The organism is Mediterraneibacter sp. 210702-DFI.5.30 (assembly GCF_020560115.1).
GTDB classification, from domain to species: domain Bacteria; phylum Bacillota; class Clostridia; order Lachnospirales; family Lachnospiraceae; genus Mediterraneibacter; species Mediterraneibacter faecis.
This window is the reverse complement of sequence record NZ_JAJCME010000004.1, coordinates 115344-230686: the sequence shown is the minus strand read 5'-3', so window position 1 is coordinate 230686 and position 115343 is coordinate 115344. Positions and strand designations below refer to the sequence as shown.

Annotated in this window: 105 protein-coding genes and 1 tRNA gene (2 of these 106 cut by a window edge); 89 read left to right on the top strand and 17 right to left on the bottom strand. The window is 42.3% G+C overall.

What is annotated here, in order from left to right; genetic code table 11:
* On the bottom strand, positions 1-381 hold the start of the coding sequence (locus LI126_RS06295) for an MATE family efflux transporter (protein WP_227165040.1). The gene continues 942 nt to the left of window position 1, outside the view; only the first 381 of its 1323 coding nucleotides appear in the window; its start codon is at positions 379-381; its stop codon lies beyond the left edge, outside the window.
* Between the two features lie 182 nt (positions 382-563).
* Here LI126_RS06295 and LI126_RS06290 point away from each other — a divergent pair, with 182 nt between their 5' ends.
* Positions 564-1778, top strand: a complete 1215-nt coding sequence (locus LI126_RS06290) for a DUF4317 domain-containing protein (RefSeq protein ID WP_118174419.1) — start codon at positions 564-566, stop codon at positions 1776-1778.
* 137 nt (positions 1779-1915) lie between these two features.
* Here LI126_RS06290 and LI126_RS06285 read toward each other — a convergent pair whose 3' ends face one another.
* The 4 genes from LI126_RS06285 to LI126_RS06270 form a co-directional block, all read right to left on the bottom strand.
* Positions 1916-2086 (bottom strand): chorismate--pyruvate lyase, encoded by a 171-nt coding sequence (locus LI126_RS06285; RefSeq protein WP_227165039.1) that lies wholly within the window; start codon positions 2084-2086, stop codon positions 1916-1918.
* A 60-nt stretch (positions 2087-2146) separates the two neighbouring features.
* A complete protein-coding gene (gene citX / locus LI126_RS06280; RefSeq protein ID WP_227165038.1) occupies positions 2147-2647 on the bottom strand; it encodes a citrate lyase holo-[acyl-carrier protein] synthase in 501 nt (166 codons plus the stop codon).
* A 97-nt stretch (positions 2648-2744) separates the two neighbouring features.
* Complete coding sequence (gene citC, locus LI126_RS06275) at positions 2745-3863, bottom strand: [citrate (pro-3S)-lyase] ligase (RefSeq protein ID WP_227165037.1); 1119 nt, start codon at positions 3861-3863, stop codon at positions 2745-2747.
* 148 nt (positions 3864-4011) lie between these two features.
* Positions 4012-4929 (bottom strand): LysR family transcriptional regulator, encoded by a 918-nt coding sequence (locus LI126_RS06270; RefSeq protein WP_227165036.1) that lies wholly within the window; start codon positions 4927-4929, stop codon positions 4012-4014.
* Positions 4930-5180: 251 nt separating this feature from the next.
* Here LI126_RS06270 and LI126_RS06265 point away from each other — a divergent pair, with 251 nt between their 5' ends.
* The 10 genes from LI126_RS06265 (at position 5181) to citG (ending at position 14568) form a co-directional block, all read left to right on the top strand.
* On the top strand, positions 5181-5768 hold the full coding sequence (locus tag LI126_RS06265; protein WP_227165035.1) for a chromate transporter: 588 nt from the start codon (positions 5181-5183) through the stop codon (positions 5766-5768).
* A complete protein-coding gene (locus LI126_RS06260; RefSeq protein ID WP_118113807.1) occupies positions 5765-6304 on the top strand; it encodes a chromate transporter in 540 nt (179 codons plus the stop codon). Before LI126_RS06265 ends, LI126_RS06260 begins: the two co-directional genes overlap by 4 nt.
* A 171-nt stretch (positions 6305-6475) precedes the next feature.
* A complete protein-coding gene (locus LI126_RS06255; RefSeq protein ID WP_118113806.1) occupies positions 6476-7024 on the top strand; it encodes a beta-class carbonic anhydrase in 549 nt (182 codons plus the stop codon).
* Between the two features lie 160 nt (positions 7025-7184).
* Positions 7185-8126 (top strand): LysR family transcriptional regulator, encoded by a 942-nt coding sequence (locus LI126_RS06250; RefSeq protein WP_227165034.1) that lies wholly within the window; start codon positions 7185-7187, stop codon positions 8124-8126.
* 113 nt (positions 8127-8239) lie between these two features.
* The gene (locus tag LI126_RS06245) at positions 8240-9190 is read left to right on the top strand and encodes an alpha/beta hydrolase (protein ID WP_181983020.1); all 951 of its coding nucleotides are present in this window, start codon (positions 8240-8242) and stop codon (positions 9188-9190) included.
* Positions 9183-10622 carry a PTS transporter subunit EIIC gene (locus tag LI126_RS06240; protein WP_118113803.1) on the top strand — a complete coding sequence of 480 codons (1440 nt, stop codon included), beginning with the start codon at positions 9183-9185 and terminating at the stop codon, positions 10620-10622. Before LI126_RS06245 ends, LI126_RS06240 begins: the two co-directional genes overlap by 8 nt.
* A gap of 205 nt (positions 10623-10827) precedes the next feature.
* Positions 10828-11127, top strand: coding sequence for a citrate lyase acyl carrier protein (gene citD / locus LI126_RS06235; protein ID WP_118113761.1), 300 nt, complete (start codon positions 10828-10830; stop codon positions 11125-11127).
* Complete coding sequence (locus LI126_RS06230) at positions 11127-12026, top strand: aldolase/citrate lyase family protein (protein WP_118113762.1); 900 nt, start codon at positions 11127-11129, stop codon at positions 12024-12026. Before citD ends, LI126_RS06230 begins: the two co-directional genes overlap by 1 nt.
* Before the next feature lies 1 nt (position 12027).
* The gene (gene citF / locus LI126_RS06225) at positions 12028-13647 is read left to right on the top strand and encodes a citrate lyase subunit alpha (RefSeq protein ID WP_118113763.1); all 1620 of its coding nucleotides are present in this window, start codon (positions 12028-12030) and stop codon (positions 13645-13647) included.
* 6 nt (positions 13648-13653) lie between these two features.
* Positions 13654-14568, top strand: coding sequence for a triphosphoribosyl-dephospho-CoA synthase CitG (gene citG, locus LI126_RS06220; protein ID WP_118113764.1), 915 nt, complete (start codon positions 13654-13656; stop codon positions 14566-14568).
* A 147-nt stretch (positions 14569-14715) separates the two neighbouring features.
* Here the strand turns inward: citG and LI126_RS06215 are convergent, their stop codons facing one another.
* Positions 14716-15402 carry a response regulator transcription factor gene (locus LI126_RS06215; RefSeq protein WP_227165033.1) on the bottom strand — a complete coding sequence of 229 codons (687 nt, stop codon included), beginning with the start codon at positions 15400-15402 and terminating at the stop codon, positions 14716-14718.
* 115 nt (positions 15403-15517) lie between these two features.
* Here LI126_RS06215 and LI126_RS06210 point away from each other — a divergent pair, with 115 nt between their 5' ends.
* Positions 15518-17740 (top strand): ATP-binding protein, encoded by a 2223-nt coding sequence (locus LI126_RS06210; protein ID WP_118113765.1) that lies wholly within the window; start codon positions 15518-15520, stop codon positions 17738-17740.
* 173 nt (positions 17741-17913) lie between these two features.
* Positions 17914-19263, top strand: coding sequence for a CitMHS family transporter (locus LI126_RS06205; RefSeq protein WP_118113766.1), 1350 nt, complete (start codon positions 17914-17916; stop codon positions 19261-19263).
* Positions 19264-19410: 147 nt separating this feature from the next.
* On the opposite strand, the gene LI126_RS06200 is transcribed toward LI126_RS06205, so the two are convergent.
* Positions 19411-20199, bottom strand: coding sequence for a DUF3169 family protein (locus tag LI126_RS06200; RefSeq protein WP_181983016.1), 789 nt, complete (start codon positions 20197-20199; stop codon positions 19411-19413).
* Positions 20189-20407 carry a helix-turn-helix transcriptional regulator gene (locus tag LI126_RS06195; RefSeq protein ID WP_055144924.1) on the bottom strand — a complete coding sequence of 73 codons (219 nt, stop codon included), beginning with the start codon at positions 20405-20407 and terminating at the stop codon, positions 20189-20191. The genes LI126_RS06200 and LI126_RS06195 overlap by 11 nt, the downstream gene beginning before the upstream one ends.
* Before the next feature lie 429 nt (positions 20408-20836).
* On the opposite strand from LI126_RS06195, the gene LI126_RS06190 reads away from it, so the two are divergent.
* The 11 genes from LI126_RS06190 to thiI all read left to right on the top strand — a co-directional run bounded on the left by LI126_RS06190 (position 20837) and on the right by thiI (position 31236).
* The gene (locus LI126_RS06190) at positions 20837-22066 is read left to right on the top strand and encodes a dicarboxylate/amino acid:cation symporter (protein WP_055144921.1); all 1230 of its coding nucleotides are present in this window, start codon (positions 20837-20839) and stop codon (positions 22064-22066) included.
* 361 nt (positions 22067-22427) lie between these two features.
* On the top strand, positions 22428-23309 hold the full coding sequence (locus LI126_RS06185) for an Rpn family recombination-promoting nuclease/putative transposase (protein ID WP_081021264.1): 882 nt from the start codon (positions 22428-22430) through the stop codon (positions 23307-23309).
* Positions 23310-23475: 166 nt separating this feature from the next.
* The gene (moaC, locus tag LI126_RS06180; RefSeq protein ID WP_020436189.1) at positions 23476-23979 is read left to right on the top strand and encodes a cyclic pyranopterin monophosphate synthase MoaC; all 504 of its coding nucleotides are present in this window, start codon (positions 23476-23478) and stop codon (positions 23977-23979) included.
* Position 23980: 1 nt separating this feature from the next.
* On the top strand, positions 23981-24505 hold the full coding sequence (locus tag LI126_RS06175; protein ID WP_055164075.1) for a MogA/MoaB family molybdenum cofactor biosynthesis protein: 525 nt from the start codon (positions 23981-23983) through the stop codon (positions 24503-24505).
* A gap of 41 nt (positions 24506-24546) precedes the next feature.
* A complete protein-coding gene (moaA, locus tag LI126_RS06170; protein ID WP_118113768.1) occupies positions 24547-25536 on the top strand; it encodes a GTP 3',8-cyclase MoaA in 990 nt (329 codons plus the stop codon).
* A 96-nt stretch (positions 25537-25632) separates the two neighbouring features.
* Positions 25633-26073, top strand: a complete 441-nt coding sequence (locus tag LI126_RS06165; protein WP_055170465.1) for an MOSC domain-containing protein — start codon at positions 25633-25635, stop codon at positions 26071-26073.
* 64 nt (positions 26074-26137) lie between these two features.
* Positions 26138-27058: a glycoside hydrolase family 25 protein gene (locus LI126_RS06160; RefSeq protein ID WP_227165032.1), complete on the top strand. Its 921-nt coding sequence runs from the start codon at positions 26138-26140 to the stop codon at positions 27056-27058.
* Positions 27059-28015, top strand: a complete 957-nt coding sequence (gene prmA, locus LI126_RS06155) for a 50S ribosomal protein L11 methyltransferase (RefSeq protein WP_020436184.1) — start codon at positions 27059-27061, stop codon at positions 28013-28015.
* 11 nt (positions 28016-28026) lie between these two features.
* Entirely contained in the window at positions 28027-28794 is a 768-nt protein-coding gene (locus LI126_RS06150) for a 16S rRNA (uracil(1498)-N(3))-methyltransferase (RefSeq protein WP_117826027.1), read from the top strand.
* 64 nt (positions 28795-28858) lie between these two features.
* Positions 28859-30016, top strand: coding sequence for a cysteine desulfurase family protein (locus LI126_RS06145; protein WP_227165031.1), 1158 nt, complete (start codon positions 28859-28861; stop codon positions 30014-30016).
* A gap of 29 nt (positions 30017-30045) precedes the next feature.
* A complete protein-coding gene (gene thiI, locus LI126_RS06140) occupies positions 30046-31236 on the top strand; it encodes a tRNA uracil 4-sulfurtransferase ThiI (RefSeq protein WP_196021702.1) in 1191 nt (396 codons plus the stop codon).
* Positions 31237-31340: 104 nt separating this feature from the next.
* On the opposite strand, the gene LI126_RS06135 is transcribed toward thiI, so the two are convergent.
* Complete coding sequence (locus LI126_RS06135) at positions 31341-31574, bottom strand: HPr family phosphocarrier protein (protein ID WP_054752513.1); 234 nt, start codon at positions 31572-31574, stop codon at positions 31341-31343.
* A gap of 120 nt (positions 31575-31694) precedes the next feature.
* On the opposite strand from LI126_RS06135, the gene mtaB reads away from it, so the two are divergent.
* The 8 genes from mtaB (at position 31695) to LI126_RS06095 (ending at position 38328) form a co-directional block, all read left to right on the top strand.
* Positions 31695-33047 carry a tRNA (N(6)-L-threonylcarbamoyladenosine(37)-C(2))-methylthiotransferase MtaB gene (mtaB, locus tag LI126_RS06130; RefSeq protein ID WP_020436181.1) on the top strand — a complete coding sequence of 451 codons (1353 nt, stop codon included), beginning with the start codon at positions 31695-31697 and terminating at the stop codon, positions 33045-33047.
* Between the two features lie 134 nt (positions 33048-33181).
* On the top strand, positions 33182-33445 hold the full coding sequence (locus LI126_RS06125) for an IreB family regulatory phosphoprotein (RefSeq protein WP_015528745.1): 264 nt from the start codon (positions 33182-33184) through the stop codon (positions 33443-33445).
* A 7-nt stretch (positions 33446-33452) separates the two neighbouring features.
* Entirely contained in the window at positions 33453-33890 is a 438-nt protein-coding gene (ruvX, locus tag LI126_RS06120) for a Holliday junction resolvase RuvX (protein ID WP_015528746.1), read from the top strand.
* Positions 33891-33901: 11 nt separating this feature from the next.
* The gene (locus tag LI126_RS06115; RefSeq protein ID WP_015528747.1) at positions 33902-34162 is read left to right on the top strand and encodes a DUF1292 domain-containing protein; all 261 of its coding nucleotides are present in this window, start codon (positions 33902-33904) and stop codon (positions 34160-34162) included.
* 119 nt (positions 34163-34281) lie between these two features.
* A complete protein-coding gene (locus LI126_RS06110; RefSeq protein WP_015528748.1) occupies positions 34282-34743 on the top strand; it encodes a Fur family transcriptional regulator in 462 nt (153 codons plus the stop codon).
* A 16-nt stretch (positions 34744-34759) separates the two neighbouring features.
* Positions 34760-36430: a ribonuclease J gene (locus tag LI126_RS06105; RefSeq protein WP_020436179.1), complete on the top strand. Its 1671-nt coding sequence runs from the start codon at positions 34760-34762 to the stop codon at positions 36428-36430.
* Positions 36431-36433: 3 nt separating this feature from the next.
* The gene (locus LI126_RS06100; RefSeq protein ID WP_015528749.1) at positions 36434-37087 is read left to right on the top strand and encodes an O-methyltransferase; all 654 of its coding nucleotides are present in this window, start codon (positions 36434-36436) and stop codon (positions 37085-37087) included.
* On the top strand, positions 37084-38328 hold the full coding sequence (locus LI126_RS06095) for a peptidase U32 family protein (protein ID WP_015528750.1): 1245 nt from the start codon (positions 37084-37086) through the stop codon (positions 38326-38328). Before LI126_RS06100 ends, LI126_RS06095 begins: the two co-directional genes overlap by 4 nt.
* A 16-nt stretch (positions 38329-38344) precedes the next feature.
* Here the strand turns inward: LI126_RS06095 and sigK are convergent, their stop codons facing one another.
* Positions 38345-38962 (bottom strand): RNA polymerase sporulation sigma factor SigK, encoded by a 618-nt coding sequence (sigK, locus tag LI126_RS06090; RefSeq protein ID WP_020436178.1) that lies wholly within the window; start codon positions 38960-38962, stop codon positions 38345-38347.
* Between the two features lie 242 nt (positions 38963-39204).
* Here sigK and LI126_RS06085 point away from each other — a divergent pair, with 242 nt between their 5' ends.
* The 17 genes from LI126_RS06085 to LI126_RS06005 all read left to right on the top strand — a co-directional run bounded on the left by LI126_RS06085 (position 39205) and on the right by LI126_RS06005 (position 58702).
* On the top strand, positions 39205-40773 hold the full coding sequence (locus tag LI126_RS06085; RefSeq protein ID WP_117826022.1) for a YifB family Mg chelatase-like AAA ATPase: 1569 nt from the start codon (positions 39205-39207) through the stop codon (positions 40771-40773).
* Positions 40773-41885, top strand: coding sequence for a DNA-processing protein DprA (dprA, locus tag LI126_RS06080; protein ID WP_226862403.1), 1113 nt, complete (start codon positions 40773-40775; stop codon positions 41883-41885). The genes LI126_RS06085 and dprA overlap by 1 nt, the downstream gene beginning before the upstream one ends.
* 13 nt (positions 41886-41898) lie before the next feature.
* A complete protein-coding gene (gene topA, locus LI126_RS06075; protein ID WP_015528753.1) occupies positions 41899-43974 on the top strand; it encodes a type I DNA topoisomerase in 2076 nt (691 codons plus the stop codon).
* Between the two features lie 161 nt (positions 43975-44135).
* A complete protein-coding gene (codY, locus tag LI126_RS06070) occupies positions 44136-44915 on the top strand; it encodes a GTP-sensing pleiotropic transcriptional regulator CodY (protein ID WP_015528754.1) in 780 nt (259 codons plus the stop codon).
* Positions 44916-44933: 18 nt separating this feature from the next.
* Positions 44934-45245: a hypothetical protein gene (locus LI126_RS06065; RefSeq protein ID WP_015528755.1), complete on the top strand. Its 312-nt coding sequence runs from the start codon at positions 44934-44936 to the stop codon at positions 45243-45245.
* Between the two features lie 168 nt (positions 45246-45413).
* Positions 45414-45698, top strand: coding sequence for a co-chaperone GroES (locus tag LI126_RS06060; RefSeq protein ID WP_015528756.1), 285 nt, complete (start codon positions 45414-45416; stop codon positions 45696-45698).
* A gap of 33 nt (positions 45699-45731) precedes the next feature.
* Entirely contained in the window at positions 45732-47357 is a 1626-nt protein-coding gene (groL, locus tag LI126_RS06055) for a chaperonin GroEL (RefSeq protein WP_015528757.1), read from the top strand.
* Between the two features lie 369 nt (positions 47358-47726).
* Positions 47727-49181, top strand: a complete 1455-nt coding sequence (guaB, locus tag LI126_RS06050) for an IMP dehydrogenase (RefSeq protein WP_227165030.1) — start codon at positions 47727-47729, stop codon at positions 49179-49181.
* Positions 49182-49482: 301 nt separating this feature from the next.
* On the top strand, positions 49483-50166 hold the full coding sequence (locus LI126_RS06045; protein WP_015528759.1) for a peptidoglycan recognition protein family protein: 684 nt from the start codon (positions 49483-49485) through the stop codon (positions 50164-50166).
* A gap of 88 nt (positions 50167-50254) precedes the next feature.
* Positions 50255-50773, top strand: a complete 519-nt coding sequence (locus LI126_RS06040) for a YqeG family HAD IIIA-type phosphatase (RefSeq protein WP_055144888.1) — start codon at positions 50255-50257, stop codon at positions 50771-50773.
* A 77-nt stretch (positions 50774-50850) separates the two neighbouring features.
* Positions 50851-51408 (top strand): elongation factor P, encoded by a 558-nt coding sequence (efp, locus tag LI126_RS06035; protein ID WP_015528761.1) that lies wholly within the window; start codon positions 50851-50853, stop codon positions 51406-51408.
* Positions 51409-51722: 314 nt separating this feature from the next.
* Positions 51723-52697 carry a DUF5688 family protein gene (locus LI126_RS06030; RefSeq protein ID WP_020436172.1) on the top strand — a complete coding sequence of 325 codons (975 nt, stop codon included), beginning with the start codon at positions 51723-51725 and terminating at the stop codon, positions 52695-52697.
* The gene (locus LI126_RS06025) at positions 52694-55105 is read left to right on the top strand and encodes a SpaA isopeptide-forming pilin-related protein (RefSeq protein WP_055144886.1); all 2412 of its coding nucleotides are present in this window, start codon (positions 52694-52696) and stop codon (positions 55103-55105) included. Before LI126_RS06030 ends, LI126_RS06025 begins: the two co-directional genes overlap by 4 nt.
* A gap of 32 nt (positions 55106-55137) precedes the next feature.
* The gene (locus LI126_RS06020) at positions 55138-57003 is read left to right on the top strand and encodes an isopeptide-forming domain-containing fimbrial protein (RefSeq protein WP_226900899.1); all 1866 of its coding nucleotides are present in this window, start codon (positions 55138-55140) and stop codon (positions 57001-57003) included.
* Positions 56984-58039, top strand: a complete 1056-nt coding sequence (locus LI126_RS06015) for a class C sortase (protein WP_081016814.1) — start codon at positions 56984-56986, stop codon at positions 58037-58039. The genes LI126_RS06020 and LI126_RS06015 overlap by 20 nt, the downstream gene beginning before the upstream one ends.
* Complete coding sequence (locus tag LI126_RS06010) at positions 57975-58520, top strand: hypothetical protein (RefSeq protein ID WP_227165029.1); 546 nt, start codon at positions 57975-57977, stop codon at positions 58518-58520. The genes LI126_RS06015 and LI126_RS06010 overlap by 65 nt, the downstream gene beginning before the upstream one ends.
* A 110-nt stretch (positions 58521-58630) precedes the next feature.
* Positions 58631-58702 (top strand) — tRNA-Arg (locus LI126_RS06005).
* Between the two features lie 74 nt (positions 58703-58776).
* On the opposite strand, the gene LI126_RS06000 is transcribed toward LI126_RS06005, so the two are convergent.
* Positions 58777-59682, bottom strand: a complete 906-nt coding sequence (locus tag LI126_RS06000; protein ID WP_055144877.1) for a deoxyribonuclease IV — start codon at positions 59680-59682, stop codon at positions 58777-58779.
* Positions 59683-59968: 286 nt separating this feature from the next.
* Between LI126_RS06000 and argS the strand changes: the two genes are divergently transcribed.
* The 6 genes from argS (at position 59969) to LI126_RS05970 (ending at position 71794) form a co-directional block, all read left to right on the top strand.
* Positions 59969-61732 (top strand): arginine--tRNA ligase, encoded by a 1764-nt coding sequence (gene argS, locus LI126_RS05995; protein WP_227165028.1) that lies wholly within the window; start codon positions 59969-59971, stop codon positions 61730-61732.
* Positions 61733-61740: 8 nt separating this feature from the next.
* Entirely contained in the window at positions 61741-62955 is a 1215-nt protein-coding gene (locus tag LI126_RS05990) for an alanyl-tRNA editing protein (protein WP_117497954.1), read from the top strand.
* Entirely contained in the window at positions 62945-63850 is a 906-nt protein-coding gene (locus LI126_RS05985) for a CPBP family intramembrane glutamic endopeptidase (RefSeq protein WP_055144871.1), read from the top strand. The genes LI126_RS05990 and LI126_RS05985 overlap by 11 nt, the downstream gene beginning before the upstream one ends.
* A gap of 371 nt (positions 63851-64221) precedes the next feature.
* Entirely contained in the window at positions 64222-68757 is a 4536-nt protein-coding gene (gene gltB / locus LI126_RS05980; RefSeq protein ID WP_227155891.1) for a glutamate synthase large subunit, read from the top strand.
* 11 nt (positions 68758-68768) lie between these two features.
* Positions 68769-70268, top strand: a complete 1500-nt coding sequence (locus LI126_RS05975; RefSeq protein WP_117497958.1) for a glutamate synthase subunit beta — start codon at positions 68769-68771, stop codon at positions 70266-70268.
* Positions 70269-70603: 335 nt separating this feature from the next.
* A complete protein-coding gene (locus LI126_RS05970) occupies positions 70604-71794 on the top strand; it encodes a C40 family peptidase (protein WP_226871209.1) in 1191 nt (396 codons plus the stop codon).
* Positions 71795-71842: 48 nt separating this feature from the next.
* On the opposite strand, the gene LI126_RS05965 is transcribed toward LI126_RS05970, so the two are convergent.
* Positions 71843-72211, bottom strand: coding sequence for a VOC family protein (locus tag LI126_RS05965; protein WP_227165027.1), 369 nt, complete (start codon positions 72209-72211; stop codon positions 71843-71845).
* Positions 72212-72522: 311 nt separating this feature from the next.
* Between LI126_RS05965 and LI126_RS05960 the strand changes: the two genes are divergently transcribed.
* Both LI126_RS05960 and LI126_RS05955 read left to right on the top strand, forming a co-directional pair.
* The gene (locus LI126_RS05960; protein WP_055144859.1) at positions 72523-73809 is read left to right on the top strand and encodes an aminotransferase class I/II-fold pyridoxal phosphate-dependent enzyme; all 1287 of its coding nucleotides are present in this window, start codon (positions 72523-72525) and stop codon (positions 73807-73809) included.
* A gap of 274 nt (positions 73810-74083) precedes the next feature.
* Positions 74084-74773, top strand: coding sequence for an HAD family hydrolase (locus LI126_RS05955; RefSeq protein WP_020436158.1), 690 nt, complete (start codon positions 74084-74086; stop codon positions 74771-74773).
* A 98-nt stretch (positions 74774-74871) separates the two neighbouring features.
* Here the strand turns inward: LI126_RS05955 and asnA are convergent, their stop codons facing one another.
* On the bottom strand, positions 74872-75882 hold the full coding sequence (gene asnA, locus LI126_RS05950; RefSeq protein ID WP_227165026.1) for an aspartate--ammonia ligase: 1011 nt from the start codon (positions 75880-75882) through the stop codon (positions 74872-74874).
* A gap of 194 nt (positions 75883-76076) precedes the next feature.
* Here asnA and LI126_RS05945 point away from each other — a divergent pair, with 194 nt between their 5' ends.
* A complete protein-coding gene (locus LI126_RS05945) occupies positions 76077-77132 on the top strand; it encodes a TMEM198/TM7SF3 family protein (protein WP_226900903.1) in 1056 nt (351 codons plus the stop codon).
* Between the two features lie 69 nt (positions 77133-77201).
* Here the strand turns inward: LI126_RS05945 and LI126_RS05940 are convergent, their stop codons facing one another.
* The 3 genes from LI126_RS05940 to LI126_RS05930 all read right to left on the bottom strand — a co-directional run bounded on the left by LI126_RS05940 (position 77202) and on the right by LI126_RS05930 (position 81753).
* Positions 77202-77696: a 4Fe-4S binding protein gene (locus LI126_RS05940; protein WP_015528779.1), complete on the bottom strand. Its 495-nt coding sequence runs from the start codon at positions 77694-77696 to the stop codon at positions 77202-77204.
* Between the two features lie 2 nt (positions 77697-77698).
* Complete coding sequence (gene xdh / locus LI126_RS05935; protein ID WP_227165025.1) at positions 77699-80281, bottom strand: selenium-dependent xanthine dehydrogenase; 2583 nt, start codon at positions 80279-80281, stop codon at positions 77699-77701.
* 290 nt (positions 80282-80571) lie between these two features.
* Positions 80572-81753 carry a hypothetical protein gene (locus LI126_RS05930; protein ID WP_181968153.1) on the bottom strand — a complete coding sequence of 394 codons (1182 nt, stop codon included), beginning with the start codon at positions 81751-81753 and terminating at the stop codon, positions 80572-80574.
* Between the two features lie 276 nt (positions 81754-82029).
* Here LI126_RS05930 and LI126_RS05925 point away from each other — a divergent pair, with 276 nt between their 5' ends.
* Entirely contained in the window at positions 82030-82344 is a 315-nt protein-coding gene (locus LI126_RS05925; protein ID WP_015528782.1) for a YerC/YecD family TrpR-related protein, read from the top strand.
* 112 nt (positions 82345-82456) lie between these two features.
* Here the strand turns inward: LI126_RS05925 and LI126_RS05920 are convergent, their stop codons facing one another.
* Entirely contained in the window at positions 82457-83083 is a 627-nt protein-coding gene (locus LI126_RS05920; RefSeq protein ID WP_055144844.1) for a DUF1836 domain-containing protein, read from the bottom strand.
* Between the two features lie 153 nt (positions 83084-83236).
* On the opposite strand from LI126_RS05920, the gene pcrA reads away from it, so the two are divergent.
* The 30 genes from pcrA to LI126_RS05765 all read left to right on the top strand — a co-directional run.
* Positions 83237-85543: a DNA helicase PcrA gene (gene pcrA / locus LI126_RS05915; protein WP_227165024.1), complete on the top strand. Its 2307-nt coding sequence runs from the start codon at positions 83237-83239 to the stop codon at positions 85541-85543.
* A gap of 105 nt (positions 85544-85648) precedes the next feature.
* Positions 85649-85891, top strand: a complete 243-nt coding sequence (locus LI126_RS05910; protein WP_015528785.1) for a hypothetical protein — start codon at positions 85649-85651, stop codon at positions 85889-85891.
* Positions 85892-85987: 96 nt separating this feature from the next.
* On the top strand, positions 85988-87358 hold the full coding sequence (gene rlmD / locus LI126_RS05905) for a 23S rRNA (uracil(1939)-C(5))-methyltransferase RlmD (protein WP_227165023.1): 1371 nt from the start codon (positions 85988-85990) through the stop codon (positions 87356-87358).
* A gap of 327 nt (positions 87359-87685) precedes the next feature.
* Positions 87686-87865: a hypothetical protein gene (locus tag LI126_RS05900; RefSeq protein ID WP_227061855.1), complete on the top strand. Its 180-nt coding sequence runs from the start codon at positions 87686-87688 to the stop codon at positions 87863-87865.
* Between the two features lie 9 nt (positions 87866-87874).
* On the top strand, positions 87875-88210 hold the full coding sequence (locus LI126_RS05895) for a hypothetical protein (protein WP_227061759.1): 336 nt from the start codon (positions 87875-87877) through the stop codon (positions 88208-88210).
* A 131-nt stretch (positions 88211-88341) separates the two neighbouring features.
* Complete coding sequence (locus LI126_RS05890) at positions 88342-89169, top strand: ParA family protein (RefSeq protein WP_227061760.1); 828 nt, start codon at positions 88342-88344, stop codon at positions 89167-89169.
* Positions 89123-90058 carry a ParB/RepB/Spo0J family partition protein gene (locus tag LI126_RS05885; protein WP_227061762.1) on the top strand — a complete coding sequence of 312 codons (936 nt, stop codon included), beginning with the start codon at positions 89123-89125 and terminating at the stop codon, positions 90056-90058. Before LI126_RS05890 ends, LI126_RS05885 begins: the two co-directional genes overlap by 47 nt.
* A gap of 187 nt (positions 90059-90245) precedes the next feature.
* A complete protein-coding gene (locus LI126_RS05880; RefSeq protein WP_227061852.1) occupies positions 90246-94388 on the top strand; it encodes a SpaA isopeptide-forming pilin-related protein in 4143 nt (1380 codons plus the stop codon).
* Positions 94389-94538: 150 nt separating this feature from the next.
* A complete protein-coding gene (locus LI126_RS05875; RefSeq protein ID WP_227061765.1) occupies positions 94539-94841 on the top strand; it encodes a hypothetical protein in 303 nt (100 codons plus the stop codon).
* Positions 94842-94851: 10 nt separating this feature from the next.
* A complete protein-coding gene (locus LI126_RS05870) occupies positions 94852-95124 on the top strand; it encodes a hypothetical protein (protein WP_173752079.1) in 273 nt (90 codons plus the stop codon).
* Between the two features lie 128 nt (positions 95125-95252).
* Entirely contained in the window at positions 95253-95948 is a 696-nt protein-coding gene (locus LI126_RS05865) for a hypothetical protein (protein WP_227061770.1), read from the top strand.
* Between the two features lie 13 nt (positions 95949-95961).
* A complete protein-coding gene (locus LI126_RS05860) occupies positions 95962-96171 on the top strand; it encodes a hypothetical protein (RefSeq protein WP_227061772.1) in 210 nt (69 codons plus the stop codon).
* Positions 96164-96388 (top strand): hypothetical protein, encoded by a 225-nt coding sequence (locus LI126_RS05855; protein WP_117504473.1) that lies wholly within the window; start codon positions 96164-96166, stop codon positions 96386-96388. The genes LI126_RS05860 and LI126_RS05855 overlap by 8 nt, the downstream gene beginning before the upstream one ends.
* A gap of 33 nt (positions 96389-96421) precedes the next feature.
* Positions 96422-104536 carry an LPD25 domain-containing protein gene (locus tag LI126_RS05845; protein WP_442919967.1) on the top strand — a complete coding sequence of 2705 codons (8115 nt, stop codon included), beginning with the start codon at positions 96422-96424 and terminating at the stop codon, positions 104534-104536.
* Between the two features lie 75 nt (positions 104537-104611).
* Positions 104612-104941: a DUF6664 family protein gene (locus LI126_RS05840; RefSeq protein WP_117504906.1), complete on the top strand. Its 330-nt coding sequence runs from the start codon at positions 104612-104614 to the stop codon at positions 104939-104941.
* Between the two features lie 130 nt (positions 104942-105071).
* A complete protein-coding gene (locus LI126_RS05835; protein ID WP_117504904.1) occupies positions 105072-105707 on the top strand; it encodes a hypothetical protein in 636 nt (211 codons plus the stop codon).
* A gap of 51 nt (positions 105708-105758) precedes the next feature.
* A complete protein-coding gene (locus LI126_RS05830; protein WP_117504902.1) occupies positions 105759-106622 on the top strand; it encodes a hypothetical protein in 864 nt (287 codons plus the stop codon).
* A gap of 82 nt (positions 106623-106704) precedes the next feature.
* The gene (locus LI126_RS05825; protein ID WP_117504900.1) at positions 106705-107052 is read left to right on the top strand and encodes a DUF3848 domain-containing protein; all 348 of its coding nucleotides are present in this window, start codon (positions 106705-106707) and stop codon (positions 107050-107052) included.
* A 7-nt stretch (positions 107053-107059) separates the two neighbouring features.
* On the top strand, positions 107060-108049 hold the full coding sequence (locus LI126_RS05820; RefSeq protein ID WP_117504898.1) for a DUF3991 and TOPRIM domain-containing protein: 990 nt from the start codon (positions 107060-107062) through the stop codon (positions 108047-108049).
* 73 nt (positions 108050-108122) lie between these two features.
* Entirely contained in the window at positions 108123-108425 is a 303-nt protein-coding gene (locus tag LI126_RS05815) for a hypothetical protein (protein WP_117504896.1), read from the top strand.
* Positions 108426-108587: 162 nt separating this feature from the next.
* Positions 108588-108707, top strand: coding sequence for a DUF3789 domain-containing protein (locus LI126_RS05810; RefSeq protein ID WP_101874550.1), 120 nt, complete (start codon positions 108588-108590; stop codon positions 108705-108707).
* Positions 108700-109032: a plasmid mobilization protein gene (locus LI126_RS05805; protein ID WP_117504894.1), complete on the top strand. Its 333-nt coding sequence runs from the start codon at positions 108700-108702 to the stop codon at positions 109030-109032. Before LI126_RS05810 ends, LI126_RS05805 begins: the two co-directional genes overlap by 8 nt.
* Positions 108969-110444 (top strand): relaxase/mobilization nuclease domain-containing protein, encoded by a 1476-nt coding sequence (locus LI126_RS05800; protein WP_330635056.1) that lies wholly within the window; start codon positions 108969-108971, stop codon positions 110442-110444. The genes LI126_RS05805 and LI126_RS05800 overlap by 64 nt, the downstream gene beginning before the upstream one ends.
* Complete coding sequence (locus tag LI126_RS05795; RefSeq protein WP_117504889.1) at positions 110386-111204, top strand: PcfB family protein; 819 nt, start codon at positions 110386-110388, stop codon at positions 111202-111204. The genes LI126_RS05800 and LI126_RS05795 overlap by 59 nt, the downstream gene beginning before the upstream one ends.
* Positions 111204-112064 (top strand): hypothetical protein, encoded by an 861-nt coding sequence (locus LI126_RS05790; protein WP_117504887.1) that lies wholly within the window; start codon positions 111204-111206, stop codon positions 112062-112064. The genes LI126_RS05795 and LI126_RS05790 overlap by 1 nt, the downstream gene beginning before the upstream one ends.
* Positions 112065-112079: 15 nt before the next feature.
* Positions 112080-112277, top strand: coding sequence for a hypothetical protein (locus LI126_RS05785; RefSeq protein WP_004848373.1), 198 nt, complete (start codon positions 112080-112082; stop codon positions 112275-112277).
* A complete protein-coding gene (locus tag LI126_RS05780; protein ID WP_227061775.1) occupies positions 112264-114057 on the top strand; it encodes a VirD4-like conjugal transfer protein, CD1115 family in 1794 nt (597 codons plus the stop codon). Before LI126_RS05785 ends, LI126_RS05780 begins: the two co-directional genes overlap by 14 nt.
* A gap of 14 nt (positions 114058-114071) precedes the next feature.
* The gene (locus tag LI126_RS05775; protein ID WP_117504883.1) at positions 114072-114446 is read left to right on the top strand and encodes a glutamyl-tRNA amidotransferase; all 375 of its coding nucleotides are present in this window, start codon (positions 114072-114074) and stop codon (positions 114444-114446) included.
* A 49-nt stretch (positions 114447-114495) separates the two neighbouring features.
* A complete protein-coding gene (locus LI126_RS05770) occupies positions 114496-115101 on the top strand; it encodes an MT-A70 family methyltransferase (RefSeq protein ID WP_227165022.1) in 606 nt (201 codons plus the stop codon).
* Positions 115102-115106: 5 nt separating this feature from the next.
* Positions 115107-115343, top strand: the start of a protein-coding gene (locus LI126_RS05765; protein ID WP_101874542.1) for a hypothetical protein. It continues 600 nt past the right edge of the window; the window shows 237 of its 837 coding nt (coding positions 1-237); it begins with the start codon at positions 115107-115109; its stop codon lies off the right edge, out of view.

Sequence of the window (115343 nt, the reverse complement as noted above, 5' to 3'; positions counted from 1 at the left end):
GGCTCCGAGTAAGACACAAAGAGGTCTTGCAAAAAACAGTCCGATGCTGAAAAAGAACAGCATAGCTACAAATGCAAGCTGAAGTGCCTGGGTGAAGATCGTGCGGTGAATCTCACTGTCAGCTCTGCCGGAGGAAAGCGAGTATCGCGCAGCAGCACCCATGCCAATCATCAGCCCCGTTCCGTTTAACAAGCTGAAAGTAGGAAGAACCAGATTAAGTGCAGCAATCGCATCCGAGCCGATTCCCCGGGCAACAAAAAATGTATCGGCAAGGATATAACAAGAATATCCGATCATGCCGAGTACATTTGCTGAGACATATTTAACAAAGAGTGGAAATACATGTTCCCGGGCAGTTAAAGTAACTGAGTTGGATGACATAATAAAAAATTCCTTTCTGTATTTTCAGAATGCGTATAATACCATAGAATTTTGAGAAAATCAAATCTTTCTTTCTTATGAAAATAGAGGTAAAATAAAAATGTTATGTCTACGGTATTTACAATCCCCGAAAAGATGGTTTATTCATTATAACATAGAAAGAATGGAGAAAGGAAACATATATGAATAAAAAAGAAGTACTTGAGATCCGTAAGCAGTTCTCACCGAAAAACTGTGCGATTACGAAAATCTGTGGCTGCTATGTGGATTATGAGAAGAATAAAAAGATGGAGTCAAAAGACGCATTTCTCGCACTTCCGGAGGAAGAAGCATTTAAGTATTTTGATATTTTTAAGAAGACACTTTCCGGAAGTATCGGAAAGAATATGCTGAATATGGAGTTTCCACTGGATGCAGAGATGCCGGGCGGAACGCAGGAATTTCTGTTGAAGCTTCGTGACAGCCGTCTCGAAGACGATATGCTTCTGGAAGAATTCTATGACAAAGTTATTGCAACGTATGAGTATGCGGAGAATTATTACATTATTTTGATCCATGCAGCATACGATGTTCCTGGAAGAACATCCGATGATCTTGAGATGGATGATGCTTCAGATGAAGTATATCAGCATATACTGATGAGCATCTGCCCGGTCAGTCTGTCAAAGGCAGGGCTTAGCTATAACGCGGAAGAGAACTGTATTCAGGACAGAATCCGTGACTGGATCGTTGATAAGCCGGACAAAGGATTCCTCTTCCCGGCATTCAACGACAGAAGTACTGATCTTCACAGTGTGCTTTATTACACGAAGAAATCAGAAGATCTTCAGCCGGAGATGATCGACCAGCTTCTTGGTGCGAAGATGCCGATGTCTGCGGACACACAGAAAGAGACATTCCAGATGATTATTGAAGATACATTGGGAGAAGATGGTGATTACGAGACTGTCCGTAACATTCACGAGACATTGAATGATATGATCGAAGAACACAAAGAAGAACCGGATCCGCTGACATTGGATAAAACGGATGTGAAGAAGATTTTCGAGCAGAGCGGTGTGCCGAATGAGAAGATGGAGAACTTTGAGAAGAACTTCGAAGAAAATGCAGGCGAGAAAGCAACGCTTCTGGCAAGTAATATCGCAGAGACAAGAAAGTTCAATATCGAGACACCGGATGTTGTGATCAAGGTGAATCCAGACCGGATGGATCTTGTAGAGACAAGAATGATCGACGGAAGACAGTGCCTTGTGATTCCTGTGGATGACCACATTGAGGTCAATGGGATCAATGTCAGAACGATGAAGGTAAAAGGAACGACCGGAGTGAAGGCAGAAGATACTGCAGATATAGCTGGAAATGCAGAGGATGATGTTGTTCCGTTTGATGAAGATTAATTGGCGGATAATATAAAAGATTATAGCGGATAAAGAGAAAATGAAAACTCCCATTTAGAGATATTTCGTTACTGATCGCACATCGTGTGAGCAGTAAAAAGAAGTCTCTAAACGGGAGTTCTTGATTTGATAGTTTTTTAGATGATTGTATACTGCATCAGTTCATAGTGCAGTTTACAACCTTCTACAATCCCAGCCGGGAGCAGTGCTCTGGCAACAAGCTTCAATTCTTCATCTGGAAGATCAACTCTTCTTAAGTGTGCATAATCTCCGTCAATCTGTTCTACGATATAATCACATACTAACATTTTGAATTCTCCTTTTTGTTGATAAAATCTTCTTTTAATATGATGGTGGTGGAAATGCAATTATTCTGCGCTTAACATCTCTTCAATCTTTGCCTGCATCTCTTCTACAGTGTGTTTTCTTGTGCGTGCACATTCCTGCGCCTGACAGCCGCAGATGATACATTTGCGGTAGGAAGGGCGGGAAAGTTTCTGTCCGTCTGTGTCAATCACATCCATATCAAAGAGACGCCCAATCGGATGTGTTTCTTCAATCTTAGTTGTGAGACTTTTGATTTTTTCTGCCGGACAGTCAATTGCAAGCAATAATTCATCTCCGGTTTTTTCGTGAATTTCAATTGAGTTTTTAATATCTGCCTCCGCTTGTTCTAGCTTTAGAAGCAGCGTATTCTTTCCACTGTCAAAGGCGGCACGGATCTGTTCATTTGTCTTCACGGGTCCTGGGATGTTCATACAGAATGAAATGACCGGACAGTGATATTGTTCAATGAATGTATCCTGGATTTGTGCACGCCGCTCACGACATTGCAGCATATCTGTTAATACAACCTGTTCTCCTTGCATAAGGAAACCTCCTTGTCATTTTCTCGTGTTTCGTTTAAGGGTGAATTACACGGTTTCAGCAATTCTACGCAGTTTATATTTTACATAGTAGTTGATCTTAATGATGTACAACATGTTCAGCAGCTTTGATCTTTGCAATCACAGGAGCTGCGTCTTTGCTCTGAAAATAGTGAAGTGTTGTTTCAGGAACAAGTGTCTTCAACAACTCTATATTATCATTTTTTAGCGCAGTTCGTACAGTCGATGCGCTGATTACAGCTCCGTTAGCTTCTTTTCGCGGAACAATCGTACATGAAATTTTATTTTCGGGAAGTTTTTTAGCCATAATCTTGTTGTAGATTCCAGTCACCTGGCTGTTTGGCTCTTCACCTACATAGCGGCAGTTGATTCCAAGCGCCTGCGCGATTCTAACAAAGATCGTCAGGTCAAGGTTCGCATGACTTTCCATAACAGCATCGGCATCTTTCTGGAAATAGCTTGGGAAAGTTGCATTGCTGATAATGTAAGGACCGCTCTCATGATAAATGATGTTGTTAAGGTAAGCGGTTCCTTCCAGAACTAATTGTTTTCGCACAGAGAACGGAACAAGACTCTGATCTTCACTGACGATAAATAAATGAAGAATATCACTTTCAGCAGCAGCTTTTTCCACCAGATATTGATGCCCCAAAGTAAATGGATTCGCATTCATGACAAGTGCTGCAATGCGAAGGTTCTTTTGTGCCTCAGAGGATACTTCAGAAAGAATCGGTGTATTGTCAGTGGCGAACCGTTTCGTAACTTCTGACTGTTCGCTTTCTTTCTTTAAACGTTCCAGATAAGCGGAGAATCCTGTTTTTCTGTTCTCCATAAATACAATCTGACCGTCAATTCGGGCAATCTCATAAAAACCGAGATCACCAAAAAACTTGGCGGAATTGCATTTTGTATAGAGAAAAAGATGTGTATTACCACGCTCAAACTGTACGCTGATCAAGTGAGTTACAATCTGATTCATCAGTCCTTCTCCCTGATGCGCGCTGCTGACTGCCATACAGCGGAGTGTGTTGCCAAAACAGCTTCCGGTAGCGATGATGTTCATCTCATCATCATACATACCGCAGGTGTAGTCAAGATTTGCATCCCGGCGGATACCTTCTGCAAGGAGCAGTTCGTTTATCTGCTTGTTTGCCAGAATGTCAGATGGGTAGATCTGAGAGATTATATAATCAGACATAAAATCCTCCTGATAAATATCATAGGTCTGCCATTTGAATTTGACAGAAAAAGTGTTTCAATTACAAAGACATTCTATCATGAATTACAAAAAAGTAAAGAATAAGAATGATTCCGAATGATTAATGACAGAATCATTCTTATGATAGTTAGTGCTGATATAAAAAGGGAACTTTTTCCCTGAAAATATCAAGCAGCAGCCGGAGATGTTGATTTAAATAGTGATTTTTCCGGTAAACCAGACAAATCTGTCTTGTGTCCCGGTAGTTATTAATTGGATAGTAACTGATATGATCAGCAAAACGTTCCTGCCATACAAAAACTTCCGGTGCAAAGCAGATACCCAACCCACGGGCAACTAAAGTCAAGGCTGTGTCTATATTGGAACAGGTAATAGACGTTAGTGGACGAAAATTGCTTGTTTCAAAGATTCTCTGACTGATCTGCCCAATGATCTGTTTTTCTGTCAGCAGAATGAAAGGCGCTTTTAAATCCGCAGTTAATCTAAGGCTGCCGTCCAAAGTCAGATTTTTTTGAAGCTGCTTGTCCATTGCTTTCGGTGCTGCGAGCAGAATCTGTTCCCGGGCAACCAGTTCACTTTGATAATTGATCGTGTCCGGATGAGGAACATCAATGATCAGATCAAGTTGGTCATCTTCCAGCATTTCTCTAAGAAGATAAGTCGGCTCTTCTACAATCTGCAGATCACAGTTATCAGCTGTTTTGTAAAAATCTGTCAGAACATCAGGCAGAAGGATTAGGCTTCTATGAGGACTGATGCCAAGACGGATCTTATGTCTTGCATTGGATGAAATGTCTGAAAGCTGGTCGGATAGAATCTGCTTAGAACGTAGAGAATCTTCTGCCCAGTGACAGAAAAGCTCACCGGCATAAGTAAGTTCAAGGACTCCTTTTTTTCGTTCAAAAATTTCTACACCAAGTTCTTCCTCCAGATTTTTCAGACTCATTGAGAGAGAAGGCTGGGAGAGATAAAGCTTCTGAGCTGCCTTTGTTATATTTTTTTCCTGTACAATCGTAAGTACGTATTGAAGCTGATTCCAGTTCATAGAATTCCCCTTTATAAATTGCATTGCCGATATAAAAAACAACTATGGTTTACTAGCCGTTTGTGCTTATCATATCTGATACAATTCTTTAAATCAATACTATATAAGAAAAATCTATGAAAACTATAATAAAACATATATTTTACTTATGTTCGAAACGGAGATAAAATGTGCAATATAGATGAAAACAATAATTTGGAGGTTGGCTCTGAACAGTTACAATTTAGATTTGATATTGTGGAGGATGGAACATGAAAGACAGAGTGAAAAAAGGATTAGAGCTCTTTGTTTTTTTCTTTAAAATCGGCTGCTTTACATTTGGTGGCGGTTGGAGCATTCTTGCCCAGATGGAGCAGGAATTTGTGGATAAGAGAAAATGGCTTACAAAATCAGAACTTCTTGATATGGTTGCAGTTGGAAGATCAGTGCCTGGAATTATGATCACGAATATCAGTATGATCTTTGGATATTCCGTAGGAGGAGTTTTTGGTGGTTTTTGTGCAGTGCTTGGAATTACAACACCGGCAATACTGATCCTTTCGATAGTGACGATGTTTTATAGTAAATTAAAAGATAATGTCTGGTGTGCAAGTGCACTGCGTGGTATTCGAAGTGCAGTTGTTCCAATTATTGCCAGTGCTGCTTTTTCTCTTGGAAAAGAGGCATTCAAGACGAAAATTTCAGTGGCAGCCGGAGTCATTGCATTATTATTATGTGCTTTTACGAATATTGGGAATATCGAGCTGGTCGGACTTGGCGTAGGCTCTGTGGTAATCTGGCAGCTGTTTTCCATAGTGAATAAAAAAATGAAGAAAACAGGGAAAGAGGTGGAAGAATGAGTACATTAATGGAATTATATATTGCATTCATGAAAATAGGTTTCACAAGTTTCGGCGGTATGTCTATGGTTCCGTTGATATTGGAAGAAATGCGTGCACATCATTGGATGACGACAGAGGATCTGACAAATGTGATCGCAATCGCAGAGATGACACCGGGACCGCTTGGAATCAACTGTGCAACATTTGCCGGAGAAAGGACTGCGGGTGTTCTGGGCGGAATTGTAGCAGTGACAGGTGTATTAATGCCTGCATTCACTCTGACTTTGTTGACAGCGATCTGTTTTGAACGATTTAAGAATAACGAGATATTTTCAAAAATCCTGCTTGTTTTAAAACCAATCTGTATCGTGTTGATTATAGTAACAATCGCAGAACTTCTGGGAGAAAATTATTTTTCTGATAGCAGACCGGATCTTCTGGCATGTGGAATCGGACTCTTAATGCTTTATCTGATCGGAAAGAAGAACTGGCAGGTTCCGAAGGTGATTGGTCTGTCAGCACTGTTAGGAATTGTCTGCTATGGGATTTTATAGAAATGAAGCTGAAAAATTGTACGGAAAAAAGAAATTAATATCTGTTAAGTTTTGTTGAATAAAAAAGGGATGCAAGTATAATAAAAAGAAAACAAGACGGATTGGTTAAATGTCACTGTAGAAAAACAGAATGGCAGACTGGTCAGAAAACAGAGAAAGGAAGACGGATACATGATAGAACAGATCGTAGCGTACAATAAGAAGTTTGTAGAAGAGAAAGGATATGAACCATATCTTACAAGCAAATATCCGGATAAAAAGCTTGCAATCCTGACTTGCATGGATACCAGATTAATTGAACTTCTTCCGGCGGCACTTGGAATCAGAAACGGAGATGCGAAAGTGATTAAGAATGCCGGTGGCGTGATCACGCATCCTTACGGAAGTGTGATGCGAAGTCTTCTGGTTGCAATTGTGGAACTTGGTGTAGAGGAAGTCATGGTAATCGGTCATACAGATTGCGGCGTACAGGGAATGAACGGCACAGAATTACTGGAAGATCTGACAAAGCGTGGAGTGAAACAAGAACATATCGATATCATACGACACAGCGGAGTAGATCTTGAGACGTGGCTCGGAGGATTTGAGAGCGTAGAACAGTCTGTTGAAGATACTGTGTATGCACTCCAGAATCACCCACTGATGCCGAAAGATGTTACAATCCGTGGGTTTATCATGAATTCAGAGACCGGGGAACTGAAAGCAGTAGAAGAAGTTTAAAACAATGCAGAAATTCATGATGGCTGAACATCGGAAACAAGGAAAATAGCATAAAAAATCGAAGCTGTGATTGTGGAACTTTGCTAAAATTAATTACAGCTAGAAAGAAAAAATAACAATCAGGCATGAAAACAATAAGCTATAGTTTGGGGAATAATAGATGAATTTTAAAGAAATGGAATACATTCTGGCAGTAGAACAGGAAAAAAATTTGACCAAAGCTGCTAGAAAAATCGGAATTTCACAACCGGCAATGAGTAAGTGTCTCAGAAATATAGAAACAGAACTTGGCGTATCACTTTTTGAAAAAATTTCGGGAGAGTACATTCCAACGGCGGCAGGAAAGCTGTTTTTAAGTTTTGCACAGGAGACCAAAGAAAGAGAAACCCAGTTTTTGAGGGAACTGCAAGAACTTGTACAATTTAGACATGGAACGATTCGGGTTGGTATTACTCCGGCAAGAAGCAGTGGACTTACCCCAGAAGTATTGCCGGAGTTCAGAAAGAACTTTCCTGATCTTCGGCTGGAACTATATGAAGAAGATGTGGACAGGCTGGAGGAAATGTTGCAGAAAGGGTTGTTGGATGTTGTCTATTTTGTAGTAGATGAAGATTACAGGGAACAGCATCCGGAATTCTATACGGAGCTCCTTGGAAGAGAAGAAATTGTCCTGACAGTAAAAAAGGAAACTCCTTTAAGAAAGGAGCCGGTCATTAAATATGGATTTGAATATCCATGGGTAGATATTACACAGTTTGAATTTGAGACGTTTATTACGCTTAATAAAGATATGAGGATTGGAAAAATCTGTGATAAAGAGCTGGAAGAACATCATATGTCACCGGAAGTAATCCGGTTTGCAGATATGAGAACTGCACATAAACTGGTTAAAAAGGGATATGGAATCTGTATCTGTGGAAGTCTTGGAATGCAGAACCACAGAGATCAGTTTGATATCTATTCTTTTGGAAATAAGAAAATTATCTGGGAATTTGTGGCGGCGTACCGGGTTGGAAGCTATCGGACAGAACCATTACAATATCTGACACAGTTGTATCAGAAAGCGGCAGACCAGAAGAAAAGTGGTCAATCATATGAATAACTATAAGGAATAAGAAAGATAACTTTCCGTTATTTGAAAAGCGAAAGGGTAATTTCTATAATAAGCTCATGAAGTTTGCAGACTGAATGAGCTTTTTTGATGGGAGGAAAGCAATGAAAATTGAAACATTATCAATCGATCAGAAAGATGAGAAGGCTGTTTTAAAGACTTATATTCTGGATGATTATCCGAAATATTATCAACAGCAGAAACGTCCGGCTGTTGTAATCTGTCCTGGAGGCGGATATACGACACTGGCAAGAAAAGAAGGAGAGCCAGTAGCTCTGAAAATCAATGGTATGGGTTACCATGCATTTGTACTTCAATATTCTGTCATATTCAAAGAAAAGCCGAAAAGTTTTGAAAAGGAAGAAGAGCTTCCGGAAATGAATCCGGATGGATATTTTCCTGTACAAATCTACCAGGTGAGAAATGCACTGGCATTGATTCGGGAGCATGCAGAAGAATGGAATGTAGACAAAGACCAATTGATCCTGCTTGGATTTTCGGCAGGAGGACACCTAACAGCAAGTTATCTTACCTTTGGAAAAGAATTATTAGGTGATAACTATATAAAACCAAAGGCAGCAGTACTTGGATATGCAAGAACCAATATGGCAGTTCCGGACTGGAAAGAAAAATTTGCGACAGCATCGGGTAGAAATATCACAAAATATAAATACCTTTGCCAGTTCAGGACAGCAGAGCCGACAATGGAACAGAAGATGACAATTGATCCATATACAAATGTTCATAAGGATATGCCTCCAGTTTTTCTGTGGCATTCGGCTACGGATACATCTGTAAATGCATTGTGTGCGCTTACATTTGCACAGAAGCTGTTTGAGACAGGAGTTCCGGTGGAACTGCATTTGTTTGCAGGAGGAGTTCACGGCTGTGCATTGGCGGATAAAGTGAGTGCAAGCGTAGCAAAGCATTATGATGAAGGCTGTGAACAGTGGACGAATTTACTGCAAATCTGGTTGAAAAGGATTCTGACAGAGGATTCAAAGGAAAAAAGGGAAAAGGAAGAACAACAGGGGAAGGAGAAACAGGATGAGTAAAAATTACAGGAAACTTACAGATCAGATCATCTCTCTTGTAGGTGGAAAAGAAAATATCAAGTCTGTTACAAACTGTGCAACAAGATTAAGATTTTATTTGGCAGATGAGGAAAAGGCGAAGACGGAGGAATTGAAGAAAACAGACGGAATCGCCGGAGTTGTGAAAAATGGTGGACAATATCAGGTGATCATCGGGCCAGATGTGGATCTTGTGATGGAAGAAATCAGGAAGATTGGTGGCATCAAGGTGGAAGACGGAGCAGGAGCAATCCGTGAAGAAAAAGAAAAATTGACATGGAAAAATGCATTTGGTAAGTTCCTTGGTACCGTGTCAACCATTTTCATTCCAATTATTCCATGTCTTGCCGGAGCAGGTATTCTCCAGGCAATTCTGATTCTTTTAAAGACAGCTGGAATCGTACCTGAGGACAATCAGACATATGTCCTGCTGAATATGGTATCTGGTGCAGTGTTCTATTACCTGCCGGTAATGCTGGCCTTTTCATCTGCCAAGGTATTCAAGTGTAATCAGTACATGGCAGCTGTCATGTCCTTTATGCTTCTTCATCCGACATTTATGGGATTTGTGGAAGCAGGGGACAGTATCCGGATGTTCGGAATCCCGGTTACACTGGTGAAATATTCTTCCAGTGTGCTGCCAGTGATTTTTATTACGTTATTTATGTCTGTGGTAGAGAGAATTTCCAAGAAATTTGTACCGAAGGCGATCAAGTTTATTACAGTTCCAGTCATTACATTTGTGATTACATCCGTTGTTGGATTTACAGTACTTGGACCGATCGGTACCTGGTGCGGTAATCTTCTGGTTGTACTGTTCAACTGGCTGGATGCCAATATTCCATGGTTCTGTCCGGTGATCATGGGAACATTTTCACCACTGATCGTTATGACAGGTATGCATAATGGTTTGAAAGCAATTACCTATTCCCAGTATGCACTTCGTGGATATGCAACAGCAACAGGTCCTGGAAACCTTTGCTCTAATGTTGCCCAGGGAGCGGCAGCATTCGTTGTATGCCTTAAGTCTAAGAAGTCAGGAAAGAAACAAATGGCATTTTCAGCAGCCATCAGTGCTCTGATCGGAGGAATTACAGAGCCAGCACTTTATGGTATTACGTTGAAATATAAGAGTGTTCTATGGTCTGTTATGCTTGGCGGTGGTGTTGCAGGTCTGTGGGCAGGATTCAGCAGAATGAGAACATATTCACCGGGACCGGCAAGTGTACTTGGTCTTCCATGCTATGTCGGTGGGGATAGTCTTCAGAATATGATCAATGCGGCAATTGCAATTGTGATTTCTGCTGCAGTGACGATGGTTGCGATGCTTGTTTTCGGCATGAAAGATGTCAGAAAAGCAGAGGAAAATGAAGAAGAGACAGACACAGAATTAGACGATCTTATGGAGATTTAAGACAGAAACGGTTACCTTAACGAATATTAAGGTAACCGTTCTTCTTTCTGTAAGATTTCAAGACTATGATAAGTTCAAGAAACCAAAAGAAATGCCAGACCGGCCAGGGATAATCCGAAACCGGTCAACACTGCGGATACCGGCCGGATGTGCCAACTGGTCGGTCTGCAAAATCACAAGGTGGACAAATGAAGGAGGAATTGTGATGGAAATCTTAAGACCTGCAGTAGCAGGAACACTGGAATCCAGTGACTGCCAGGTAACTGTAGAAGAGGGAGAAGGAAAGATTGAATTAACACTGAACAGTGCGGTGATCAATCAGTATGGAAATCAGATCAAGAAAGTAGTATATGAGACATTGGAACATCTGGGCGTTGACAATGTAAGAATTTCTATTGTAGATAAAGGAGCACTTGATTGTACGATCAAGGCAAGAATTGAAGGAGCTGTTTATCGTTCCGTTGGACAGATTGAACATTTACCATGGGGAGGTGCCATCAGATAATGAATCCGAATAAAAAACGTTTAAGAAGAACCATGATGTTTTTAAATGCACAGAAGCCGGGACTGATCAAAGATCCATATATTTACAAACCGGATTCTATTATGTTGGATCTTGAGGATGCTGTTGCAGAGAATCAGAAAGATGTGGCAAGATTCTCACTGTATCATGCATTGAAGACAATTGATTACAGAGGATGTGAGAGGGTTGTAAGAATTAATGCACTTGACACACCATACTGGAAAGAAGATATTCGTTGTTCGGTAGCCGGAGGGTGTGATGCAATCCGTATTCCGAAGACAGAATCAGCACAGGATGTCAAGATGGTTGAGCGTGAAGTACAGTATGCAGAACGTGAATTTGGAAGACCGGAAGGCAGTGTTCTTATCATGGCAGCTGTTGAGTCTGCAAGAGGTGTTATGAAAGCACTTGATATTTGTGAGTCTTCCGAAAGACTTTTTGGTATCGCACTTTCCGGAGGAGATTATACAAAGGATCTTCAGACGCATATTACTGGAACCGGAATTGAGCTGATGGGTGCAAGACAGAATCTGGTAATTGCAGCCAGAGCAGCAGGAATCCAGTGTTTTGATACAGTTTATACAGATCTTGACAACATGGAAGGATTTAAACAGGACGTTGAGACAATCCATCTGATGGGATTTGATGGAAAATCAATTATTAACCCAAGACAGATCAATGTAGTACATGAGATTTATACACCAACACAGAAAGATATCATCTTTGCAGAGAAGGTTGTAAGAGAGATTGATTCTAAGAAAGCACAGGGAATCGGTGTATTTACAGTAGACGGTAAGATGATCGATATTGCATTCTATGACGGTGCGAAGAGAACCATTGAACTGGCAAAGGCTTCAGGCGTATATAAGGGGGAATTGTAAGATGTTAAATGCAGTTGGAAGAGATATACCAGAAGAGATTTTGAAAGCAACTGGAAAAGAAGTGTTCCAGGGAGTGCATCATTTTGATGGACATGTTTATAAGAAACATGGACCGGAGACAAAATGTGTGATTAACTCTGAAGGAAGCAAGCTTGTAGAAAACATTCATGAAGTACTTGTGAAATGTGGGATTAAAGACGGAATGACACTTGGTTTCCATCATCATTTCCGTGAGGGTGACTATGTTGTTAATATGGTCATGAGAGAAATCCATGCGATGGGAATCAAAGATATCACAATCTGTGCAAGTTCTCTTGGAAAAGCACATGATGAACTGGTACCGATGATTGAAGATGGAACAATCACAAACATCCAGTCTTCCGGTGTGCGTGGAAAAATCGGAGAAGCAATTTCTCACGGTAAGCTGAAAGGTCTTGCAATCATGCGTTCCCATGGTGGACGTGTAAGAGCCCTTGCAACAGGTGAGACACAGATCGATATCGCATTTATCGGAACACCAACTTGTGATGACTATGGTAACTGCCGTGGTATTGGTGGAAAGTCAGACTGTGGAGTCCTTTCTTATGCGATGGCTGATGCGATCCATGCAAACAAAGTTGTAGCAATCACAGACTGCCTGGTACCGTTCCCGAACTTCCCGGCACATATTTCCATGACAAAAGTGGATTATGTAGTTGAAGTTGATGAAATCGGAGATCCAAAGAAAATTGCAACAGGAGCAGCAAAACCGACAACAGATATGAGAAAGCTGATGATGGCTGATTACTGTACGCAGTTTGTTGTAAATACACCGTATTTTAAAGATGGTTTTTCTTACCAGACAGGTGTTGGTGGAGCCTCCATTGCTTCTACAATTTCTCTGGCTAAGATCATGAAAGAAAGAAATATCCGCATGCGTTTTGGTGTTGGTGGACTGACAAAACCAATGTGTGATCTTCTGATCAATGGACAGGTAGACGCACTTCTTGATACACAGGATTTCGACCTTGCAGCAGTAGAATCTGTAAAGGATCTTCACCATTACCGTATCAGTGCAGGAGAATATGCGAACCCATTCAATAAAGGTGCTGTTGTAAATAAGTTGGATTTTGTAATCCTTGCAGCACTGGAAGTAGATGTTAACTTCAACTGTAATGTAGTAGTAGGATCAGATGGAATGATCACAGGTGCACAGGGCGGACATCCTGATACAGCAGCAGGTGCAAAATGTGCGATCGTTATCGCTCCGTTACTTCAGGGAAGAATTCCGGCTATTTGTACAGAGGTTACAACAGTAACTACACCGGGAGAGAGTGTGGATGTTGTAATTACTGATTATGGTATCGCAATCAATCCAAAGAGAACAGACCTGATCGAGGCGATGAAAGATGTCGATCTTCCATTCAAGACAATCGAAGAACTCAGAGATATTGCTTATTCTATCGCAGGCGAGCCTCAGAAAGTAGAGTTTGGTGATCGTGTAGTAGGTATCATTGAGAGCCGCGACGGTACGATCATGGATGTTGTAAGAGAGATCAAGCCATTCGAGTTTGCAGATGAAAAGAAGGCTGAAGAAAAAGCTGAGAAGAAAGAAAAGGCTGAAAATAAGAAGAAAGGATAAAATGGTATGAGAGCAGAGAAAGCAGTTCAGGAAAACAGGATATTCTCTATGGCATCCGAGATTGGAGAATTTATCGGAAACCGTGCTTATAGAGCGCTTTTGGCAGAAGTGTATACAACACCAAAGCCGGGACTGGTGGATCTGTTTTCTACAGGCGCTCACAAAGATATGGATGTACATACTTTTGAAAAGAGTGCCTATGCTCTCTATCCGTGGTTTGTCCGGATGGCCGCTCAGGGAGCGATTTCAAACGGAAGTCTGCAGGATCTGTTTCGTGATGTGAGAAGCTTTGGTGTTCAGGCAGAGCGTGCGATGTACCGTGCGACGGGCGGTGTAAATACACACAAGGGACTGATCTTTACGCTGGGAATCTATTGTGCAGCAGCGGGAAGATGTGCCAGAGAAAACGAAGGTGTGATTGAATGGAAACAGCTTCGTGAGATTCAGTGTCAGATGGTAGGAAAGATACTGGCTGATGAGTTGAGGATCCTTATGAAGAAGAAAGCACATAGCCATGGTGAGCAGAATCTTCAGAAATATGGAACCTCAGGGGTTCGGGGTGAGGCAATTGCAGGATACCCGTCTCTATTTCAACTCGCACTTCCGACACTCAGACAGGGAGTTGAAGAGGGAAGAGACTGGAATCGTGTAAAACTTCAGACGCTGCTTGTATTGATGAGCAGTACCCAGGACTCAAATATCATCTCAAGGAGGGGACCGAAGGAACTTGAGAAAGTGCAGGAAGAAATTCATGCATTTCTTAAGTCCGGTGGAGCCTACCGGGAGGATGCAGTTGAATACCTGAAACGACTGGATCAAAAATATTGTGTAAGGAATGTGAGTGCAGGCGGCTGCGCAGATCTCCTTGCAGTTGCAATTTTTCTTCATTCTATCGTCAAATCTCCACTGACAGAAGAATAAACATTTTCTACATATCTTAAATGTTTGTGCCATAACCTCTTTTGAAATTTTCTGTCAGAGGAAAGAATATAAGTTGTAAAACCAAAAAAGTCGGAGCAGGCTGCCATCTGCTTCGACTTTTCTGGTTTTAGAAAACAGGAAAATTCATTAAGGTACAAAGCGGTATCCAAGTCCGCGAAGTGTAAGGATATGCTGCGGATTCTGACGGTCATCTTCAATCTTGCCGCGCAGGCGATTGATATAGACCATAATTGCATTGTCATCCACTGCAATTGTGTTCCCCCATACATGTTCGTAGATCATATCTTTAGTGAAAACCTGCTGAGGATGTTTCATAAAAAGAAGGAGCAAAGCACTTTCTTTACTGGAAAGAATCAATTCTTCTCCATTCTTATAGAAACGCATTGTCGCAGTATCATAAGAGAAAGGTCCGCTCTCTAACATCTGATTGCCTTCCAGTACAAGATTCTTGTTGCGGCGGATTAGCGCTTTTGCTTTTGCACCCAGTACAAGCGGTCGGAACGGTTTCGTGATATAATCATCTGCACCGAGAGAAAGACCATAAAGTGAATCATAGTCTTCATTTCTTCCGCTTACGATCATGACCGGTGTGTTTATGCCTTGATTCCGAAGCTTTTTGATCACATCAAAGCCTTCCATATCTCCGAGCATGACATCCATAAGGATCAGATCAAAGGTGTGTGTGCGAAGCAGGGAAAGGGCATCCTTCCCGCAAGTTGCGATGGTTGGCTCCAGGTCATTACTTTTCATGACCTTTTCCAGAAGTTTGCAGATGGATGGATCATCATCTACAATCAGTACTTTATCTGACATAAAGGTTTATCCCCCTTGTAAAACGAACTGAAAATACAGTTTAAATACTGTACAATCTATAAAAAACATTATAATATTAAATAAAATTCAAGTCAATCAGAAGAGGAGGTGAAGTATGAAAACCGACGGGAAAAATGTGAAATGGAAATCAAAAGAACAACGCGAAAAAGAAAATCGACGGATTCGATGGATATTTCTGATTTTATTTCTTCTGGTGCTTCTTGGATTTGGAGGAATGGGATATCGTGTATGGAAACAGTACAGTAAAGATCTGATGCAGAATCAATACGATCAGCTTAGTAATTCTTCAAAAATTTTAAGTGAAAGCCTTGAAACTTCCATGAAAGAGTATGAGTGGGATTATGAGATGCTACACAATATAGAAGTGATGATGCAGGATGAAGCCGGAAATTATAAGATTCAGAATACAGACGCATTTATGCAAAAAATGAAGAGATATCTGGAAGAAGAGACAACGTATGTCTGTGATCTGTTCTGGCAGGATGAAAATGGAAATTTTATTAACAGTTTGAGTGGGAAAGTGTATGCGGATCCGGTTTGCTTTACAGAGACAGATCAGGGAGTCGGAATTTATCAGATGGAAGATGATAAGGATCAGAAATACCTTGTGCTCCATTATTTAGAACCATCGGAAAATCAGATCTGTATGGTGGTAAATGAGGAAGCATTTTATGCGAATCTGATTTCAAGCATTAAAGTCGGAACGAATGGTTATGTTATGATCAAGAACTCAGAAGGAAAGATCATCATGCATCCGAAAGGAGAGCAGTGGGGAATCGATGTGATCGAAGGCCGAAAAGAAATGTATCCACATCTTGATCTGAGCAGTCTGGAGCATATGATCGAAAAACAGAAAGAAGGTGGAGAAGGAATCCTAGAATACGATTCCTATTGGTGGACCATGCCAAATCTTCCGAAAGTACATAAAGTAAGCGCGTACAGTTCGGCAGATCTTGGAGGGGATTTCTGGGTAGTGAGTGCAGTGATTGATTATGATGATATGTATCTTCCTATCAGGCAGGGATTTACAAGAATTCTTTTTGTTATGTTGGGAATCTTGCTGCTTATTATTCTTCTTCTTATCTTTGTGGGAAGGTTGGTCTTTGATCGTCAGAAATCGGCAGCAGAGATTATTTATCTGCGCGAACTAAATTCCCTGTTGGAAGAAGTTCATCAGTCAGAAGAGAATATTGCGCATCAGGAACGACTTCAGATCATGGGCACAATGACGGGAGGAATTGCTCACGAATTTAATAATTTCCTGACACCGATCATGGGTTATGCGGAGCTTTTGATGATGGAATTACCGGAAGATTCAGAAGAATATGACAGTGCACACGAGATTTATGAAGCTTCGGAGAAAGCGAAGGATGTTGTGCGCCAGATTTCAACGCTCAGCCGTAAGAATGTAGAGACTGTATATAAAAGTATACCGGCGCAGAAGTTGATGCAAAGAGCAGTGAAAATGATTTCGTCCGTATGTCCTCCGCAAGTGACAGTGGAAGAACAGATGAATCTGGATCATACATGGATCCTGGGAAATACAACACAGATCAACCAGGTGCTCTTAAATATCAGTGTGAATGCAATCCATGCAATCGGAAAACAGAAAGGGACAATTCGTATTCTTGCACGTAGAGTAAAAAGAAATTCATTGTCACAGGAACTGGCAGACAAGTTGCGGGAAAGCTGGGAAGATTATGTGGAAATCCAGATTCAGGATACCGGCTGTGGAATGAATCAGGAAACGATGAAACACATTTTTGATCCATTTTTTACAACAAAGAAAGGTGGAGAAGGAACCGGACTGGGACTTGCATTGGCAGAGCAGATCATGATGTCACACAAGGGATATATTTCAGTAGAAAGTAAGCCGGGTGTGGGCAGCACATTTTATCTGTATCTTCCTGCAATGGATACGGAACAGAAGATAATCGTGCCGACTGCGAGTGGAAAATATAGAATTGTTATAGCAGATGATAATGCAAAGGTTCTTAAGTTGCTGGAGAAGAATTTCCGAAAGATTGGGATTGAGATTATTACATGCAGAGACGTGGAGAAATTGAAAGAATATCTGAAAGAAGCAGAGACGGATGTACTTTATATTGATGAAACGCTTGAAGATGGAAGCGGAGTAGAATTCTGTATGTCAATTTCTGGAAAATATCCACAGATGAAAAAAATTGTAATGGCAGCACACATAACAAGAGAACTTGCTGAGGCAAAGCAGCATGGAATTATTGAAGGCTATGTTGAAAAACCGGTATCGGAGGTAACGCTTCTCGATGCAGTGAGACAGTGTGAGGAAAACGTGTGAATTAGGAAGGAGCAGAAGAGATTCTGTTCCTTTTTTGCAATATAAAAAAGCGAAAAAACATAAAAAATATAAAGGATTTCCTTAACAAAATGTAAGGTGAATCAAGGCAGTCTGTAAGCTTCTTTTTCTATAATAAATTTATCCAAAAAAGAGAGAAAGGAAGGGGACAGACAATGAATGAGACAATGCTTGCAGTATTAGGATTTGCAACGATCATCATGATTATTGTTTTGTTGCTGAGAAATGTAACAGTGCCGGCACTTGCATTTGCCGGGGTATCTACAGTTACATCAGTGATTCTGGTTGCGACCGGAACATTTACCGTAGAAGAAATGGGAGAATTTATTGCGTCAGGTGTAGCAGGAGTACACTCAACCGCAGCGTTATTTATCTTCTCCGTACTCTTCTTCGGAATTATGACAGATGTGGGAATGTTTGACCGCATCATCAACGCATTAATGAAAAAAGTGGGAAGTAATGTAGTCGGTGTAGCACTGATGACATGTATTATTGCCATGATCGGACATTTGGATGGAGGTGGAGCTTCCACATTCCTGATCACAATTCCGGCAATGCTTCCAGTGTACAAGCGCTTAAACATGCGTCCGACAACATTGCTTCTGATCTGTGTTACAGCAATGGGTGTTATGAACCTGCTGCCATGGGGAGGCCCGACAATGCGTTCCGCAACTGTACTCGGAATCGATCCGAACGAGCTGTGGAGACAGCTGCTCCCGATGCAGGTGGTTGGAGTTGTAATTGCACTTGCAACAGCAGTTTTCTGGGGATTCGTAGAGAAAAAACGTGGAGCAGGAGCAGAGACAGCACCACAGGGAATTGTGAAGGCGGAAGAATATGACGCTTTAGAAGAAAAGACAGAAGACGCAGCAGAAAACGATCTTGCGAGACCGAAGCTCTTTGCATTCAATGCAATTCTTACACTGGCAGTGATTGTATGTCTTGTTTTTGTTAAAGTACCATCTTACTATATCTTCATGGTTGGCTGTGTAATTGCATTGCTTGTGAACTATCCGGGAGCAAAACTGCAGAATAAGATTATCAAATCTCATTCTGGTCCGGCACTTATGATGGCATCTACCATCCTTGCTGCAGGAGTATTCCTCGGTGTTCTTGAAGAGACAGAAATCATGAACCATATGGCAAACGTACTGGCGGCATTTATCCCACAGTCTATGGGAAGATTCCTGCCACTGATCATCGGAGTATTATCTGTACCGCTGACACTTTTATTCTGTACAGATTCTTACTTCTTCGGACTTCTTCCGGTTCTGATCAGTATCGGAAACCAGTTCGGTGTAAATCCTGCACACATAGCAATCGCAATGGTTGTCTGCAGAAACTGTGCAACGTTTATCAGCCCGGTAGTACCGGCTACATTCCTTGGAGTCGGACTTGCAGGTGTTGAGATCAAAGATCATATCAAAGCAAGTTTCTTCTGGATCTGGGGTGTAAGTATTGTATGTCTTATTTCTGGAATACTGCTTGGAGTGATTCATTTCTAAGAGAATAAAGAATAAATGAAAGGAAAGACGGATAATCTTTGGAAAGAGGTTATCCGTCTTTTTCGTTATTGTTCATTCCCATGTTAACGCAAAAAAGGCAGAGCACGAATTACTTGCATTATTTACTGAAATTTCTATAGTTAACCGCTATGATTTATTCTTTAATTTAACACAGGAAACACAGTATTTTACAGTTATACATAAATAGATTACACCGACCACAACAATCGCGAACACTCCTGTATTGAAAAATAAATGCGCGATCATCGTCACAACTAACAATATTCCGATTAATTTTCCTGAGAATATGTAAGTACTGTAGGAACTTTGATAAACAGCTTCCTTTTCTGCCTCGTCACAGCTTTCCAGCCATTGTTTATGAAAATCTTTGGAAGCAATATCGCCCTTTTTCTCTGGATGTACTTTCTGAAGCAGTTTTACATAACGGGCCTGAGCCATGCCACAGTAAAAGAAACAGATTAAAAACAGGACACATGCTGTAAGAAATTTTACCAGCGAATTTCTTCCATCATGAATATATCTCATAGAATATCCACTTCCCAACAAAGCAATGCAAAGCACCTGTGCCACTACATTGATACACTGCAGAATTGCTCCGTACCTTTCTTCTTCATAATCCAGTCGATGAAATTCCTCATCTTCTGCATCTTCAATCCGATCACAGACGTTTCTTAGCTTTTTGAAGCAGATCTCATATGCTGCAATTGAAACGACAAGCACTGACAGGAGCCCCGGAACCATAAGCCTCCGTGTCACTTCCGTCAGAAGGCTCAGCGATCTTCCACTAAAATCTTCCCCAAAAACAATTTCATAAACTACAGTACTTACGCCTCCTATCACTCCGCCTATCAGCATTGCCGCTAACATCCTTACAATGGTTTTCTTTGTGTTTCTCGTCTTTGTATCACTCTTCATCGTTTTCATCCTCCTTATACTCAAAGATATCTTCTACTGTAACCTGACAGATCTTTGCAATTTTTAATGCCAGTGTCACAGATGGGGAATAGTCCCCACGCTCGATCAGACTGATCGTCTGGCGGGAAACTCCTGCCCGCTTTCCAAGCTCTGTCTGATTGATTCCCAGTTTTGATCTATATTCTTTTAATCGATTTAATAAAGGCAATTTCCAGTCCCCTTTCGTTTTGCTTTGACAACTTTTCTTGTCATTTTTGATGATAACATTGACAACTTTATTTGTCAATTAATTTCATACATCTTATAGACAACTTTGAATTTTTCAAAGCAAAACTTACATCCGTATAGCTGAGCAGCAAAATAATCAGCTATGGTCTGCACACTAATCTCAGGATTTCTTTTTCGAGAAATTAAAAACAAGACAAAAAGCGCATGGACTTATAATATTCTTCTGCCTTGCAGGACAATAAAATATAAGAGTCCTATAGGTGTAAATCGGTAAGCTGCAAACAGACAGTTGTAGATTTATCCTTCGTGTATTATAATATTGCATACCGACTAAACAGGTCTGAGAAAGGTTGGGGATTACAGACATCTGTGAATTAGGACCGAAAAATAGTATTGGAGGATTCTTCCTATGAAAAAATCTAGTTTTTTCAAAAGCCTGCCATTTAAACTTCTGGTAGGTGTTGTGATTGGAATTCTTGCCGGACTTGCTCTTAATGCAAATGACGGGACAGGTTTGACAAATGCAATTCTGAACATTATTGTAACTTTGAAATATGTTCTGGGACAGATTATTTCATTCTGCGTTCCGCTGATCATCATTGGATTTATCGCACCGTCCATTACAAAGATGGGAAATAATGCATCGAGATTACTTCTGCTTGCAGTATGTATTGCATATGTATCTTCTGTTGGGGCTGCGTTATTCTCTACAGCAGCAGGATACGCGCTGATCCCGCATCTTTCTATTGTGACAGATGTAGATGGACTGAAAGAACTGCCGGAGATGGTGTTTGAACTTTCTATCCCACAGATCATGCCGGTTATGAGTGCACTTGTATTTTCTATTATGATCGGACTTGCAGCGGCATGGAATAAGGCAAAATTAATCACAGGAATGTTGGAAGAATTCCAGAAGATCGTGCTTTCCATCGTGTCAAGGATTTTGATCCCAATCCTTCCGTTATTTATTGGATTCACATTTTGTTCTCTGGCATATGAAGGATCCATCACAAAACAGCTTCCGGTATTCCTTAAGGTTATCATTATTGTTATGATCGGACATTATATCTGGATGGCACTTCTTTATACAATCGCCGGTGCTTATTCAGGAAAGAATCCACTGGAGGTTGTGAAGCATTACGGACCGGCATATCTGACAGCCGTTGGAACAATGTCTTCCGCAGCAACACTTGGAGTTGCTCTGCAGTGTGCAGGAAAGGCGAAACCATTAAGAAAAGATATGGTACAGTTTGGAATTCCGTTATTTGCTAATATCCATCTGTGTGGATCTGTACTCACAGAAGTGTTCTTCTGTATGACAATCTCACAGATTCTGTATGGAAAACTTCCGTCAATTCCAACAATGCTTCTGTTTTGTATACTTCTTGGAGTATTTGCAATCGGTGCACCGGGAGTTCCGGGAGGAACAGTTATGGCATCCCTTGGACTTATCACAGGAGTCCTTCTGTTTGATGATGCGGGAACAGCACTGATGCTTACAATTTTCGCACTTCAGGATAGTTTTGGAACAGCTTGTAATGTGACCGGGGACGGAGCACTTACGTTGATTCTTACAGGATATGCGGAAAGACATAAGATTCCGGAGAAGTCAGATGAGATGCTGAATATTGAATTTTAATAATTGATTTTAAGGGCAACTATTATAGTTGTCCTTATTTCTATTAAACGGAAAATCAAAAAGAGGTTGTAATTTTCGGAAATATATGTTAGCCTAAATTCACGCAGTTCTTATTCTTATGAACAGCAAAGATATCTATTAACCAATCGGTAATTATTTCCATAGTTCAGTATTCGAACAAATAATCCGATAACAAAACATAAGACGAATATTGTATGAATGATAACTGAAAGTTTATTAAAGGATCAGGTTTAAAAGTTCTGCTTTTCTGAAAAAAAAACCTATGTTACAATAAATTTGGATAAAGAATTCTTTTCTTCATATAAGTGTTTGTCTTACAAAAACGAAAAGGAGAATTCTTATGAAAGAAAACCAAAGAAAAGTATCTAAAAGTGCAATTAAAAGCGAAAATGCATTAAATGAAAAAGAAGATTTCATTATGTTGCCAACAGTTGATTTTTGCTTTAAAGAGTTGATGCAAAATGAAAATGTGAGAAAAGGAATTATTGCAGCTATATTAAACAGGCGTCCAGATGAAATTGTAAATACTGAGCTTCTCCCCACAATCCTAAGAAAGGATTCGGAAGATGATAAGTATGGAATTCTAGATGTTCGGGTGCAGTTAGATAATGAAGTACAGATTGATTTTGAGATGCAGGTGGTTTATTATGATTTTTGGGCGAATCGTACAATTTATTATTTGAGTAAGATGTATACGGAACAGATACGAGAAGGTGATAGCTATGATAGATTACAGAAATGTATTCAAGTAAGTATTCTTGCTCATGTATTATTTCAAGAAGATGATGAGTGTTATCGACGTATTTCGTTTTGTGATGTAAAGACGGGGAAGGAATATACAGATCTGATGGAAATGCATATTTTGGAACTGCCCAAATTACCGCCGGAACAAAAGAGTGAAACAGATTTAATGCAGTGGATGCGCTTTTTGAATGGTAAACGCAGGGAGGATTTTGAGAAAATGGCTAAGAAGAATTCTTGTTTTGAAGAAGCGTATAAAGAATTGGACAAATTAAGTGCGGACGAGAAAAAACGCCTTGAATATGAAGCAAGACAGAAAGCAATCAGAGATCGTGACATATTGATCAAGACGGGAGAAAACCGTGGACGTAAAGAAATTATTTTATCAATGATTGAAGCGGGACTACCACTGGAACAAATTGCGGAAATCACGAAAGAAACTCTGGAAACGATACAAGAATTAAAGAAAAAGATGGGATGATGGTAAAAGGGCAGCTATTATAGTTGTCCTTTCTTTTTGCCAAAACATTGAATTTTGGTACTATTCTGTGGTACAATCGTTTGGTATAAAAAAAGCAATCGTCTGGTTGATATTTGCAAGGGGAATGTGGATATCAACAGCATTTTCAGATTGAGAGGTGAAAAAAATGGGATTTACACATTTTGATGAAAAAGGAAAGGCCATTATGGTGGATGTGACGGAGAAGCAGGATACAGTCCGGGAAGCAACCGCCACGGGAAAGATCACGGTGAATGAAGAAGTGTTCCGTGCTGTCAAAGAAGGAACTGCAGGCAAAGGGGATGTGCTTGGAGTTGCGACAACAGCAGGGATTATGGGAGCAAAGAGGACATCGGATCTGATTCCGATGTGTCACATTCTTCCGATCACAAAGTGCAAGGTAGAGTTCGAGATGGTTGAGAGTGAACTTGCAATTTATTGTAATTGTACGGTACGTGTGACAGGGAAGACAGGCGTTGAGATGGAAGCTCTGACAGGAGCAAGTGTAGCACTTTTGACAGTTTACGATATGTGCAAAGCGATGGATAAAAAGATGGAGATTGGGGAAATCTATCTGGTCAGAAAGAGCGGCGGTAAGAGTGGGCTGATCAACAATGGATATAAGAAGGAAAGAAAAGAAGGCGAAAAGTAAAGTGGAAAAGAAAGAACAAAGATGGAAAGCAGCGGTAGTGACACTGAGTGATAAAGGATATGCAGGAGAGCGGGAGGACAAGAGTGGACCGCTTCTTTGCGGTATGTTAGAAGAGGCAGGATATGAAGTAACAGAAGTAAGGCTTCTTCCGGACGAGCAGAAGATGATCGAACAGTGTCTCTGTGAACTTGCAGATGAGAAAAAAGTGGATCTGATCGCAACAACCGGAGGAACAGGTTTTGCACCGCGTGACTGCACACCGGAAGCAACATTTGCCGTGGCGACAAAGAATGCACCGGGAATCGCAGAGGCGATGAGACTGGCTTCACTTCAAGTGACACCAAGAGCTATGCTTAGCCGTGGCGCTTCTGTGATCCGTAATCAGACATTGATCATTAATTTTCCGGGAAGTCCGAAGGCTGTAAAAGAGAATCTAGAAGCAGTACTCCCATCTTTGGAACATGGTCTTGCAATTCTTACAGGAAATGCAAGTGAGTGTGGAAAACCAGTTTCTGAAGGAAAGTAAAACAGTAATGTAAGAGATAAATAATATGAGGTATGTAAGAGATGATCGATCAATATGGAAGAACAATAGAATATCTGCGTATCTCTGTGACGGATCGTTGTAATCTGCGCTGTGTCTACTGCATGCCGGAAGAGGGCATTGAGCAGCTGCCGCATGAGCAGATTCTGACTTTTGATGAGATTGAGAGAGTATGCCGGATCAGTACAGAACTTGGGATTTCAAAGATCAAACTGACCGGTGGGGAACCGTTGGTGAGAAAAGGATTGCCGGACTTATTGGGGAAAATTAAGAGAATTTCGGGGATCGAACAGGTGACATTGACAACAAACGGAATTCTTCTTAAAAATCAGTTGGACGGATTGATGCGTCAGGGGCTGGATGCAGTGAATATCAGTATTGATACATTGGATGAAACGTGTTACCATACAGTGACAAGATGTGGGGAATTAAATCAGGCACTGGAAGGACTGCAGGCAGCACTCGAATATCCGAATCTGCGTGTGAAGTTAAATTGTGTGCCGATGAATCAGTCAGAAGAAGAGTATATTCAGATGGCAGAGTATGCAAAGGAGCATCCGGTAGAGGTTCGTTTTATAGAAATGATGCCGATCGGGATGGGAAAAGCCTGTCAGGGAAAATCAAGAGATGAGCTTCTGGAACTTTTAGAGAAAGCATTTGGAAACGCTGAACCGTATGAAAAACATTTGGGGAATGGTCCGGCAGAGTATGTGAGCTTTTCGGGATTCCAGGGCAGAATTGGATTTATCAGTGCAGTGAGTCACAAGTTTTGCGATTCCTGCAACCGGATCCGGCTCACAGCGGAAGGATATCTGAAACTTTGTCTACAGTATGAAAGTGGAATTGATTTAAGAAAACTTTTAAGAAGTGGTGCAACGGATGAAGAAGTGAAAGAAGCAATGCGTCAGGCAATCTGGAAAAAACCGGCCTGTCACAATTTCTCGGATGAGCGAAGAGATGAAGAAGTTGGTCAGAAAAAAGAACATCGGGCCATGTACGGAATTGGTGGTTAGATCAGTAATGAAATAAAATCAGTGACAGAAAAGTAACAGTGCAGATCATGCACAAAAATTATAAAAGTGAAAAAGTAATTTGAGAGGTATAGAAAAATGGGAAAAGTAATAGCAATTTGTACAAGTCCGGAAAAGGGAACACAGAAGACAAGAATCGAGGAAGGCACATTTATTGAAGATTTTGGTCTGGAAGGAGATGCGCATGCAGGAAAATGGCATCGTCAGATCAGTCTTCTTTCTTATGACAAGATCGAGGCATTCCGTGCAAGAGGTGCAGAAGTAGAAGATGGCGCATTTGGAGAAAATGTGATCGTTCAGGGGATTGATTTCCGTAATCTTCCGGTTGGAACAAGATTAAAATGTAACGATGTTTTATTAGAGATGACACAGATTGGAAAAGAATGTCATCATGGCTGTCAGATCTTCCAGAAAATGGGAGAATGTATCATGCCGCGAGAAGGGGTATTTGCAAAAGTGCTTCATGGTGGTAAAATAAAAGCCGGAGATGAAATGATCGTGCTTGCAGCAGACGAATAAGGAAAAAATTACCTGGGAAATATTTCTGCAACGGTACGGAACAGATGCGATTGGAAGGAAATGAATGAGAAAGAAGCAATGGGTGGCGGCGGCTCTTGTGGGGCTTGCAGTTATTCTTGTCGGCGTGGGTTCCGGCAACGTGAAGACAAGACAGACGAAGAAAGACAAGCAGGAAAACACGCAGATTGTCAGTGGAGTTCAGATTGTTACAGAAGACGGAAAGAAGTACTATGACTTCCAGGATGTGAAAGAGAATAATTACAGAGCAAGGCTTCAGGATCAAGTACCAAGGAATTCTTATGATTTTAGCAATCTGGCATTAGATGAAGAGACAGGATATCTTTCGTATAAAGATACGAAGGGAAAAGTGTCAGCGAAAAAAGGAATTGATGTTTCGGAGTTCCAGGGAGAGACGATCGACTGGCAGCAGGTGAAGGAAAGCGGAATCGAATTCGTGATCGTAAGACTTGGATACCGTGCATATGGAGAGAGTGGCGCGTTAGTTGAAGATGCCATGTTTGAACAGAATGTACAAGGCGCATTGGATGCCGGTCTGGAAGTCGGTGTCTATTTCTTTTCCCAGGCAATCTCAGCAACGGAGGCAGTCGAAGAGACTGACTTTGTTTTGGAACATATCCAGCCGTATCAGATTACAGGACCTGTTGTCTATGACACAGAAGAAATCAAAGATGATACAGCAAGAACAGACCAGAATACAAGGGAAGACTTTACGAATTTTTGTAAAGTCTTTTGTGACGGAGTGAAACAGGCTGGATATCAACCGATGATTTATGCTAATATGAAATGGATAGCATTTACCTTGAAGATGGAAGAGCTGACAGAATATGATTTCTGGTATGCGGATTATCATGAACTTCCGCAGTGTCCATATGATTATAAGATGTGGCAGTACAGTGAGGCCGGTACGGTTCCGGGAATTCGTGCAAGCGTAGATTTAGATTTGTGGTTTCAGGAGGAAAACTAGATGAAATGGAATAAATTCAGATTGAAGACAACAACAGAGGCAGAGGATATTGTAAGCAGTATGCTGGCAGATCTTGGGATTGAAGGTGTTGAGATCGAGGATAAGATCCCGCTGACAGAGTCTGATAAAGAGCAGATGTTTGTTGATATTTTACCGGAGATCGAGGCAGATGATGGTGTGGCTTACTTAAGTTTTTATCTGGAAGAGGATGAGGACAAAGAAAAAGTTCTGGCAAATGTGAAGAAAGAACTGGAGGAGATGTCTGCTTATGTAAATGTCGGAGCCTGCGAGATTGAAGAATCCCAGACAGAGGATGTAGACTGGGTGAATAACTGGAAGAAGTATTTTCATCAGTTCTATGTGGATGATATTCTGATTATTCCATCCTGGGAAGATGTGAAGCCTTCGGATGAAGATAAGATGGTGATCCATATTGATCCAGGTACAGCATTTGGTACAGGAATGCATGAGACAACACAACTTTGTATCCGTCAGATCAGAAAGTATACAACAGAGACGACAAAGATTCTTGACGTGGGATGCGGAAGCGGAATTCTTGGAATGCTTGCATTGAAGTTCGGAGCAGAGCATTCTGTTGGAACAGACCTCGATCCGTGTGCAATCGATGCAACTTATGAGAACATGGAGAACAACGGGGTTTCCAGAGATAAATATGAAGTAATGATCGGAAATATTATCAATGACAAAGAAGTTCAGGATAAGGTTGGATATGAGTGCTACGATATTGTGGCAGCGAATATCCTTGCACCGGTTCTTGTAGAACTCACACCAGTGATCGTGAACCAGCTGAAACCAGGCGGAATCTATATCACAAGTGGAATTATTGATGATAAAGAAGAGATGGTAAAAGAAGCTGTTGCAAAAGCCGGGCTGGAACTTCTGGAGGTTACACATCAGGGTGAATGGGTATGTGTGACAGCGCGCAAGAACGCATAAGGAGAAATAAGATGCAACATTTTTTTGCAGATCCATCCTGCGTGGACGGAGAACAGATCCGTCTGGCAGGAAGTGATGTGAATCATATGAAGAATGTACTCCGCATGAAACCCGGTGAGGAAGTGTGGGTCAGTGATGGAGAAGGAATGGATTACTTCTGCAGTGTGGAAGGTTATGAGGAGAAGGAAGCAGTCCTTCGTGTTGTGAAAAAAGAAGTGTCTCAGACAGAACTGGCTTCCCGTCTGATCTTATTCCAGGGACTTCCGAAAGGGGACAAGATGGAATGGATCGTACAGAAGGCAGTAGAGCTTGGAGCTTACAGTATTGTTCCGTTTGCGGCAAAGCGCTCCGTTGTGAAACTGGATCAGAAGAAAGCCGGAAAGAAGAGAGAACGCTGGCAGGCAATTGCCAAGGGGGCTGCGGAACAATCGAAGAGAGGAATTGTGCCACAAGTGCAGGATGTGATGAGCTTTCAGGAAGCGATGAACTACGCGAAAGAGCTGGATGTAGTGCTTGTTCCTTATGAACTGCAGGAAGGGATGAAAGCAACAGAAGCTGTCATAAGTAAGATTGAACCGGGACAGTCTGTCGGTATCTTTATCGGACCGGAAGGTGGGTTTGACGAGAGCGAGATCGAGCAGGCGGAAGAGGCCGGAGCGGTTCCAATCACACTTGGAAAGCGTATTTTAAGAACAGAGACAGCGGGACTTACAACATTGTCAATTCTGATGTATCATTTAGAATGCAGGGAACAGTTGGACGATAAAAACATAAGATAATAGAAAGACGTTGCCGGTTGCAGACGCCTGTGAATGGTAACAGAGTTAGAAAAGGGAAGATAAAATGGAAGCATATTTGGATAATTCAGCCACAACCAGAGCATATCCGGAAGTGGGAGATCTTGTATATAAAGTAATGTGTCAGGATTATGGCAATCCATCCTCCATGCACCGAAAAGGTGTAGATGCGGAGCATTATGTAAAGGAAGCCAAGGAAACGATCGCAAAGGTTCTTAAGGTAAATGCGAAAGATATTTACTTTACATCAGGAGGAACAGAGAGTGATAATCTTGCACTGATCGGATGTGCAAGAGCAAACAGAAGAGCGGGAAATCACCTGATCACAACTTCAATCGAGCATCCTGCAATCTTAAATACAATGCGTTATCTGGAAGAAGAGGAAGGCTTCCGTGTGACATATCTTCCGGTAGATGCGAGTGGAAGAGTGAATCTGGAATCATTGAAAGAAGCACTTTGTCCGGAGACGATTCTCGTATCAGTTATGTATGTGAACAATGAGGTTGGAACACTTCAACCGATTGATGAAGCGGTAAAGATTGTAAAAGAGTATAATTCTTCTATTCTTTTCCATTCGGATGCAGTGCAGGGATTTGGAAAATATCACATTTATCCAAAACGTCAGAAGATCGACCTGTTAAGTGCGAGTGGACATAAGATTCATGGACCGAAGGGAACCGGATTCCTTTATGTGGGTGAAAAGGTGAAGATTAAACCGATTCTTTTCGGAGGAGGACAACAGAAGGATCTCCGTTCGGGTACAGAAAATGTTCCGGGAATTGCAGGGCTTGGACTTGCAACAAAGATGATCTATAATGATTTGGATATGAAAGTAGCTCTGATGCGTGAACTGAAGGATTATTTTATTGAGCAGGCAGGAAAGATTGAGAATACAACAGTCCATGGTCTGAAAGATGAAGGAAGTGCACCACATATCATCAGTCTTGGAATTGCAGGAATCCGAAGTGAGGTTCTTCTTCATACACTGGAAGATAAGGGGATTTATGTCTCATCAGGATCTGCATGTGCATCGAATCATCCGGCAGTAAGCGGTGTTCTCAGAAGCATTGGGGCGGCACAGGAATATCTGGATGCGACGATTCGTTTCAGTATGTCAGAATTTACTACAAAAGAAGAAATTGACTACACGCTGGAAACACTATATAATTGTATACCGATGCTGAGAAAATATACGCGTCATTAATTGACGTCGATTCATAAAGGAGAAAAAGCATGAAATTTCATTCATTTCTGATAAAATACGGCGAGATCGGAATTAAGGGAAAGAACCGTTATATCTTTGAAGATGCACTGGTACGTCAGATTCGTTATGCTCTGCAGGGCGTAGACGGAGAATTCCTTGTACACAAATGTCACGGAAGAGTCTACGTGGATTGTGATGGAGATTATGATTTTGATGAGACAGTAGAAAGCCTTCAGAAGGTATTCGGTATTGTTGGAATCTGTCCGGTAGTCCGTGTACCGGTGGCTGAACTGGCACAGCTGAGAAAAGATGTTGTGGCATATGTGGATGAGGCTTACGAAGAGAAGAATATGACTTTCAAGGTTGATGCAAGAAGAGCAAAGAAGAGCTATCCTGCGAACTCTATGGAGATCAACTGTGAAGTTGGAGAAGCAATCCTGGATGCATTTCCGGAAATGAAAGTAGATGTTCATAAGCCGGAACTTCGTATCAATGTGGAGATCCGTGAAGAAGTTTATATCTATTCCAGAATTATTCCGGGACCGGGAGGTATGCCAATCGGGACAAACGGAAGCGCAATGCTGCTTCTGTCAGGAGGAATTGACAGTCCGGTTGCCGGATATATGGTATCCAAGCGTGGTGTTGAACTCGAGGCAACTTATTTCCATGCACCACCGTACACAAGTGAAAGAGCAAAAGAGAAGGTGGTTGATCTTGCAAGACTCGTTTCTGCTTATTCAGGACCGATCAAGCTTCATGTTGTCAACTTTACAGATATTCAGCTTTATATCTATGAGAAGTGTCCACATGATGAATTGACGATCATTATGCGTCGCTACATGATGAAGATCGCAGAACATTTTGCAAAGAAAGACGGATGTCTTGGTCTGATCACAGGAGAGAGTATCGGTCAGGTAGCAAGCCAGACAATGCAGAGTCTTGCAGCGACGAATGCAGTATGTACACTTCCGGTTTATCGTCCGCTGATCGGATTTGATAAGAAGGATATTGTAGAAATTTCTGAGAAGATCAATACCTATGAAACTTCAATCCAGCCATTTGAGGATTGTTGTACAATTTTCGTTGCAAAACATCCGGTGACAAAGCCGAATATTGAACGAATTGAGAAGTCTGAGTTGAACCTTGCAGAAAAGATTGACGAACTGATGCAGACAGCAATTGATACTGTTGAGATCATTGAAGTGAAGCAGGGAGAATAATAGGAAAAAGAAAAGCTGCTCCAATGGAACAGCTTTTCTTTACTCTAAAAAATATGCGGACAAGCTACAAAAACAAAGTCCGCATGAATCGTATTCAGATAGAATTATTTGATGATGTAAGCATCAAGTGCAGCAAGAATATCATCAACATTGCTGTCAGCGTGGATGTTCAGGTCGATCGGTTTGGAAAGATCAAGGCTGAAAATACCCATGATTGATTTGGCATCTATAACATATCTTCCGGATACTAAATCGAAATCATTATCATATTTTGTGATAGTGTTAACGAATGATTTGACTTTGTCGATTGAGTTTAATGAAATCTGTACTGTTTTCATTTGAAATCCCTCCTTGAATTATACAATAAAATTGGCTTCTAAGCCTAGGTATATTCTACGGGATGCAGGTTCAAAAGTCAAGAAATTAACGAGATAAAAGGAAAAAAGAGGTAGAAATAAATGAAGAAAGCAGCACTGCATAATTTGGGATGCAAAGTAAATGCCTATGAGACGGAAGCCATGCAGGAAATGCTTGAAAAAGCAGGGTATGAGATCGTTCCTTTCAAGGAAGGAGCAGACCTTTATGTAATCAATACATGTACTGTTACAAATATCGCGGACCGCAAGTCGAGACAGATGCTGCACCGGGCGAGAAAAATGAATCCGGATGCAGTTGTTGTCGCTGCAGGATGTTATGTCCAGGCGAAGGAAAAAGAGATTCAGGTGGATGATTGCATTGACATTGTGCTTGGTAATAATAAGAAGCAGAATCTGATCGAAGCATTGGAAGAGTATGAAAGAACACACAATGCAGATTGCAACGTAACAGAAAATGAAAAGAATGCAAAGAACCAGGAAAACGACAGAAAAGCAGAAATCAAGATGGAAGAGATCGGAAAGACAAAAGAGTACGAGAATCTTCACCTGACGAAGCCGGGAGATCATACAAGAGCTTATATTAAAGTTCAGGATGGATGTAATCAGTTCTGCACATATTGTATCATTCCATATGCCCGTGGAAGAGTCCGCAGCCGTTCTATGGAAGATGTGCTTGATGAAGTACGTACACTGGCAGATAACGGATATAAGGAGGTTGTACTGACAGGAATTCATCTGAGCTCATATGGAATTGATTTTGATAAAGAATATCACCTTCTGGAATTGATCCGGGCAGTCCATGAGATTGATGGAATTGAAAGAATCCGTCTTGGCTCTTTGGAACCGGGGATCATCACAGAAGAATTTGCAGAAGGGATTGCAAAGCTTCCGAAGATGTGTCCGCATTTCCACCTGTCTCTGCAGAGCGGATGTGATGCAACATTAAAGCGTATGAACCGTAGATATACAAGCAGTGAATATGCGGAAAAATGTGAACTTCTCAGAAAATACTTCCCGAATCCGGCATTGACAACCGATGTGATTGTGGGATTCCCAGGAGAGACAGAAGAAGAGTTCAAAGAGTCATATGATTTTGTGGACAGCATAGATTTCTATGAGACACATATTTTTAAATACTCCCGCCGTGAGGGGACAAAAGCAGCTGTGATGCCGGATCAGGTAGATGAACAGATCAAGGCGAAGAGAAGTGCACAATTAATTGAACTTGGTGAGAAAAAGCGTGCAGCATATGAACAGAGTTTCCAGGGAAAAGAAGTGGAAGTACTTGTGGAAGAGGATCTGGAACTGAATGGAAAAGAAGTACAGACAGGTCATACGAAAGAATATATGAAAATTGCACTAGAGACAAATGAAAATCTCAAGAATAGTATCGTAAAAGTTCAAATTGGGAAGGATTCGCAAATTATACATTGAATTTTGAATTCGGTTATATTAGAATTATAAGTAGGGTTTCTGGGTTTCCAGAGCGTTTTGCGCTGTTTGACAGAACAACAGCAAAGCCCTTCGGAAGAAGGAAATAGATACAAGAAAGAGAAGGAGGAAGAAAGATGAGTGATTTAAGTAGTACTCAGTTCTTTCAGGTAGAGCCGGGTCCGCAGATTTCTGCGAAGGATATTTTTGAGATCGTATACAAGGCTCTGAAAGAAAAAGGATACAATCCGGTGAATCAGATTGTTGGATATATCATGTCAGGAGATCCGACATACATTACAAGTTTTAACGGAGCAAGAAGCCTGATCATGAAGGTGGAACGTGATGAACTGGTAGAAGAACTGTTGAAAGCGTATATTGAGCATAATGCGTGGGAATAATCAGACAATGAGAGTAATGGGACTGGACTATGGGACGAAGACTGTAGGTGTTGCTATCAGCGACCCGCTCGGACTTACGGCCCAGGGAATTGAGACAATACAACGGAAAGAGGAGAACAAGCTGCGCCGTACCTGTGCGAGGATTGAAGAATTGATCAAAGAATATCAGGTAGAGAAGATCGTGCTTGGATTTCCAAAACATATGAATAATGATATCGGGGAGCGTGCACAGAAGTCATTGGAATTTCGTGACATGCTGGTTCGTCGTACAGGACTGGAAGTGATCATGTGGGACGAGAGACTTACGACAGTAGCGGCAGAGCAGACACTGATCGAGAGTGGTGTGAGAAGAGAAAACAGAAAGCAATATGTCGATAAGATTGCTGCTGTGTTCATTCTCCAGGGATATTTAGATTCGATTTATATGCAGAAAACAGCAGAATAGAGGAAAATCATATGGAAAAGGCAAAGTTTACTTTCAGTGATGGAAGTGGAGCAGATGAGTTCTTTGTACTTGAAGAGACAAAGATCAATGGTTCCGCGTATATTCTTGTAGTTGATTCAGAAGAAGATGACGCAGAATGCCTGATTCTCAGAGAAGTTGAAGAATCAAAAGACGCAGAGAAGACGTATGAGATCGTGGAAGACGATACAGAGCTGATGGCAGTTTCCAAAGTATTTGAGGAATTGCTGGAAGACGTCGATATTGAGATGTAATTACATGAAAGAAATACGAATGTAAGAGAAACTGCAGACAGGAATACTTTTCTCACTTTTGCAGAAGTGTCAGAAAAAAGTCTGGAGTTCTTTTTACAATATAGATAGGAGGCAGACAGATGGAAGCAGATAAGACACAGAAGCTTCTGAAAGAGAAGTTAAAGGAAAAGGGGCTGAAGGTGACTCACCAGAGACTGCTTGTTCTGTCCGTACTTGAAGAGAACAGTGGGAGTCATATGACAGCGGAAGATATCTATGATCTGGTATCAGAGGATTATCCGGAGATTGGGCTTGCCACAGTATACAGAACATTACAGCTTTTGTGGGATATGCAGCTGGTAGACAGGATTAATTTTGGGGATGGGTGTGTGCGCTATGAGATCGGACATTTACTGAATGGGGAGACAAAGCATAATCATCATCACCTGATTTGTAAGAGATGTAACAAGGTGATGCCGTTTGATGATGACCTTCTGGAGAGTTTGGAAGATCATATCGAGAAGGCAACCGGCTTCCATGTCCTGGACCACGAACTGAAATTCTACGGACTGTGTAAAGACTGTATGAAGAAACAGAGATAGTGGAGGTGTATATTTTTTGAAAAAACAGAATAATGGAAAATTGCGTATCATACCGCTTGGAGGTCTGGAACAGATTGGTATGAACATTACTGCGTTTGAGTATGAAGACAGTATTGTTGTTGTAGACTGTGGTCTTGCGTTCCCGGAAGATGATATGCTTGGAATCGACCTTGTAATTCCGGATGTAACCTACCTGAAAGATAATATTTCCAAGGTAAAGGGATTTGTTATCACGCACGGTCATGAGGACCATATCGGTGCATTGCCGTATGTACTCAAAGAGATCAACATTCCGATTTATACAACCAAGCTTACAATGGGAATCATTGAGAACAAGCTGAAGGAACATAATCTGCTTCGTGGAACGAAGAGAAAGGTTGTACGTCACGGTCAGTCAATCAATCTTGGAAAGTTCCGGATTGAATTTATCAAGACGAACCACAGTATCCAGGATGCGTCCGCACTGGCAATCTATTCACCGGCAGGTGTTGTTGTCCACACAGGAGACTTCAAGGTTGATTATACTCCGGTATTTGGAGATGCGATCGACCTGCAGCGTTTTGCTGAGATCGGTAAGAAAGGCGTGCTGGCACTGATGTCTGACAGTACGAATGCAGAGCGAAAAGGATTTACGCAGTCAGAACGTACAGTAGGTATCACATTTGATCACATTTTTGCAGAGCATCAGAATACAAGACTGATCATTGCGACATTTGCTTCGAATGTTGACCGTGTACAGCAGATCATCAACTCTGCTTATAAGTATGGCAGAAAGGTTGTTGTAGAAGGTCGTAGTATGGTGAATATCATTTCTACAGCATCAGAATTAGGATATCTGAATGTACCGGATAATACATTGATTGAGATTGATCAGATGAAGAATTATCCACCGGAGAAGATGGTGCTGATCACAACAGGAAGCCAGGGAGAATCTATGGCTGCACTGTCAAGAATGGCAGCTGACGTACACCGCAAGGTTACAATTCAGCCGAATGATACGATCATTTTCAGCTCTAACCCGATTCCTGGAAACGAGAAATCGGTTTCACGTGTGATCAATGAACTCTCTGCAAAGGGAGCAGAAGTTATTTTCCAGGATGCCCATGTATCAGGACATGCCTGTCAGGAAGAATTGAAGTTGATCTATTCTCTCGTAAAACCGAAATATGCGATTCCGGTGCATGGTGAATACCGCCATCTGAAAGCAAACGCAGGTGTTGCGAAGAGCCTTGGAATTCCGAAGGAAAATGTATTTATTATGCAGTCCGGTGAAGTACTTGAATTGTGTGATGATTACGCTAAGGTTGTAGATAAGGTTCATACAGGAGCAATCCTGGTAGACGGACTTGGTGTTGGAGATGTTGGAAATATCGTTCTTCGAGACAGACAGCATCTTGCAGAAGATGGTATCATTATTGTGGTTCTTACATTAGAGAGAAGAACGAACCGCCTGCTTGCAGGACCGGATATCGTATCAAGAGGATTTGTCTATGTCAGAGAGTCAGAGGAGCTGATGGATGATGCAAGAAAGGCTGTTTCAGAAGCACTTGAGAAATGCCTGAAAGGAAGACATACAGACTGGAATAAGATCAAGCTTGTGATTCGTGATGCAATGAATGACTATATCTGGAAGAAGACAAAGAGAAGACCAATGGTGATCCCGATCATCATGGATGTGGATGTGTAAGATATGATAGTGGATGAACGTATTATTACATTCATCAATTCTATGGATACAGAGAACAGTGAAATACTGGAGACAATTGAACAGGAAGCTTTGGCGGCGGATGTACCGATCATCCGACGAGAGATGCAGAGCTTCCTGGAGGTTCTCCTTTTGATGAAAAAACCTATGCGCGTTCTGGAAGTCGGAACTGCCGTAGGTTTCTCTGCGTTATTGATGAGTGATTACCTGCCGGAAGGTGGACATATAACAACAATAGAGAATTATGAGAAGAGAATCCCGATTGCGAGGGAGAATTTCCGCAGAGCGGGAAAGGAAGATAAGATTACTCTGATTGAAGGAGATGCGACAGAAGTACTTGCGGAAATGGAAGGAACTTTTGATTTTATCTTTATGGATGCAGCGAAAGGGCAATATATTCATTATCTTCCGAATGTGTTACGACTGCTTTCGGATGGAGGCTGTCTTGTGTCAGACAATGTGATGCAGGATGGGGATATCATAGAATCCCGTTTTGCGGTAGAACGCAGAAATCGTACAATACATGCGAGAATGCGGGAATATCTGTATGAATTGAAACACAGAGAGGATCTGGTCACATCTATTATTCCGCTTGGAGATGGTGTGGCAGTGAGCATAAAACAAGGAGTAGAAAAATGAGTAGACCGATCGAACTATTGATCCCGGCGAGCAGCCTGGAAGTGTTAAAAACAGCTGTAATTTTCGGTGCTGATGCAGTATATATCGGAGGAGAAGCATTTGGGTTGCGTGCGAAAGCAAAAAATTTCTCTATGGAAGAAATGAAAGAGGGAATAGAATTCGCACATGCACATGATGTAAAAGTGTATGTTACAGCAAATATTCTTGCCCACAACGATGATCTTGAAGGGGTAAGAGAATATTTTGAAGAGTTGAGAGAGATTAAACCTGATGCACTGATCATTGCAGATCCGGGGGTGTTTGAGATTGCAAAAGAGGTATGTCCTGAGATTGAGCGTCATATCAGTACACAGGCGAATAACACAAACTATGCAACTTATAACTTTTGGTATCGCCAGGGTGCAAGTCGTGTGGTTTCAGCAAGAGAATTGTCTCTGAAAGAGATTAAGGAGATCAGAGAAAGAATTCCGGAAGATCTTGAAATTGAGACATTTGTCCATGGAGCAATGTGTATCTCTTATTCCGGACGCTGCCTTCTGAGTAATTATTTTACAGGAAGGGACGCAAACCAGGGTGCATGTACACACCCATGCCGTTGGAAGTATGCAGTAGTCGAGGAAAAGAGACCGGGAGAATATCTGCCGGTCTATGAGAATGAACGCGGAACTTACATCTTTAATTCAAAAGATCTTTGTATGATCGAGCATATTCCGGAATTGATTGATGCAGGAATTGACAGTTTTAAGATCGAAGGACGAATGAAAACAGCACTTTATGTTGCAACAGTGGCGAGAACTTACCGCAAAGCAATTGATGATTATCAGAAAGATCCAGAGCTTTACAAGAAGAACATGCCTTGGTATCTGGATCAGATTTCAAACTGTACTTATCGTCAGTTTACGACTGGATTTTTCTTTGGAAAACCAGATCATGAGACACAGATTTATGACAATAACACATATATCCGAGAGTATACTTATCTTGGAATTGTCGGGGCCGTTGAGAATGGGCTTGCAAGAATTGAACAGCGCAATAAGTTTTCTGTAGGTGAGACAATTGAGATCATGAAGCCGGACGGAAGTAATGTTGAGGCAAAGGTTCTCCGGATCCTGAATGAGGATGGAGAGGAACAGGAAAGTGCACCGCATTCAAAGCAGGTTCTTCATGTAGAACTGAGCGAGACACCAGCTCAGTACGATCTTCTCAGAAGACAGGAAGAGGATAAAGAAGTTAATTCATAGAAGAGTCTTAGAAATTTCAAAAATATTGTCGGAGTTTTCCGATAGCACTTTTTTCGATACGGGATACATAGGAGCGGGAGATGCCCAGTTGTGCGGCAATCTCCCGCTGCGTGTATTCTTCTCCCTGATACAGTCCGTATCGCATTTTCAGTACAAGTTTTTCTCTTGGAGAAAGTTCATTTTCCAGTTTTTCATAAAGCTTTTGAATATTGTCCTTCAGATGAATCCGCTCTGGAATATCTGTTTCTGTAGATTCGATGATATCGTAGAGGTTGACTTCATTTCCTTCCCGATCTGTGCCAATCGGTTCATAAAGAGAGATTTCATGGCTGCATTTTTTTCTGGCGCGCAGATACATCAGGACTTCATTTTCTACACAACGGGAGGCATAGGCAGCCAGACGATTTCCTTTTTCAGGATCGAACGTAATTATAGCTTTGATCAGGCCAATCGTGCCGATGGAAATCAGATCTTCCGGATCTTCACTGGTATTTTGGTATTTCCGTATAACATGGGCAACGAGACGGAGATTGCGTTCAATTAAAATATGCTTGGCTTCCAGATCGCCCTCGGTGTATCTCTGAATGTATTTTTTCTCTTCCGCCGGTGTGAGGGGATTAGGAAATGCTTTCAAGACAGCACCTCTGGATGCATTTAATATAGTTTATGAAAAAATGTGGAAATTGTGCTTTTCCATATGCTCAAGTTCTCGGAAACTGATTGACAAATCAATATTCGGAAGTTATGATATCTATACATTCTCGGAATGTCAGTTCCGAAAATCAAATCCGGCTGATTCAGCCAGAATTTCAGCAGCTTACAATGGGGTGTAAGAAGAACAGGTGCGCTTGTGACTGGGAAAAGGAAGGAGCGCATATGAGTTTTAGTACAGTAAAATCCGCGGCAATGGAAGGGCTTGCGGTAGAAATGGTCTATGTGGAGGCGGATGTCAGCAATGGACTTCCGATTTTTCACATGGTGGGATATCTGTCATCAGAGGTGAAAGAAGCAGCAGAACGCGTACGGTCTGCAGTCCGGAATTCAGGTCTTGAATTTCCGGCGAAACGTGTGGTGATCAATCTTTCGCCGGCAACTATGAGGAAAAGAGGAGCGTCATTTGATCTTCCAATCGCAGTGTCGATTCTGACGTCACTTGGCGTTTTACAACAGAATAGAAGAATGAAAGACTGTATGATCATCGGAGAACTGGGATTGGATGGACAAGTCAGAAAAGTTCCCGGGATTCTTTCTATGGTATCAGAGGCAAAGGTACAAAAAGTTACAAGCTGTATTGTTCCGAGAGAAAATAAAAAGGAGGCAGAACTTGTAGAAGGGGTTCGGATCATTGCAGTTGGAAGTCTCAGGGAATGTATCAGTTATTTGGAAGATGGAGACAGAACAGGTGGAGAACAGAGATATCTTGGTGAAAAAGAGGATGATAAAATAGAAGACAGAGGAAAAGTGGGAGAAGAAGTACCTGATTTCGCAGACTTATATGGTCAGGAGAATGTTCGTCGGGCAGCGGAAATTGCTGTGGCGGGAGGGCATAATCTGCTTATGGTCGGACCACCCGGAAGCGGGAAGACAATGACCGCAAAATGTATGGCAGGAATTCTGCCGCCGATGAATTATGAAGAAAGTATGGAGCTTACAAAGCTTTATAGTGTCATGGGAATGCTGGATGGAAAGGAACCACTGATTTCCAGAAGACCTTTTCGAGAGGTACATCATACTGCAACGAGAGCAGCACTGATTGGTGGTGGGATTGTTCCAAGACCAGGAGAGATCAGCCTGGCACATAGTGGTATTTTATTTTTGGATGAACTTCCTGAATTTAAGAGAAGTGTTCTTGAAGTGCTCAGGCAGCCATTGGAACAACGCAGCATACAGATCACAAGAACCAATGGGAATTATATCTTTCCGGCCGATTTTATGCTTGTGTCTGCCATGAATACGTGTCCGTGTGGGAAATTTCCATCGACAGCCTGTACTTGTACGCCGGCACAGATCCAGGCGTATTTAAGCAAGATCAGCCAACCGTTTCTCGATCGGATTGACCTTAGTGTTGAAGCTTCTAAAGTGGAATATCGGGATTTGGTGAAAGAGTCTGTTTCCTGTCCGGAGTCTTCGGCGGTGATCAAAGTGCGGGTATGTGAAGCAAGAAAGAGACAGAAGATTCGCTACCAAAACACGAAGATCCAGTGTAATGCAATGCTTCATGGTGCAGAATTGAGTAAGTATTGCAGATTAAACGGAGAAGAAATGCGACTGATGGGGCAGGCTTATGATGTACTGAATCTGACGGCGAGATCTTATCACCGAATCTTAAAGGTTGCGAGAACGATTGCGGATTTAGATTACAGTGAGGAGATAAAACTGGAACATTTACAGGAGGCGATCGGTTACCGGACATTGGACAGGAAATATTGGGGGAGGTATGTATGATGTGTGAAGAGATGATTTTTGAATACTGGTTTTCTACGATTCGAAAACTATCTGCAAGAAAAAAGTATCTGCTCCGAGAACTCATAGGAAGTGGAAAGAAGATATATTATATAGAAGAAACTGAAATTACAGGAATTGAATTCCTTACAGAGGAAGAAAAAGAGGGATTAAAAAAAGCCCGGAAAGAGAAAACGAAAGAACAATTAAAAGAAGAGTTTTACAAAATGCAGGAACATGGAATCGAATTTATTCCATTTTTTTCAAAAGAATATCCTCCGGGGCTGGCTGAGATACCAGATCCCCCGTTTGCTCTTTTTGTGAAAGGAACATGTCCGGGAGCCAAGAAGAAGGCAGCAATTGTCGGAGCAAGGGGGTGTAGTGGATATGGAGAACATTATACAAGAGAATTTGCGGAAGTACTGGCGGCAGCAGGTGTTGATATCATCAGTGGCATGGCGAAAGGGATCGATGGAACAGGACAAAGAGCAGCGTTGAATGCAGGCGGAAAATCTTATGCTGTTTTAGGGAGCGGAGTGGATGTCTGTTATCCAAGAGATCATATCGGTTTATATATGGATATCATAGAACACGGAGGCGGAATCCTTTCGGAATTTCCACCGGGAACCCCTCCGCTTGCAATGAATTTTCCAATGAGGAACCGGATCATCAGCGGACTGTCAGATGCAGTTCTGGTAATGGAGGCAAGGGTGAGAAGTGGTTCTTTGATTACAGCAGATATGGCACTGGAGCAGGGAAAGGATGTTTATGCCCTTCCGGGACCGCTGGACAGTCCTTTGAGTGCCGGGTGTAATCACCTGATCCAACAGGGTGCCGGAATCCTTCTGAATCCTAAAAATCTGCTGGAAGAATGGGGGATTGAAACAAATGTTTTGTGCAGAAACACGGAGATAAAAAACGAGAAAAATAAAAAAGTGCTTGAAAGTACAGATGATTTGGTGTATAGTTGTGTCGGTTTGTATCCCAAGAATGTGGATCAGATTGCGCAGGAATCTCGGGTGGAGATCAGAAAATTGATGAGCATTCTTGTTACACTGGAACTGCAGGGATACATTCGTGAAATAACAAAGAATTATTATATCAGAATAAAATAGGAGTATAGTTTTTATGGCACATTATCTTGTAATCGTGGAGTCTCCTGCAAAGGTGAAGACGATTAAAAAGTTTCTAGGAAGCAATTATACAGTTGCAGCATCACAGGGACACGTCAGGGATCTGCCGAAAAGTCAGCTTGGAATTGACGTGGAGAATGATTACGAACCAAAATATATTACCATTCGTGGAAAAGGAGAGATTCTTGCAACGCTCAGAAAAGAGGCGAAGAAATCAGACAAAGTTTATCTTGCAACCGACCCTGACCGTGAAGGAGAGGCTATTTCCTGGCATCTTGCTGCTGCCTTGAAGCTGGACGAGAAGAAAATGCGCCGTATTACATTTAATGAGATTACAAAGAATGCTGTGAAAGCATCTTTGAAAGCACCACGTGATATTGACATGGATCTTGTGGATGCACAGCAGGCAAGAAGAGAGCTTGACCGTATGGTTGGATATAAGATCAGTCCATTGCTTTGGGCAAAGGTAAAGCGTGGGTTGAGTGCCGGACGTGTACAGTCAGTCGCACTTCGTATTGTTGCAGACAGGGAAGCAGAGATTGATGCATTTATTCCGGAAGAGTACTGGTCATTGGATGCACAACTGAAAGTAAAAGGTGAGAAACGTCCTCTGACAGCGAAGTTCTACGGAACAGAGAAGAAAAAGATGACGATCCATTCAAAAGAAGAGATGGACGAGATCTTAAAGAAATTAGAGAACGAAGAGTTCCAGATTACAGATATCAAGAACAGTGAGAGGACGCGTAAAGCACCACTCCCATTTACGACAAGTACGCTGCAGCAGGAAGCTGCCAAGGCATTGAACTTTGGTACACAGAAGACAATGCGTATTGCACAGCAGCTGTATGAAGGTGTGGATATTAAAGGGAATGGAACAGTCGGTGTGATTACTTATCTTCGTACGGATTCTACACGTATTTCAGAGGAAGCTGATGCAGCAGCAAGAAGCTATATTGCTGAGACTTACGGGGAAGCATATGTAGCAGAAGGAACAAAAACAAAGTCTGCAGATAAGAAGATTCAGGATGCGCATGAGGCGATCCGCCCGACAGATATTACACGCACACCGGCAGCAATCAAGGATTCATTAAGCAGAGATCAGTTCCGTCTGTATCAGCTGATCTGGAAACGCTTCACAGCAAGCCGCATGCAGCCGGCGAAGTATGAGACAACAGCAGTCAAGATCGGAGCCGGTGAGTACTGCTTTACTGTATCAACAGCAAGGGTTGCATTTGATGGATTCCGCTCTGTGTATGTAGAGGCAGAGGAAGAGAAGGAAGAGAGCAATGTACTGGTCGGACATCTTAGCATGGATTCTGTTCTTACAAAAGAAGAATTTGATCCAAAGCAACATTTTACGCAGCCGCCGGCACATTATACAGAGGCGAGTCTTGTAAAGACAATGGAAGAGCTTGGGATCGGACGTCCAAGTACCTATGCTCCAACCATTTCTCTGATCCTTGGAAGAAGATATATTACAAAAGAAGGCAAGAATCTTTATCTGACAGAGATTGGTGAAGTTGTTAATAATATTATGAAACAGTCATTCCCAAGTATTGTAGATGTTCATTTCACAGCGAATATGGAAGGGCTTCTTGATATGGTTGAAGAAGGAAAGGTTCCGTGGAAGGAAGTAATCCGTAATTTCTATCCGGATCTTGAGGAAGCTGTTGAAATTGCAGAGAAAGAGCTTGAGGAAGTTAAGATTGAAGATGAAGTAACAGATGTGATCTGTGAAGAGTGCGGTCGTAACATGGTGATCAAATACGGTCCGCATGGTAAATTCCTTGCATGCCCGGGATTCCCGGAATGCAGAAATACAAAACCATATCTGGAAAAGATCGGAGTTCCGTGTCCTGTGTGTGGAAAAGAAGTTGTTATCCGCAAAACGAAAAAGGGAAGAAAGTATTATGGATGTGAGGATAATCCGGAATGTGAATTTATGTCCTGGCAGAAGCCATCCAGTAAAAAATGTCCGGAATGTGGTGGATACATGGTAGAAAAAGGCAATAAATTAGTTTGTGCTGATGAAAAGTGCGGATATGTGGAAACAATTAAGAAAGAAGATTAAATATTTCAAAAAACAGAAAAACACAACGTTGCTATTTTCTGAATTGTATGATAATATAAGCTAGTAAGGAATTTGAAATTTGATTTGTGTATACAACTTGAAAAATAATAGTTACTGTTTGCTAGAAGTAGTGAATAAGAGCAAATCATGTGGAGGAGACAATGAGCGTACAATTATTGGATAAGACCAGAAAGATTAATAAGTTGCTGCATAATAATAACTCCAGCAAAGTTGTGTTTAATGATATCTGTGCGGTACTGACAGAGATTTTGGACTCAAATGTGCTGGTAGTCAGCAAGAAGGGAAAGATTCTTGGAGTCAGCAAAAGCAATAAGGTGAGAGAAATCAGTGAACTGATCACAGAATCTGTAGGATCTCATATTGATAATATGCTTAATGAAAGATTGCTGAGTGTTCTGTCTACAAAAGAGAATGTTAATCTGGAGACACTTGGTTTTTCTTCAGATGCTGTGGAAGGATGTCAGGCAATCATCACACCGATCGATATTGCCGGGGAGCGTCTCGGAACATTGTTTATCTACAAACAGGATGCAACGTATTCTATTGATGATATTATTCTCAGTGAATATGGTACTGCTGTAGTAGGACTTGAGATGCTTCGTTCAGTGAATGAAGAAAGTGCGGAAGAGACAAGAAAAGAACATGTCGTTCAGGCAGCAATCAGCACACTTTCTTTCTCAGAGCTGGAAGCAATCATTCATATCTTTAAAGAACTTGATGGTACAGAGGGAATCCTGGTTGCCAGCAAGGTAGCGGATCGTGTGGGAATTACAAGATCGGTTATCGTGAATGCACTTCGCAAGTTTGAAAGTGCAGGAGTAATTGAATCACGTTCTTCAGGAATGAAAGGAACTTATATTAAAGTTCTGAATGATTATGTATTTACAGAGCTCGAGAGGATTGAGAAAGAGCGGATGTAAGCAGAAGGAGAAGACAAGATGTACGAGGGAAATCCGGTTGATCTGCAGATGGAAAAAGTGATTTCAGCAGATGCTATTTTTGATGATACAACAAGAGTCTGTAAGGTGGATCATTATGATACAGAAGAAGATTACATTTATCTTGAAGTGATGGAAGATCCTCTGACAACGATTCTGCTGGATGCAAAATACAGATGTTATATTTCAACGGGGACAGAGCTGTTGTGCTGCTCCGGTGTTGTGAAAGAGAGATACCAGTCGGAAGACAGGAATCTACTGAAGTTTAAAATTGAGAACGGATTCTATGAGATGAACGAAAGAAGATCATAGAGAAGTTTTAGAGACGAAAGAAAAGCTGTGAGGCAGAGAAAGCCCCATGGCTTTTCTTTTATAAAAAATATGTAAACTGTGTTGACAAATGAAATGGGGAGTGCTATTTTATATTCATGGGTTAGCACTCAAGAGAAATGAGTGCTAATAAAGTAAGGAGGAATTACAATGAAATTAGTACCATTAGGTGACAAGATCGTTTTAAAACAGTTAGAAGCAGAAGAGACAACAAAGTCCGGAATCGTATTACCAGGACAGGCAAAAGAGAAACCACAGGAAGCAGAAGTAATCGCAGTCGGACCTGGCGGAGTTGTGGATGGAAAAGAAGTTGTAATGCAGGTTAAGGTTGGAGATAAAGTAATTTATTCCAAATATGCCGGAACAGATGTAGAGCTTGAAGGAGAGAAATACATCATTGTAAAGCAGAATGATATTCTTGCAATTGTAGAGTAATACCCAGACGAATATAAAGGAGATGCAGTTAAAATGGCAAAGGAAATCAAATACGGATCAGAAGCAAGAGCAGCACTTGAAAGAGGTGTGAATCAGTTAGCTGATACAGTTAAAGTAACATTAGGACCAAAAGGAAGAAACGTAGTACTTGATAAATCATTCGGTGCTCCGCTTATTACAAATGATGGTGTAACAATCGCGAAAGAGATTGAACTGGAAGATGGATTTGAGAACATGGGTGCACAGCTGATCAGAGAAGTTGCAGCTAAGACAAATGATGTTGCCGGAGATGGTACAACAACAGCTACAGTTCTTGCACAGGCAATGGTTCACGAAGGAATGAAGAACCTTGAGGCAGGAGCAAACCCGATCGTTCTGAGAAAAGGAATGAAGAAAGCTACAGATAAAGCAGTAGAAGCAATCCGTGAGATGAGCAGCAAAGTCAACGGAAAAGAGCAGATCGCAAGAGTTGCTGCAGTTTCTTCAGGAGATGATGAAGTTGGACAGATGGTTGCAGATGCAATGGAAAAAGTATCCAACGACGGAGTTATCACAATCGAAGAGTCTAAGACAATGCAGACAGAGCTTGACCTTGTAGAAGGTATGCAGTTTGACCGTGGATACATTTCCGCATATATGGCAACGGATATGGAGAAGATGGAAGCAGTTCTGGATGATCCATATATTCTGATCACAGATAAGAAGATTTCCAATATCCAGGAGATTCTTCCGGTTCTTGAGCAGATCGTTCAGTCTGGAGCAAGACTTCTTATTATCGCTGAAGATATCGAGGGTGAGGCACTCACAACTCTGATCGTGAATAAACTGCGTGGAACATTCAACGTTGTAGCAGTAAAAGCACCTGGATATGGTGACAGAAGAAAAGAGATGCTTCAGGATATCGCAATTCTGACAGGTGGACAGGTGATTTCTGAAGAACTCGGATTCGATCTTAAAGAAACTACAATGGATCAGCTTGGACGTGCAAAATCTGTTAAGGTTCAGAAAGAGAATACAGTTATCGTTGACGGATGTGGAGACAAGAACGCAATCGCAGATCGTGTTGGACAGATCAAGAAAGCAATCGAAGAGACAACATCTGATTTCGACAGAGAGAAACTTCAGGAGAGACTTGCAAAACTTGCAGGCGGAGTTGCTGTTATCCGTGTAGGTGCAGCTACAGAGACAGAGATGAAAGAAGCTAAACTTCGTATGGAAGATGCTCTGAATGCTACAAAAGCAGCAGTTGAAGAAGGAATCATCGGTGGTGGTGGATCCGCATACATCCATGTTTCTAAGAAGGTAAAAGAATTCGCAGAGACTCTTGAGGGAGATGAGAAGACAGGTGCCAAGATTATCCTGAAAGCACTGGAAGCTCCTCTGGCTCAGATCGCAAAGAATGCAGGACTTGAGGGAGCAGTTATTGTAAACAAAGTAAGAGAGTCTGAAGTAGGAACAGGATTTGATGCTTACAATGAGACATATGTAGATATGGTTGAGAAGGGAATCCTTGATCCGGCGAAGGTTACAAGAAGTGCTCTTCAGAACGCAACAAGTGTTGCTTCTACACTTCTTACAACAGAGTCTGTTGTATCTACAATTAAAGAGGATACACCGGCTATGCCAGCAGGCGGAGCAGGTGGAATGGGAATGATGTAATCTATCCATCAGGAAGATTTGCAGAATTTCTATAAGAATAGAATAAAAGAGCTGTTACATAGAGATCTGTAGCAGCAGGAACAGAGGGTTCTATCACATTTTCGTAATGTCAGATAGAACCTTTTGTTTGTTCTAAAAAAGGCTCAGTTTGTCGCATAGATAATAAATAAAGGAGTACTTATAAGTAAAACTTAATAATAGAGGTTAAAATAAATCAATACAAATTATGAGCACATCAGGGAAAATACTCTTGACATCCTTCGGGAATTTCTGTAGTATATCAGTTAATAATTACAAAAGATTTTTAGATACATTAACTGCCATTTCAAAGCAGTTTCATGGGTTCTTAAGAAAGAGAGGTAAAGTATAATGGGTAAGATTATAGGGGAAGGTATTACATTTGATGATGTTCTTCTTGTACCGGCTTATTCAGAAGTAATTCCGAATCAGGTAGATCTGTCAACACATCTGACAAAGAAAATCGTATTGAATATTCCGATGATGAGTGCAGGAATGGATACTGTTACAGAACATAGAATGGCAATCGCTATGGCTCGCCAGGGTGGAATCGGAATCATCCATAAGAATATGTCTATTGAAGCACAGGCAGAGGAAGTTGATAAGGTGAAACGTTCTGAGAATGGTGTTATTACAGATCCTTTCTTTCTTTCACCGGAGCATACACTTGAAGATGCAAATGACCTGATGGCAAAATACCGTATTTCAGGTGTGCCGATTACAGAGGGACGTAAACTTGTCGGAATCATCACAAACCGTGACCTGAAGTTTGAGACAGATTTCTCTAAGAAGATCAAAGAATCCATGACTTCAGAAGGACTTGTTACAGCAAAAGAAGGAATCACATTAGAGGATGCAAAAAAGATTCTTGCCAAAGCAAGAAAAGAGAAACTTCCGATCGTAGATGATGAAGGTAATCTGAAAGGACTTATCACGATTAAAGATATTGAGAAACAGATCAAGTACCCACTGTCAGCAAAGGATGAGCAGGGAAGACTTCTCTGTGGAGCAGCTGTTGGTATCACAGCAAACTGTCTGGAGCGTGTAGAAGCACTTGTGAAATCTCATGTAGATGTTGTTGTTATGGACTCAGCACATGGTCATTCAGCGAATGTTATCCGCACAGTGAAGATGGTTAAGGATGAATTCCCGGATCTTCAGGTAATCGCTGGAAATGTGGCTACAGGAGAGGCTGCAAGAGCACTGATCGAAGCTGGTGTAGATGCAGTTAAAGTTGGTATCGGACCTGGATCTATCTGTACAACACGTATCGTTGCAGGTATTGGTGTACCTCAGGTTTCAGCTGTTATGGATTGTTACGAAGTTGCTAAAGAGTATGGTATTCCGATCATTGCAGATGGTGGTATCAAGTACTCAGGAGATATGACAAAGGCAATCGCAGCAGGTGCGAATGTATGTATGATGGGAAGCATCTTTGCAGGATGTGATGAAAGCCCAGGAACATTCGAACTGTACCAGGGAAGAAAATATAAAGTATATCGTGGAATGGGATCCATCGCAGCGATGGAGAACGGAAGTAAAGACCGTTATTTCCAGGAGAATGCAAAGAAACTTGTTCCGGAAGGAGTAGAAGGACGTGTAGCTTACAAGGGATCTGTAGAAGATACAGTATTCCAGCTCATGGGTGGACTTCGTTCAGGAATGGGATATTGCGGAACACACACAATCGAAGAACTCAAAGAGAACGGAAGATTTGTGAAGATCTCTGCGGCATCATTGAAAGAAAGTCATCCACATGACATTCATATTACAAAAGAAGCTCCGAACTACAGTGTAGACGAGTAAATTGAAGGTTTGCAGATTGCCTGCAGACAGATAAGTGGAAGTATTGCGGATATTCCGCATTACCTGACGGGATGAAAAATCACATCCCTGATATAATAAAATAATATATAGGAACGCCTTGAGGAATTCCCGGAGGTTCAGTGAGAGCTGGATCTGCCGGGAGTTTCTCTTTTATACGAATAAAAACAGTTAAGACAAAATTCATAAATGGTTAAGAAACATATGGTATAATAGCTGAAATAAGAAGATGTTTGTTTTAAACGATGGAAATGAGAGAATTAAAAATCAGGAGAAATACCGAATGAGTACGTCAAGACGAAATCAGCTGGCAGGGCGGAAAACATTGCCGAAGAATACACGAAGGAAGAAAAAGCGAGGCAGGAAAATGCTGCGGATCATAATGATCCCATTAATGATTTTATTACTTTTTCTTCTTTTTAAATCCTGTATACAAAAGAAAAATCAATATGCTGATGTGGATGCTACGCAGCCGGAGATGGATGTACAGTTGTTAGATATAAATCCGTATTCCAGACCAGGGACAACAATTGACCATGTGAATGGGATTGTTGTCCATTACACAGCAAATCCGGGGAGTACAGCGCAGGATAACAGAGATTATTTTAATGGTCTCAAAGATAGCCATGAGACTTCGGCAAGCAGTAATTTTGTGATAGGATTGGAAGGAGAGATTATTCAGTGTATTCCGACCTGGGAGATGGCATATGCTTCAAATGACCGCAATGCGGATACGATTTCGATTGAATGTTGTCATCCGGATGAGAATGGAAAGTTTACTGATGCAACATACCGCTCACTTGTACAACTTACAGCATGGCTTTGTGCAAAATATGATCTGACAGCAGATCAGGTGATCCGTCACTATGATGTAACCGGAAAAATCTGTCCGAAATATTTTGTGGAGGATGAGGACGCATGGGTAGAATTCAGGAGAAATGTGCAGGATGCGTTGGAAAAACAGTAGACATCATTTCACTGAATTGTTATAATGAAATCAATTCTTGGGATCATAGAAGAATTGATTTCAAAGCTTACGGAGTTAGATGAAAATAATGTTTGAAAAATTTTTTCCAGATGAATATTTGGGATCGACTTATAAGATCCCTTTTGAAAAACTATATGAGCAAGGATACCGGGGGGTAATCTTTGATATTGATAATACATTAGTTCCTCACGGTGCACCGGCAGATGAACGTGCAAAGAGACTGTTTCAGAGACTGAGAGAGATTGGTTTTGAAAGCTGTCTGTTATCCAACAATCAGAAAAAACGTGTAGAGATGTTTAATCAGGAGATCCAGACACATTATATTTATAATGCGCTGAAGCCTGCAAGAAAGAATTATCTTCATGCGATGGAGATCATGGGAACAGATCAGACGAACACGCTGTTTGTCGGCGATCAGCTTTTTACAGACGTATGGGGCGCAAAGAGGGTCGGAATACACAACATTTTAGTGCATCCGATCAATCCAAAAGAAGAGATTCAGATCGTTTTAAAGCGGTATTTAGAGAAGATTGTGCTTCATTTCTATAAGAAGAGCAAAAAAAGATTGAAAAAAGTCGCAAATTAGTATAGAATGGTAGAAGCAAAAAGTCTGTAACGAACAGTTACATTGTCTGAACGAAATGCAATTAAGGAGGATTATACATGGTTTCAGCAGGAGATTTTAAGAATGGTTTAACAATTGAGATTGAGGGAAATATTTTCCAGATTTTGGAATTCCAGCACGTTAAACCTGGTAAAGGTGCAGCGTTCGTAAGAACAAAACTGAAAAACATCATCAGTGGTGGTGTAGTAGAGAAGACATTCCGTCCGACAGAGAAGTTCGAGAATGCACACATCGAGAGAAAGGAAATGCAGTATCTGTATCAGGATGGAGATCTGTATAACTTCATGGATGTAGAGACATATGATCAGATCGCTCTCAACGCTGATGTAGTTGGAGACGCTCTGAAATTTGTAAAAGAGAATGAGAACGTTAAGATCTGTTCCCATAAGGGTAACGTATTCTCAGTTGAGCCGCCGCTGTTCGTAGAACTGGCAATCACAGAGACAGAACCGGGATTCAAGGGTGACACAGCTCAGGGAGCTACAAAGCCTGCAATCGTTGAGACAGGAGCTACTGTTATGGTACCGCTGTTTGTTGAGACAGGTGATGTTCTTAAGATCGATACACGTACAGGCGAGTATCTGTCAAGAGTTTAATTACGAATTTAGTACGGTTTAAGCTGTATTTCAAAAAGGAATCTGTATCATGCAGGTTCCTTTTTTCTTTGACAAAATCAGATGAAATTCTCTGTTTTCACTAAAAAAATCAATTCGGATTTATGCAAAATTCTGCCTTGCTTTTTAAGGAAGGCCTGTCTATAATAAAGAACACATAATATTTGTTCTAAATTTTAAGAAATTCTATTTGGAGAGATTCTGAACTCTCCGGGAAATTCTAACTCAATTGAAAGAGTACATTTCGTACTGGTTTCTCATTTTAATTTTATGAACCGCAATCAGGAAGGAGAAGAGTGAATTATACAGAATTTGTAAATGCGGTAAAGGAAAAACTGACTCAGGAGTTAAATGGAGGTGTCAGGGTAAACGTCTATACGACGAAAAAAAATAATGCAACGGAGCGTACAGGACTGATCCTGGAGACGCCGGGTGTTAATATATCGCCGACAATCTATCTGGAAGAATTTTTTGAACTATATGAAAAAGGGAAACAGATGGATTGGATCATTGAAGATCTGGTGGAGCTATATGAAGAAATCCGACAGGAAAAATCATGGGATTATGAGAGAATGCTTTCTTTCGAAGGGGTAAAAGACAGAATCATCTTTCGACTGATCAACACAGAGAAAAACAAGGAATTACTTCTGGATGTTCCACATAGAGAATTTTTGGATCTGTCACTTGTGTTTGCAGTACTTGTAGAAGCGGACAATGATGGGACGGCAGTGATGCTGATCAAAGATCTGCATATGAGACAATGGAAGGTGACAAAAGAACAGCTTTGGAATGTGGCAAAAGAAAATACAAAGCGTCTGCTTCCGGCAGAATGTTTCGGAATGAATTTTGCAGTGTATGAACTGCTCAGCAGATCAACTCCGGGGGAACATGATCGGGAGAATTTGTTAAGAAGAACCTGGCATATTCATGAAGAACTGGAACTTCCGGAAAAAGATAAAATGTATGTTTTGTCTAATAAACTGAAAAATTATGGGGCGGCCTGTATTGCATACCCTTATATTCTGGACATGCTTGCAGGAGTCTTAAAGGAAAATTTCTATGTTCTTCCAAGCAGTGTCCATGAAGTGATCATTGTACCGGAATCCTCTCGAATCCGTCAGTCAGAATTAGAAAGAATGGTGCGAGAAATCAATGAAACGCAGGTGCCTGAGGAAGAAATCTTAAGCAATCATGCTTATTTTTATTATGCACAGGAAGGGAAACTTCAGCTGGGGAAAGAGATGTGTATCGACAGGGAGGACAATGAATGAAAGGACGCGGAGAGATTATAACAATCCTCTGCATGTCAGTCTTTTTGATCTGTATTCTCTATGCAATGACATATGGAGGCATTGTCAAGGCCGAAGAACTTGAAAAACAGCCTGAAGAGGCCGGAGAAAAAACGGAGGTTGATATTGAAGAAGAACTGCGCTGGGCAGAAGAAGTAAAAAAAATCCTGAAAGATATCGGTGTGGGATTTTGTGATGAAACGGAGGATAAACAGGAGGAAGACAAGGAAGAAACTTTTGATCAGACAGATGAAAAGAAGATACAAAGCATAGGCGTATATGCAGCGGAAAGGGTAGGAGAAACTGTTTATACAAAGGCGATCGAAAGGGGAATCGGTGCAATCGATGTAGTTGACTATAACGACCCAAACTGGCCTGTGCTACAACATTGGAATGAAGGAAGACTTGGTACGAAATCAGGAGAAAGTCTGTATTGCACCAATCCAACATTAAAATTTCAGGAGGGCAACAAAACAGCAGTAGATGCTTCAAAACGTTATAACAAACAGACCATTCAGATGATCGCGGCAATGTTCTATTACTACGATAAGAATAAATGCAACGGTGTGAGTTCGAATTACGATTATCTCTTAAAACAATGCGCAGTATGGTGGATCATGAATGAAGTACATCACTGGTATGGAGATATGGTTCAGATAGAAACAGGAAATAATGTAGCCTGTGGGAATGGTCATTGGATTTCAGCACACAAATCTGAGTATTATCAAAAAGGGATTGCATGGGCGAAAGAGAATTATAAATATTTTCCGGATGCATATGGGGTTATTTATGAAGGCAATGGCCAGCCGCTCAGTAAATGGGGCGGAACATACCAGCCGACCGGAACAGGCAGATTAAAGAAGGTGTCAGCGAATACTTCTGTGACAGAAAAGAACAGTTGCTATTCTTTGGAGGGAGCAGAGTATGGTGTTTATAGCAGTCCTACTCTTTCGGGTGCATCAAGAGCAGGAACGTTTAGAACGGATGCGGCAGGAAATTCGTCATCAGTTGCGCTGAACGCAGGAACTTATTACGTAAAGGAACTAAAAGCTCCTAAAGGTTATGCACTTGTAGATGAAGTGAAAACGGTTACAGTAAAATCCGGGCAGGAAGCGACAGTGACATTTTCAGACCCGCCGCAGATGAATCCTGTGGAACTTTTGTTAAAGAAAACAGGTATGGAACAGGAATATGTTGATCCGTCGGGAACAGCAGCGTATCAAGGAGCACAGTTTTTAGTGAAATTCTATGCAGAACTTCTGGATCCGGGAAAAAATCCGGAAAAAGCAGGGAAAAAGCCAGTCAGAAGCTGGGTCTTTCAAACAGATGCAAAAGCAGTTTGCCGTTATCAGGAGAAGTATAAGGTAAAAGGTGATGCATTGTATAAAGCGACAGACGGAACAGAAGCACTTCCGCTGGGAACTGTAACAATTCAGGAGATAAAACCGCCAAAAGGGTATTTCCTGAATGAGGAAGTCTTTGTTTGCCAGATAAAACCAGAAGGTACGGGAGAAAAAATAAATGTATATCAGAACCCTACGATACCGGACAGGGTTTTTCAGATCCATTTGGTGAAAAAAGCAACAGAGACAGGACATCCTCTTTCGGGAGCGCAATTTAAGCATATCAGACCGGATGGAAGTGAAAAGATTCTCACAACGGATGAAAAAGGGACTCTGAAAGTAATGCCATTATCTCAGGGAACGCACAAATTAAAAGAAGTAAAAGCACCGGACGGGTATCGGACAAATAATAATGAACTGATTTTTCAAGTTGATGAGAGCGGGAAAACAGAATTTTTATCTGAGGTAAATACAGAAGAAGGAGAGGTTATTATCGAATATACAGAGGATGGAATTGCGGTAGTGACGATAGAAGATAAGCCGGCCTGTTACAAGATTGAGCTGAAAAAGGAAAATGAAAAAGGTGTTGCACTTGCAGGAGCTGAGTTTACTTTATATGAAGACCAGGCATGCCAGAAAGAAATTGACCGGGTGTTGACGGATGGGAATGGAATTGCAATGTTCGAAAATCTGGAAGTAAAGAAAAAATACTATATGAAAGAAACAAAAGCGCCGACAGGTTACAGAATTCCGAAAACATTAGATGATGCAGATATTGTATATGAAATCTGTCTGGAAAGTAATCCGGAAGAAGGGAAGTGTCTGTTGGTTGTGAATGGAAAAGAATACAGAAGCAAAGATACTGCAGACAGCAAGATAAGTATTGAAGGTTCAATTAAGGAGTGGAATGTGAAAATGAAGATCATAAATCAGACAGGAAAGAAGCTTCCAGATACTGGATCGGCAGGAAAACCTGTGTTACTTACAGGAATTTTAGCTGTAGGAATCATGGCAATGATTTACAGAAAAAAAGAGCAAAAAAGATAGTAGTAAAACGGTGAAAATGAGGAGATGACAAAATGAAAAAAAGAATGATGAAAATTTGTTATATGATGACTTTAGCTGCGGTACTCTGTACTTCTGGAACAACAGGTGTGAATGGAATCAAATCTGTATATGCAGCGGAAAATGAAGTACAGGAAAGATCAGCAACTACAAATGGGGTTTTAAATCTTAATAATGGACCGGCAAGTATTACGATCAAAGGAAATGACGGACAGAGCCTGAAAGGAAAAAGATTTCTGGTATATCAGTTGTTTCAGGCAGAAAATGCGAAAGGAATGGAATCCATTAATTACACATTTAATCCGGAATACAAGAAATTTGTTTGTTATATCGTGGGACAGCGGATTCATAAGGATGAGAGAAATGTAACAGAGTATGAGGTGATCGACTATATTCAGTCTTTGAATACGCATCAGACAGAAGGTGCGCAGACCGCTCAGGAAAAGGAAGGAGCATACAGTGAATATCGTGTTTTTGTAGAAGAATTAAGAACCCATCTACAGAGAAATGGAAAAACAGGTCAATCTGTTGAAGTGACAAGTACAAAAGCAGACAATTCATTTGAAATTAAGGGATTGCCGTATGGATATTATATTATTGATGAAGTGACAGAGGTAAAAGGAACGAATTCGGCGGCCTCTTTGTGTATGGTAAGTACAGCTAATCCGGAAATGAATCTCAACATAAAATCAGACTATCCGGTTGTGACAAAAAAGATCCGGGAAGATGATGATCAGGACAAAGTTGGAAATCAGGGATGGAATGATTTGGCTGATTTTGAAATCGGGCAGACTGTTCCGTATCGGTATGAGTCAAATATGCCTGATGTTAACGGATACAACACCTATTATTACGCATGGCATGATGTGATGAGTGAAGCACTTACTTTCAAAAAGGATTCTGTAGCCATCCGGATTTATGAAAGTTCAAATGCAAGAAATTATTATGAATTGAAAGAGGGTGAATTTGAAGTAAAGGAAGCTCCGGGAGGAGGAGATACGTTTCAGGTCATTGTTTCTGATATGAAAAAAATCATAGACAGAGAGTTTAATCGTAAAAATGAAGCAGGAGAAAATAAATATGGACAGAAAATAGTGCTTACCTATCAGGCAACATTGAATGAAAAGGCAGCGAAAAATACAGGACGTCCAGGATTTGAAAACGATGTTCGGCTGGAATTTTCAAATGATCCGGATTCAGCGGTGAGAGGAAGTACAGGATATACACCGTGGGATACAGTTGTTTGTTTCACTTATAAAATCAATGCATTGAAATCAAATAACCATGGACAAAGTCTGGAAAATGCCAGGTTCAGACTTTATTCTGACGCTGGATTAAAAAATGAAGTATATGTAAAACAGGGAGAAGGTGGGTACATTGTAATTAACCGGGACAGTCTTGGAGGAAACGACCATACAGGTGGAAAGCAGCCGGAAAATGCGGTGGAGATGAAATCCGGTCAGGATGGAACATTTGTGATCTATGGATTAGATAGTGGCACCTATTATCTGAAAGAAACAGAGGCACCGGCAGGATACCGTCTGCTGACAGAGCCGATTGTGGTAAATATAAAAGCAAGTTTTCCAAATGATAGAAACGCATATGTAAAAGGAGACGGAAAAACAGACAAAGGATTGAAAAAACTGGAGACATCTGCGCAGATCAAAGAATTTATTAACGGAAACTGGAAAGAATCAGAAGTCAGTCTGACAACAAATGAAGGCGAAGGATCTGCTAATCTGACAGTAATTAATACAGTTGGAAAAAAACTGCCGGTAACAGGTTCTTCAGCAGCGGTTATCTGTATTACAACCGGAAGTGTTCTTGTTCTTGCAGGAGCAATGAGAAGAAACAGAAAAAATGCAAAGGAAAAACAATAGATTACAGTCAGATCTTTTACTATGGATAGGAGTTATTTTGTGTAGTATACCTCTTTTGACTGGCTGGTATAGTCAGAAGAAAACACAAAATGTGTTGGCAACATATGAACAGGTTGTGGAACAGACAACAGGAGATGAAATTGAACAATTAAGGAATCAGGCTGATGAATATAATAAAAAGCTTTGGGCAGAATCGAAAGGAGTCAGGGAACAAAGCGAGTCTGAGCAGATGGAAGAGTATGAAGGTCTGTTAAATGCCGAAAAAATACAGACAGGAATGATGTGTGTACTGGAAATTCCGTCAATAGATCTCAGGCTTCCGGTTTATCATGGAACCAGCGAGGCAGTACTTAAGGAAGGTGTAGGGCATTTGATGGACAGTAGTCTTCCGATAGGGGGAGAAAATACGCATTGTGTGATGACGGGACACCGTGGTCTTGCAAGTGCGAGACTTTTCACTCGTCTGGATGAATTAAAGGAAGGCGATGAGTTCTTTCTGGAAGTACTGGGAGAAAAACTCGCATATAAAGTAGAAGAAATAAATGTAATCTTACCAGAAGAGGTAGAAAGTCTGGAAATCAGACCGGGAGAAGATCTGGTTTCGCTTGTCACATGTACCCCATATGGAATTAATACCCATCGGTTAGTGATTACTGGAAAGCGGGTTGTGTATGAAGAGAAAAAAGAAGAGGAAATCAAAAAGAAACGTCCGTCTGTCAGAGAAATGATCTTCACAATGATTCCAATTCTCTTTTTGGTATATGTTGTGATTGAAAGAATAAAAAGAAAGCGAGAAAAAAGAAATTGTGAGGGAAAGAGAAAAAGAAACAGAAACCAGAAAAGGAAATGTAAGCACTACAGGAGAAAGAAACGTAAAAGAAAGAAAAGCAGGAGACAAAAAAGAAAGATGCAAAAGACGGCAAAATGGAAAAATCAAATGCGGAATTCTTCTTCTTTTGATATGTTTTCTGGTGGTAGCAGTAAAGAACCCGGCGTTTGCAGAAACAGAAACAGGAAATATAGAAATCTGTATTGAAGATACCGGAGAACAAATTAAGAGAGAAGGTGTTACATTCCAGTATTCCAAAGTGTCATCTCTTGTTGATGGTGCTTACGAGATGGAGAAAAGATATGAAGATAAAGGCGTGGATCTCAATGAGGTAAGGTATGCCAGAGAACAGGAAGAGCTGGCGCGGACTTTGAGTAAATATCATTATAGTGATGGATTGTGCAGGACGGATTGTGATGGAAAAGCAACCCTTACGAATCTGAGGGCAGGAGTTTATCTGATCTATGTTGAAGATGAATCAGAATACGAGGTTCAGCCGGTTCTTGTCCAGCTGCCAAAATGGGAAGAGGACAAAGGGGCAATGAACTGGAATGTCAGGGTATGTCCAAAACAAACGATAAGGGAAGAGGCTGCAAAGACCGGAGATTCACAACAGGCAGGTGCATGGGCAATGCTTTGTCTTGGGGCAGGGATATTAATTCTTCTGCTTGCAGTGAAAAAAGATTAACCGCAGAAAGTTAGAGGTTTATTTGCCACTTTACATTTATACAGAATTGTGCTAGGATAAAAAAGGTTGTTAGCTGTACGAAATTAAATTTTCCTACTAACAACCGAGATGCGTCTGTAGCTCAGTGGATAGAGCGATGCCCTCCGGAGGCATGTGCGGCGGTTCGACTCCGCTCAGACGCTATAGGATAAAAAAAGTCCTGTTATTTCAGCGCATTCAGATGGCTGATAATAACAGGATTTTTTCATATAGTTTTTTATTCACAATCTGCAAGGATGTGGTCTTTCATTTCAGGATCAAACCGGTTGTTTCTTAGCATTTCAATCTCATACTTATAAGGGGCATAAGATTTCTTTGCTTTTGTTACAGAAGGAATATAAGGAGTCTCAAGGATCTTCGGTACAGATTCGAAATCCGGGTGATGGACAATTGTAGAAATTGCATTAAAACCGATTTCTCCAAAGCCAATATTTTCATGCCGGTCTTTCGCGGCTCCTGGAATATTTTTACTGTCATTGATGTGGAAGACTGCAATCTGATCTTTTCCAAGCAGACGGTCAAAAGACTCCATAACATCATCAAAATGATGGATGATATCATATCCGCTGTCGCTTGTATGACAAGTGTCAAAGCAGACTCTCAATTTATCATTCTGGACAACTCCATCATAAATCCGGGCAAGTTCTTCAAAATTCCGTCCGATTTCTGATCCCTTTCCGGCCATTGTTTCAAGGGCAATACAGCAGTCAGTCTCAGCAGTGAGAACTTCATTGAGTCCTTTGATGATCTGTGCAGTTCCGATTTCGACACCGGCACCTACATGAGCACCCGGATGAAGGATCAGAGTATGGCTTCTGCAGGCAATCGTGCGGTCGATTTCTTTTGCCAGAAATTCTACGGCAAGAGAGAACGTTTCTGGTTTTACTGAATTACCGAGGTTGATGATATAAGGTGCATGAACGACAATTTCATCAATTCCGTGTTCTTTCATATATTCCCATGCTGGTTCGATATTCAATTCACTGATTTCTTTTCGGCGGGTATTCTGTGGGGCTCCGGTATAAAACATAAATGTATTGGCACCGTAAGAAACGGCTTCTTTCGCAGAACCAAGAAGCATTTCTTTTCCACTCATGCCAACGTGTGAACCTAATTTTAACATTGTTGGGTATCCTTTCTGTCTGATGTTACATCATACAGGTAACAGTATGTGTAAAGTTTTGGTTACATTATAAGTATTCGATATTTTTATGTCAATCAGTTTTGCGACTGGTTTCATTATCTTTGCACTTAATCTCTGTTAATCTCTGTTTACAGTATGTTAATCTCCGTTTACAGTAACGCTTGCTGTTCTGTTGGATACATGATAGAATAAATAGTGGCTGTTTGTCTCCAGAAAAGTTGGGAGGCAGAAAAGACAAACGAAAAGTAAAGAGGAGTGTGAAACTTTGAAGACATTACTGGAAATGATCACAATAGAAATGAAAGAAGCGTTCAAAGCAGCAGGATATGATGAAGAGCTTGCAAGAGTTACGCTTTCCAACCGCCCGGATCTCTGTGAATATCAGTGTAATGGTGCAATGGTAGGTGCGAAGAAATATAAGAAGGCTCCAATCATGATTGCGAATGCAGTTGTGGAAGAACTTGCAGATAGCAAGTATTTTGCATCAGCAGAAGCGGTGAATCCGGGATTTATCAACCTGAAGCTGGCACCGGAAGTTGTTGCAGAGTATTTGAATGAGATGGCAGCAGATGAGAATCTTGGTGTTGAAAAAGAAAAGAATCCGAAAAAAGTTATTATTGATTACGGCGGACCGAACGTGGCAAAACCGTTGCATGTCGGACATCTTCGTTCTGCGATTATCGGAGAGAGCATTAAACGTATTATCCGTTTTAAAGGAAATGATGTAACAGGAGATATCCATCTGGGAGACTGGGGATATCAGATGGGCCTGATCATCACAGAGCTGAAAAAACGTAAACCGGAACTCCCGTATTTTGATGAGAGTTTTGAAGGAGAATATCCGGAAGAAGCACCATTTACGATCAGTGAACTGGAAGAGATTTATCCTACAGCAAGTGCTTATGCAAAAGAGCACGACGATTATAGAGAAGAAGCACTTCATGCAACTTATCTGTTACAGAATGGATATAAAGGATATCGTGCAATCTGGAAACATATCATGAATGTGTCTGTAACTGACTTGAAGAAGAATTACGAGCGACTGAGTGTAGATTTTGATCTCTGGAAAGGTGAAGCAGATGCCCAGGCATATATTCCGGATATGGTTGAGATGCTCAAGGAGAAAGGATTCGCACATTATGATGAGGGTGCGCTTGTAGTAGACGTTGCAGAAGAGACAGATAAAAAAGAGATTCCTCCGTGTATGATTCTGAAATCTGACGGAGCTGCGCTGTATGATACAACAGATCTTGCTACACTGGTAGAACGTGAGAAACTGTATGATCCAGATCAGGTGATCTATGTTGTTGATAAGCGTCAGGAACTGCATTTTGTGCAGGTATTCCGTTGTGCGAAGAAGACAGGAATTGTAAAACCGGAGACAGAACTTACATTCCTTGGATTTGGTACAATGAACGGAAAAGATGGTAAGCCGTTTAAGACAAGAGAAGGCGGTGTTATGCGTCTTGAGAATCTAATCCGTGAGATTGATGAAGAGATGTATAAGAAGATCATGGACAACCGTACAGTAGAGGAAGAAGATGCAAGACGTACAGCAGAAGAAGTTGGACTTGCAGCAATCAAGTACGGAGATCTTTCTAACCAGGCTTCTAAAGATTATATCTTTGATGTTGACAGATTTACTTCCTTTGAGGGAAATACAGGACCGTATATTCTTTATACAATCGTTAGAATTAAGTCTATTCTCAAGAAATATGCTGAGAATGGAGGAGTTCTTGACGGAACGATCAGACCGGCTGAGAATGATGCAGAGAAGTCTCTGATGCTTCAGGTAGTGAAATTCAATGAAGTGATCGATAATGTATATAAAGAGACAGCTCCTCATAAGTTGTGTGCATATATCTATGATCTTGCGAACGACTTTAATAAGTTCTATCATGAGACAAAGATTCTTGCAGAAGAAGACGAAGAGAAGAAGAAAGGTTATCTTGCACTTCTTACACTTGCGAAAAAAGTACTTGAGACCTGCATTGACCTTCTTGGATTTACAGCTCCGGAAAGGATGTAATACGAATTATGACAGAAAATGGATTGATGGATGGTACAAGAACAGAAAAACTGTTTTACAATGACAGCCATCTTTCAAAATTTACTGCAATGGTTCTGGAATGTGAGCCGTATGAGAAAAAGGAAGGATGCTATGCGGTAGAACTTGACCGTACAGCATTCTTTCCGGAAGGCGGCGGACAGTATGCAGATACAGGAAAACTGAAGGCTGCGAAGGTATCTGATGTTCGGGAAAAGAATGGAAGAATTCTGCATATTACAGATCAGCCGTTTGAAGCAGGAGAGATTGTTGAAGGCGAGATCGACTGGGAGACCAGATTTATGAAGATGCAGCAGCACACCGGAGAGCATATTGTTTCCGGAATCGTGCATGCAAGATACGGTTTTAACAATGTCGGATTTCATCTTGGAACAGAAGATTGTACGATGGATTTCGATGGAGAGATATCAAAAGAAGCACTGCAGGAGATTGAACTTGAAGCAAATCGTGCAGTGTGGAAGAATCTGACAATAGAAGTGTCCTATCCATCCAAAGAAGAGCTGGAAGAACTGGATTACCGCAGTAAGATTGAGATTGAGGGACAGGTTCGTATCGTATCGGTTCCGGGATATGATATCTGTGCGTGCTGTGCGCCGCATGTTGAACGCACAGGAGAGATCGGTATGATCAAGCTTGTTAATATGCAGCGATACAAAGGCGGCGTTCGTGTGACAATGCTCTGTGGAAGCCGTGCACTTACAGATTATGAGAAGAAGCAGGAACAGAACAGGAAAATTTCAGCGTTGCTCTGTGCGAAAGAATATGATACAGCAGAGGCAGTGGGACACTTGAAAGAAGAGCTGGATTCTTTGAAACGGACACTGGTGGAGAAAGAACGCCAGCTTGTACACGTCTGGGCGCAGTCTGTTCCGGAAGAAGAAAAAACGGTCTGTATGTTTTCGGAGGATATCAGTGCGGATGCCATGCGTCAGTATGTGAATGAAGTGCTTGGAAAAGAAAGAATTCTTTGTGCTGTGTTTTATGGAAATGATGCAGCGGGATACCGTTATGTGATCGGAAGCAGAACCCAGGATCTTCGTGCATTTTCCAAAATGTTAAATGCTGCATTCGAAGGACGGGGAGGCGGAAAGCCGGAGATGGTTCAGGGAACTGTAAAAGGTGAAGCCGGAAAGATCAGAGAGTGGATTCAGAAGATAGCGGAGGAATTGTCTTATGAAAAATGATCCGAGACGCTCCTTCTGGAGAGCTGCCGGTCCTTTACTTGGATTCTGGGGAATCCAGCTGGTGATGGAATTTGTGATTGAGTTTATAATCATTCTTCCTTTTATGGGGGAAGCATCTTCCAGGATGACACAAAGTGGAGAAGTTCTTAATTATCAGGAAATGATGAATAAGTACTATGAAGTGTTAAGTCCTGCGTTTGATAAAATCATAGGAGGTCAGATTGCGATTGCAGGGATTGCTACAGCAGCAACGTTGTTTCTGACAGTTACATTGTTTGTTATCGATCGAAAGAAAGAGCAGATTGCAGGGATACAGCGGATGGGGGTTCAAAAGCCACTGAAGAATTACTGGTCACTTTTTGTGATGGGAGTGATCGGAAGTATTGGTGCTACATGTCTGTCCGCTATGGCACAGGCCGTTTTGGTTGATCCGGAGTATATCCAGACCGCACAGAATATGTATTCAGCAGATTTTGTGGTCCAGATTATTGTATTTGGATTTGTAATTCCGATTGCAGAGGAATTTATGTTCCGCGGAGTGCTCTATCAGAGGTACCGGGAGACCAGAGGATTTTATTATGCGGCAATCTGGTCAGCACTGTTTTTCTCAGTCACACATACCAACACGGTACAGATGATTTACACTTTCCTCCTAGGAATTCTTCTGTGCTATATTTATGAGAAATTTGGTTCAATGAAAGCTCCGATTATGCTTCACGTTGTTTTGAATCTGGGCTCTTTGATCTTTACAGATATCGGAGTATTTAAATGGCTTGCCAGAGAACCGTTTAAAATGGCAGTGGCAGTGATCATCAGCACATTTATCTGTGCAGCTTGTTTTGTGTGGATTCAGAGAAGCGGGGATCCGGTGAGTACTCAGAAAACAGAAGAATAGTGAAAAAATACGAATGAAATAAATTGTACTAATAAAAATACAATCTTAAATTGTGCGCGATGAGGTGCGAAACCTTGTCGCGCATTTTCTTTTTAATCCAGTATTTTATTAAATAAAATCAAAGAAAAACAGAAATCTTAATAATTAATATTATTTTTATAAGAAAATCAAAATAATCTGACTATTAAAAGAAAAATAATAAAAAATCAAATAATCAGACAATTTACAAGAGTTTCCCTATTTACAGCCTAGGTAAAAGGGTGTATATTCTAGAAAAAGTTTTACACGACGTGAGAAAGAAATGATTGAATGCGCCGGACAAAGAAGATTTTAAAGTAAACTTTAGATTACAGGAAGAAAGGATAGCGACTATGAGGAAAGAAATGGAAAGTCAGAATCGTGGTCTTTACCGCGAAAGTTTTGAACATGATAACTGTGGTATTGGTGCAATTGTCAATATCAAAGGCAAAAAGACACATAGTACAGTGGCAGGAGCCTTGAGTATTGTAGAACAACTTGAGCACAGAGCCGGAAAAGATGCAGAAGGAAAGACAGGAGATGGCGTGGGTATTCTGACACAGATTCCTCATGGATTTTTCAAAAAAGTCTGTCAGCCACTTGGGATCAAGCTGAAAGATGAAAGAGATTACGGTGTAGGTATGTTCTTTCTTCCGCAGGATGAATTAAAACGCAATCAGGCGAAAAAGATTTTCGAGGTTATTGTAAAAAAAGAAGGATTGAAGTTCTTGGGCTGGAGAGAAGTTCCGATTCATCCGGACATTCTTGGAAAGACAGCAGTAGATTGCATGCCATGTATTATGCAGGCATTTATTGAACGTCCTGCAAAATACGAGAAAGGAATCGACTTTGACCGTCGACTGTATGTAGTCAGAAGAATCTTCGAACAGAGCAGTGATGATACTTATGTTGTTTCACTTTCCAGCAGAACAATCGTTTACAAAGGAATGTTCCTTGTAGGACAGCTGAGACTTTTCTTTGAAGATCTGCAGGATGAAGAATTTATTTCTGCAATTGCAATGGTACATTCAAGATTCAGTACGAACACAGCACCGAGCTGGCAGAGAGCGCATCCGAACCGCTTTATGGTCCACAACGGAGAGATCAATACGATCCGTGGTAATGCAGATAAGATGCGTGCCCGTGAGGAAACGATGGAGGCAGGATGTCTGAAAGGCGAACTTCACAAAGTACTTCCAGCAATCAATACTTCAGGTTCTGACTCCGCAATGCTTGACAACGCATTAGAATTCATGGTGATGAGTGGAATGGATCTTCCGCTTGCAGTTATGATCTGTATTCCGGAACCATGGATCAACAATAAAGAGATGTCCCAGAACAAGAAAGATTTCTATCAGTATTATGCAACAATGATGGAGCCATGGGATGGACCGGCGTCAATCTTGTTCTCAGATGGAGATGTTATGGGAGCCGTACTTGACCGTAACGGACTTCGCCCTTCCAGATATTACATTACAGATGATGACAATCTGATTCTTTCTTCAGAGGTTGGAGTTCTGGATATTGATCCATCCAAGATCGTGATGAAAGAAAGACTTCATCCAGGCAAAATGCTTCTTGTTGATACTGTTGCAGGACGCGTGATCGATGATGAGGAATTAAAAGAAAAATATGCAAATCAGTTCCCATATGGAGAATGGCTGGACAGTAATTTGATTCAGCTGAAGGATTTGAAAATCCCGAATAAGGATGTGCCAAAGTATACTGCCGAAGAGTGTACACAGCTTCAGAAAGCATTTGGCTATTCTTATGAAGACGTGAAAACTTCTATTCTGACAATGGCAAAGAACGGTGCCGAAGGAACTGCAGCGATGGGAATGGATGCACCGATTTCAGTCCTTTCGCAGAAACGTCAGCCACTGTTCGGATATTTTAAACAGTTGTTTGCACAGGTAACAAACCCACCGATCGATGCAATCCGTGAGGAAGTTGTAACATCTACAACAATTTATGTCGGAACAGACGGTAACCTTCTGGAGCAGAAGGAAGAGAACTGTAAGATGCTCAGAGTCAATAACCCGATCCTGACCAATACAGATCTTCTGAAAATTAAAAATATGAAAGTGGATGGATTCAAAGTTGCAGAGATTCCGATCACTTATTATAAAAACACAAGTCTTGAGAAGGCAATCGAGTATCTGTTTATTGAAGTTGACCGTGTGATCCGTGAGGGTGCTAATATTTTGATTCTGACAGACCGTGAGGTAGACGAATATCACGTTGCAATCCCGTCACTTCTGGCAGTATCCGGACTGCAGCAGCATCTGGTACGTACAAAGAAGAGAACCTCAGTCGCGATGATTCTGGAAAGTGGAGAGCCTAGAGAGGTTCATCATTTTGCAACACTGCTTGGATATGGAGCATGTGCGATTAATCCATATCTTGCGCATGAGTCGATCCGTCAGCTGATTGAGTCTAATCTGCTTCACAAAGATTATTATGCAGCAGTAGATGATTATAACTCAGCAGTAATTCATGGAATTATTAAGATTGCATCCAAGATGGGAATTTCAACGATCCAGTCCTATCAGGGAGCAAAGATCTTCGAGGCAATTGGTCTCAAGACAGATTTTATTAACCGCTATTTTACAGATACAGTCAGCCGTGTTGGTGGTATCGGTATTGAAGAAATTGCAGAAGATTACACAGCATTCCATACAGAAGCATTTGATCCGCTTGGACTGCAGGTTGATACGACACTGGACAGTGTTGGAAAACATAAATATAAAAGTGGCGGAGAAGAACATCTCTATAATCCACAGACAATCCATATGCTTCAGCAGTCCACAAGACGTGGTGATTATGAAATGTTCAAGCAGTATACAGAGATGGTTGATGAGGAAGGCAAGAAGATCAATCTGAGAGGTCAGCTTGATTTCAATTTCCCGAAGAAGAGTGTACCGCTTGATGAAGTAGAAAGCGTAGATTCAATCGTAACAAGATTCAAGACAGGTGCGATGTCCTATGGATCTATTTCAAAAGAAGCACATGAGACAATGGCGATCGCCATGAATATGCTTCATGGTAAATCAAACTCCGGTGAAGGTGGAGAGGATATTGAACGTCTTGACACAAACAGATGCTCTGCAATCAAGCAGGTTGCTTCCGGCCGATTCGGAGTTACATCCAGATATCTGGTCAGTGCACAGGAAATCCAGATCAAGATGGCGCAGGGAGCAAAACCAGGAGAAGGAGGACATCTTCCGGGTGGAAAGGTATATCCATGGATCGCGAAGACTCGTCATTCAACACCTGGTGTGAGCCTAATCTCACCACCGCCACATCATGATATCTATTCAATTGAGGATCTTGCACAGCTGATCTATGACTGTAAAAATGCAAATAAAAATGCAAGAATTTCTGTGAAACTGGTATCAGAAGCAGGTGTAGGAACAGTCGCTGCTGGTGTTGCAAAAGCAGGAGCCGGAGTTATCCTGATCTCAGGATATGACGGAGGAACAGGAGCAGCACCGAGAAGCTCGATTCAGAATGCAGGACTTCCGTGGGAGCTTGGACTTGCAGAAACTCATCAGACATTGATTCAGAATGGTCTGCGTGAGCGTGTCCGTATTGAGACAGATGGTAAGCTCATGAGTGGCCGTGATGTTGCGATTGCAGCAATCCTTGGAGCAGAAGAGTTTGGATTTGCAACAGCTCCGCTTGTAACAATGGGATGTGTTATGATGCGCGTCTGCAACCTGGATACTTGTCCTGTTGGTGTTGCAACTCAGAATCCGGAGCTTAGAAAACGTTTCAGCGGAAAACCGGAATATGTTGTCAACTTTATGCGTTTTATTGCAGAAGAACTAAGAGAATATATGGCAAAACTTGGTGTCCGCACAGTGGATGAACTGGTAGGACGTACAGATCTTCTGAAAGTAAAAGACGTTCCGACATCAGAGCGTGCTGCAACACTGGATCTGTCACAGATTCTGTACAATCCATATGCGAAAGAGAAGAAAGGTGTTATCTTTAATCCAAAGAAAGTCTATGATTTTGAACTTAACAAGACATTGGATGAAAAAGTACTATTGAAACAGCTTCTTCCAGCCCTTGAAAGAGGAGAAAAGAGAGGACTTGAAGTAGATGTTACAAATACAGACCGTACTTTCGGAACAATTTTCGGATCTGAGATCACAAGAAGATATCCGGAAGGACTGGAAGAAGACAGCTATGTGATCCAGTGTAAAGGTGCAGGCGGTCAGAGCTTTGGAGCATTTATCCCAAGAGGACTGACACTGGAACTGACAGGAGACAGTAATGACTATTTTGGAAAAGGACTTTCCGGTGGAAAACTGGTTGTTTGCCAGCCGAAAGGTGTGAAATTTAAATCAGATGAGAACATTATCATCGGAAATGTTGCTCTTTACGGAGCTACAAGTGGTAAAGTATTTGTAGGAGGTGTTGCCGGAGAACGTTTTGCGGTAAGAAACTCTGGTGCACGCGCAGTTGTAGAAGGTGTCGGAGATCACGGATGTGAATATATGACAGGTGGATGTGTTGTTGTACTTGGACAGGTTGGAAAGAACTTTGCAGCCGGAATGAGCGGCGGTATTGCCTATGTAATCGATCTCGATAACAGCCTGTATCGTAAAGTAAATAAAGCAATGGTCAACATTGAACGTGTCACAGATAAGTATGATGTACAGGAATTAAAAGGAATGATCCAGGAGCATGTTGCTTATACAAACTCTGAGGTAGGTAAGAAGATTCTTGATAATTTCAAAGAATATCTGCCAAAATTCAAGAAGATCATTCCGGAAGACTATGAGAGAATGATGTCCACGATCATCCAGATGGAAGAAAAAGGACTTAGTAGAGAAAAAGCAAAAATCGAAGCATTTAATATGATCAAGAACGGAAGATAGGAGGCATAGAGATGGGAAAACCGACAGGATTTATGGATTATGAAAGACAGGATAAACCGGCAGAGAGCCCATTGGAACGCATCAAACATTTCAATGAGTTCCATACGCCTCTTAGCAAAGAAGAACAGGAACTTCAGGGCGCACGCTGTATGGCGTGCGGAGTTCCGTTCTGTCAGTCTGGAAAGCCGCTTGCAGGAATGGCCAGTGGATGTCCACTGCACAACCTTGTGCCAGAGTGGAATGACTTGATCTACAATGGAAATTGGAAGGAAGCTTATTTACGTCTGAAAAAGACAAACAATTTTCCGGAATTTACTTCCCGTGTATGTCCGGCACTGTGTGAAAATGCATGTACCTGTGGACTGAATCAGGAAGCAGTTGCATCAAAAAGTAATGAATATGCAATTATTGAAAATGCATATGAGATGGGATATGCAAAGGCAAATCCACCGAAAGTGCGTACAGGAAAGAAAGTCGCAGTGATTGGTTCCGGTCCGTCCGGACTTGCGGCAGCAGATCTTCTGAACAGAAGAGGTCATCAGGTAACTGTTTTTGAACGTGAGGACAAACCGGGCGGATTGCTCCGCTATGGAATTCCGAATATGAAGCTGGAGAAACAGATTATCGACCGTAAGATTGCGATTATGGAAGAAGAGGGAATTATCTTCCGGACTGGATGTAATGTCGGAAAAGACGTGAAGGCGGCAGATATCCTGAAAGAATATGACCGCGTGATCCTTGCATGTGGAGCATCAAATCCAAGAGATATCAAAGCACCGGGAAGAGATGCACAGGGAATTTATTTTGCAGTAGATTTCCTGAAATCAACAACGAAAGCACTATGGGCAAATGACATGAAGCTTAAAACAGGAAGCTACATTTCTGCAAAAGGAAAAAATGTAATTGTAATCGGAGGTGGAGATACAGGAAATGACTGTGTCGGAACATCTATTCGTCATGGAGCAAAGAGCGTTCTCCAGCTGGAGATGATGCCGAAAGCACCGGACGAGAGAACACCGATGAACCCATGGCCGGAGTGGCCAAGAGTCTGCAAGACAGATTATGGCCAGCAGGAAGCAATCGCTGTGTTTGGTTCTGATCCTCGCGTTTACACAACGACAGTGAAAGAATTCGTAAAAGACAAGAAAGGAAATCTCTGTAAGGCAGTCCTTATCAAGCTTGAGAGTAAGACAGATGGGAAGACCGGACGGAAAATGATGGTTCCGGTAGAAGGAAGCGAGTATACCGTAGATGCAGATCTTGTTCTGATCGCAGCTGGATTCCTTGGAAGTCAGGATTATGTAACAAAAGCATTCGGTGTAGAAGTGAATGAACGCACAAATGTAAAGACAGAGGCAGGAAAATATTCTACAAATGTGAAGGATGTATTCACAGCCGGGGATATGCACAGAGGACAGTCTCTTGTTGTATGGGCTATCCGTGAAGGTCGTGAAGTGGCAAGAGAAGTAGATGAAAGCCTGATGGGATATACAAACTTATATATTCAGTAGAAAATAAAAGATCATACAGTGAAACAGGAGTCTGGAAAGTTTATCTAAGAATAAAGAGAACTTTCCAGATTTTTTTGTTACAAAAATGTTACGAAAAAATGAAAAAAGTAAGGGAAACTATTGAAAATATTACATAAATACGCTATAATATTGAACGTAGAATGTAAATAAAATACCCTCTTGTTACGAGAAATATGTTGAAAAAACACAATAGATGTTGTATTATAACATATGAGTATGTGGAATTATAATGTAACTATTTACAATGAATTGTGATATGAAAAATTATAATGCATCACATGGGGGACTAGATAAAAATAAGGATAGGTGGAAAGATGAAGTTAAAAAAAGTAAGCAGTATGATTCTTGCAGTAACACTTGCATGTACAATGACTGTTACACCGGTACTTGCTGACGAGGTCAGTGATCTGAAGCAGAAGAAGCAGGAGACACAGAATCAGGTAAGTAATCTTCAGACACAGCTGAATTCACTTATGACCAAGATCTCTGATCTTGAGAATGATCTGATCGAAACAGGTGAGGAAATCTCTCAGACAGAGGAAGATCTGAAGACAGCGCAGGAGGAACAGGAACAGCAGTATGCAGCTATGAAGCTTCGTATTAAGTACATGTATGAAGAAGGAACAGGCACTGCTACAGTGGAGAAGGTACTGACATCCGGAGATATTTCCAGTGTACTGACACAGGCAGAATATTCCCAACAGGTACATTCTTATGACAGAGACAAGCTCGAAGAGTATGTTGCGACAGTTCAGAAAGTAGAAGATCTTAAGACAACACTTGAGACAAAGATGGCTGATCTGCAGGAGACACAGACAGAGTATGATGCGCAGAAGGATGAACTGAATACTACAATCACAGAGAAGAGTAGTGAGATTGCAAATCTCGATGTTAAGATTGATAAAGCTGTAAAGAAAGCAGCGGAAGAAGAAGCTAAGAGAAAGGCAGCAGAAGCAGCAGCAAAGAAAGCTGCCGAGGAAGCAGCTAAGAAGAATAACTCAAGCAGTAGTTCTTCTAATAGAAATAACTCAAGTAATAGTTCTTCCAGTAGTTCAAGCTCAAGCAGCTCAAGCTCAGGAAGTTCAAGCAGCTCAAGCTCCAGTAGCTCAAGCAGTAGTTCTTCCAGCAGTTCAAGCTCAAGCAACTCAAGTTCTTCCTCATCAAGCCCAAGCTATAGTGCAGATAAGGGAAGCATTATTGTAAATGCAGCTTATTCACAGATCGGAGTTCCATATGTATGGGGCGGATCTACACCTGGAGTTGGACTGGATTGTTCAGGACTTGTACAGTATTGCTATAGACAGGCAGGAATTTCAATTCCAAGAACAAGTGGAGATATTCTTGCAGCAGGAACAATCGTAAATGATCCACAGCCGGGAGATATCTGCTGGACACCGGGACATGTAGCGATTTACATTGGCGGCGGACAGATGATCGAAGCACAGCAGACAGGAGTACCGGTTAAGGTAAGTTCTGTACGTGTTACATATTATGTAAGATATTAGAACCAAAAAAGGAATCAGTGATGCTGATTCCTTTTTTTAAAACTTTTTTTATTTGCCCGGTACAATTTCCAGCCAGTATCCGTCAGGATCTTCAATAAAATAAATTCCCATAGATGGATTTTCGAAGCAGATACATCCCATCTCTTTATGTTTTTTGTAAGCAGCATCGAAATCATCGACAGCAAATGCGAGATGGATCTCATTATCTCCCAGTTCATATGGTCGATCCATATCACGCAGCCAGGTGGGCTCTAAAAGATGCGGGGTCACACCGTCTGTGAGATATACAAGCTTAAAACTTTCGTCATCGGCAAGTTTTTCACGTTCTACTTTTAAATTCAGAGCTTTCTGGTAAAAATCCAGTGATTTTTCAAGATCATATACATTCAGGTTATTGTGTGCAAACGTAAAATTCATTTTAGTACCTCCATAGAATCATAAGGTTTTTATTCACAGTCAAGTGGAATGATGACTGGAATCTACTTTCTAAGGATATCACAGGAGGAGAGGAAAAATCAATAATGCATAGATAAAACCTGATGGGATAGAGTGATAACACAGAACATAGTAAAAAATGAATGAAAAACATTTTTGAAATGCAAAACATGTGAAAAAAAAGCTGAAAAAAACAAAAAAATAAAAAAGAATGCAAGAACCCATTGACGAAACGTCAAAAATTATATACAATAACAAAAGTGAAAAAATAAAGAAAGTGGAGGATTCCTGCAATGACTGCATATAAAGATTTGAGCAAAGAAGAGTTATTGGAATTAAAGAGTGGCCTGGAGGCGCAGTTTGAAGAAGTGAAGGCAAAAGGTCTGAAACTGGATATGTCCAGAGGAAAACCGTCAGCAGACCAGCTGAATCTGTCAATGGGGATGATGGATACACTGACAAGTGGTGTTGATCTGACTTGTGAAGATGGTGTTGACTGCCGTAACTATGGCGGACTTGATGGAATTGATGAAGCAAAACAGCTTCTTGCAGATATGATGGAAGTTCCGAAAGATAACGTGATCATTTTCGGAAACTCAAGTCTGAATGTGATGTATGATACGGTAGCACGTGCAATGACACATGGTATCATGGGAAGTACTCCATGGTGTAAGCTTGATAAGGTAAAATTCTTATGTCCGGTTCCAGGATATGACAGACATTTCGCGATTACAGAGCATTTTGGAATTGAGATGATCAATGTACCGATGACATCAACTGGACCGGATATGGATATGGTTGAGAAACTTGTAAGCAGTGATCCGGCAATCAAAGGAATCTGGTGTGTACCGAAGTACTCTAACCCACAGGGAATCACATATTCAGACGAGACAGTGTTCCGTTTTGCGAACCTGAAGCCGGCAGCAGAAGATTTCCGTATCTTCTGGGATAATGCTTACTGTGTACATCATTTATATGAAGATAAGCAGGATTATCTGATTGAGATTCTGATGGAGTGTAAGAAGGCAGGTAACCCGGATATGGTTTACAAGTTTTCTTCTACATCCAAGATCAGTTTCCCGGGATCAGGAATTGCGGCAATGGCAGCATCTGATGCGAACCTGGAGGATATCAGAAGCACAATGCGTGTGCAGACGATCGGACATGATAAGGTAAATCAGCTGCGTCATGTAAGATTCTTCGGAGATATTCACGGAATTGTAGAACATATGAAGAAACATGCAGATATCCTGCGTCCGAAGTTTGAGACTGTTCTTGAAGTTCTTGAAAGAGAACTTGGCGGACTTGAGATTGGATCATGGATCGCGCCACGCGGAGGATATTTCATCTCCTTTGATGCGCTGGATGGATGTGCGAAAGCGATTGTTGCGAAGGCGAAAGAAGCTGGCGTTGTTATGACAGGAGCGGGAGCAACATTCCCTTATGGAAAAGATCCACATGACAGCAATATCCGTATCGCACCGTCTTATCCAACACCGGAAGAACTTGCAGTTGCCGCTGAAGTATTTGTATTGAGTGTAAAACTGGCAAGTGTTGATAAGATCCTTGAGACAAAATAAATAACAGCATTTTATAAAGACCTTTTGCAAGTGGTTGATCTGCCGGCAGAAGGTCTTTTTCTGATGGTTGACAGTTACTGTTTACTCCCGTGTCAATCATTCCGCTGATTGACACGGAGGATGCGTGTTTTGATTTGAATGCATCTCGCCCCATCGCCAAAGGCGATTTAAAATGGCGAGATGCGTTGCTGGTCGCACATCGTGTGAACAGTAACGGTTGACATGCGTTTCCAGGGAGATTATAATGTAGTGCATAGCAGAAAAGAGGAATGACATGATAAAAGGTGTAATATTTGACGTAGATGGTGTCCTTCTCAATTCCATGCCTGTCTGGGAGAATCTTGGAGAATTGTATCTGGATCATTTGGGAATTGAGGCCGAGAAGAACCTGGGGGAGACATTATTTGAGATGAGCCTGGAGGAGGCGGCAGATTATCTGATCTCACATTATAACCTGGAGAAGACAGTGGAAGAGGTTGTACAGGGACTGAATAAGGAAGTGGAAGACTATTATGCAAAACGAGTTCCATTGAAAGAAGGGGTTCGTCAGTATCTGGAGGAATTCAGAGAGCGGAAGATTCCTATGGTGATCGCAACAACCGGTGACCGGAAGAATGCAGAAGCAGCTCTGAGCAGATTGAAGGTATTACCTTATTTTCAAGGAGTTTTTACAGCATCTGAGATCGGAAGCGGTAAGGATCAGCCGGATATTTATTTTGCAGCACTTTTGCAGCTGGATACGGAGCCGGAACAGACCTGGGTGTTTGAAGATACTTACCAGGCTTTGAGAACGGCAAAGCATGCGGGATTTAAGACAGTAGCAGTTTATGATAAGGCAAATGACAAGAATCTGGCGCAGATCTGGAATACGGCAGATATCTATTTGCCGGAATTTGATGATTTTAATGTTTTTTGGAACAGGGTGTCTGAGGAAGAGAAAGAACAGTTGCTGATTGTAGAATAAGAGGAGAATGAAAAAAGCAGATTCGAATTCAAAGGAGAGATGCTCCGGTAGAATTCGAATCTGCTTTTTATCATATAATTGGCTGGTCTGTCTTGTGTTTAGAGAAGGTGAATGCCGGCATCAGCAGCAGCTTCAACTACATTTTCAGGCCAGAGGGAAGACTGTACTTCACCGATATGAGCCTTTCTTAAGTAATACATACAGATACGGGACTGTCCAATACCGCCGCCGACTGTATATGGAAGCTCGCCGTTCAGCAGTGCCTTCTGGAATGGAAGTTCTGCACGATCTTCACATCCGGCTTCTTTTAGCTGTGCCTTTAATGAGTCTTCGTCAACACGGATTCCCATAGAAGAGAGTTCAAGACCGATGTCAAGAACCGGATAGTAAACGATAATGTCACCGTTCAGCTCCCAGTCATCATAGTCCGGAGCACGACCGTCATGTCTTTCGCCGGAAGCAAGTACGCCACCAATCTTGGAGATAAACACTGCGCCTTTTTCCTTCGCAATCGCTTTTTCACGTTCTTTGGTAGTAAGATCCGGATAAAGGTCTTCCAGCTCCTGTGTAGTGATGAAAAAGATATCATCAGGAAGAAGAGGATCAATATAGTTGTAACGTCTGGAAATGTATTCTTCTGTATCTTTCAGAGCCCGGTAGACTTTGCGGACAGTGTACTGAAGTATCTCTGTGTTACGTTCTTCCTTAGAAATTACTTTTTCCCAGTCCCACTGGTCAACATACAGAGAATGGATGTTGTCTGTATCTTCATCACGACGTATCGCACTCATATCTGTGTAAAGCCCTTCGCCGGAATGGAAATTATAATTCTTCAATGCATATCTCTTCCATTTTGCAAGAGAATGAACGATCTCTGCAACAGAACCATCCTGTTCTTTGATGTCAAAGGAAACCGGACGTTCAACACCGTTTAAGTTATCATTCAGACCGGATTCCGGACGGACAAACAGTGGTGCTGACACTCGTGTCAGGTGGAGATTCTTTGCAAGAGCACGCTCGAAGTGGTCTTTCACTTCTTTGATGGCTACTTCTGTCTCACGAATTGTAAGAGGGGAATGATAGCCAGCAGGTATTCTTAACTGTTCCATAATAAACTCCTTTATGTTAGCATTTTATTGCTGTTCACAGTATTATGCGGTCAGCAATAGCATTTCTCTTCTATTTTAAGTGGAGAAGAATAAGAAGTCAATGGAAAGGTGAAATGAACACTTGTAATCAGTAAAAAAAATTGCTAAAATGAGCAGTAGTGAGTAATAAATAGTAAGGGACGAAGGTGTAAATAATGAATGTAAATGATATGATTGATACAATTCTGAATTTTGACCTGGATGTTGTTCTGGCTGGACTTAATGAAAGCAGTCATCATTTGAGTCAGATGGAATTTATTTCTCTGATCGTTATAATGGCCGGAGCGGTACTGTTATGTCTGACGGGGCTGAAACTGGTACGTTTCTGGTCTGTGATCGCAGGATTGTCAGCAGGATGCGCAGCCGGAATTGCGGTCGGAGCGATTGCAGGTCTGGATCAGACGATCGCATTGGCGGCAGGAGCAGGTGTGGGACTTGTATTGGCGGTGCTTGGTGCATGGAAGAAGCAGATTGGTGGATTTGTGACAGTAGCGGTACTCGTCTTTGTTGTCAGTGTACATTTGATGAAACCACAGGATTTTATTATCTATGGAATCTGTGCGGGTATCGGTCTTGTGTGTGCATTGCTTTCTATTAAGTTTCATAACTTTATGCTAATTGCTGCTTCTTCTGTGTTTGGAGCAATGGCAGCGGGCAGCAGTATCTTTTATCTGCAGCCATATAAAAACGGAATGATCCATGTGGCACTTTGTGCTGCAATTGGTGCACTTAGTATCTGGATCCAGCTTCTTTTGGAATCCGGAAAACGTAAGAAAAAGAATTTACTTAAAGCAGCAGAGATCCGTGAAGAACATTCTACAGAAAATGAAGTCGAGAAGGCAAGGGCACTGGTTGAGAATCTGGATGATTTTGATGAGCTGGATGAGATTATAGAGAGTCTTCCGGAAAATGTCCTGAAAGAAGACAAGGGCACAACAGTTGTCAGCATGGATGAATTTGATGATCTTGAAGATGATCTGGAAGAGGATGAAGTGGAGAACTTTAAAGAAGAGAAGTTTGATGTAGACGAGGAAGATTGGGAGGAAGACGTCGAAATTGAAGTAACTGCTGATGAGGCAGATGCGACAGAGGATTATGATTTTGATGAAGATCCGGATGACTTAGATGACTTGAATGATCTGGAAAATCTGGATGATTTAGATTATCTTGATGACGATGATGATATCGAGTTTCTGGATGAAGATGAGTAGATAAAAAAGCTATCGATTACAATAACTTAACACATATCTGTGTTGTTATCGTAGTCGATAGCTTTTGTATTATCTTACTGCTGTAAATACTCCGCGGAGATCATGGATTACATGTCTTGGACATTTTACAGAGCACATTCCACAGCTTAAGCAGATGTCTTCCTGGATTACTGCGCAATTATCTTCTACATGAATTGCACCTGCAGTACATGTTTTTTCACAAATACCGCATCCAATACAACTGACTTCACACTGTTTACGTGCAACAGCTCCTTTTTCTTTGTTAGAGCATTTTACTACAATGTAGTTTGCACATTCGTGAATCTTGATCAGGTTCTGTGGACAGACTTTTGCACACTGTCCACAGGCAATACATTTTTCTTCGTCTACTTCGGCAACGCCATATTCATTCATGGAAATTGCGCCAAATTTACATTTTTCTATACAGGCTCCACATCCGATGCAGCCATCTTTGCATCCACCGTCTTCAGAGCCGGCTGCGCGGCAGCCACCGTTACAGGCAACCAGAGCTGCCCGGTAAGGAAATCTCTTTTTAATTGCCATGATTATTTCTTCCTTTCGTATGGTGTGTTAGAAAGAGGAAGGCTGTAGCGTCTTTCTCCGTCAAATCTGCAATATGCATCCGCGATTGCAGGAGCAGTAGGGATGGATGTGATCTCTCCGATACCGATTGCTCCACAGGCAACATCCAGACCAGGTTTATCAATAACGATTGCTTCAATCTCAGGAACTTCGTGAGAACGGAAAAGTCCTAAGGAACCATATTTGTCAATTGGTTTACAATTTTCATCGATTGGATACTGCTCTCTGAGTGCGAATCCCATAGACATTACAACACCGCCTTCAATCTGACCTTCGCAGGAAAGTGGGTTGACAGCTTTACCAACATCGTGTGCGGCAATCATTTTCTCAATCTTACCTGTCTTAGGATCAAGGATGCAGACCTGAGTTGCATATCCATAAGCAACGTGAGATATCGGATTAGGCACATCTGCACCAAGTGGATGAGTCTTAGCGAGATACTCTCCGTAGAAAGTTTCTCCAATCATATCTTTCATGGACTTACCGCTGTTTTTCGCTTCCATGAATTTTTCACATGCTCTGCGGCACGCTTCACCAGTTACAAGTGTCTGACGAGAACCGGAAGTTGTACCGGAATCAGGTGAAATCCATGTGTTGCTTCGCTCATAGACGATATCATCATGGGAAAGATCTGTATTTGTAACGATCATCTGTACAAGTACAGTACCAAGTCCCTGACCGATACAGGAAGCACCAGTGAAGATGTGAAGTTTTTCATCTTCTTCAACAATTAATTTTACACGTCCTGTATCCGGGATACCAACACCGACACCGGCATTTTTTATAGCACAACCAAGGCCAACAGCCTTACCGGCCGCAAGTGCAGCATCATACTCTTCTTTGACAGCTTCCAGTGTTTCTACAAGACCTGTAGAGTTATCTACAATCTGTCCGTTCGGAAGTACTTCGCCTGGGCGGATCGCATTGCGGTAATGAATCTCCCAAGGCGTAATGCCTACCTTGTCAGCCATCATGTTCAGAAGTGTCTCTGTTGCGAAACAAGTCTGTGTAACACCAAATCCGCGGAATGCTCCGGCAGGTGGGTTATTTGTATAGTAAGCAGTTCCTTCAATTTCAAAGTTTTCATAATGATAAGGTCCTGCTGCATGTGTACATGCACGTTCAAGAACCGGGCCACCAAGAGAAGCAAATGCACCTGTATCAGATTTAACAATCGCTTTTACACCCTGGATCACTCCATTCTCATCGCATCCCATTGTCATATCCATGTAGAATGGGTGACGTTTCGGATGAACAAGCAAGGATTCCGCTCTGGATAATTTCATCTTGATCGGTTTCTTTGTTACGTAAGTAAGCAATGCGCTTAAATGCTGAACAGTCATGTCCTCTTTACCACCGAAACCACCGCCGACTAATGCGTTCTGAACTTTTACTTTATCTGTTCCAAGCATAAGTGTAACTTCGTGCAATGTCTGGTGAGCGGACTGGTCTGTTGAATATACGAAAATGTCACCGTCTTCATCATAGAAAGAAACAGCACATTCCGGTTCAAGGAAAGCATGCTCAGTCCAAGGTGTCTCAAAGTGATGTGAGATCACGTACTTGGAATTCTTGATTGCTTCTTCCGCATTTCCGCGGCTGATGTGCTTATAAGCACATACGTTAGTCTCTTCTTCATCATAAACAAGAGGTGCATCCGGAGCAGCAGCTTCTTCCACTGTATGCACATGAGGAAGTACTTCATATTCAACTTTAATAAGTTTCTTTGCTTTTTCTACAGTTGCCATGTCAGTTGCAGCTACAAGGGCAATTGCATCTCCGAGATAATGAGTCAGTCCACCAACCGGAATCAGTGAATACTGATCATGTTTTAAGTGTCCGATCTTATTCTCCCCAGGAATATCATCGGCTGTTACAACCGCTTCTACGCCAGGCAGAGCCTCGGCAGCAGAGGTATCAATAGAAAGTACGCGAGCTCGTGGATATTTACTACGAAGAGCAGCACCATAGAGCATTCCTTCCGGATAATAGTCATCCGGATATTTACCTGTTCCAAGCACTTTTTCTTCAACATCTATACGAGAAACACGGGAACCAAGAGTCCAGCTAGGATCTCCGTCATCTGGTAAAACTCCTTCTTTCAGAATCTTAGCTGCCAGACGCACCGCGTCCATGATCTTAACATATCCTGTACAGCGGCAATAGTTGTTGCGCAGCGCATAGCGAATCTCATCATCGGTTGGTTCCGGATTTACATCCAAAAGTGCTTTTGTGCACATAACCATACCAGGAATACAGAATCCGCACTGTACAGCGCCTGCCTTCCCGTAAGCATAAGTGTAAACTTTCTGTTCCCAATCAGAAAGCCCCTCGACTGTGATGACATTCTTTCCGGCCAATGAATCTGTGTCAGGTACGCAGGATTTGCAAGTCTGTCCATCAATGATAACAGTACAGGCTCCACAAGCGCCTTCGCTGCAACCATCCTTTGCAGAGGTAATGTGCAGTTCATCACGCAGGAACCGTAACAGTTTCTGATTCTTTGAAGGTGAGACTTCCTGACCATTTACTATAAATGATGCCATGTCAGTTACTCCTTTCTTTGTAACAAAATCCCCAAAGAAAAATCTTTGAGGAGTATGTGTTTGTTGTGTATTTTTAATTATATAAAGATACCTATGGTTATATTTTATCACATATTCAACAAAAATCAACAACTATTCTAAAAAAGTTTTTGACACCTAAAAATATTTTAGATATATGATATAAAAAATGCATATTAGGACAAAAAAAGGGAAGTATCGCAAAATGATACTCCCTTGTAATTATCTTATATAAATTGTTCTTAGAAACCAAAAAGATTTACAACGCGATTTTAATTATCGTGTTCTTCTTCAAATGGATCGTCGTAATCATCTTCATCATCGTAATCATCTCCACCGCGGGAAGCAATTGCGAGAATCAGTGAAATAACAGCAAGTACACCACTTACACCGGCTAAAATCAGAAGCTCGAATTCATCTCCATGTTTCAGGAAAGCAAAAACAGCACTACCGATATAGACAATCATCGGGATAAGGAATGCAAAAAGTGTATCACGGTTATTCATGATGAAGTATAACAGTGCAGTGACAAGCATACAAAGAGCAACAATGACATAATTCATGCCTGGAGCAGAAGTTACGTCAGCTCCTGATGTGCTGAGTCCTGTTACGAAACCTTTATAAATACAGAAACCAAATGCAAGCAGGGAAATGATTCCAAGGATGATGCGTCCAGGTCTGAAACGTGGATATTCGTCTACGTATTCATATTCATCATCATCTTCATCATCAGAGGATTTCTCATCATCATAGTCATCCATTTTTCTGGATTTTACATCTTCTTTTGCTTTCGCAGTTTCGGCTTCCTCTTTCTTTTTCTTCTTGGCAGCTTTACTGTCAGGGTCAGTTGCAAGCATATCTTCGTATCCCTTGCGAACTGCTTTTTCACGCTTATCACGGATTTCTTCCGCTGGAATGTTCCCATATTTCTGCTCTTCGGAATTATCAGTGGCAGTGGCATCAGTGGCAGCTTTCTGTGCGGCGGCTTTGCGGGCTCTGGCTCTCTCCTTAAGAATACGTTCAGCTTCTTCTTCTGAAATCCCTTTGTCAGCAGCAAGGCGGGCAATCGCTTCTTTGCGGGCGCGGGCTTTCGCTTCTCTGCGGGCAGCTCGTTTCTCTTCAGCGGCGCGGGCGGCAGCTTCAGCTTTCGCTTTTTCTTCAGCAGCACGGGCGGCAGCTTCAGCTTTTGCTTTTTCTTCAGCAGCGCGGGCGGCAGCTTCAGCTTTTGCCTTCTCTTCAGCAGCGCGGGCTTCAGCCTCAGCTTTTGCCTTCTCTTCTGCGGCTTTCTTGGCAGCGATCTTCTTTGCACGTTGTTTATCAAGGTTCCATTGCTTTTTACAGCTATGGCAGATTGCATATTCATTAAAGATTGGATCCCCGTTTTCGCTGGTGCCAATCTGCTTATTCTGCAAATCCAGGTCTTTTCCACATATTGGGCACTTCATATTAATCATGTACTCCTCTCTTTTGTATCAAAATATTTATAACAGATTTATTATAGCATCTTAAAAGAGGAAGAACAACGAAAAAAGTGTGTTTTACATAAAATGTTTTAGAAAAAAATCAAAATTGCGCAAGAATTTAGTTTAAATTCATAAGAAATGGTGGACTTTAAAAATTTAATGTGTTAAAATCAAAAAGTGGCCTGAGAAGGCAAAAGGTATTGTTATGGTTTATGGTATGCCGTAAGCCATCATATAATTAGCCGGTTGAGAAGGAGATTGTTTCGTATGAGTAAGAAGATCAGAACCGAGGCAGTAGATTATTTGTTTCAGGCAATCTTAAGCCTTGAGAATAAAGAAGAGTGTTATACATTTTTTGAAGACATCTGTACGATCAATGAGCTGCTTTCATTGTCACAGAGATTTGAAGTGGCAAGAATGCTCCGTGAACAGAAGACATATTTGGAGATCGCGGAGAAGACAGGAGCATCCACTGCGACAATCAGTCGTGTGAACCGTTCTCTTAATTACGGGAATGACGGATATGATATGGTTTTCAAACGTGTAGGGCTTGCTGAGGAAGAGAATGGAACGGAAGAATAACACTTAAGAATTAAGCTTACAATAAAATACCTTTTATCAATCAAAAGATACAGCTTGCGGAAGATCCTGATAAAGTCTTTCGCAGGCTGTATCTCGTTTTAAACAGAAATGTTTATTTCCCTTTCTTTTTCTCTTCGTTTTTTGAAGACTTGGAAGAGAGGTCATCAATGATCCGTTCAATGATCATTTTCTTGATATATACATCAAAACTCAAGCTGCATATAAATGCAAACTGTTGTAAGATCTCCTTATCTTCGCCATCAGCAAGATGAGTGAAAGTCTCAGCAGATTTCTCATAAGTAGCAGTTACATTCTCTTTGATGGAATCCAGCTGTTCTTTTTCAATCTTGCAGACTTCTTTGTAAATATTCGCTAATTCAAAAGAGCTTCCATCCGGAAAATATTTCTCTGTGAGCGGTGCAAGAACTGTCTCAATATCTTTGATTGAAAGGATATTTTTAAAATAATAAATGAAGACCAGAAGGAGCAGGTGCTCTCTGGAATACTTCTTCTTCACCGGGGGTGGAAGAAGATTGTTCTTCGTATAATTATTGATCATGGTCTTTGTCAGAATCTTATCATCAGGGTAACGTTTGGTCGAAGCCAGTTGCTCATCCATAAAAGTAGTTACTTGATCCATGTAAAGATCAATATTCGGAACATCGCCGGGATGCACATAACTTAAAGAAGAAAGTTCTTCCAAAATGCTGTTTAACAGATTACTTGTGTCTATATTCATGTTATCACCTCAATACATTTATTATATAGTATTTAAAACTAGATAGCAAGCAAAAGATAAGAAGGCCGGAAAATGTAGTTGACAAACAGGAACGTGTGTTTGATAATGGGAATACATTTACAGATATCTTTATAACTTTAAAGGAGTGGAAAGATGAGCATTTATGATAAATTAAATGAACCGCAGAGAGAGGCTGTTTACCACACGGACGGCCCTCTTCTGATCCTTGCCGGAGCCGGTTCAGGAAAAACAAGAGTTCTGACGCACAGGATCGCATATCTGATCGGAGAACGTGGCGTGAACCCATGGAATATCCTTGCAATCACATTTACGAACAAAGCGGCAGAAGAAATGCGCCAGCGTGTGGATAATCTTGTCGGTTTTGGAGCAGAAAGTGTATGGGTGAGCACATTTCACTCTGCGTGCGTGCGTATTTTGAGAAGGTTTATTGACAGATTAGGGTATGAGAATCATTTTACTATATATGATACAGATGATCAGAAGACATTAATTAAGGAAGTCTGTCGGAAAGTAGATGTGGATACGAAAGTGTTTAAAGAAAGAAGTCTGCTTTCAGCAATTTCATCTGCCAAGAATGAGATGATCCTTCCGGATGAATTTGAACTGAATGCCGGAGGAGACTTTGCAAAGATGAAGATTGCTAAGGTTTACCGTGAGTATGAGGCGCAGATGAGAGCGAATAATGCACTGGATTTTGATGATCTGCTTGTAAAGACAGTACAGCTTTTGCAGACACAGCCGGATGTGCTTGAGAGTTATCAGGAAAGATTCCGCTATATTATGGTAGATGAATATCAGGATACAAATACAGTCCAGTTTCAGCTGGTAAGCCTTCTTGCAGGAAAATATAAGAATCTTTGTGTCGTTGGAGATGATGACCAGTCAATCTACAAGTTCCGTGGAGCGAATATCCGGAATATTCTTGACTTTGAGCATGAATTTCCGGATGCAAAGGTGATCAAACTGGAGCAGAACTACAGATCTACAGGGAATATTCTGAATGCAGCGAACAGTGTGATCGCGAATAACTGCGGAAGAAAGGAGAAATCACTTTGGACGGAGAACGGAGAAGGTGAACTGATCCGTCTGCGTCAGTTTGATACTGCATTTGATGAGGCGGATTTCATAGGCGAAGATATCAAAAGTGCTGTCAGACAGGGAGGTTCCTATAATGACAGTGCAGTTCTTTATCGTACGAATGCACAATCCCGTCTGCTGGAAGAGAAATTTATTGCTATGAATATTCCTTATAAGATTGTCGGTGGTGTAAATTTCTATGCGAGAAGAGAGATTAAGGATCTTCTTGCTTATCTCAAGACAATCGACAATGGACGTGATGATGTTGCGGTTAGAAGAATCATTAATGTCCCAAAGAGAGGAATCGGTCTCACAACAATTAACCGGATTCAGGAGTCTGCAACAGAACGTGGAATTGGTTTTTATGAGGCATTACTGGCACCGGAGCTGATCGCAGGAGTGGGAAGAAGTGCAACAAAACTGGACTCTTTTGCGGCATTGATCGAGTATTTTAAGACGTTGGCAGAAGAGATGAACATCACAGATCTTTTACAGGAAGTGATTGAGAAGACAGGATATATAGAAAGCCTTGAAAATGAAGATAAAGAAGAGGCGAAAACAAGAAAAGAGAATATAGACGAGCTGATCAGTAAAGCGGCAACTTATGAGGAAAGTTGTCAGGATAAAGATGAAAAGGCAACATTGAGCGGATTCCTTGAAGAAGTTGCTTTGGTTGCGGATATTGACAGTCTGGATGAAGACCAGGAATATGTTGTTCTGATGACTTTACATAGCGCAAAGGGACTTGAATTTCCACGTGTTTATCTTGCAGGGATGGAAGATGGACTTTTCCCGGGATATATGAGTATTAATGCAGGAGACAGAGAAGAACTGGAAGAAGAGCGGAGACTTTGTTATGTTGGAATCACAAGGGCAGAGCAGGAACTGACTTTGACAAGTGCGCGCAGAAGAATGGTGCACGGTGAGACACAGTACAATCCGATGTCACGATTTGTGAAAGAGATTCCAAGGGAACTGCTTGATACAGGAAACAAGAAGTTTACCCAGGAGACGGAGATGCCAGCACAGCAGAATACATATGCACGTGCCAGAGAAGCATTTCGGGCACAGGCATTTGGAGGAACATTTGGCGGAATGACACCTGCAAAGAATCAGGGGGTGGGTAAGCCGCTTACAGGAAGTCAGGCACTGGCATCCCTGCAGAAGGGCAGTCAGCTGGCAGCAGGTGGGAATGGTCCGCTTGGTTATGAGGTCGGAGATCGGGTACGTCATGTGAAGTTTGGGGAAGGAACAGTAACGGATATCAAAGAAGGTGGACGAGATCACGAGGTTACGATTGAATTTGACAGTGTCGGAACACGCAAGATGTTTGCAAAATTTGCCAAGCTTGTAAAGGTATGAGAAAGTTATAAAAAAATGATAAATCAGTAGTAATATGAATCGTCAGGTGTTATAATAAACACAGATTATCTGTCACCGCAAAAGGTGAAGAAAGGACGTGTTAATATGAACAAGAGAATAGAAGATATCATTGCAGAAACAAGATTGAACGAGATTCTTCATAAGAATGAGGCTGAGAAGCAGAAGAACACAGTAATCTGGACACTGGCTATCATCGGAGCAGTAGCAGCAGTAGCTGCAATCGCTTATGCAGTATATCGTTTTGTATCACCGGATTATCTTGATGATTTTGAAGATGATTTTGATGACGATTTTGATGATTACTTCAGCGAGGATGATCAGGTATAATTCTTGAGTGAATTGCAAAAGTGCAGACAGGGTGTGAGAAGAAACCATCCTGTCTGTTTTTCTGTTAAAATAGATTAGAATTGATAGGAGATTAGGATGAAAAAAGGTCAGATCTACGAGGGTATTATTGAACGTGTAGATTTCCCAAACAAGGGGATTGTATTTGTTCCGGAGGAAGAACAGTATGTTACTGTGAAAAATGGGATTCCGGGACAGAAGATCCGTTTTATGATAAATAAATTTAAAAGAGGAAATGCAGAAGGAAGACTTCTTGAAGTGTTGGAGAAATCTCCATTAGAGACAAGAGAGCCGGTCTGTAGTATCTTTCCGGCCTGTGGTGGCTGTATGTATCAGACAATGCCATATGAAGAGCAGGTGAAGATGAAAGAAGGACAGATCCGCAGAATCATGGATCCGGTAGTAAAAGGTGAATATGTTTTTGAAGGTGTGAAGCACAGTCCGAAGGAATTCCATTATCGTAATAAAATGGAATTTTCTTTTGGAGATGAATTCAAAGACGGTCCGTTATCTCTCGGTCTTCATAAAAAAGGAAGTACTTATGATGTACTGACAGCAGGAGACTGTCAGCTTGTCCATGAAGATATGGATAAGATTCTCCTTTGTGTGCTGAATTATTTCAAAGAAAGAAATGTAAGTTATTACAAGAAAATGCAGCATGTCGGTTATCTCCGCCATCTTCTTTTAAGACGAGGCGATACAACAGGCGAGATTCTTGTGAATCTTGTAACGACAACGCAGGAAGAATATGACTTGACTCCATTAGTAGAAGAACTTCTGGCATTAGAATTAGAAGGAAAGATTGTTGGAATCCTTCATATATTGAATGATTCTCTGTCCGATGTCGTGAAGAGTGATGAGACAAGAATTCTTTATGGACAGGACTTCTTTTATGAGAAGCTTCTCGGACTGGAATTCAAGATTACACCATTTTCCTTCTTCCAGCCAAACTCAAAAGGTGCAGAAGTGCTGTACGAGACTGTAAGAGAATACATTGGAGATATTGATAATCAGGTTGTATTCGATCTGTTCAGCGGAACAGGAACAATCGGTCAGGTGCTTGCTCCGGTTGCGAAGAAAGTGATCGGTGTCGAGATTATTGAAGAAGCAGTCGAGGCAGCAAAAGAAAATGCTGTCCGAAACGGACTTTCCAACTGCAGATTTATTGCCGGAGATGTGTTTAAGGTACTTGATGAGATTGAAGAGAAGCCGGATGTGATCGTACTGGATCCGCCGAGAGACGGAATTCATCCGAAGGCACTCCCGAAGATCTTGAATTATGGGGTGGATAAGATTGTATATATTTCCTGTAAGATGACAAGCCTGGCAAGAGATTTGGAGATGATGCAGCTGGCGGGATATCGCGTGGAGAAGATGACGGCGGTGGATCAGTTCTGTGAGACAGTGCATGTGGAGACTATTGTGTTGATACAAAAGAAAAACTCGTAGAAATCCTTTATTTTAGGCACTTTGCGAAACATTTTACCTTTACTTCAGAGGGCAAAAATTCACGCAATAAACACCTAAAAAACTATTTTGATGTTTCGGTGGTAATAGATATCGGGTGTGGGAACACAAACGAAAAATAAAGGTTTCTTGAAATATATTTATCTATGTAGTGTCCACCTTGTCACAAAAATGTAGGCGACATTCATTTGTATAAGAACAGATAAGCGTATCATTAGAAATAGTGGTACGCTTATTTTTTTCCCCTATTGCACATTTGAGTACATTGACCGTTCTTCTATATAATGAAGCCAAGAAACGGAGGTGCTGATGATGAGAGAAACAAAATACCACGCATATCTGGATAGTGAGGAAAGAACAATCCTTTTACATAGCCTTGTGGAATTGAAAAATCAACTCATTCAGCAAGGCAGATATACAGACTGTGTTGACGAGCTGATTGTCAAAGTCATAAACGCCCCTGTGAAGAAACTAAAAGTATTGGTGTAGGAGGTTGTGATGTATGACAAAGATTTTGCCGAGCTTGTGAAAATTGCAACGGAGAAATTAAAAGAGGATACCGTCTATAAAATGCTCACACGCAGCGAGGATTATCAAAAAGAAAGTGCCGAAAGGGATAAGGCTGAACGAAACTATGAACAACTTGATTTGACAATGGAACAGAGAAAGGTCTGTGATATTTTTTTAGATTACAGAGATAGGCAGAGCTTGGAATACTCTGATTATTCCTATTTGGCAGGCTTATATGATGCGTTCCGTATCATGGCGGTCATTTTCCCCGATAGGTGGGATATGGAGCAGATACAGAAAGTCTTATCCATAATTAAAAATTGAATATAGAAATAGATACATAGCCGATTGGTGTAACAGCCAGTCGGCTTTTTTGCGTTCACTGCAACATTCAGAGCGAAGTACATAGCCGCCTTTGACAAAGCGGCTAAATAAAAGCGAAAGGAGGACGCTATATGTCAAATTGCAAAGTGATCGCTCTGACCAATCAGAAAGGCGGTGTCGGTAAGACTACCACAGCCGTCAATCTGGGTGTGTGTTTATCGAAGCAGGGGAAGAAAGTCCTGCTTGTGGATGCAGACGCACAGGCGAATCTTACAATGTCGCTTGGCTATCCACGACCAGATGATTTGCCCATATCCCTTGCGACGATTATGCAGGACATCATCGACGATAAACCTTTTGATGTTCAGAAAGGTATCCTGCATCACAGCGAGGGTGTTGATCTGTTACCCTCAAATATTGAGTTATCAGGTCTGGAAGTAAGGCTTATCAATGCAATCAGCCGTGAGCGTGTTCTGACGACCTGTATTAACGAGGTCAAAAAGAATTACGACTATGTGCTTATTGACTGTATGCCGAGCTTGGGTATGCTGACAATCAACGCATTGGCGGCGGCTGACAGCGTGGTTATTCCGACACAGCCGCATTATCTTTCTGCAAAAGGTCTGGAGTTATTGCTTCGCTCTGTGTCAAAAGTCAGGCGGCAGATCAATCCCCATCTTCGGATTGAAGGCATCTTAATGACGATGGTAATGCCACGCACGAACATTTCTAAGGAAGTGACCGCATTGGTAAGGAGTGCATACGGTCAGAATATCAAAGTTTTTGATGCTCAGATACCACATTCTATCCGTGCAGTAGAAGCTACCGCAGAGGGAAAGAGCATTTTCGCCTATGACAAAGGCGGTAAGGTTGCCGCAGCTTATGAGCAGTTCGGAAAGGAGGTGGCAGATATTGGCGAGAAACAGAAAAAGCAGCATCGAGCTGACCGCATACGATGACCTTTTTCAGACAGACGAAAGCCGTGCAGAAGCGGCATTAAGTAAGATAAGGGATATTCCCATTTCTGAAATTGATGAGTTTCCAGACCATCCCTTTAAGGTTTTAATGGATGAGGATATGGAACAGCTTGTTGACAGCATTAAAAGAAACGGTGTAATGACACCTGCGACTGTCCGTTTGAAGGAGGACGGCAGATATGAGCTGATTAGCGGTCACAGGAGAAAAAAGGCTTGTGAGCTTGCGGGGCTTGATACGCTGAGATGTGAGGTCAAGGAGTTTTCCCGTGATGAAGCCATTATTGTAATGGTGGAAAGTAACCTGCAAAGAACGACTATTTTGCCGAGTGAAAAGGCGTTTGCCTATAAAATGCGGTTGGAAGCGATGAATAGACAAGGACAGCGGAGTGATTTAACTTCGTCCCCATTGGGGACAAAGTTGAGGTCTGATGCCGAGCTTGCCGAAAAAGTTGGTGAAAGTCGTAATCAGATACAACGCTATATCCGCTTAACCGAGCTTGTACCTGAAATTCTGCAAATGGTGGATGAGCGTCAGATTGCGTTCCGTCCTGCGGTGGAAATTTCTTATCTTTCCGAGGAACAGCAATATACTCTGCTTGAAGCGATGGAATATAATGACGCCACGCCCTCACTTGCACAGGCTATCAAAATGAAAAAGTATATGCAGGAGGGAAAGCTGACCGATGGGGTAATCAGTTCCATTATGGAAGAAGAAAAGCCAAACCAGAGAGAAAAGCCTGCTTTCCGTGATGAAAGGATAACCAAGCTCATTCCCAAATCTGTACCCAAAGGGAAAGAATCCGATTTTGTGGTCAAGGCGTTGGAGTTTTATAACCGCCATCTGCAAAGAAGCAAGGCACAGGAACGATAGCCACACATCAAGGGACAGGTCTGTCTGCTTGGGTGGATAGCCTTTTTTTCGCTTTCCCCCTCTCCACACCTCTCCCCCTTAATACTGCCAGTTACTATCCGAGAAAAGAAAAATGATAAGCTGCCAGAGGGCGGCTTTTTTCGGTTAGCAGGCAACATCTATTTTCAATATCAACAGGAGGTAAATGATGAAATTCAAAAAAATATTCCAAAAGGCTGCGGCTGTTGTGATGGCTGCGGTTACGGTATTTTCCGTACTGCCTGCCACCACAGCCTTTGCAGCCGTAGGAGATGTTGGTACGATTTCCTTTTCACACACTTATGACGGGAACGGAAATGCAATGAGGTACAATTCAAGTGCCAACATCAACGGTTATATCGCAGGCGGTACGGGTGACTACAAATACCGTATGTTTGTGGATGGCGACACAGCATTTTGTTTACAGCCAGGTGTACCGCTAAAAACGGGCAACACCTTGAAAGAAGCATCTTCCGAAGCATGGAACGCTCTTTCGGGAAGCCAGAAAAAAGCAGTTGGGCTTGCCCTGCTCTATGGGTATCAGGGAAACCGAGGAAATCTGTCTGGATCAGACGATGAGAAATGGCTTGCGACCCAGACTCTTGTATGGGAGTTTGTTACGGGATGCCGTGAAGCCACAGGCTCATACCGCCAGACAAGCAGCACCGTGTACAGCCTGCACTTTGGTTCTCATTATCCAAACAGCGGAGCAAAGAAAGTTTATGACCAGATTGTTTCGCTGATGAGTAAACACAATACCATTCCGAGCTTTATGTCAGGCAGCAAAGACGATATTACAAAGGAGCTTGTCTATAAAGACGGGAAATACAGTCTAACGCTGACAGATAAAAACGGTGTACTGTCCGAGTATTCCTTTGCAAGTTCCAGCGATGCAGTCAGCGTAGCAAAATCTGGAAATAAGCTCACGCTCACATCAAAGAAAGCCTTTCATGGTTCTGTAAGGATTACAGCAACCCGAAACGGAGTGCCTGTGGTTAGTCAGAGTGCCAAACTGATTGCTTATGGTGATCCGAACTTGCAGGATGTTATTACAGGTGTAGAAAACGCTTCTCCTGTATCTGCCTATCTCAATGTGGAAACACCGACAGGCACGATTGCCCTGAAAAAGACTTCTGAGGACGGCGTTGTAGCAGGCATTCAGTTTACCATCAAGGGTGAGGGTATCAATAAGACGGTAACGACCGATGAAAATGGAAATATCACAGTAGAAGGTCTGTTCCCTGCCACTTATACCATCACAGAGCAGACCATTGACCGTTATGAACCACAGCAGACCCAGACGGTAACACTCATCGGCGGCAAGACAACCACAGTCAACTTCAACAACACCTTAAAGCGTGGCAGCCTTGAAGTAGTCAAGACTTCCGAGGACAATCTGGTGGAGGGCGTGAAATTCCATTTGTACGGCACATCCCTTAGCGGACTTGCAGTCGATGAGTATGCTGTAACCGATGGAAAAGGTGTAGCCAAGTTTGAGGATGTCCTGATCAGCGGCGATACCCCGTATGTGCTTGAGGAAGTGGATACGGCAATCCGCTATGTTGTTCCTGCATCCCAGACCGCACCGATTGAATGGAATAAGGTTACAAACCGCAGTTTCCAAAATATTCTCAAGAAATTCAATGTGACAGTAACTAAGACCGATGCAGAAACAGGAACACCGCAGGGGGACGCATCTTTGGCAGGTGCGATTTATGGCATTTACAAGGGCGAAGAACTGATTGACACCTACACCACCGACGAAAACGGTCAGTTTACGACCAAGTATTATGTGTGCGGCAATGACTGGACAATCCGTGAAATCAGTCCGTCCGAGGGCTATCTTCTTGACCCGACCATTCATAAAGTCGGTGCAGAGCCAGAACTTTATGAGGTGGAATATAATTCTGCAAAAAATGATGTGAATGAGCAGGTTATCAAGGGAAATATCGCTATTATCAAGCATACCGATGACGGCGAAACAGGCATCGAAACGCCAGAAGAAGGTGCTGTCTTTGAGGTATTCCTTAAATCGGCAGGCAGCTTTGATCAGGCAAAAGAAAGTGAGCGTGACAAGCTCGTTTGTGATGAGAACGGTTTTGCCCAGACAAAAGATATGCCTTATGGCATTTATACGGTAAAACAGACTTCTGGATGGGAAGGGCGTGAGCTGATGAAGCCGTTTGATGTGTTTATCAGTTCCGACGGTCAGACCTACCGCTATCTTATCAACAATGCCAACTTTGAAAGCTATATCAAGGTTGTGAAGAAAGATGCGGAAACAGGGAAAACCATCCCGTATGCAGGGGCAGGCTTCCAGATTTACGACCCGAACGGCAACCTTGTGACAATGACTTTCACTTATCCAGAAGTGACAACCATTGATACTTTCTATACTACCGCAGATGGCGAGTTGATCACCCCGCAGGCTTTGGAATACGGAAAAGGCTATTCCCTTGTGGAAGTACAAGCCCCATACGGCTATGTGCTTGACTCCAAACCTGTGTATTTTGATGTGGTGCAGGAAAATTCGGAGGAAGAAAGCGGAATTACCGTGATTGAGGTAGTACGATCCAATCTGGCACAAAAAGGTACGATTACCGTAGAAAAATCTGGAGAGATTTTCTCAAGCGTATCGGAAAACAACGGAATGTATCAGCCAAACTTTGCCGTAGGAAATCTGGAGGGTGCGGTTTATGAGATTACCGCAGCCGAGGATATTGTAACCTTAGAGGGAACAGTCAGAGCAAAAAAAGGTGAGGTGGTAGATACCCTGACCACAGGTGCAGACGGTACGGCAAAATCAAAGGAATTATATCTTGGAAAATATGAAGTGAAGGAAGTGACAGCACCGAATGGTATGGTGCTGAATGATGAAATTCACTCCGTTGAGCTTGTCTATGCAGGACAGGAAATTTCAGTAACAGAAACCGAAACGAGCTTTTACAACGAGCGTCAGCGTGTGGAAATCGACCTTGTAAAGAGCCTTGAAACCGATGAGCATTTTGGTGTGGGCAATAACGGGGAAATCTTTGATGTTGCCTTTGGGCTATATGCAGAAAAAGAACTGACTGCCGCAGACGGTACGGTCATCCCTGCTGACGGACTGATTGAGATCATTACTCTTGATGAGAATGGAAAAGGAAAGGTTAAGACTGACCTTCCGATGGGCAATTACTATGTGAAAGAGATTGCAGCAAACGAAGAGTATCTTACAAGTGATACGAAATACCCTGTAAACTTTGAATATGCAGGACAGGATACCGCCATCGTCCACCTTGCAGTCAATGACGGCGAAGCCATTGAAAACAAGCTGATTTATGGTTCTGTAAGCGGAAAGAAAACCGATGAGGACGGCAAGGGCTTAGGTGGTGCTTTCATCGGCATTTTTAAGACCGGCACAGAAGAATTTACAAAAGAAAATGCGATTTTAACTACCACATCAAAGGATGACGGTAGTTTTTCTTTTGCCAAAGTGCCGTATGGTTCTTGGATTATCCGAGAGGTAGAAAGTCCGAAAGGCTTTGTACTGTCCGAGGAAGAAATTCCTGTTACGATCGGCAAGGTGGATGAAGTTGTGGAAATCCAGCTTGTGAATGAATTTATCACAGGCAATATTGAGCTTACCAAAGTTGATAAGGATTATCCTGACAATAAGCTGACAGGTGCAGTTTTTGAAGTCTTTGCCGATACCAACAAAAACGGCGAGTACGACAAGGAAGATGAGCTGCTTAGCGAAATGTCTGAGCTTGGCGGCGGCATCTACCAGATGAGCGAGCTTCGATACGGAAAATATTTTGTCCGTGAAAAGACAGCACCAGAGGGCTTTGTTCTTGATGAAAATGTCTACACCGTATCCATTGAGGAAAATGGCAAGACCTATGTGGTGGAAAATGAAGCAGGCAAAGGCTTTGTCAATGCCCCGCAGTCAGGCAGTCTTAAAATTGTCAAAACATCTTCCGATGGCAAGGTGGAAGGCTTCTCTTTCCGAGTGACAGGTGCAAATGGATATGACCAGACTTTTAAGACCGACAAAAACGGAGAAATCGTGATTGAAAACCTGCGTATCGGAGAATACACCATTTCCGAGGTCAGCGATAAGGCATCGGCAAACTATATCCTGCCTGCCGAAAAACAGATTACGGTCAAAGTGGAATCAACTACGGTTGTCCAGATGCACAATGAACTGCGTGACACCCCGAAAACAGGCGATGACTTCAATCCGTTCCTCTGGGGAGGACTGGCGGCAATCTCCCTCATTGGTGCAGGTACGCTCTTGATCGCAGGGCTGAAAAAGAAGAAGGAGGACTAAGGAATGGAAGCAAAGACGGTAATCGCCATTGTGCTTGTGATGTTCATTGTGGGCGGAGCAATCTGGCTGAACATCCGTAACCGAAAGAAGAAGTAAAGTGTCTGGGGGCAGCCTTTTCGGGCTGTCCCCTTTCCATATACGGAGGTATGTATGCAGAAATTGAGAACCATTGAGGATAAGGTGCGAGCCATTCTGAAAAAGGACGAAGAAGCCAGAAATGACGATATGGTGCTGTATCTGAAAGTATGCAACAGCTATTTTAAGGACGCAGGGGCGATGCCCTTTGCGGAAGTGATGTCGCAGTACCGTTATCTGGGACTGCCGAGCTTTGAGAGCGTGGGCAGGACACGCCGAAAGCTGCAGGCAGAACATCCAGAGCTTTTAGGCAGTGTCCGTATCCAGAAACTCCGTGCCAAGCGGGAACAAGATTACAGGCGTTACGCCAAAGAATGAGAGGTGGCTTATGAGCGAAGAAAAACGAATAAATGGCGGTTATGAAATTATTGAGAGCTGTCAAATCGGGCGTACAGAGCTTGTTATCGGGCATAACTCCAAAGCCCCGAACCCTTATGTGTGTTGGTACTGTAAGGACGGATCAGATTATTTCTGGGGGTATTATTGCAATCAGCTTTCCGAAGCAAGGGATAAGCTGAATGAACGCTATCAGAACGAGTGCAGGATGCCCTATAACCAACCAGAAAAGAAACAGAGGAATCACAATGACCGAGAACGCTAAGAAAAAATATGATTGTGCGACCTGCCCTTATCCCCGCTATAAGGAAGGGACGGTTATTTTCTGCGATGTATGTATGCAGAAGATTTTAGACAGGAAGAAAGAAAAACAGCGACAGGAGGAACGCTGATATGGAGATACGACCATTAACCCCGACAGAACAGAAATACACTTATGCCCAAAGTATGCAGATTGAGGGGCAGACAGGTACAATCGGACATCTGCGTGGCGATTTTGCAACAACAGGCTATGGCTTTTATACCACTTGGTTTGATACCAGACCCCAATGGAAATCGGACGAATTTAAGGCAGACCTTGATACTGTCATCAATGCTTTGCGGGAGGATAAGGGACTTTTGCACAACCGTTATGATATGGGTGCTTTTGCAAGGAAATACCCTGAAAGTGCGATGAAAGGGAATTATTGTACGGAATATGGTTTTCGTGTGGACACAGGAAAGCACGCTTTTCTATTTCGGTGCAATCCCACTAAAGGCGATTATAACTTTTACTGTTATTGCTATGTGAAGGAATGGCTGAATCAGCACATGGAAAAAGCAGAGCAGGGCATCCGTTTTATGGATACGCAGTATAAAGAATTGTTCCGTATCCCAGACGGTGGGAAGATTATGGTAACGACCGCTTGGGGCGAAAAACGGGAATACACCTGCCGTTTTATTGACGAATACCATACGGAGGTCGGTAACAACCTGTATCATATCGGTGAGTTTGCCGAGTTTCTGCACAAAAACAGTGCAGTTTGTGAGCCGATCAGTAAAGAGCCGCAGGCAACAAAAGCACCGAAACACAAAGACTATGAACGATAGGAGGAATAGGACAATGGCAGTCAACCAGAAAGCGGTAAAGGTTTTGAATAAAGTCTTTGAAGCAGGCTTTGCAGATGAAAAGGCAATCGCTTCTATGACAATGGACGATATTCTTTCCATGCAGGGCATTACGGTGGCAGATATTGCCCTGATCAACGACCTGCAAAAGAGTATCAAATCGAACAAGGTCATTTCCTTTCTTGGTGGTGGTATGAATGAGTGAAAAAAGAATGATCCATTTCAAAAATGAAGAAAACGGGATTGAAGTTTCTATTCCAGACGGAGGTATGCTTCGGCTGTTTTCTGAAAACGGGGATGCACAATGTGTCCTTTGCCGCTATGTAGATGAAAACCACACAGAGATTGACGGTGTGCTGTATGACACCAAAGACTTTATCAGACGAATGAAACACAATAAAATCAGTTACGCCCCTGCCTGATCGCAGGGCAGATAACAAGGAGGTGTAAAGAAAATGGCTGCAAAGTATCAGCTAATCACGGAGCTGTATCGGCGAACAGGCGTGTCGGTTGCGAAAAGTCCGCAGGCGTGGCAGAGTTTTCTGTCCTCTGCCTGCCGCAACTATAAGTGCCGCTTTGACGAACAGCTCTTAATCTATGCTCAACGCCCCGATGCCGTAGCTGTGGCAGAACTTGGCACTTGGAATAAGCTCTTTAAGCGTTGGGTAAACAAAGACAGCAAAGGGATTGCCGTGTTCGACCCGAAAGGTCGCAGGAACACGCTGAAATACTACTTTGATATATCCGATACCCACGAGGGTTATTATGGCAGCCGTCCTGTTCCGATCTGGCAGATGGATGAGCGATATGAGCAGGCAATAAAAGAAAGGCTTTCTGACCGTTTCGGAGAGCTTGAGGAAACAGACTTGGCGGAAACACTTTTTAAGACTGCTGAGAACGCTGTGGAGGACAATCTTCCCGATTACCTGTCACAGCTCAAAGGCGTAACCCAAGACAGTTTTTTAGAGGAACTGGACGAATACAATATTGAAGTGTTGTATAAGCGGCTTGCGGTCAACAGCGTGGCATTTATGTTGATGAGCCGCTGCGGTCTGGATGTGAAGGAATATTTTGACCGAGAAGATTTTGCCGACATTGTGAATTTCAATACGCCCCATACGATAAATGCAATCGGGATTGCCACGAGCGATATATCGGAGATGGCACTTCGGGAAATTTCCGCAGCTATCCGAAATGTGCAAATGGAAGCAAGAGAAGAAAACCGCACCTTTGCACCAAAGTCCCAATCCCGTTATGATGTAGGCAGAAAACAGCCCGAAAGGAGTGAAAATAATGAGCAAAATCACATACACAAGGCAGGGGGATTATCTTATTCCAGACCTAACATTACCGACAGAGCCAGAGCTTCCGCTTGGCAGATACGCTATGATGCACAGGGAGTATCTGGAACAGCACAAGAGAGTGACCTATCTGAACCTGCTGACAGCGGGGATGCTAAATCAGCATCTTTACGAGGTGGAACAGACAGCACTCAAACGGTTGGAGCTTTTGACGAAACAGCTCTCAATGGAACAGGGCGTGACGGAGGAACTGAAGGAAAAAGCCCCGATGCAGTGGGTAGGATTGATGAACAACATCCGCAGCCAAGCGGAGGAGGTCATCTTGACGGAACTGATTTACAGCTAAGCATTGCCAATGAGGAAGAAGTAAGTGCCAATCTTCCAACGGTTGAACAGCAGATAGAAAGGATCACACAGGCAGAGGATGAAAAGTCCTCTGCTTTTGTCGTTTCACAGGAAGATATTGACTCTGTTCTGCAAATGGGCAGTAGTTATGATAAGAGCAAATACCGCATCTATCGTCAGCTTCAGAAAAATAGTGACAGCAAAACAAACATTGAATTTCTCAAAAAGGAATATGGTACAGGCGGCGGAACACACATTTTTCCAGACGGGACACAGGGCGGAAGATGGGCAGACAGTAAAGGAATCGCCATTGAAAAACAGGGTTCTTATACTGATCCAGATCTGCGATTATCTTGGTCGAAGGTGGAAAAACGCTTGCGTGAGCTTATCAAGAATGACCGCTATTTAAACCCAAAAGAAAAAAACCATTATGCGGACTATCTGGAACAGGTATCTGCACCGCAGTATGAAATCGACACCCAGAGAAAACTTGCAAGACAACGGTTTATCCAGTCTAAGCAGGCACTTTCCCCTGCTGACAAACGGGACAGCCTTGCCCTGCGTCTGTCTGATTTTATCCGTGATTTGGACGGTTATGAAAAAGAGCTTTTGTCGCAGGTAAATCGTACCGACCTTGCCAATATAAATGACAGGCAGATGGAGGAACAGCTTTCTGATCCTGCGACGGTGCAACAGCTTCTTGATTTTCTGGTTTTGGTACAAGGTAAAACGAGCGACACTTACAGCCGCAGTAATGCGTGGTATTTTTCCAAAGAACTGACGGAACTGCATCCAATGCACTACCTCTGTCACGAGGGCGATGTGGTGTATCTGGGGGCAGACAAATATGAAGTGCAGTCGGTGACTGAGGATAGGGTGACTTTGCAGAATGTGCAGTTCCCGATTTTGATGCAGGCGTACAATCATACGAAGCTAAGCGAACTTCTGAACAAAAACCCTGCTAATGACCATCTCAAAGTCGTAGTAACCGACAGTCAGAAATCAGAAACACTCACCGAGAAAAAGCCTGACAGCTTAGAATTTTCTATCGGCTTTTCCGAGCATCCCTGCTTTTATGCAGACGGATTAGACGATGATATTGAGATCAGTTTTGCATTAGGAAATAAACTGCTCGGTATTTTGGATGAGAAACAGCACCGTGAAAGGCAGGATGAGAGTAAAAAAGTCGGGTGGTATAAAAAAACGGACTTTCAGATAAACGCAGTAATCAATGGAGAAAACTTCCGATATGATGGGCGATTTGACATCGGTGACGGTGAGGGCGATTTAATTGCTCATTTGAAAAACCATTATGACTATTGCCTGTCGCCGAACTGTCCGTTTATCCCAGAGTGGAAAAAGCAGGGCGAGGATGCGTATCGGAAAAGGATGGAAAGCCTGCGGTGGGGGCGTGAGGTGTTTATTCCCTATTTGGAACAGCACACCGAATTGTCGCAAGAAGATGAAATGCAGCTTGATGCATTTATGGCGTCTGAAAGTTATTGGTATAAAGAGAAAGAAGAACTATTAGAGCAGGCTAAAAAATTCATTGATGACTATGCCTATAAAAAATATGGTCAATCTGATAGGGTGGATTATTCTGACCTGTCAAAAATAGAGATTGCGACGGCTACTACTGAGGATGGTCAGCGTAAGTTTATGGTTATGCTCGATCTTGAGAACTACCGTATGAAATTTTATGAGAATGGTAAATGCACGGATTATACAGAGTATCTTAGCCTTGCTGATATGATAGCAGCCGACATTTCTCATTCAGATTTTGAAAGTTTCGTGTTAGAACGGGCTGAAAAATATAATCAACTTTATCGTGATGAAAAGACCGAAGAAGTACCAAAAGATACGGATAGATTAAATGCAAGAGAACTGGAAAGCTCAAGGGAACAGTTGAGTGAGCCAATAGATGATGACTTTATCGGCAGGGAAATTGTTCTTGATAACCGCCGTTATGTGATTGAGCGTATCAGCGAAATCAGCGGTGATGTGTCAATGCGGGATGTAACTTTCCAAAATCAAGCAGGTATTCCGATAAACCGTGTGGAGAAAATCGGTTATATTCGCAGCCTTTTGGAACAGGAAGTATTACCACCCGAAAAAGAAAATGTAGATGTTCCCGTTCCGTCTGATGACCGTCGAAACTTCCGTATTACGGATGATGCTTTAGGAGTAGGCGGTGCAAAGGAGAAATTCAGAAACAACATCGCAGCGATCCAGACACTTCACGAGCTTGAGATTGAAAACCGCCTTGCAACGCCAGAGGAACAGGAAATTCTCTCAAAGTATGTCGGATGGGGCGGTCTGTCACAGGCATTTGATGAAAATAATGCGGCGTGGGCAGATGAGTTTATAGAGCTTTATGAGAACCTCTCCCCAGAGAAATATCGTGCGGCAAAGGAATCGACACTTACAGCCTTTTATACTCCGCCCGTGGTAATCAAGGCGATGTATGAGGTGCTTGACCGTCTGGGCTATGAGAAAGGAAATATGTTAGAACCGTCCTGTGGCACAGGAAACTTCTTTGGTCTGCTCCCTGAAAAGATGGCAGGCTCAAAGCTCTATGGCGTGGAGCTTGATGATCTGACTGGCAGGATTGCAAAGCAGCTTTACCAGAAAGCCACCATCGCCGTACAGGGGTTTGAAGATACCAAACTGCCAGACGACCATTTTGATGTGGTGCTTGGTAATGTACCTTTTGGAGATTTTCGGGTCAACGACAGCCGTTACGAACAGCAGAAATTCCTTATCCATGACTATTTCTTTGCAAAAGCCCTTGATAAAGTAAAAGCAGGCGGCGTTGTAATGTTTCTTACCTCAAAAGGCACAATGGATAAGGCAAGTCCCGAAGTACGAAAATATATCGCCCAAAGAGCCGAGCTTTTAGGGGCGATACGGCTTCCAGACAACACCTTCAAAGCCAATGCGGGAACGGAAGTTACAAGTGACATTTTGATCTTAAAAAAGCGTGACCGAGTTATGGAGATAGAGCCAGAGTGGGTACACCTTGACACGGACGAGAATGGTATCACAATGAATCGCTATTTTGTAGAGCATCCAGAGATGGTGCTTGGGACAATGCAGATGGAAAGCAACCGTTTCGGTATGGATACTGCCTGTAAAGCAGACAAGGAACATTCCCTTTCCGAGCTTTTATCGGAAGCAGTGCAGCGTATCAATGGGGAAATCACAGTACAGGAAAATCAGATTGATGAAATCTCCGATGAACAGGCAGAGAGTATTCCTGCCGACCCTTTGGTACGGAACTTTTCTTATACTTTAGTGGATGGCAAGGTTTACTTCCGAGAAAATGATGTGATGACCCCTGCCAAAGTATCTATGACTGCCGAAAATCGTATCAAGGGATTGGTGGAGATCAGGGACTCTGTCCGCAGGCTCATTGACTACCAGACCAACGATTACCCTGATGAAGTGATACGCAGGGAGCAGGAACAGCTTAACCGCTTGTATGATACCTTTACGGGGAAGTACGGGCTTATCAATAACCGAGGGAATTATCTTGCCTTTGCGTCCGATGAAAGCTACTTCCTGTTATGTTCCCTTGAAGTGCTTGACGATGACGGAAAATTTAAGCGGAAAGCGGATATGTTCACGAAACGGACGATTAAACCGCACCGTACTGCAACTTCTGTGGAAACCGCAAGTGAAGCCCTTGCCCTTTCTATTGGAGAAAAAGCCTGTGTTGATTTAGGGTATATGGAACAGCTTACAGGGAAAACACAGGAGAAACTGATTGCAGATTTGCAGGGCGTTATCTTTCGTGTACCCAATGCCGAGCCTGCCCGTTATGTGACTGCGGATGAGTACCTTTCTGGGAATGTAAGGGAAAAGCTGACGGTTGCAGAAATTGCGGCAAAGCAAGACCCGTCGCTGTCAGTCAATGTGGAAGCCTTAAAACAGGTTATTCCCAAAGACCTGCCTGCCAGTGAAATCGCTGTGCGTCTTGGTACGACTTGGATACCGCAGGAGGATATTCAGCAATTTGTGATGGAACTTTTAACCCCGTCACAACACGCAAGAAACAGGATCAAAGTCCGTTATACACCATATAATGGCGATTGGTTTATCGAAAATAAAACTTCCGATTACGGGAATGTCAAGGCGGACAGCACTTACGGTACGAAAAGAGCTTCCGCCTATCGTATTATTGAGGACACGCTGAATCTGAAAGATACCCGTATTTTTGATTATGTGTATGATGAACACGGAAACAAAAAAGCGGTGTTCAATCATAAGGAAACCACAGCGGCACAGGCAAAGCAGGAAGTGATTAAACAGGCGTTTCAGGATTGGATATGGAAAGACCCTGAGCGAAGGAACCGCCTTGTCCGTTACTATAACGACACTTTCAACAGTATCCGCACCCGTGAGTATGATGGAAGCCATATCACTTTTGGCGGGATCAGTCCAGAAATTCAGTTAAGACCGCATCAAGTGAACGCTATTGCCCATATCCTTTATGGCGGGAATACACTTCTTGCCCATAAGGTAGGTGCAGGCAAGACCTTTGAAATGGTCGCTGCCGCACAGGAGAGCAAGCGTCTGGGACTGTGCAATAAGTCTATGTTTGTTGTGCCAAACCACTTAGTCGGACAATGGGCGTCGGAGTATTTAAGGCTGTATCCCTCTGCCAATATCCTTGTGACGACCAAACAGGACTTTGAAACAGTGAACCGAAAAAAGTTTTGTTCCCGTATTGCCACAGGCGACTATGATGCGGTCATCATCGGACATTCCCAGTTTGAAAAAATCCAGATGAGCATGGAACGCCAAAGGGAGCAGCTTCAGAAACAGCTTGACGATATTGAGCGTGGGATTGAAGATGTGCAGAAATCAAATGGCGAGCAGTTCACAGTCAAGCAGCTTATGAAAACAAGGAAAGCCATTGAAGCAAAGTTAAAAAAACTCAACGATACCAAACGAAAGGATAATGTGATTGACTTTGAGCAGTTAGGCGTTGACAGGCTTTTTATTGACGAGAGCCATTTTTACAAAAACCTCTACCTCTATACCAAGATGCGAAATGTGGGCGGTATTGCCCAGACCGAAGCCCAGAAGTCAAGTGACCTCTTTATGAAATGCCGCTATTTGGACGAAATCACAGGCAACCGTGGCACGATATTCGCTACGGGGACGCCGATCAGTAACTCAATGGTGGAGATGTATTCTGTACAGAGATACTTGCAGTATGATACACTTGTAAGGAACGGTTTGCAGCATTTTGACAGTTGGGCGTCCACTTTTGGTGAAACTATCACAGCATTAGAGCTTGCCCCTGAAGGGACAAACTACCGAGCAAAGACAAGGTTTGCGAAATTTTATAACCTGCCAGAGCTGATGTTAATGTTTCGGGAGGTGGCAGACATTCAGACTGCCGATATGTTAAAACTCCCTGTGCCAAAGGTCAACTATCACAATATCAAGACCAAGCCAAGCGAGATACAGACAGAAATGGTAGCTTCTCTTGCTAAGCGGGCAGAAAAGATACGGGCAAGGCTTGTTGAGCCACAGGTCGATAATATGTTGAAAGTGACCAATGACGGACGCAAACTTGCCCTTGACCAGAGAATGATTGACCCGATGCTGCCTGATGACCCAGAAAGCAAAGTCAACACCTGTATCGACAATGTGCATCGCATTTGGGGAGAACACGCTGATACAAAAGCGGCACAGCTTATATTCTGCGACCTTTCTACGCCAAAGAATGATGGCTCATTTAATGTCTATGATGATATACGGGAGAAGTTGATCCGCCGTGGCGTTCCTGCCGAGCAGATACGCTTTATCCACGAAGCGACCACCGATGTACAGAAAAAGGAGTTATTTGCGAAGGTTAGAAGCGGCGAGGTTCGTATTTTGTTAGGTTCTACCCAGAAGATGGGGGCAGGTACGAATGTGCAGGACAGGCTTGTGGCACTCCATAATTTAGATTGCCCTTGGCGACCAAGCGATTTGGAACAGCGGCAGGGGCGTATTGAACGGCAGGGCAATATGTTCCCAGAGGTGGAGGTTTACCGTTATGTAACGGAGCAGACCTTTGATGCCTATCTCTATCAGTTGGTGGAAAGCAAGCAGAAATTTATCAGCCAGATCATGACGAGCAAAAGCCCTGTCCGTTCCGCAGAAGATGTGGATGAGGTTGCCCTTTCCTTTGCGGAGGTCAAAATGCTTGCCACAGGGGACGAGCGTTTCAAAGAAAAGATGGACTTGGATATGCAGGTATCGAAGCTCAAGGTGCTAAAGCAGAGTTACCTTAATCAGCATTATGAGCTTGAGGACAGAGTGTTGCAGCACTTTCCGAAAGAAATAAAACAGCTTGAGCAGCTTATTTCTGCCTATGGGTGTGATGTTCCCCTGCTTGAACAGCATAAACCAAAGGGCGAGGATCGGTTTTGCCCAATGACTTTGCAGGGTGTGACTTACACAGAAAAAGCCGATGCAGGCAAGATGCTTCTTGCAATCTGTAAGGAATATCCGCTGACACAGCCGAAAGAAATCGGCAGCTATCGAGGGTTTCAGATGGAGATTTACTATGATACGGTCAATACCCATTATTGCCTGAACTTGTGCGGCAAGACAAAACACAAGGTCAACTTGGGCGAGGACGCTTTGGGAAATCTAACCCGAATAGAAAACGAGCTTGCCAGAATCCCCGATAAGCTGGAAGCGGCAAAGACCAGACGGACGGAAATTTTATCGCAGATTGAAAATGCAAAGGAAGAACTGGCGAAGCCTTTTGATTTTGAGGACGAGCTGAAAGAGAAAACGGAAAGGCTCAATGCTTTAAATATTGAGCTGAATCTGGATCAGAAAGACCCTGCGGTACTTGATGCAGAGCCAGAGGAAACAAATGAACTACCCGAAAGAAAAGCGGCTGACCGTGAGCGATAATCTTCTTTTGCACATTTGAAAAGCCGTTATTTGGGCGGTATAATGGGAAAAGATTGAATAATCGGAGGTGGAAAAATGTCTTTGGAATTTCAGTTTGAAACATTTGTAGATGTGTACCACAGCATCTTTTCCGAATATCTAAGCTCTGTTATCGCCAAGCTGCCGAAAGAAAATGAGAAGTACCGTGCCATGAAAGAAGAACTCTCAAGCCTGTATGACAAATATCCGAAAATCTTGGACATTTTTGATATGGATAAGGCGGAGGGACTTTCTGCTGAAGAATGTGCAGGACTTGTAGAAGCCTTGCAGCTTCGGAATGAGCTTACCGATATGGAACTGCAATCGGTTTATTTTCGGGGCTGCTATGATGGTGTGGGGTATCTGAAAAAAGCAGGAATTTTGTAATGAAATGATTGAGGAAAGGCGGCGTTGGTGTGAAGCTGACGCCGCTTTTTACATAGTTAAGAAATAGAAAAAAATAAAATAATATGATACAATCATATAAAGGTTAAATATTTGGAGGATCGATATAAATATGTTAAAAGACTGGAATTTTTGGCTTTCGATAGTAACGGTGGTAGCTGCTGTTATTGCCTTAATGCAAACGAAACAGCAGATTAAATTGAGTAATAAGCAGCATCTGTTTGATAAAAGAGTAGAGCAGTACCTAATAGCTAAGGGGCTTATTCAACTATATGAAAATAATGATACAATATTAGTATTTAAAGAAAATGAACCAATATTATCAATAGATTTCATATTTATGCAGATGACGAACAATACTTATATGGAACAAATGGTAGATGTAATATCGCATCCTTTAGAAGAACCTTATCATAAGAAATTTTTAATTAGACTGGAGGAACTCAAAGAAATTTCTACAAAAATTAAGTTTATTTTTAGTGGTAAAGAAGCTATCCTTTTAGGCGATTACATTTTACATTATCAAGAGTTGTTATTTAAGATGTATCAGTATCAAATACTATTGGGAAAGTTAAAAGATGCATCTCAAGAGTTTCGATTAACTATTGAAAAAGCCAGAGAAACAGTTGGAGAAAATCAATATCGAGAAGAATTACAAAAAGCGGTTGACAATTTGAAACAGGCTTATGATGTGCTTAAAAAGGGAAAAGTTGAAGAAAAAATTGAACAGCAGATCACATTGAGATAAATAAAGGTGGAAAAACTGATATATAATTAAAAAAATAGTTTGAGGTGTGGTATGAATGAAAAGAATAGAAATATAGAATATGAACAATTGGCTAAAAAGATGCAAAAAGTTGCAGATGAAATTACTCGTAATTTTCCTTTAAATAATATACTTCCACAGATGAAAATAATACAGGAGAAAATATCAAATTTAAGAATGTTCCCAATTTCGGAAGAATTGCAAACATTTATTTTAGAAGCAAAAGCAAGTGAAAATTTGTCGCATGAAGATTTTATGAATAAATATGGAACAGAAATTGATTTATGCAAAACTGTTGGAAAAGCAGGGTGGGTTGTATCACAACATTCAAATCCAAGGGAAATTAAAGAGTGGTATCAATTAGTTATTCAAGGAAAGGAAAGTGATATCGTAGATTATTTTGATGCAAATGCTAATAACATTTTAAATAAAATCAAAAATAATTTGTCAAATACCTATATAGAAATGTCTAATTGTCGTTATTATAATAAAGGTATGGAAGCATATGATAGAGAAGATTATATGACAGCGGCAATGTATTTAGTTGCATTGTTAGAAGCGAGGATAAATGATTATATGAATTATCCAAGAAAAATGTCGTATTCAAAAAAATATTCCAAAGATGGCTTTGAACAACATTTAAATAAAGAATTTTTGAAAGCTAATTCTTTTTTTACAAAGAGATTTTTGTTTTTGGATATGTATCCATCTTTAATTGAGTTTTTGAATAGACTATTTGTAGATGGGAAATATACATTTGAAAGTAAGAGTGAACCACCATACATTAACCGTAATTGGCTTTTACATGGGAAATGTGCAAGAAATATTGAGAGATTTGAATGTGTACAAATTCTTAATGCATTAAATGTTATAGAGTTTGTATTTAAAATGCTATAAAACAAGGACTAAATTTACATAGCCGAGAGGTTTATCAAACGATAATCCCCTCGGCTTATTTTATTTTCAAGGAGGTGCAAAAGTGAATTATCAGGAGTACAAGCAATCCCTGAACCAAAGGCTGACCGACAAGGTACAGCGTGAGCTTTCGGCTTTTCAGGAGGAAATGTTAGGAAAACCGCCGCAAGAAATCTACGATGCAGCATATCAGATCACATTGAAGAATGATATTGCCGAGTGTTTTTCGGAAACAGATTATTCCCCACAGGCGGCGAAAGCTCTCTTAAAATCGCCCAATCTGTTACAAGAGGTTTATGATGAGTGGTTAGAAACCGATTATACCCATATGGAAGATTTACGCCAGACCATCACAGAATTTAAAGACTATATGGTTAAGACAGAAAAAATATTGTCTTGGGGAGAGAGGTAATAAAGAAATGAGAAGTAACAAGCCTTATGTTCCTCTTGATCCTGCACTCATCGAGCAGGCAAGACAGATTGACCTTTTAACTTATCTTAGGGACTGTGAACCGAGCAATCTTGTAAAAGTGAAAGGCACAACGAATGTGTATTGTACCGCCGAACACGACAGCCTAAAGATTTCTAATGGCAAGTGGTATTGGTGGTCGAGGGGCTTTGGCGGCGTATCTGCCCTTGATTATCTGATGAAAGTCAGAGGTTTTGGCTTTGTGGAGAGCATTGAAATTTTGACAGGCAGGGAGTTTTCTTATGTGTCGCCGCCCCCTGTTCCAAAGGAACAGAAAGAAAAAGTGCTGCTTTTACCCGACAGATATTCCAACAATGAGCAGGTCATTCACTATCTGTTCGGGCGTGGAATTGACTTGCAGATCATTCAGGAGTGCATTGATGAAGGTATCCTGTTTGAGAGTGCAGGACGATACCACAACGCTGTTTTCGTTGGTAAGGATGAAAAAGGCGTATCCAGATACGCCGCCTACCGAGGACTTGGCGGTAACTTCCGTCTGGATGCTTCGGGAAGTGACAAGCGGTATTCGTTCCGACTTCTGGCAGATAAGCCTGCAAGTTCGGTGCATTTATTTGAAGCCGCCATTGATTTACTGTCCTATGCCACTTATCTGAAATGTGAGGGAAAGGACTACAAAGGAGAAAATCTACTCTCTTTGTCGGGGGTGTATCAGCCAAAGAAAGAGCTGAAAGACAGCACCATCCCCATTGCCCTATCCACATTTTTGAAAGCAAACACGCAAATTAAAACGCTCTATCTGCATTTAGACAATGACAATACAGGCAGACGGTGTACCGCCGCCTTAAAAGTATTGTTGCAAAAAGACTATGAGATCGTTGACGCACCGCCGCCTGTCGGTAAGGATGTCAACGATTTTTTGTTGTCCTATCTGGGTATCGGACAGCAGAAAAACCATCGTGAAAGGGGGGATGCCCGTTGATTGTCGGATGATGATTTCCAGAAAGATACTAAAAATAACATCAAATTTAAGAAGGAAAGCGAGGAATTATCCAATGAAAAAATATGCAGTTACTCTTACAGGACACTATGAAAAGACCATTTCTGTTTATGCAGATACTACCGAACAGGCGGCGGAGAAAGTCAAAATCATTCTCTTTGACACCGACCTTATTTCTTTTTCTGAGGAAGATTTTGTCTGCGGAGAAGCCAAGATTGAGGATGTAGATAAGGAAGATGGAAAGGAAAAAGATACGCCCGATGAAGAGGAGGCCGAGTGTATGAACCACGAGGATTGTTCGGGATGTCCGTATCTTTGCCCAGCGTGTGGAGAATGTCTGTGTGAGTACGAGGACTAAGACAGGTCTTACCAAGCACTGAATTTGATTATCCATCTTTTGACGGATACCAAATTCGCTTGTTAGGGGAAGTCCCCTAATACCCCCAATCAAAAGAAATACCGCAAGGGTATCCCATTATGCCGTAAAGCACGGCAGGAATAAGGAAAGGAAGTGTTAAGAATGAGTGAGTGTATCTCTTTTATCATCGGCACAATGGTCGGCGGTCTGACAGGTGTTGTGCTGATGTGCTGTTTGCAGATAGGAAGGCTCTCCGACAGAAAGGGTGTGACCGATGCGTAAACGAAATGTGCAGGTACTCTTTCGGCTGACGGAGGAGGAAGCCGATGAGCTTAACGAGCTTGTGCGAAAGTCGGGGCGTTCCAAAGAAGCGTTTTTAAGGGCGATGGTGAAAGGCTACCGCCTGTGCGAAAAGCCTGTCCCAGAGTTTTACCAGATGATGCGGGAACTGTCTGCCATTGGCAACCGTGTCAATCAGCTTGCGGCAAAAGCCAACGCCCTGAACTTTGTGGATGCACCGATGCTTACGGAAGAAGCAGTTAAGTGGCGGCAGTTCCAGATGGACATTCGCAAGAAGTATCTGCTTCCGAAAAAGGGATCGGGGTAATGGCTGTCTGTGAGATATGGGATGTGAAAGGCAGGCTTGACCATCCTATCGACTACGCCAAAAACCCAGAAAAGACCGTCAATCCCAAATACACGGAAGCAGACTTGCAGGCATTAGGTGATGTGATGAAATACGCTACTAACGGAGAAAAAACGGAGAAGCAGTTTTTTGTCACAGGCGTCAACTGTGACCCTGCCACCGCAAGGGATGAAATGATGATAACGAAAGGGCAATGGCAGGATGAAAGTGAGATTGTCTGCTATCACGGCTACCAGAGCTTTAAGCAGGGCGAGGTCACGCCAGAGCAGGCTCACGAGGTCGGGGTGAAACTTGCCGAGCGTATGTGGGGCGACCGATTTCAAGTGATTGTCGCCACCCATTTGAATACGGACTGTCTGCATAACCATTTTGTGTTAAATTCCGTATCCTTTGCGGACGGGAAGCATTACCACGACAACAAGAAAAATCTGCGTCTGATCCGCAAGCGGTCGGATGAACTGTGTCGTGAGTATGCCCTGTCCGTGATTGAACAGCCAAGCGGCAGGAAGAAGCCTTACGCTCTTTATCAGGCGGAGAAGCAGGGACTTCCTACCAGAGATACGGTGGCAAGGCAGGCAGTGGACGAAGCCATCAGCAAGTCGTTTACGCTGAAAGACTTTGACCGTGAACTGTTAAAGATGGGCTACCGCATTAACTTTGACCCAAACCGTAAGTATTGGACGATCATCGGGAAAGGATGGCAAAGACCAAAACGGCTTTACAAGCTGGGCGAGGATTATACCAATGACCGCATTGTGGAGCGTATCAAGGAAAATTCCTATGCCGTCAGATTTTCACAGTTTGCCAAGTCCACAAAAGAAGTTAAGGTTTTCCGTGTCCGAGGGACAATGAAAAATGCCCGAAAGATAGGCGGACTGCGGGGGCTGTATCTTCATTACTGTTATAAGCTTGGCATCTTGCCAAAAGGCAGAAAACAAGATTATGCGAAGCTTCATTATCTTTTGAAGGACGACCTTATGAAGATGGAGATGATCGCAAAGGAAACAAGGCTGCTTTGCCGCTGTCATATTGACACCGCAGAGCAGCTTTTGTCATATAAGGCTTCTCTGACAACGGAGATGGCAGAGCTGACCGCAAAGCGTAAGGGACTTTATTCCCTCTCCCGCAAAGCAAGCGGCGAAGAAAAAGAGGCGGTCAAGGCTCAGATTTCCGAGATTACAGGGCGGCTTAATACGATACGAAAGGAGGTCAGACTGTGTGAGGGCATCGAAGTCCGAAGCGGTGTCTTAAAAGAGAAGTTGCAGACCATTCGGACAGAAGAACAGGAAACCAAACGAAAGGAGCTGATGAAGAATGAACACAGGCGGCGAAGCGGCAGAACAGATCGTCCGAATGAGCTTGGAGGGCTTTGAGGTCGCTGCCAAAATTACAGGGGCAGGGGCGAAGAATATCGCTATTCTGCTCTATACCATTCTCAAGGAAGAAAAGAAAACGAAAGGAAAGTCAAGGCTTACCAATATGCTCCGTTCTGGCAAGGAGTTGAAAGTCTTTACGGTCAGGCGTGGCGACCTGAAAAAATTTACGCAGGAAGCCAAACGGTACGGGGTTCTTTACTGTGTATTGGCTGACCGAAAAAATAAAGACCCGAATGCGGTTGTGGATGTGATTGCCAGAGCAGAGGACGCATCGAAGATCAGCCGAATTGTGGAACGCTTCAGCTTGGCGTCTGTGGATACCGCTACCATCGTACAGGAAGCGGAAAAGACAAAAGACGGTAAGTCGGCAAAGACAGGGCAGCCAGAGCCAGACATCGGGGTACAGGAAAAAGCACAGAAGGATCAATTATTAGACGCCCTGATGGGGAAGCCTGTCCAGAAAGAGGACAATGCCCAAAACCCCTCGGTGGCAAAGACAGAAAAGTCCCCTCTGTCCGAGCCTACCTTAGAGAAGCGAAGCAAGTCCGCAGAGGGGGCTACTTTGAATAAGGAGAAACCATCCGTCAAGGAAGAACTGCGGAAAATCAAAGAGAGCCGCAAGGAACAGGAAACAGAAACTTCCCCGACTCTCAATCAGGAAAAATCTTCCAATCAGGCAAAGCAGCCTGTGAAAAAGACAGAGCATAAGCAGCCTGCCAGACGGAAGAAACCGAAAAAATCGAAAGGAGCAAGATAATGAGTATTTACGATGTATTTGGCGGCAGTAAGCCGTTTAATAAGGAGGAATGGGCAGCACAAAAACAGGCACAGCGTAAGGAAGCCTATGAAATGATTGACAACACCTGTACCGAGATGCTTGCGGACGGCGATGCTTTTCAGCAGTATCTTGAGGTACAGGGGCGTTTTGACCGTTACTCTGTCAACAATGCGATTTTAGTATCTGCCCAGATGCCTGAAGCGACTTCTTTGAAGGATAAAAATGCTTGGAAGCAGAGCCGTGTCTATGTAAATAAGGACGCCCAGAAGGTTATCATTCTTGAGCCAGGGAAAGAGTACACTCGTGAGGACGGGACAAAGGCAGTCGGTTACAATGCAAAAGAAGTTTATGATATTTCCGATACTTCCGCAGCAAACCGACAGCCGCCACAAGAAAAGAAGGGAATGCGTGAGCTTGTATCAGCAATGATTGACGCAAGCCCTGTTGGTTTTCAGCCTGTGGACGATTTGGAACTGCCTGCCTTTTATGACAGCGGACAGCAGACCATTTTTATTAAGACAGGGCTTAATGAGGAACAGCTCTTTGTGAGTATGGCAAAGGAAGTGTCGGCGGCAGTCTTTGATTTTAAGTATAACGAGAGCCGAGATGCGTCTGATTTTAAATCGTTCTGCGTTGCCTATATGGTCAGTTCCCGTTACGGTGTGGATACAAGGGCGTTCCGTTTCGATAAGCTCCCCAAAGAGTATGAGGGAATGGACGCACAGGCACTCAAAGGCGAGCTTGGTTCTATGCGTGATGTTCTGGGAGAAATTCAAAGCGAGATGTATAAGAGCCTTGAAAAGAATAAACCTGCAAAAAGCAAAGAGCAGGAACGCTAAGGCGAGGTGCTGCTTATGAAAGAAGAACGCTACCATCTGGCATTGGACGCTTATGATAAAAATATTGTCATCCGTGCCTTAAACACCTTGCGGACACAGCAGTTACAGGAGGAACGCCCCACCGACCCTGTGGATGAACTGATTATCAAGGTGTCCGAAGCTCCGAGCAGAAAGGTCAGGGTGCTGCCCTGCAAGTGCCGTGAGGAACGATAACGATCAGAAAACGAGCCTGATCCTTGCCGTCTGCGGTATTCTTCCCATCGTGTGGTTTGCCCTCTTGACCGCCCCGTATGTAGATGGCGGTCTGGTGGAAATTATTGAAAACCTACCCATAGCAATGAACAACCCGTTTCACATAACGGTGTGTGAGGACAGCGTAAAAACTGTCCTTCTTTTTTTGCTTGTTTATGGGATGGGGATCGGCATTTATCTTTCTACACGGAAGAACTACCGCAGGCGTGAGGAACACGGTTCTGCAAAATGGGGCAACGCAAGTGCTATCAACAAGAAATATCAAGACAAGAACCCGTCTGCGAATAAGCTGCTGACCCAGAATGTCCGTATCGGTCTGGATGGGAAAAAGCACCGCCGAAACTTGAACATTCTTTGCTGCGGCGGTTCTGGGGCGGGAAAAACCCGCTTCTTTTGCAAGCCCAACGCTATGCAATGCAACACATCTATGGTGGTTTTAGACCCAAAGGGAGAAATTGTCCGAGATGTGGGAGGGTTGCTTGAAAAGAAAGGGTATGAGGTGCGTGTCCTTGACCTTATCAATATGCACAAGAGCCATTGTTACAATCCTTTTGTCTATCTGAAGAACGATAACGATGTGCAAAGGCTTGTGACCAATCTTTTTAAGGCAACGACCCCGAAAGGCAGCCAGTCGCAAGACCCGTTCTGGGATACGGCGGCAAGTATGCTGCTTTTGTCCTTGGTATTCTATCTCAAATACGAAGCACCAAAGGACGAGCAGAATTTCCCGATGGTTATGGAGTTACTCCGTGCAGGGGAAGTCCACGAGGATGATGACAGTTATATCAGTCCTCTTGACGAATTGTTTGACCGTCTGGAAATGGAGAACCCAGACCATATCGCTGTGAAGTATTACAAGGATTACCACTCTGGTAGTGCCAAGACCTTAAAGAGCATCCAGATCACCCTTGCCGCAAGGCTTGAGAAATTCAATCTTGAGAGTGTGGCGGCTTTAACCGCTACCGATGAGCTTGACCTGCCGTCATTAGGCGAGAAAAAGGTGGCTCTGTTTGCCCTGATCCCAGACAACGACACGAGCTTTAACTTCCTTGTGTCGATTTTATACACCCAGATTTTTCAACAGCTCTTTTATCTTGCCGACCACAAATACGGAGGAAGCCTGCCTGTGCATTGCCATTTTATTATGGACGAATTTGCCAATGTTTCGCTGCCAGACGATTTCGACAAGATTTTGAGTGTGATGAGGTCGAGAGGTGTGTCGGTCAGCATCATCCTGCAAAATCTGGCACAGCTCAAAGCCTTATTTGAAAAGCAATGGGAAAGCATTTGCGGTAATTGTGACGAATTTTTGTATCTGGGTGGCAACGAACAGAGTACCCATAAGTATGTGTCGGAGTTTTTAGGAAAGGAAACCATTGATACGAACACCTATGGAAAAAGCTCTGGTCGCAGCGGAAATTATTCCACCAATTATCAAATCTCAGGGCGTGAGCTTTTGACCCCAGATGAAGTGCGTATGCTTGATAACCGCTACGCACTTTTGTTTATCCGTGGGGAGCGTCCTGTGATGGACTTGAAATATGACATTTTAAAGCACCCCAATTTAAAGCTGACAACGGACGGAGGAATGCCGCCCTATCTGCACGGCGAACCGACACAGGCTGTCGCAACCCTTGTGTTTGACAGCGATATTCCAAAGAACGCTGTAACGGTGCAGGCTGTCAGCACATCTTATGAGCTTCTGTCCGAGGAGGACTTAGAGGAATTATTCAAAATTTAAGGAGGAATTACTGTATGAGATTATTTAAGAAGAATGACACCCAGAAGAACAACACCCAGAAGAATAACACAAAGCTGCCGATGACAGGCAGGGTAAAGAAAGGCTTCCGCTTTTACTGTATGGTGGTGATGGCGATGACCGTTGTGCTTGGCAGCTCCGTGACTGCCTTTGCCGCAGGCGATCCGTTGACCGTAGTGAATAACCTGTCCGACTTTATCTTCGGTCTGGTAAGGGCTGTCGGAATGATTATGCTTGGCTTTGGTATCGTGCAGATCGGTTTATCCCTGAAATCTCACGACCCCTCTCAGAGAGCAAACGGCTTTCTGACCCTTGCAGGCGGCGTTGTGATTACCTTTGCAAAAGAGATTTTAACCCTTATCACAGGTTAAGTTTGAGGTAAGGAAGAAAGAAAAGACAATACCTGCGGTGCGGTTTCCTTTGGAACTGCACCGCAGGAGGAAAGGAGGGTACAAAATAGAGAATAACCAGAAATACAATATCATTTATGCCGATCCACCGTGGCGATACCAACAGAAAAGGTTGTCGGGGGCTGCGGAACATCATTATCCCACAATGAGCGTGAAAGATATTTGCGGGCTGAAGGTAGAGGAGATTGCAGCAAAGGATTGTGTCTTGTTTCTATGGGCGACTTTTCCCCAGCTTCCTGAAGCTCTGCGTGTGATTAAGGCGTGGGGCTTTCAGTACAAAACAGTAGCCTTTGTCTGGCTGAAGCAGAATAAAAGTGGAAAAGGTTGGTTTTTCGGTCTGGGCTTTTGGACAAGGGGCAATGCGGAAATCTGTCTGCTTGCTATCAAAGGGAAACCGCACCGAAATTCCAACCGTGTCCATCAGTTTCTTATCAGTCCAATCCGAGGACACAGCCAAAAGCCCGAAGAAGCAAGAGAGAAAATCGTAGAGCTTATGGGGGACTTGCCCCGTGTGGAATTATTTGCCCGTGAAAAGACAGAGGGATGGGATGCTTGGGGAAACGAGGTGGAAAGTGATATTGAAATAAGCAGTGATACAGAAAAAGAATGGAGGTGATCGATGTGTCTGATAACTGGGTAGTTCAGAATTTGGAGAACGCTTTGAACACTTGGAATGAAAAGTTAGCGGAGATATGGCAGATTATTACCCAATCCCCAGAGCAGTTCAAAGGCGGCACGATATGGGATGTGATCGTCGGTATCCACGGTGCGGTGCAGGCGATCGGACTTGCCCTTTTGGTGCTGTTTTTTGTGGTAGGCGTAATGCGTACCTGTGGCAATTTTGCAGAGGTCAAACGC

Bases quoted from the DNA above. Each gene is read 5' to 3' on its own strand.
- LI126_RS06165 (WP_055170465.1), top strand. From the start codon at position 25,633: ATGGGAAAAGTAATAGCAATTTGTACAAGTCCGGAAAAGGGAACACAG.
- LI126_RS05870 (WP_173752079.1), top strand. From the start codon at position 94,852: ATGAGCGAAGAAAAACGAATAAATGGCGGTTATGAAATTATTGAGAGC.
- LI126_RS06285 (WP_227165039.1), bottom strand. From the start codon at position 2,086: ATGTTAGTATGTGATTATATCGTAGAACAGATTGACGGAGATTATGCA.
- codY (WP_015528754.1), top strand. From the start codon at position 44,136: ATGAGCGTACAATTATTGGATAAGACCAGAAAGATTAATAAGTTGCTG.
- LI126_RS05975 (WP_117497958.1), top strand. From the start codon at position 68,769: ATGGGAAAACCGACAGGATTTATGGATTATGAAAGACAGGATAAACCG.
- mtaB (WP_020436181.1), top strand. From the start codon at position 31,695: ATGAAGAAAGCAGCACTGCATAATTTGGGATGCAAAGTAAATGCCTAT.
- gltB (WP_227155891.1), top strand. From the start codon at position 64,222: ATGAGGAAAGAAATGGAAAGTCAGAATCGTGGTCTTTACCGCGAAAGT.
- LI126_RS06190 (WP_055144921.1), top strand. From the start codon at position 20,837: ATGAAAAAATCTAGTTTTTTCAAAAGCCTGCCATTTAAACTTCTGGTA.
- LI126_RS06000 (WP_055144877.1), bottom strand. From the start codon at position 59,682: ATGTTAAAATTAGGTTCACACGTTGGCATGAGTGGAAAAGAAATGCTT.
- LI126_RS05790 (WP_117504887.1), top strand. From the start codon at position 111,204: ATGAGTATTTACGATGTATTTGGCGGCAGTAAGCCGTTTAATAAGGAG.
- pcrA (WP_227165024.1), top strand. From the start codon at position 83,237: ATGAGCATTTATGATAAATTAAATGAACCGCAGAGAGAGGCTGTTTAC.
- LI126_RS05805 (WP_117504894.1), top strand. From the start codon at position 108,700: ATGCGTAAACGAAATGTGCAGGTACTCTTTCGGCTGACGGAGGAGGAA.
- LI126_RS06205 (WP_118113766.1), top strand. From the start codon at position 17,914: ATGAATGAGACAATGCTTGCAGTATTAGGATTTGCAACGATCATCATG.
- LI126_RS05990 (WP_117497954.1), top strand. From the start codon at position 61,741: ATGACAGAAAATGGATTGATGGATGGTACAAGAACAGAAAAACTGTTT.
- citC (WP_227165037.1), bottom strand. From the start codon at position 3,863: ATGTCTGATTATATAATCTCTCAGATCTACCCATCTGACATTCTGGCA.
- topA (WP_015528753.1), top strand. From the start codon at position 41,899: ATGGCACATTATCTTGTAATCGTGGAGTCTCCTGCAAAGGTGAAGACG.
- LI126_RS06060 (WP_015528756.1), top strand. From the start codon at position 45,414: ATGAAATTAGTACCATTAGGTGACAAGATCGTTTTAAAACAGTTAGAA.
- LI126_RS05985 (WP_055144871.1), top strand. From the start codon at position 62,945: ATGAAAAATGATCCGAGACGCTCCTTCTGGAGAGCTGCCGGTCCTTTA.
- ruvX (WP_015528746.1), top strand. From the start codon at position 33,453: ATGAGAGTAATGGGACTGGACTATGGGACGAAGACTGTAGGTGTTGCT.
- LI126_RS05845 (WP_442919967.1), top strand. From the start codon at position 96,422: ATGGCTGCAAAGTATCAGCTAATCACGGAGCTGTATCGGCGAACAGGC.
- LI126_RS06160 (WP_227165032.1), top strand. From the start codon at position 26,138: ATGAGAAAGAAGCAATGGGTGGCGGCGGCTCTTGTGGGGCTTGCAGTT.
- LI126_RS06200 (WP_181983016.1), bottom strand. From the start codon at position 20,199: ATGAAGAGTGATACAAAGACGAGAAACACAAAGAAAACCATTGTAAGG.
- LI126_RS05945 (WP_226900903.1), top strand. From the start codon at position 76,077: ATGAATGTAAATGATATGATTGATACAATTCTGAATTTTGACCTGGAT.
- LI126_RS06095 (WP_015528750.1), top strand. From the start codon at position 37,084: ATGAGTAGACCGATCGAACTATTGATCCCGGCGAGCAGCCTGGAAGTG.
- LI126_RS06025 (WP_055144886.1), top strand. From the start codon at position 52,694: ATGAAAGGACGCGGAGAGATTATAACAATCCTCTGCATGTCAGTCTTT.
- LI126_RS06185 (WP_081021264.1), top strand. From the start codon at position 22,428: ATGAAAGAAAACCAAAGAAAAGTATCTAAAAGTGCAATTAAAAGCGAA.
- LI126_RS05860 (WP_227061772.1), top strand. From the start codon at position 95,962: ATGGCAGTCAACCAGAAAGCGGTAAAGGTTTTGAATAAAGTCTTTGAA.
- LI126_RS06115 (WP_015528747.1), top strand. From the start codon at position 33,902: ATGGAAAAGGCAAAGTTTACTTTCAGTGATGGAAGTGGAGCAGATGAG.
- LI126_RS05785 (WP_004848373.1), top strand. From the start codon at position 112,080: ATGAAAGAAGAACGCTACCATCTGGCATTGGACGCTTATGATAAAAAT.
- LI126_RS05960 (WP_055144859.1), top strand. From the start codon at position 72,523: ATGACTGCATATAAAGATTTGAGCAAAGAAGAGTTATTGGAATTAAAG.
- LI126_RS06215 (WP_227165033.1), bottom strand. From the start codon at position 15,402: ATGTCAGATAAAGTACTGATTGTAGATGATGATCCATCCATCTGCAAA.
- citF (WP_118113763.1), top strand. From the start codon at position 12,028: ATGTTAAATGCAGTTGGAAGAGATATACCAGAAGAGATTTTGAAAGCA.
- LI126_RS05880 (WP_227061852.1), top strand. From the start codon at position 90,246: ATGAAATTCAAAAAAATATTCCAAAAGGCTGCGGCTGTTGTGATGGCT.
- LI126_RS05910 (WP_015528785.1), top strand. From the start codon at position 85,649: ATGAACAAGAGAATAGAAGATATCATTGCAGAAACAAGATTGAACGAG.
- groL (WP_015528757.1), top strand. From the start codon at position 45,732: ATGGCAAAGGAAATCAAATACGGATCAGAAGCAAGAGCAGCACTTGAA.
- LI126_RS05830 (WP_117504902.1), top strand. From the start codon at position 105,759: ATGAATGAAAAGAATAGAAATATAGAATATGAACAATTGGCTAAAAAG.
- LI126_RS06125 (WP_015528745.1), top strand. From the start codon at position 33,182: ATGAGTGATTTAAGTAGTACTCAGTTCTTTCAGGTAGAGCCGGGTCCG.
- LI126_RS05865 (WP_227061770.1), top strand. From the start codon at position 95,253: ATGGAGATACGACCATTAACCCCGACAGAACAGAAATACACTTATGCC.
- citD (WP_118113761.1), top strand. From the start codon at position 10,828: ATGGAAATCTTAAGACCTGCAGTAGCAGGAACACTGGAATCCAGTGAC.
- moaA (WP_118113768.1), top strand. From the start codon at position 24,547: ATGATCGATCAATATGGAAGAACAATAGAATATCTGCGTATCTCTGTG.
- prmA (WP_020436184.1), top strand. From the start codon at position 27,059: ATGAAATGGAATAAATTCAGATTGAAGACAACAACAGAGGCAGAGGAT.
- moaC (WP_020436189.1), top strand. From the start codon at position 23,476: ATGGGATTTACACATTTTGATGAAAAAGGAAAGGCCATTATGGTGGAT.
- LI126_RS05925 (WP_015528782.1), top strand. From the start codon at position 82,030: ATGAGTAAGAAGATCAGAACCGAGGCAGTAGATTATTTGTTTCAGGCA.
- LI126_RS06250 (WP_227165034.1), top strand. From the start codon at position 7,185: ATGAATTTTAAAGAAATGGAATACATTCTGGCAGTAGAACAGGAAAAA.
- LI126_RS06110 (WP_015528748.1), top strand. From the start codon at position 34,282: ATGGAAGCAGATAAGACACAGAAGCTTCTGAAAGAGAAGTTAAAGGAA.
- LI126_RS06265 (WP_227165035.1), top strand. From the start codon at position 5,181: ATGAAAGACAGAGTGAAAAAAGGATTAGAGCTCTTTGTTTTTTTCTTT.
- LI126_RS06290 (WP_118174419.1), top strand. From the start codon at position 564: ATGAATAAAAAAGAAGTACTTGAGATCCGTAAGCAGTTCTCACCGAAA.
- LI126_RS06100 (WP_015528749.1), top strand. From the start codon at position 36,434: ATGATAGTGGATGAACGTATTATTACATTCATCAATTCTATGGATACA.
- LI126_RS05970 (WP_226871209.1), top strand. From the start codon at position 70,604: ATGAAGTTAAAAAAAGTAAGCAGTATGATTCTTGCAGTAACACTTGCA.
- LI126_RS05965 (WP_227165027.1), bottom strand. From the start codon at position 72,211: ATGAATTTTACGTTTGCACACAATAACCTGAATGTATATGATCTTGAA.
- LI126_RS06260 (WP_118113807.1), top strand. From the start codon at position 5,765: ATGAGTACATTAATGGAATTATATATTGCATTCATGAAAATAGGTTTC.
- LI126_RS05840 (WP_117504906.1), top strand. From the start codon at position 104,612: ATGTCTTTGGAATTTCAGTTTGAAACATTTGTAGATGTGTACCACAGC.
- LI126_RS05955 (WP_020436158.1), top strand. From the start codon at position 74,084: ATGATAAAAGGTGTAATATTTGACGTAGATGGTGTCCTTCTCAATTCC.
- LI126_RS06065 (WP_015528755.1), top strand. From the start codon at position 44,934: ATGTACGAGGGAAATCCGGTTGATCTGCAGATGGAAAAAGTGATTTCA.
- LI126_RS06015 (WP_081016814.1), top strand. From the start codon at position 56,984: ATGCAAAGGAAAAACAATAGATTACAGTCAGATCTTTTACTATGGATA.
- LI126_RS05810 (WP_101874550.1), top strand. From the start codon at position 108,588: ATGAGTGAGTGTATCTCTTTTATCATCGGCACAATGGTCGGCGGTCTG.
- LI126_RS06045 (WP_015528759.1), top strand. From the start codon at position 49,483: ATGAGTACGTCAAGACGAAATCAGCTGGCAGGGCGGAAAACATTGCCG.
- LI126_RS05900 (WP_227061855.1), top strand. From the start codon at position 87,686: ATGATGAGAGAAACAAAATACCACGCATATCTGGATAGTGAGGAAAGA.
- LI126_RS06040 (WP_055144888.1), top strand. From the start codon at position 50,255: ATGTTTGAAAAATTTTTTCCAGATGAATATTTGGGATCGACTTATAAG.
- LI126_RS06020 (WP_226900899.1), top strand. From the start codon at position 55,138: ATGAAAAAAAGAATGATGAAAATTTGTTATATGATGACTTTAGCTGCG.
- LI126_RS05920 (WP_055144844.1), bottom strand. From the start codon at position 83,083: ATGAATATAGACACAAGTAATCTGTTAAACAGCATTTTGGAAGAACTT.
- LI126_RS05775 (WP_117504883.1), top strand. From the start codon at position 114,072: ATGAGATTATTTAAGAAGAATGACACCCAGAAGAACAACACCCAGAAG.
- LI126_RS05895 (WP_227061759.1), top strand. From the start codon at position 87,875: ATGTATGACAAAGATTTTGCCGAGCTTGTGAAAATTGCAACGGAGAAA.
- LI126_RS05875 (WP_227061765.1), top strand. From the start codon at position 94,539: ATGCAGAAATTGAGAACCATTGAGGATAAGGTGCGAGCCATTCTGAAA.
- dprA (WP_226862403.1), top strand. From the start codon at position 40,773: ATGTGTGAAGAGATGATTTTTGAATACTGGTTTTCTACGATTCGAAAA.
- guaB (WP_227165030.1), top strand. From the start codon at position 47,727: ATGGGTAAGATTATAGGGGAAGGTATTACATTTGATGATGTTCTTCTT.
- LI126_RS05930 (WP_181968153.1), bottom strand. From the start codon at position 81,753: ATGATTAATATGAAGTGCCCAATATGTGGAAAAGACCTGGATTTGCAG.
- citG (WP_118113764.1), top strand. From the start codon at position 13,654: ATGAGAGCAGAGAAAGCAGTTCAGGAAAACAGGATATTCTCTATGGCA.
- LI126_RS05890 (WP_227061760.1), top strand. From the start codon at position 88,342: ATGTCAAATTGCAAAGTGATCGCTCTGACCAATCAGAAAGGCGGTGTC.
- LI126_RS06145 (WP_227165031.1), top strand. From the start codon at position 28,859: ATGGAAGCATATTTGGATAATTCAGCCACAACCAGAGCATATCCGGAA.
- LI126_RS05855 (WP_117504473.1), top strand. From the start codon at position 96,164: ATGAGTGAAAAAAGAATGATCCATTTCAAAAATGAAGAAAACGGGATT.
- LI126_RS05835 (WP_117504904.1), top strand. From the start codon at position 105,072: ATGTTAAAAGACTGGAATTTTTGGCTTTCGATAGTAACGGTGGTAGCT.
- LI126_RS06150 (WP_117826027.1), top strand. From the start codon at position 28,027: ATGCAACATTTTTTTGCAGATCCATCCTGCGTGGACGGAGAACAGATC.
- LI126_RS06240 (WP_118113803.1), top strand. From the start codon at position 9,183: ATGAGTAAAAATTACAGGAAACTTACAGATCAGATCATCTCTCTTGTA.
- LI126_RS06270 (WP_227165036.1), bottom strand. From the start codon at position 4,929: ATGAACTGGAATCAGCTTCAATACGTACTTACGATTGTACAGGAAAAA.
- LI126_RS06135 (WP_054752513.1), bottom strand. From the start codon at position 31,574: ATGAAAACAGTACAGATTTCATTAAACTCAATCGACAAAGTCAAATCA.
- LI126_RS05815 (WP_117504896.1), top strand. From the start codon at position 108,123: ATGAAAAAATATGCAGTTACTCTTACAGGACACTATGAAAAGACCATT.
- LI126_RS05820 (WP_117504898.1), top strand. From the start codon at position 107,060: ATGAGAAGTAACAAGCCTTATGTTCCTCTTGATCCTGCACTCATCGAG.
- LI126_RS06085 (WP_117826022.1), top strand. From the start codon at position 39,205: ATGAGTTTTAGTACAGTAAAATCCGCGGCAATGGAAGGGCTTGCGGTA.
- rlmD (WP_227165023.1), top strand. From the start codon at position 85,988: ATGAAAAAAGGTCAGATCTACGAGGGTATTATTGAACGTGTAGATTTC.
- LI126_RS05940 (WP_015528779.1), bottom strand. From the start codon at position 77,696: ATGGCAATTAAAAAGAGATTTCCTTACCGGGCAGCTCTGGTTGCCTGT.
- asnA (WP_227165026.1), bottom strand. From the start codon at position 75,882: ATGGAACAGTTAAGAATACCTGCTGGCTATCATTCCCCTCTTACAATT.
- LI126_RS06210 (WP_118113765.1), top strand. From the start codon at position 15,518: ATGAAAACCGACGGGAAAAATGTGAAATGGAAATCAAAAGAACAACGC.
- xdh (WP_227165025.1), bottom strand. From the start codon at position 80,281: ATGGCATCATTTATAGTAAATGGTCAGGAAGTCTCACCTTCAAAGAAT.
- LI126_RS05795 (WP_117504889.1), top strand. From the start codon at position 110,386: ATGAACACAGGCGGCGAAGCGGCAGAACAGATCGTCCGAATGAGCTTG.
- efp (WP_015528761.1), top strand. From the start codon at position 50,851: ATGGTTTCAGCAGGAGATTTTAAGAATGGTTTAACAATTGAGATTGAG.
- LI126_RS06245 (WP_181983020.1), top strand. From the start codon at position 8,240: ATGAAAATTGAAACATTATCAATCGATCAGAAAGATGAGAAGGCTGTT.
- LI126_RS06255 (WP_118113806.1), top strand. From the start codon at position 6,476: ATGATAGAACAGATCGTAGCGTACAATAAGAAGTTTGTAGAAGAGAAA.
- LI126_RS06230 (WP_118113762.1), top strand. From the start codon at position 11,127: ATGAATCCGAATAAAAAACGTTTAAGAAGAACCATGATGTTTTTAAAT.
- thiI (WP_196021702.1), top strand. From the start codon at position 30,046: ATGAAATTTCATTCATTTCTGATAAAATACGGCGAGATCGGAATTAAG.
- citX (WP_227165038.1), bottom strand. From the start codon at position 2,647: ATGCAAGGAGAACAGGTTGTATTAACAGATATGCTGCAATGTCGTGAG.